The organism is Sneathiella chinensis (assembly GCF_012720115.1).
Classification (GTDB): Bacteria; Pseudomonadota; Alphaproteobacteria; order Sneathiellales; family Sneathiellaceae; genus Sneathiella; species Sneathiella chinensis.
Window position 1 is genome coordinate 685,222 of the sequence record NZ_VNWN01000002.1, and the last position, 111,498, is coordinate 796,719.

The window sequence follows — 111,498 nt, forward strand, 5'->3', positions numbered from 1 at the left end:
AATTCGCTAGGCGGACGTGTGGCGGATATCCATCATCTGCTGCCTGAATCCGGTCTGTATATTATTGGTGAGCATTTCCAGCCGGTCCAGCATCAGTTGCTGGGAGTTCCGGGGACAAAGCTGACGGATATCAAGAAGGCCCACAGTCACGAACAGGCCCTGTCCCAATGCCGGAACTTCATCCGCGAACTGGGGATTGAGGCGGTTATCCATGCGGATACGGCAGGCTCTGCCAAGATGGTCGCAGAAATCGGCGATCCGACACAGGCGTCCATCGCCTCCAGTCTGGCCGGGAAAATCTATGGTCTGGATGTGATCCGCGAGCGGGTCGAGGACCGGCTGGGCAACACCACGCGGTTTGTCATCATGTCCCGGACCCGCAAGGACCCGACCCCGCGGGACGGCGATTGCATGACCAGCCTTGTGTTTCAGGTGCGCAGCCAGCCTGCGGCCCTTTACAAGGCTCTTGGGGGGTTTGCGACGAACGGCGTTAACGTGACCAAGCTGGAAAGCTACATCACGGATGCCAGTTTCGAGGCCGCGCAGTTCTATATTGATGTGGAAGGGCATCCTGAAGAGGCCCCTCTCGCCCGGGCGCTGGAGGAATTGCAGTTCTTCTCGGCCAAGCTGAAGATGCTGGGAGTTTATCCGAAGCATCCCTACCGGACCGAATATAGCGCATAAGGCTTGAAAGGCAGGGTCAGACTGTCATATAAGCGCTTTCGAATGTCGGGGTTCCTGTTTTGGAGCCCCGCCTTGCATCCTGCTGGCGAGAGCCCTTGCAGGTTGAGGATCCTGTAAACGGAAGATACGGCATGAATGAGAAAACCGAAGCCCCGGCGAGCCGGGCCCGCGCCCTGTTTCTGGTGACCGGCGTGATCGCCATGGGGATCGTTGTCACAGCGTCCAACATTCTGGTGGAAATGCCCATCAATGACTGGCTCACATGGGGGGCGCTCAGCTATCCGTTTGCCTTTCTGGTGACGGACCTGACCAACCGGGCGCTGGGGGCGGGCAAGGCCCGGATTGTTGTTCTGGTCGGGTTCCTGTTCGCGGTTGTGATGTCGCTGTTGCTGGCCGATGCGCGGATTGCAGTGGCTTCCGGGGCGGCCTTCCTGATTGCCCAGTTGCTGGATGTCTTCCTGTTTGACCGCCTGCGTCAGGCCACATGGTGGAAGGCGCCTGTTTTCTCGTCGGTTATCGCGTCTTTTGTGGATACCCTGATTTTCTTCATTCTGGCCTTTGCCGGAACCGGTTTGCCGTGGGAAACATGGGCGCTTGGGGACTATGGCGTGAAAATCTTCATGGTTGCCGTGTTGATCCTGCCGTTCCGGGGGCTGTTGAAATACACAGACCCATTGACACTGGCAAGCACTGCCCGCTAATCTGGGTGCCATAAAAAAAGGCCGCGTAAAAACGCGGCCTAAGTAGGGAGGAAACGCCCTCAATCATAAGGGCTGTCAGTGTGTGCTGACTGTTTTTATATTGCACTTGCGAACAAAAATCGCAAGTGCAAAACTCCTTCATCGATCATTTTTCCCAAATAAATCTGTCATTGCCTGCGGAATGATCGCGTCGCCTAAATAGCGGGCAGACTTTTGGTCGCAATTTGTGCAATTCCCTTACATTTCAATCGCTTGAAGTTTCTGTGTCGGCCACATGTCGGGCTTTCCGGGGCGGAATGACAGCCGATTCGGTGAACTTGGACAGCGCGGTGAAAGTGCGCTGTGTCCCATGTTGCAGGGGTGCTGAATTGTGCGACGCACAATTTTGGTAAGAGGTGATTTGGGGTGCGAGGCTGGTGGTGTTGCAGCCCGCACGGATCGGAAAGGGTATCTCGATCAGCGCGGACGTGCAGTGGTGGCAGGCGATTGCCGTTAGGGGCGAGGGGTGGTTACTCCGCCACCCACGCTGCCGCCAGTTGGTGGGCAATGGCAAGGGGCGGGGCCAGTCGCGGGATGTCCCGGGTCACTGACTTTGCCAGCATGTCGATCACTTCCGCCCGTGTGAACCACCGGGCATCAGAGAGTTCTGTCTCGTCCAGTGTGATTTCCTCGCTGGTGGCTTCGGCAAAGCAGCCGATCATCAGCGATGAGGGGTAGGGCCACGGCTGGGAGGAATGGTAGGTGACGTTGGTGGCCGTAATGCGGGTTTCCTCATACACCTCGCGCAGGACGGCCTGCTCGATGGTTTCGCCGGGCTCCACAAAGCCGGCCAGACAGGAATATTGCTGTTCCGGGAAATTGTGGCCGCTGCCCAGCAGGCATTTGTCGCCTTTTGTGACCATCATGATGACAACCGGGTCGGTGCGCGGGAAATGCAGGGCGTTACAGGTCTCGCTTGAACATTTCCGGGAATAGCCCGCTTCCTGAAGGTGGGTCTTTGCCCCGCACTGGGCGCAAAATCCGTGGGTCTTGTGCCAGGACAGCATGGACCGGGCCTGGGCCAGTGCCCCTGCTTCGCCGGGGCGCAGATTGGAGGAAATGTTGCGGACATCGATAAACTTGCCCCAGTCGCTGTTCGGAAGCTGTTTCGGGTTCTCGATGGTGGAGACATCAACCGCGAAATGGCAGGCGAAATCGGCCGTGCCAAGGAAGACCAGCGTGGCACCGGCATCGATGAAGGACCGGACATCGGTATAGCCCCGCCAGTCGATTTCCGGCCCGCCCGCAAGGTCAATCAGGGCGCGCAGGTTGTGCATGGGAAGAAAACGGGTAGACGGGTTTTCCAATTTCTCCGCCAACCAGTCGGAATCACTCCGATGATCGGCAGACCGGTCAAATCTGTTGCCGGTAAAAACTAATGGTTTGCTCATATCAGGCGGAACTTTGGCACAACTTTTCCGCCATCGCAATCGTCAAGCGAATGGGGATGAAGGTGCCGGGTGTCGGGTATTTACCCCTTTGGGGAGGATGGGCGGGGGCGGAATGGGGCTGCGTCCGGCTTTTTTCCCAAAAAGGTCTTGATAATTGCCCTCACATGTCAGATATAGGCGGTGGAAGGCTGGTGATGGACGTGCTCCTCGCTAACCCGGTCAGGTCCGGAAGGAAGCAGCCGTAACGAGTTTCGGCGCGGGTCGTTGCCAGTCTTCTTTATCACGGCAGTTGAGTGCCGCTCTCCCCTCTTCATTTTTATTCTCTTAGGCTTTGATTTGACAGATATCTGTCTGGTATGCTCCGGCCATGTCAGAAGATAAGTCAAACAACGCGTATCGCGTCCTTGCCCGCAAGTACAGGCCGTCGAATTTCGATGACCTGATCGGCCATGAAGCCATGGTGCGAACCCTGTCCAATGCGCTGGACAAGGGGCGGCTTGCCCATGCCTTTGTGTTGACCGGGACGCGGGGAATCGGCAAGACAACCACCGCCCGTATTATCGCTCGCGGCCTGAACTGTATCGGGCCGGACGGGCAGGGCGGACCGACGGTGCATCCATGCGGGCAATGCGTGAATTGCGTGTCCATTGCCGAAGACCGGCATCAGGACGTTCTGGAAATGGACGCCGCCAGCCGTACCGGTGTGGATGATATTCGGGAACTGATTGACGGGGTTCGGTACCTGCCGGTCAGTGCCCGGTACAAAATTTACATCATCGACGAAGTGCACATGCTGTCCAAGAACGCGTTTAACGCGCTTTTGAAGACGCTGGAAGAGCCGCCGGAGCATGTGAAATTCATCTTTGCGACAACGGAAATCCGGAAAATTCCGGTTACCGTCCTGTCGCGCTGTCAGCGGTTTGACCTGAAGCGGGTCGATGCCGAAACACTGGCCGCCTATTTCGCGACCATTGCGGAAAAGGAAGGGGCCGAAATCGAAGGTGATGCGCTGGCCCTGATTGCCCGCGCCGCCGAAGGCTCGGTCCGGGACGGGTTGTCCCTGCTGGATCAGGCGATTGCCCATGGGGATGGCACGGTGACCGCCACGCAGGCCCGCGACATGCTGGGCCTTGCGGACCGGACACGGATGCTGGACCTTCTGGAAACGGTATTCAAGGGCGAGATTGCCGAGGCCTTGGGGATTTTGCGCAGCCAGTATGACAGCGGCGCAGACCCGGTGGTCGTGATGCAGGACCTCCTGGAACTGACCCATTGGCTGACAACCCTGAAAGTGACCCCCGAGGCCGCCAATAATGTTGCCATGGCGGGCGGCGATGTGTCGCGTGGTCAGGACATGGCCACCGCCCTTGGGATGCCCACCTTGGCACGGGCCTGGCAGATGCTGCTGAAAGGGCTGGATGAGGTGCGGGGTGCCCCCATGGCCATCAGCGCCGCGGAAATGGTTCTTGTGCGTCTTGCCTATGCCAGCACCCTGCCGAGCCCGGAAGAACTGGCGAAGAAACTACAGGATGGGCAGTATACCGGCGGCGCGCCGGGCTCCGGTGCTCCGTCTGGCGGCGGCGGCGGTGGCGGCATGCGGGCCGCAGCGGGCGGCGGCGCAGCGGCAACCCTTGCGGTTTCCAACGCCATGCCCGATCCGGTGCATCGCCCGGACAGTGCGCCGCGGGCGCATTTGTCCCTGGTTCAGAATGCTGCCCCGGAACGGGAACAGCAACCGCAGGCGGTCCCGGCCACCGAGGTAACCCCGCCAACCCCGGAGCCGGCCCAAAAGGACGCGGTTGCCGATCTTGAGGATATCGTTGACCTGTTGTCGGATCGCAAGGATGTGATGCTGCGCGGTCAGGTGATTAATTTTATTCGGCCGGTGAAGTTTGAAGCGGGGTATCTGGAATTCAGCCCCGCGCCGGGGGCCCCGGCGGATTTGCCCGCCAAACTGGGCATGCGCCTTCGGGAACTGACCGGAGAGCGGTGGCAGGTCAGCATGACGGCCGAGGCGGAAGGCGCCCCGACACTGGCGGAAAAACGTCAGCTGGACAGGGCCGCCATGATCGCCGCCATTGAAAAGCATCCGCTGGTTCAAAATATCAAGGAAATCTTTGGCGGTGCGACAGTGAGCGAGGTTCGGGACCTTGCGCCGACTTTTGAACCTGCGTCCGATGACTTCGCGTCTGGTGACGACGATCTTGATTAAAACAGTGAATTAGCAGTCTATCACCCCCTGCAGGGCTTGGGTCCGCTGCGGGGTGATGCAGCAACGGAGACAGAGTATGAAGAATCTTGGCAATCTGATGAAACAGGCCAAGGAAATGCAGGCCAAGATGGCAGAAATGCAGAAAGCCCTGGAAAGTCACGAACTGACCGGCGCCTCCGGTGCCGGCATGGTCGAGATCACCCTGAACGGGAAGGGCGAAATGCGGGGGATCACCATCGACCCCAGCCTGATCGACGCCGAGGAAAAGGAAATGCTGGAAGACCTGATCAAGGCGGCCCATGCGGACGCACGGGCGAAAGTGGATGCCTATTCCCAGGAAAAAATGAAGGAAATGACCGGCGGCCTTCAGCTTCCCCCCGGCATGCAGATGCCGTTCTGATTGTTTCTTTTACGTGTGAGCGTTTATGAGTACGTCCGATATTGACCAGTTGGTCCATCTTCTGTCCAAACTGCCGGGACTGGGCGCCCGGTCGGCGCGGCGTGCCACGCTTTATCTGATCAAGCACCGGGAAAGCCTGCTGACGCCGCTTGGCAATGCCATGGCGACAGCGGCCGCCAATGTGCGGACCTGCTCCGTTTGCGGAAATCTGGATACGTCCGACCCCTGCCATATCTGCCGGACAGAAACGCGGGACAAGACCACCATTTGTGTGGTGGAGGATGTGTCCGACCTTTGGGCGCTGGAGCGGGCAGGGGCCTTTTCCGGCTATTATCATGTGCTGGGCGGAACGTTGTCGGCGCTGGATGGTGTCGGCCCGGAAGACCTGTCAATTGAACCCCTGCTGAACCGGGTGTCCGATACCGGGGTGGAGGAGGTCATTCTGGCCCTGAACGCCACGGTGGATGGTCAGACAACCGCCCACTACCTGAATGACAGGCTGTCTGACCTTGGGGTCCGCGTCAGTCACCTTGCCCATGGTGTGCCCGTGGGCGGGGAGTTGGATTATCTGGATGACGGGACCCTTGCAACAGCGCTGCGGTCCCGCCGCAGTATCGATCAATCCTGATTGAGAAGTTCCGCCGGACGGGAGAGCAGGTCTTCGGTGTTGCTTTCCCCCAGTTGCAAATCCTCGATTTTTTCAGCGCGACTTGTGATTTTGCGGCTGGACGTTTCGATCAGGCCGATATCCTTTGAGGCCTGTGCAAAATGCTTCGATAGGTTCTCCACGCGGGTGTCCAGTCGTTCCACATCCTTGATCAGGACGCCGACCTCTTTCTGGATAACCCCGGCCTGTTCCCGCATCTGGCTGTCCTTGAGGACGGCGCGAACCGTATTGAGGGTCGCCATCAAGGTGGTGGGAGAGACAATCCACACCCGGGCCTGATAGGATTTTTCCAGAACTTGCGGAAAGTTGGCGTGAAGCTCGGCGTAGACGGCCTCGGACGGCATGAACAGCAGGGCTGATTCGGCGGTCTCCCCATCAATGATATATTTCTGGCTGATGTCTGCGATATGCTTGGTCATGGCGGTCACAAAGGCGCGGCTGGCGGCGGCCTTCTCGCTGTCGGTCTCGGCGTTGCGCAGCATGTGATAGCTTTCCAGCGGAAATTTCGCATCCACGACGATGGACCCCGGAGGGTTCGGCAGCTTGATCAGGCAGTCGGCTCGCCGACCATTGCCCAGTGTCACCTGAAACTCGTACGAGGATGGCGGCAGGGCGGATTTGACCAGATCGTTCAACTGGATTTCGCCAAAGGCCCCGCGGGCCTGCTTGTTGGCCAGAATGTCCTGCAGGCCGACGACCTGACTGGACAGGGTGGTCAGGTTGTCCTGTGCCTTGTCGATAATGGCAAGGCGCGCCTGCAGTTCGCTCAGGGATTTGCCGGTTTTCTCGGTGGATTGGTTGAGGCTGTCGCCAAGGCGCTTGGTGACATTGTCCAACCGGTCGGCAAGGGTCTTGGTGATCTCGGACCGGCTGGCGGCACCATCGGCGGACATTTGCTTGAGCTGTCCTTCCAATTGGGCCTGCTGGTTCAGCAATCCCTCGGTCAGGCGTGTCATGTTTTCACTGTTGGCGGTAATGCTGGACATCAATTGTTCAGACCGGTTGACCTTGAGCAGCAGGAAAATGGTCACAGCGACCAAGGCCACAACAACAGCAACAAGCAAATATTCCATGGATCGAGCCTCCTCAGCCCGGAAATCAGTAATTCTTCAAGAACCTTGACGGATACGCCCTTGCGTAATACCTAAGGTGTGAAACCGCGATTTCCCGTAATGTAACTTGAAGATCCTTGGAAGACTATGGCCCTTTTGCCCATTTTGACCGCGCCTGACCCACGCCTGAAAACCATTTCCGAACCCGTTGAGGCCGTGACAGATGAAATCCGCAGTTTTGTGGATGACATGTTTGAAACCATGTATGACGCCCCCGGTATCGGTTTGGCCGCAATTCAGGTCGGTGTCGAGAAGCGCATTCTGGTCATGGATGTGGTTGGAAAGGGTCAGGAAGACAGCGAGCCGCAACCTATCGCCATGATCAACCCGGAAATCACATGGGTTTCCGACGATGATGCGGTGTATGAGGAAGGCTGCCTGTCCGTTCCCCAGCATTATGCGGATGTGGTGCGCCCCGCCGAGGTCAAGGTCAGCTATCTGGATACGGACGGAAAATCGCAGGAAATCCATGCGGGCGGTCTTCTTGCCACCTGTGTTCAGCATGAACTGGACCATCTGGATGGTATCCTGTTTGTGGATCACCTGTCGGCGTTGAAGCGCAACATGATCTTGCGCAAACTTTTGAAACAGAAGAAACAAGCCAGCTAAGAGGATCGTCATGAGCGCTCTCAGACTTGCGTTCATGGGAACGCCTGATTTTTCCTGTTCGGTTTTGAAGGCTTTGCTGGCGTCCCCGCACGAGGTTGTTTGTGTCTATTCACAGCCGCCGCGACGCGCCGGACGGGGCAAGGCCCTGCGTCCGACCCCGGTTCACCAGATGGCAGAAGACGCCGGGATCGAGGTTCGGACCCCTGTTTCCCTGAAGCCGGCGGATGTACAGGCGGAGTTCGCCGCCCTCGATCTGGACGTTGCCGTGGTCGTTGCCTATGGCCTGATCCTGCCAAAAGCGGTGCTGGACGCGCCGAAATATGGCTGCCTGAACCTGCATGCGTCGCTGTTGCCGCGCTGGCGGGGGGCGGCCCCGATCCAGCGGGCCATCATGGCCGGGGATACGGAAACGGGCGTTGGCATCATGCAAATGGCGGAAGGGCTGGATACCGGGGATGTGTTGGCCGAGCGGCGCTGCCCGATCACCCCCGAGACAACCGCTGGAAGCCTGCATGACACATTGGCCGCCCTTGGCGCCGACCTGATGGTGGAGACACTGGGCCAGCTTGGAAGCGCGGCTGTAAAGCCGGTTCCGCAGCCCGAGGAAGGCGTGACCTATGCGGCCAAGATCGACAAGGCCGAGGCCGCCATTGACTGGACCCGCCCCGCCGCGGAACTGGATTGCCATATTCGCGGCCTGTCGCCGTTTCCGGGCGCCTATTTCGAGCATGACGGAACCCGGATCAAGGTCCTGCAGGCGTCGCCTGTCGCGGGCAAGGGCACGCCGGGTGAGGTTCTGGATGACAGCTTGACCGTGGCCTGCGGTGACGGTGCCCTGTCCCTTGTCAGTTTGCAGCGGGCCGGTAAGGCCCCCATGTCGGCAAAGGTTTTGCTGAACGGTTACAAGATCGGTAAAGGGGAGGTTCTCTCCTGATGCCCCGCTACAGGATTACCATCGAGTATGACGGCCGCCATCTGGTCGGTTGGCAACGGCAGGTCAATGGCCCGTCGGTGCAGCAGCATATTGAGGAAGGCATCCTGAAATTCTGCGGCGAGGATATCCGCATTCAGGGCGCCGGGCGCACGGATGCGGGGGTCCATGCCCTTGGGCAGGTGGCCAGTTTTGACCTGACGCGGGATTTCGAGCCGCGCACCGTCATGAATGCCATCAACCAGCATATGAAACCGGCCCCGGTTGTCATTCTGGACTGTGAGCGGGTGGACGAGGAATTCAACGCCCGCTTTTCCGCGACGGGACGGCATTACCTGTATCGCATGATCAATCGTCCGGCCCGCCTGACCCTTGACAAGGGGTTTGCGTGGCACGTGAAAAAGGATCTCGATCACGAGGCCATGCACGATGCCGCCCAGGTTCTGGTGGGGAAACACGATTTTTCCAGCTTCCGGGCGGCGGCCTGTCAGGCCAACTCACCGATCAAGACCCTGACCCGGCTGGATGTCAGCCGATATGACGACGAGGTTCAGATCAGGGCGTCCGCCCCATCCTTCCTGCACAATCAGGTGCGGGCCATGGTGGGTAGCCTGTATCTGGTGGGCACCGGACAATGGACCCGGCAGGATCTGGAACAGGCCCTTGCCGCACGGGATCGCCAGAAAGCGGGCCCCAATGCGCCGCCCTATGGCCTGTATCTGACGGATGTGGATTACCCCGCCTACCCCAACTGAAAATCATAGACGGCCCCAAGGCCGAGCAGGCTGGTCAGTTCGTCAAGGGCCTGCTGGCTGCCGACCAGAAGGTCCGGGTCTTTCAAATCGTCCGGGGAGAGCCTGTCCCGGTAGTGGGTCATGATCCAGCTTTTCAAATCCTCGTACAGCGTATCGGTCAGGAAGACACGCGGTGCGATGGAATGTCCCGCTTCCTCGCTGAGGACAACACGAAGGCGCAGGCAGGCAGGACCGCCGCCGTTTTTCATGCTTTGGCGGATATCCAGATAGGTCACGCTTTGTACCGGGGTGCCCCGCGTCAGGAGTTTTTCCAGATAGCGGTGGACGTGGTGGTTTTCCCGGCATTCCAGCGGTGCAATTAGGTGCATGGTCTGGCGGGTTTCATCCAGACTGACAAGCTGGCTGTTGAACAGGTAGCTTTGTACCGCATCGGCCACGGAAACCTCGCTGCGGGGAACCTCGATGAAATGGAGCGATGTGCCGTGCAGGCGCGCCTGAAGGTCGCGCTGAAGTTGCTCCGGGTTCAGGAACGCATCCTGATGATAGAATAGGCACGGGCCGTTCCCGACAGCGATCACGTCATTGTGGAACACGCCCTTGTCGATTACCTCCGGGTTCTGCTGGACAAACAGGGCATGTTCATCGGTCAGACCATGCAGGCGGGCGACAGCGCGGGAGGCTTCAAGGGTCTGGCGGGCGGGAAAGCGGTCCGGGTGTGGCAGGCGGCTGTCAAAGGCGGACCCGCCAAAGACAAACAACTCGACCCCCGGTTCCCCATATGAAGCACACAGCCGGGTATGGTTGGCCGCGCCTTCGTCACTGAAATGGGCGGTGCCGGGCAGGGCCGGATGATGAACGAAATAGGTCTCGTCCTCAAAGATGCGGCTTAACATGCGGCCCGTAACCTGGGGTTCCAGCGACCGGTGAAACATGGAGGCCAGATTGGCCGGTGTGAAATGGGTGCGTCCGTCCAGTGTATCCGGGGCCGGGGAAACCGTGGCGGCATTGGCAACCCACATGCTGGACGCGGACGAAACCGCCGCCAGCAAATGCGGCGCCGTTTTCTGGACAAGGGCAATGATATGGGCGTCCGATCCCTGATACCCCAAGGCCCGAAGGGTGGGAAGGTGGGGGCGCTCATGGGGCGGCAGGATGCCTTGTCGCAGGCCCATCTTCATCAGGGAGTGCATTTTCTCCAGCCCCTGCAGGGCTGCCTGTCTGGGGTTGGAGATTTCAAGCGCATTCCCGGTGGAGGCCAGATTGCCATGGGACAGACCGGCGAAATTGTGCGTGGGCCCAACAAGACCGTCAAAGTTGGCTTCGTAATATATGGTCATAGGATCATTCCCGGTGGCAGGGTTTCAGGCAGATCAGGGCTGTCGGCCTCAAGCGAGGCGACGGGATAGGCGCAATAGTCGGCTGCGTAATAGGCGCTGGGCCGGTGGTTGCCGCTTTTCCCGATGCCGCCAAACGGGGCCGCGCCGCTGGCCCCGGTCAAGGGACGGTTCCAGTTGACGATGCCAGCGCGGATTTCTGTGCGGAACCGGTCATAAAGCGCCTTGTCATCGGTGAAGATGCCAGCCGACAGGCCATAGGCCGTGGCGTTGGCCTCGGTCATGGCGGCATCAAAATTGTCCATATGGATAACCTGCAGGAAGGGGCCGAAATATTCCCGGTCGGGCCGGTCCCGGATCGCCGTGACATCCATGATCCCGGGGCTGAGATAGGGCAGGCCCGGAACAAGGCGCTTCATTTCAAGCAGGGGGCGTCCGCCTTCCTCTTGCAGATGCGTTTGCGTGGCCAGCAGGCTGTCTGCGGCGTCATTGGAAATGAGGGACCCCATAAAGGGTTCCTGTCCATCCGCTTGCGGCCCGACCAGCAATCTTTCCGCCGCCTGTACAAGGGTATCCAGAAAGGCGGCGGTGTCCGGCCCTTTCGGCAGGATCAGGCGCCGGGCGCAGGTGCATCGCTGGCCCGCAGTCAGGAAGGCAGATTGAAGCGTATGACAAACGGCCCCCTTTATGCGGGATGTTTTGGTCACGATCAGGGGATTGTTGCCGCCCATTTCCAGGGCCAGTATTTTTTCAGGATGACCGGAAAACTGTCTGTGCAGTTCGCTTCCGGTCGCGGAACTGCCGGTAAAGAACAATCCGTCCAGTTGCGGATGGTTGCTGAGGGCGACGCCTGTCTGGGTTTGCCCCTGCACAAGATTGAGAACCCCGTCCGGCAGCCCCGCCTTTTCCCAGCATTGAACCATTTTTTCCGCAACCGCAGGCGTTTGTTCGCTGGGTTTGAAGACAACTGAGTTCCCCGCCAACAGGGCGGGAACCATATGGCCGTTTGGCAGGTGGCCGGGAAAATTGAACGGGCCAAAGACGGCGACGACCCCGTGGGGGCGGTGGCGCAATCGGGCGGTGGCGCCGGGCAGGCTGGTTTCCTGTTCGCCTGTGCGGTCGTGATAGGCGCGGATGGACAGTTCGATCTTGCCGATCATGGTGGCAACCTCGGTCCGGGATTCCCACAAGGGTTTGCCCGTTTCAAGGGCGATCAGGGCGGCGATTTCCTCTTTGTCCGTTTCCAGTTCCTTCCGGTATCGGGCCAGCAGGTCCAACCGGAAGGAAAGAGGGCGCCGGGACCATGGGCCAAAGGCCTGCCTTGCCGCCGTGAGGCTTCTGTCGATATCGGCGCTGGAGGCGGCGGCCCCTTCCCAGACGATGACCTCGGTTCCGGGGGAGCGGGAGACAAAAGGTGAGGCGGTCCCTTCCACCCATTGGCCGCCGATAAATAGATGTCCTCGTGTCATGTCAGGCTCCTCATGGGGCAAAGCTGATGCGGTCAAGGGGCTGGACCTGCAGGTGCCGGGCGGTTTCCTCGCCAATGACAGCCTGCCCGTCCCCGTCGATCCGCAAGGGTTGGCAAACCAGCCGATAGGATGTCAGGTTTCCGTTGCTGATGATGTAGGGCGTCTCGGCCCCGATTTCCCTGTCGGGAACAATCCGGCCAACCGGGTGATGCGCGGTCTGGCGCAGGGTCTGGATGTTGACCCGCTGGCATTGCACCGTGGGGCCGCCATCAAAGATGTCGATATACCCCGCATTGCGAAACCCTTCCTTTTCCAAAAGCGACAGGGCAGGCCTTGACGCATCATGGGGCTTGCCGATCGCATGGCGCGCCTCTTCGGGGAGCAGGTCCACGTAAATCGGGTGGCGGGGCATCAGGTCGGTAATGAACTGGTTGCCCTTCACCGCGCTCATGTAATCCGCATTCTCGAAACCCAGCCCGAAAAACTTGCGGCCCAGATGCTCCCAGAACGGGGATTTTCCAGCGGCATTCTGCCAGCCTCGCATCTCGGCGATGATGGTGTCCCCGAAGCGTTCCGGAAAGTCGGCCAATAACAGAAACCGGCTGCGGGACAGAAAGCGTCCGTTTCCATCCCGCCGATAGTCCGGGCTGAGATAAAGGGAGCCGATTTCCGTGCAGCCGGTGTAGTCATTGACCAGATAGAGAACCCCCATGGTGTTCTTCTTGCCAAGCTCTGCCGAGTGGGACACAAGGGTGGAGACCTTGTAGGAATAAAAGGGCTGGTCCAGCCCGACGCCCGCATAGACGGCGGCGGTGCCGACAATCTGGTCCGTCTCCCCATCCACCATGACAAGGAAATAGATTTCCCCTTCCGGGGCGGTGACACGTTTGGAAAAGCTTTGCTCGCTGACGCTCAGTTTATGCTGCCATGTCTGCCTGTCGGTGGGCATGGAGGACATGCCGCTGCCAACCGCGTTTGATATGCGCATCAATGTCTCGATATCGGCGGGGGTGGCCGGGCGCATATAGATCATGATGGTCTCTCCCGTTCGGGGAAGGGGCTGGCGCCTGATGCCAGTTTCAACAGGATCAGCGCGGTCAGCTTCGCCCGTTCGGTCAGGCTGTCCTTGATCATATATTCCTCGGCGGAATGGATATGGGCACCGCGTACGCCAAGGGTATCCACCGTGGGCAGGCCGGTTGCCGCCATGTTGTTGCCATCGCAGCATCCGCCTGTGGGCTGGTCGGACAGGGACAGGCCAAGGTCCCTGCCGCAGTCCTGCACCAGATCAAGCAACTGGCGAAGACCGGGTGTCATGGCTTTTGGCGGGCGACTGAAACGGCCATGCAGGGTGACCTGAATGCCGTCCTGCCGGTTTGCGTTGGTGACCAGATGATCCAGCCTCGCCTGAAACCAGTTCTGATCCGCCGGTTCCTGCATGCGCACATTCAGGCGCAGAATGGCAAGGTCGGGAACCACATTCAAGGCACCGCCGCCTTCCACCTTGCCCATATTGACGGTAAGGCCGGGACGGCCACCGTTCAGCGCATCCAGTTCAAGTGTCAGGCGGGCGGCTGCGGTGATGGCGTTTCGCCCCAGATGAGGTTCCCGTCCTGCATGGGCGCTCCTCCCTCTGACAACCAAGGTGAAATTGCCGCTGCCTTTTCGGGCCCCGACCAGTGTGCCATCCGGCAGAGACGGTTCAAACCCAAGGCCCACATGGGCGCGGGTGGCGCTTTCCGCTATCAGGTGGGCAGACCCGAAGGAGCCGGTTTCCTCGTCCCCGTTGATCAGGACTTCCCACCCGATCCTGTCGGCAACCGGGCTGGCCTCAAAGGCGCGGAGGGCGGCAAACATCACCAGAAGGCCACCTTTCATGTCGGCGACGCCGGGGCCTTGCAACCGACCATCCCCAAGGTCCGTGCAGGTCTGGAACAGATCGTCGGCAGGGAAGACCGTATCCATATGCCCGACCAGAAGAACCTGACGATCGGCCGCCGGACGCTTTCGGATGCGCAAGATCTGACCTGCAGTCTGGTGCTGGGTGGCCCCGCCGGATGTCACAATTTGCAGGGGGGCGGCTTCGATCAGTTCGGCGGTGCCGCCAAGAGGGTGAAAGGTTTGCGTCAATTGCCGGGCCATGGTGGCCAGCCCTTCCCGGTGTGTGCTGCCCGAATTGATCATGGCCCATTCCTCAAGAAGGGAGAGGAGGGAGGCGCGGCTTTGGTCGATCCGGGACAGGAGGGGTTGGTAATCCATGGCCTTACCCGGATTGCCAATCGGTCAGGACAGTGTCCATGAGGGTGAGGGCCTGATCAATTTCTGCGGTCGAGACATTCAGCGGCGGCAGCAGGCGAAGAATGTCCGATCCGGCCCGCCCGGTCAGAAGCCCGGCCTCCCGCAGGCAGTCCAGCAGGCGGGTGTTGGAAATGTGGGTTTGCAGGCCCAGCATCAACCCGCGCCCCCGAACACCGGCCAGCTTGTCCGGATGGCGGGTGACCAGTGCCTCCAGTGCGCCTTTCAGATACTGGCCGCGCTCATAGACCGTTTCCAGAAATCCTTCGGCCAGAACCAGATCAAGAACAGCATTGCCAACATTGGTTGCCAGCGGGTTCCCGCCAAAGGTCGAACCGTGGGTGCCGACAATCATGCAGGCGGATACCTGCTCCGTTGCGAGGCAGGCCCCGATCGGAAAGCCGCCCCCCAGCCCCTTGGCAGAGGCCAGAATGTCTGGCTTGATCTGGTCCCATTCATGAGCAAACAGTTTTCCCGTCCGTCCCATGCCGCACTGGATTTCGTCAACCATGAACAGGGTTCCAGTCTGACTGCAAAGGTCTCGCACCGCCTTCAGGTATCCATCCGGGGCGGGCATGATGCCGCCTTCCCCCTGAATGGGTTCAAGGATGATCCCGGCTGTTTTGTCGGTAACGGCTTCCTGCAACGCATCAATATCGCCAAAGGGCACATGATCAAACCCCATATCGCCCTCGAAAAACCCCTTGGTGTGGGCCGGGTTCCCGGCGGCGGCAATGGTGGCAATGGTGCGCCCGTGGAAGGCGTTATGCATTCCGATAATACGGCTTCGGTGCGGTTGCCCCCTGTCATAGTGATAGCGGCGCATCATCTTCAGGCCCGCTTCTACGGCCTCGGCCCCGGAATTGCAGAAAAAGACACGGTCGGCAAAGCTGTTGTCCGTAAGGCGGCGGGCCAGTTTTTCTGCCCCCTCTACCCGGAACATGTTGGAACTGTGCCAGTATTTGTCGGTCTGTTCTTTCAGGGCGGCCACAAGATGGGGGTGTTCATGACCAAAGGCGGTTACGGCAATGCCGGAAATGAAATCAAGATAGCGATCCCCTTCCCGGGTGATCAGCCACGATCCTTCGCCCCGTTCAAAAAGAATATCCGGCGGGGCGTAGGTTGCCATCAATGCGTTGCTGTCTGTCATAAGGCCTCCTGCTGTTGGGATGGAATGCCTGTTCACAAGGGTACGGAAAAAGCCACGAAACAGGGTGCGGAAGTTCAGGGACGGAGACGAATAATCTGCGGATATCAAGGCAGTAGCCGAATAAAATTCGGCGGCTGTTTTCGGTCCTGTAAACGAGTTAGGGGAAAGCAGGGGCAAGTCAACAAGACTTGAAAAGGGGCGCTTTATCTGCCCTTATTTCAGAATAGGATATGTCCGTACCGACTTTTTGGGGGGCAGTATGGCCGAGAAACGATCTCTGGACCGGATTGACCAGAATATAATTTCGATTTTACAGAAGAACGCCCGTATCAGTAACAAGGCCTTGGCGGAGCAGGTGGGCCTGTCCGCCAGTTCCTGCCTGAACCGGGTCCGCAAACTGGAGGAAGATGGCTGTATCGGTCCCTATCTTGGGCATGTGACGCTGGAACGGCTGTGCCGCTCGATCACCTGTATTGCCATGGTGACGCTGGAACATCATACCCAGCAGGATTTCCGAACCTTTGAGCAGTTCGTCCAGACCCTGCCGGAAGTGGTGCAATGCGACACGGTCAGCGGGTCCTGTGATTTCATCCTGCGGATCGTTTGCGCGGATATGGAACGATATCATCAGGTGAATGAATTGCTGCTGAATTCGGGGGCCAATGTGGTGAATATCAGCACCCATGTGGTGATGACTGAAAACAAGCGCTTTCAGGGCTTTCCGCTGAACAGACTGTTGCCGTGACGGCGTGCTGAAAGGGGCTGGCGGGGGGCCGTCAGGCGGACGGGGCGAAAATCAGGTTCTGAAAGGCCATCTGGACAAAAATGGCGATGATGAATTCCAGAAAGGCCAGCGCGGCGGCAGTGGGGCCGGGGACGGCCAGTGTCACCACCAGAATATACCAGAGGTAAACATAGCTCAGCCCGATGAACAGCAGGCGGAACACGGCCATGGTTTCCGGCCCCATGATCCCCAGTAGCAGGATGGACAGAGGCAGCCAAACCAGCATCAGGGCCAGTTGGGCCCAGTTATAGACAATGACGAAGGGGACAAACCGGTCTGACAGGTCAAGAGCGCGGGCCGCAATGGCCATGGCGGCCAGATAACAGCACCAGCTTGTGATCAGGGCAATGGAGATGACAAGAAGGTAGGTTCCCGTATCCACCTTCAGGTCCACGAGGCTGAGATCAATGCCGTTGCTGAGCGCAAAGACGGGAACCGACAGCAGGATCGCGGTGAAGGAGGCCCAGAACCCCTTTTCGGACAGGTTAAAAAAGGAAAGCGCGTCCTTATCCCGGAGCGCAAGCCGGTAACAGCCGAAAAGGGACCAGATGATTTCTGTCAGGCCTGCCATGATCAGTCCGCGAAATACCCTTCCAGTATGGAGGTGTAGATATCGGCCAGCATCTCGATATCCCCAACGGGGACATGCTCGTCGATTTTGTGCATGGTCTGCCCGACAAGGCCAAATTCGACCACCGGGCAGTAGTTCTTGATGTACCGGGCATCGGATGTGCCGCCGGTGGTGGACAGTTCCGGGCGGAGACCCACATGCTTTTCGATGGAGCCGGCCACCAGTTTGCTGAAGTCCCCTTCCTGTGTCAGGAACGGTTCCGAGTTTTTCAGAACCTTCAGCGTATAGCTGGCGCCGCGTTCCGCCGCGATACCGTCCAGCAGGGCGCGGATTTTTTCGTCCAGACCGTCAAGGCTGTGATGGGTGTTGAACCGGATATTGAACGTGGCCCGGGCAAATTTCGGGATCACATTGGTGGCCGGGTTGCCCACATCGGCGGTGGTGAATTCCAGATTACTGGGCTGGAAATGCTCGCTGCCGTCGTCCAGATGCATCTGGTCAAGCGCCTGCATCATGGCCACCAGATGGGGAACGGGGTTGTCCGCCAGATGGGGGTAGGCCACATGCCCTTCGGTGCCTTCCACCGTCAGGAAACCGGTGAAGGAGCCACGACGACCGATTTTCACCATTTCGCCCAGTTCATTGGGGTTGGTCGGCTCACCAACCACACAATGGTCGATATGCTCGCCCTGTTCGGACATCCATTCCAGAACCTTGCGGGTGCCGTTGATGGCGGGGCCTTCCTCGTCGCCGGTGATCAGCAGGCTGATGGAACCGTCAAAGGCGCCCTTGCGGGATTTGACAAAGCGTTGGGCCGCTGCCGCAAAGCAGGCAACCGCTGCCTTCATGTCCGCTGCGCCGCGGCCATACAGCTTGCCGTCGCGGATAATGGAATCGAACGGGTCCACAGTCCACGCATGCAGATCCCCGGGGGGCACCACATCCGTATGACCCGCGAAACAGAAATTCGGGCCCTTGGTCCCGAAGCGGGCGTAAAGATTTTCAACATCTGGCGTATTGTCATCGGAAAAAACGAGGCGGTGACATTCAAAGCCGATTTTTTCAAGCGCCGCCTGAAGGACATTGAGGACCCCGGCATCCGTGGGGGTGACGCTGGGGCAGCGCATCAATTCCTGTGTCAGGTGGACGACATCAATTTCATCATTATAGCTCATGGTCAAATCATTACCCCCGCCCAGCGGAAGGGTCAATGCGCTTTCCTGATATGGCGCGAAATCCGCTGTTTTATAAGGGAAGTGCGATCTGCAATGGTTGATCATTTCCCGGGAAACGTCTATGGCTGGAAGTTCAATCGTGAAACGAGTACCTCCCCGATGAAAAACACTAATGAATTCAGCAGCAATAATGTGCATGGCATCATCTATATGATGCTGGCGATCCTGATGCTGTCTTCCATGGATGCGGTGGCAAAATGGCTGGTTGAGGCGGATTATTCCCCCTTCCAGATCATTTCCCTGCGCGGCATGATCAATCTGGTCATCCTGATGATGATCCTGCCTTTCATGGGCGGGATTGCCAGAATAAAGACCTCCCGGCCGTGGGCGCATGGGGGCCGGTCAGCCATCGGGTTCTTCGCGCCGATCTTCTTTTACGCCTCTCTCTCCTCCATGGCGCTGGCCGAGGCGACGGCGGTGTTTTTTGTCTCGCCTTTCATCATGACGGCGTTGTCGGTTCCCCTGTTTGGTGAAAAGGTGGGCATTCACCGCTGGGCAGCGATCCTGATCGGGTTTGCCGGGGTTCTCTATATTGTGCAGCCGACCAGTGATGTTTTCAATCCGGCGGCCTTGCTGGTTCTGGGGGCGGCGCTCTGTTATTCGCTGATGATGCTGTGGAGCCGGTCGCTCGGCCGGACGGAGCATACCATCACCATCATGTTCTATATCAATGTGGGAAGTGCCGTTCTTGGCGGGGTGGCGCTGCCCTTTGTCTGGAAATCCATGTCGGTGCCGGATATGGGTGTCATTGGCCTGATGGCCTTGCTCTCCATGGCCGGGCACTATTTCATCATCAAGGCCTTTACCACCGGCGAGGTGGGCGTGATCACGCCGTTTGAATATACGGGCCTGCTGTGGGCGGTCCTGCTGGGATATGTGATCTTTGGAGAGATTCCGGCAGAGGTTGTCTGGACCGGTATGGCGCTGATCGGGGGGAGCGGCCTGTATCTGGTTTACCGCGAAAATCGGGCCCATAGAGCCAATAGAGCTCATAGAAAAGGGCGGGATTAGACCCGCCCTTGTTCCCTGTTTCCGGTTCGCGGATCAGTCGCGAAGCAGATCGTTGATGGATGTCTTGGAGCGTGTCCGCTCGTCCACTGTTTTCACGATAACCGCGCAGTAGAGGCTGGGGCCCGGTGTTCCGTCCGGCAGCGGCTTGCCCGGCAGGCTGCCCGGTACAACAACGGAGTAGGCCGGAACGCGACCGACGTGGATTTCACCGGTTTCGCGGTTCACGATTTTTGTGGAGGCGCCAATATAAACACCCATGGACAGGACAGAGCCTTCCTCGACGATCACACCTTCGGCAACCTCGGAACGGGCACCGATGAAGCAGTTGTCTTCAATGATGACCGGACCGGCCTGCAGGGGTTCCAGAACACCGCCGATGCCGGTACCACCGGACAGGTGGACGTTCTTGCCGATCTGCGCGCAGGAGCCAACCGTGGCCCATGTGTCGACCATGGTGCCGCTGTCTACATAGGCGCCGAGGTTGACGAAACTTGGCATCAGGACCGCGCCCGGTGCGATATAGGCGCTTTTACGGACAATACAGTTTGGAACCGCCCGGAAACCGGCTTCCTTGAAACGCTCTTCGCTCCAGCCTTCGAACTTGCTGGGAACCTTGTCGTACCAGTTGCAGTTGTCGCCGGGGCCGCCCTTGATGGTTTCCATATCGTTCAGGCGGAAAGACAGAAGAACAGCCTTTTTCAGCCACTGGTTCACCTGCCAGCCTTCGGCGGTTTTTTCCGCAACACGGGCTTCGCCCTTGTCGAGGGCTTCCAGTGTGGCCTCGATGGCGTTCCGTACGGCGCCGGTAGTGGCTGGTGAGATGTTGTCCCGGTCGTCCCAAGCGGCGTCGATAACCGGCTGCAATTCGGTCAAACTCATTGTCATTCCTTAAAGAGAGGTTGGAAAACTGTTGTCAGAAACATACCCTGCCGGTGGTTCAAGTCAACACATGCGACACCGCAGGGGATGTTTTCTGGTGGTGGGTGTCAGAAACCGGGGCGCGTCTCCAGCAGGGAGTGCAGCCAGTCCGGCAGGTCTTCGGCAACGTGATGAATATGATCCCCGTCCGACAGGTCGTGCGACCAGTGTTCCTGCGTCGGTATCCAGACCGTTTTCATGCCCATCTCATGGGCCGGCTTCAGGTTCTTGGCCATATCCTCGAACAGGACGGCCTGTTGGGGGTGGATTTCCAGGTCACTGACCAGCTTCTGGTAGACGGACAGTTCCGGCTTGGGCAGGAAATCACACTGGCGGATATCGAAGATATGCTCGAAATGATGGTCAATACCCAGTTGGCGGGACACATTGGTAGCGTGCTCGCAAGTGCCGTTGGTAAAGATGATCTTTCGTCCCTCTAGCTGGTCAAGCGCCAGACTGAGCCGTTCCGCCTTCTCAAGGTTGCTGACATCAATGTCATGCACATAGTCAAGAAAGTCATCCGGCGGCATCCCGTGCACTTTCATCAACCCGTTGAGGGTGGTTTTGTGTTCCCGGAAATACTTTTTCTGAATGGCCTTTGCTTCGGCCAGTTCCACCTGCAGGTAGCGGGAGACAAACTCCCCCATCTTCTGGTCGATCTGCGCAAACAGATTGCTGTGGGATGGGTATAATGTGTTGTCCAGATCGAAGATCCAGACATTGATGTCCTCGAATTCGGACCAGTGCGCTGTGTTACTCATGAGGTGATTGTGCGCTGCGGGACGGTTGCGGACAAGTCAAATTTCCATCCGGGCAGTTGAATAGCCGTAAACTTTAAGGCGCTGTTAAGGATTGCGAGTAAAAAATATAGACTGTTCAATTAAAACTGTCGGAGGCCGGGGGGAGGGCCGCATGAAAATCAGCCGTTTGTTCAGGCGCGCCAGAAAGCCCGGGCCGGTTGGCTATGAGGAAAGCAAGCGTCTGGCCACAAATCGTGATGAGGAGGTTCGGGCCGAACTGGCCGCCAGTCCTTCCGTCAAGCCGGAGGTCCTGTATTACCTGACCGATGACGGTTCGGAAGTGGTGCGCAGGAATGTGGCAGGCAATGCAAACACGCCGGTGCTGGCACAGAAAAGACTGGCCACCGATGAAGCACCGGAAGTGCGGGCGGAACTGGCGCGAAAAATCGGCAAGGTGATCCCCGACCTGACCGGCGAGGAGGCAGAACAGCTTCGCGAACAGACCATCGAGGTTCTGGAAATGCTGGCAGCGGACCAGCTTCCTTCTATCCGGGCGATCCTGTCGGAAAGCCTGAAGGACAGCCTTCAGGCCCCAAGGCATGTGATCCTGCGTCTGGCCCATGACGTTGAGGAAATTGTCGCCAGCCCGGTTCTGGAATATTCCCCCCTTTTGTCAGAGGTGGACCTTCTGGAAGTGATCGCCAGTGGGGTGGCCGTCGGGGCGCTTCCGGCCATTGCAAGGCGGAAAGATATTAGCGAAACCCTGTCCGAGGCGGTCGCGGCCTCCCTTGACATGCCCGCCGTGGCGGCGCTTCTTGCCAATCCGTCTGCGCATATTCGGGAAGAGACGTTGGACCAGATCATCGAGCAGGCGGAATATGTGAAACCCCTGCACGAGCCGCTGGTGATGCGGTTGGATTTGTCCGTTCGGGCCTTGCGGCGTATTGCCGGCTTTGTCGGGGCGTCGTTGGTGGAAAAGCTGGTGGAGCGGCATAACCTGTCGGCCGAGATCGAAAACGAACTGAAACGATCCGTGCGCAGCCGGATCGAGGAAACCGATGACTTTTCCGAACCAAAAGAAGACAAGGGGCAGATGAGGGCGCAGGACATGTTTGCTGGCGGCCGTCTGGATGAAAGCGCAATGCTGAGCGCGCTTGAGGCCCGGGACATCAGTTTCCTGCAAACCGGGCTGTCGCTGTTAAGCCGGGTGGAGCCGGGGACCGTGCGGGCCATTCTGAAATCAAGAAACGGCAAAGTGATTGCCGCCTTGTGCCGCCGGGCCGATCTGTCCATGCGCACGGCCTTGCGGGTTCAATCTGAAATTGCCCATGTGCCCCACGGAAAACTGGTCAATGCCCGAAACGGGGTGGAATATCCGTTGACGGACAAGGAAATGGACTGGCAGCTTTCTTTCTATACGGGGGATTGATCCGGGCCTGATTCCGAAAGGGGGGCCAGATAAAAGAAGGGGGCGCTGCGGCCCCCTTGTTCATGCTCAGTCGATGTCGTTTCGGATCATGGTGCCGATACCATGCTCGGTAAAGGCTTCCAGCAGCAGCACATGGGGAATGCGCCCGTCCAGAATGTGCGCCGCCTCAACACCGCTTTCCAGGGCGAACAGGCAGGTTTCCAGTTTGGGGATCATGCCGCCCACAATGGTACCATCTTTCTGCAGGCGCTGGACATCGGACGGGGTCAGCCGGTTGATCAGCTTCTTTTCCTTGTCCAGAACGCCTTCAACATCGGTCATCATGATCAGCTTGCTGGCGCCGATAGCCGCCGCAATATGACCGGCGGCCGTATCCGCGTTGATGTTGTAGGTCTGGCCATTGGGGCCAACACCGATGGGGGCGATCACGGGAACCACGTCGATATCCTCGAAACTTTCAAGGATTTCCGGGTTGATGTTGGACGGTTCGCCAACAAAGCCCAGATCCAGAATCCGTTCAATATTGCTGTCCGGGTCCCGTTTGGTGCGGGTCAGTTTCTGAACCTCGATCAGGCGTCCGTCTTTCCCGGACAGGCCAATGGCAAGGCTTCCGGCCGCATTGATGTCCAGAACGATCTTCTTGTTGATGGACCCGCTCAGGACCATTTCGGCAATTTCAACGGTGGCCTGATCGGTAACCCGCAGGCCGTCCACGAACTCGCTCTTGATTTTCAGGCGGTCCAGCATGGCCCCGATCTGGGGGCCGCCACCATGAACCACAATCGGGTTGATCCCGACCTGTTTCATCAGGGCGATATCCCGGGCAAAATCCTGCGCCAGGGTTTCGTCGCCCATGGCATGTCCGCCATATTTGATGACGAAGGTCTGGCCGGCGAACCGGTGCATGTATGGCAGGGCTTCAGAAAGAATTTTGGCTTTCTTCAACTGCTCTTCCACGGTCATTTCCGCATCACTCATTATCACTGTCCTGACTTTCATTATTCAGCCAAAGAAGCGATCTCGGCCCGAAGTTCCTCAATCCCAATTCCCTTGTGGGAACTGGTCAGAAAGACATTGGGGTGAGCCGCTGGCCGTTTGGCGAGCTCTTTCTCTGTTATTTCAATGACAGATTTCAATTCCGATTTACTGCTCTTGTCAACCTTCGTCAGAATGATCTGATAACTGACGGCAGCGGTATCCAACATGGACATGATCTCGCGGTCACTGTCTTTCAGGCCGTGACGGCTGTCCACCAGCAGGCAAACCCGGCGCAACTTGGGGCGGCCTCTCAGATAGGTATTCACCAGCCGTGTCCAGGCTTCCACCTTGGACTTGGAGACCTTGGCGTAGCCATGCCCCGGCAGGTCGACCAGATAGAGCCGTCCGCCCAGTTCAAAGAAGTTGAGCTGTTGGGTGCGGCCCGGTGTGTTGGAGGTTCTGGCCAGTGTGTTGCGGTTGGTCAGCGCGTTGATCAGGCTGGATTTACCCACATTGGATCGACCGGCAAACGCAATTTCGTTGAGTGGCAGGTCCGGCAGCATCTCAAGCGTGGCCGCACCGGCAACGAAAACACATTCCTTGGCAAACAACAGGCGACCCTCTTCAAGAAGGGCCGCCTGCTCCTGTTTCTGCTTTTCTGTTTCTGTCATGGAAGACCGATTATGCTTTCTTTTCAGCTTCCCCGCCAATGGGGACGCCCATCCGTTTCATGATCCACCACTGCTGGGCAATGCTCAGGATGTTGTTCCATGTCCAGTAGATCACCAGACCGGCCGGGAAACTTGCCAGCAGGAAGGTAAAGAAGATCGGCATGAACATGAACACCTTGGCCTGAATTGGATCCGCCGGTTGCGGGTTCAGTTTCTGCTGCAGATACATGCTGATACCCATCAGAAGCGGCAGGGCGCCGATCATCAGGAATTCAGGCGGTGAGAAGGGCAGCAGGCCGAACAGGTTGAAAATGGTGGTCGGATCCGGTGCAGACAGGTCGGTAATCCAGCCATAGAACGGCTGGTGACGCATCAGCAGGGTCACGAACAGCACCTTGTAGAGAGAGAAGAAGATTGGGATCTGCAGCAGGATCGGCAGACAGCCAGCCGCAGGGTTGGCTTTCTCTTTCTTGTAGAGGGCCATCATCTCCTGATTCAGGCGCTGGCGGTCCTCGCCAAATTGCTCGCGCAGCTTGACCATTTCCGGTTGCAGCTTCTTCATCTTGCTCATGGACACATAGGATTTATGTGCCAGCGGCAGCAGCAGCAGCTTGATACCAACTGTCAGCGCCAGAATGGCAAGGCCCATGTTGCCGATCAACTTGTCGAGGAAGTCGAGGGCAAAATAGATCGGCTTGGTCAGGAAGTAGAACCAGCCCCAGTCGATGGCCAGTTCCAGCCGGTCGATGCCGTATTTTTCTTCATAGGCGTCCAGAACGTCCACTTCCTTGGCGCCCGCAAACAGGCGGTTGGTGGCTTCTGCGCTGCCGCCTGCCGGAATGACAACACCGGCGGTATCCAGATAGTCGGTCTGGTAGCGGTCGGCTGTGGCAACGTAGTTATAGCGTCCCTTGAACTGGACAGTCTGGTCGGGCAGTAGGGCTGTCAGCCAGAATTTGTCGGTAATCCCCATCCAGCCACCGGTGGAGGTGAAATTCTGTCCGCCATCGTCAACCAGATCGCCGTAGTCGATTTCCTCAAGGGTGGCATTCAGGACGCCGATCGGCCCTTCGTGAAGAATGTAGAAGTCGGTGGTTTCCGGCTTGCCTGTCCGGGAGATCAGGCCATAGGGATACAGGGTGACGTCTGCCGCTGTGGTGTTCTCGACTTTCTGTTCCACGGTGAAGAGGAAGTTTTCATCGAGGGTGTAGGTGCGGACAAAACGCAGGCCTTCGCCGTTGTCCCACGTCAGAACCAGAGGCTTGCTCGGGGTGAATTCGTCATTTTCCGTGCTCCAGACCGTGTCGCTGTTCGGAAGGTTGACAGACTGACCGCTGGCCACACTCCAGCCGAATTCGGCATAGTAGGGGGCCGGGCTTCCCGCCGGGGAGAGCAGCTTGACTTCCGGGCTTTCCGGGTCGACTTCTTCGCGATAGTTGATCAGCGTCAGATCGTCGATCCGGGCCCCTTTCAGGGAGACCGAACCGTGCAGGGACGGGGTGTTGATCTTGATGCGGGGGGCCTTGCTCAGGCTTTCCTCGCGGGTCATGGCACCCGCAGCGCTCATACCGGCAGAGGGGGCGGATGCATCACCCGGAGCCTGTCCCGGTTTGGGTGCGGACCCTTCGGCTGAGGTCTGTTCAGCGGTCTGCTGTTCTTCGATTTGCGGGGTTTCAACGAAATACTGAAATCCGAAAATAATCAGAAAACTCAGTATAACCGCAAGGATAACATTCTTCTGGTCTGACATTCTCAAGCCTTCGGTTTACTCTACGCTGGCGTCGTCGGAGGACTGTGTACGACAACGATGACAGTTTTGCTTCCCTGGTGGAACAGGATCATATCCATGTCCGCCAAACGGATGACACCGTAACAGGCGTCGTAACGTCAGCCATGCTCCAAAAAAAGGCCCGTGAACCTTCAGGGCCTCATTTGCATAGGCTGAACAGGTTGGATAGTAACGGCAGTTTGCGGGAAGATAGGGGGAAATACCATATTGGTAAATCTTGATCAGTCCCTGCAGAAAATACGTTACCAGCCTACTCATTGGATTGGCCGGATTTGAGCGCGCCGACCTTTTTCAAGGCAAACAGCAGGTCCTTCTTCAAATCCGCAAAATCCCTGTCCGGCGTCTTCTGGCGTCCGATAAGAACATAATCCCAGCCGCTTTCGGCATGTGCGGGAAGAATCTCGTCGGCGATGGCCCTCAGGCGCCTTTTTATTCTGTTGCGGACGACGGCATTGCCCGTTTTCTTGGTTGCCGTAAAGCCCACACGCATCCCCAAACACGAACGGCCCGCATCCACGTGCGACGGATCGCGCGCGGCTTGCAGGACCATTCCGGGGGTCGCCCATTTGCGACGAACGGCAGCAACGCGGAGGAAATCCGCGCGGCGTTTCAGTCGTTCGACGCCCATTGGCATAACATCAAAAGTTACGCAGAAAGGCTCTTACGGCCTTTGGTGCGACGATTGGACAGAACACGGCGACCACCGACAGTGGCGCGGCGTGCACGAAAACCATGGCGACGTGCACGAACGAGTTTGCTCGGTTGATATGTACGTTTCAAGAGACTTCTCCGTCAGTCATCCGCACGAAAACGCGCAGAGAGAAAATTAAGCCCCGCTGTATAAGGTCTCAAGGGAGTGAAGTCAATGCAGGAGATGCGGATAAAGTCTCGCAGGCCGATATCCTGCCCGAATTTCCCTTTCAACTTGTCTCACGAATAGGTGAAGGGTGCTTTTGAAATTCCCAAAGCAGGATAAGTTCAGGGAAAGGAATGGTGCGGCGAAAAAGGGGCGTGTCCCCCGCTAAAGCGTTGTTCTGTGGGTTATTTCGGTGGAATATGATGGGCCAAGGGATTAAAAAGAGGGAAAGGGGCGCGGATCGATTCGCACGGGGGATGTGTCCGGCCGGATTGCAAACCGGTCTCCGTCCGGTTTGGACATGCCGGCGAAGGCGGGAAGAGGAAAGCCTGACCGTGACGAATCGCAAATGGAGGGCCTTTCCCGGGGCAGAGCAATGAGTGGAAACAGTGTGTTTGTAAAAAGAATCATCCCGCTTGTGGTCCTGCTGGCCCTGTTCGCCGGGTTTTTCTGGTTCGACCTTGACCGGTATCTCACCTTTCAGGCCCTCAGTGACCATCGGGATTCCTTGCTGGCCTTTGTGGCAGATCACTACCTGACGGCGCTGGCGCTTTACTTTGTCCTTTATGCGGTCAGTGTCGCGGCCTCGATCCCTGGCGGGGTGCTGATGACGGTCACGGGCGGGTTCCTGTTTGGCTGGTGGATCGCGGGGCTGGTCACCGTGGTGTCCGCCACCTTGGGGGCGACCCTTGTGTTCCTTGTGGCCGAAACCGCACTGGGGGAGCCGCTGCGCCGGAAGGCCGGGCCGTGGCTTCGCCCGCTGGAGGTCGGGTTTCAAAAGAATGCCCTCAACTATCTTCTGTTCCTGCGGTTGGTGCCGGCCTTTCCTTTCTGGCTGGTCAATATCGCGCCTGCCTTTTTGGGTGTGCCGCTACGGACCTATGTGGTTGGCACCTTTGTAGGGATCATTCCGGGCACCTTTGTCTTCGCCTTTTTGGGCACGGGGCTGGACAGTGTCATTCTGGAACAACAGCAGCGATACGCCGATTGCCTTACCAGTGGGGCGACCGATTGTACCCGCGCCTTTCAGATTTCCTCGCTTCTGACACCAGAGGTGATCGTGGCCTTTGTTGCGCTTGGTTTGATCGCGCTGTTGCCGGTTATTCTTGATAAAATCCGTCGGGCAAAGCCTGACGGGACGTTGCGGTGAACAGGAGATCGCGCCAATGGGAACGTTGATTACAGGAGATATCTGTATCCTTGGCGGGGGATCCGGTGGGTTGAGTGTGGCCGCCGGGGCCAGCCAGATGGGCGCGAAAACCATCCTGATCGAAGGCGGAAAGATGGGCGGCGATTGCCTGAATTATGGCTGTGTCCCGTCAAAGTCGCTGATTGCCGCCGCTAAAAAGGCGCATGGATATCATGATGCCGCCGACTTTGGTATTTCCGCAGCCGCGCCCGAGGTGGATTATGGCCGGGTGATGGATCATGTCGAGGACGTGATCGCGGGGATTGCCCCCCATGATTCTGTTGAACGATTCGAGGGGCTGGGGGTCACGGTCCTGAAAGGATACGGGCGGTTCGTGGGGCGCGGGGAAGTGCAGGTTGGTGAAACGACGGTGCGGGCCCGCCGGTTTGTCATTGCCACGGGCTCCCGCCCTGCCATTCCGCCCGTGCCGGGGCTGGAGGAAACCCCCTACCTGACCAACGAGACCCTGTTTTCCAATCGGATCCGCCCGGACCACCTGATTGTGATCGGGGGCGGTCCGATCGGGATGGAACTGGCGGCGGCCCATGTGCGATTGGGCTGCAAGGTTACCGTTCTGGAGGCATTTACCGCCCTTTCACGGGAAGACCCAGAACTGCGGCAGGTGGTTCTGGATTGCCTGCGAGAGGAAGGCGCCGACATCCGGGAGGGAGCCGAGATTGTCCGCGTGGCCCCAAAAGGAGGCAATCAGATCGAGGTGGTCCTGAACGGCCCGGCGGGAGAGGAAACCCTTGCAGGGTCGCATTTGCTGGTGGCGACCGGCAGGACCACAAATATCGAAGACCTTGATTTGCAGGCCGCCGGGGTTGAGACAACGCGGACCGGGGTGGTCGTGGATGCCCGCCTTCGGACAACCAATCGGAAAATCTTTGCCATTGGCGATGTGGCGGGGCCTTACCAGTTTACCCATGCCGCTTCCTATCATGCCGGAATTGTCCTTCGGAATGCCCTGTTCCGGTTGCCAGCGAAAGTGGATTACGCGGCCTTTCCAAGGGTGACCTTTACAGACCCCGAAATCGCCAGTGTGGGCATGGATGAGGATGCCGCACGAAAGGCGTTTGGCGCCGATATTACGGTTTTACGCTTTCCCTATGCGGAGAATGACCGGGCCCGGGCCGACCGCAAAACCACCGGGCTTGTCAAGGTGATCACCAGCCGGAAAGGCCGGATACTGGGGGCGGGGATTGTTGGCTATCAGGCCGGCGAGTTGATACAGCTTTGGGGGCTGGCAATCTCGAAGGGGTTGAAGATTGGCGCGGTTGCCAGCCTGATTGCGCCCTATCCCACTTATGGGGAAATCAATAAACGGGCGGCTGGCGCGTTTTATACGCCGAAGCTGTTCAGTAAGGGAACGGCCCGTCTTGTCCGCTTCCTCGGGTTGTTCGGCTGATCGGCATCGGTCAGACACCGTGAAGGGTGTGTTTCTGTGCGTTTTTTGCGTATATAGTGGGAAAAATGGGGATTTTACGGAACATCAAGTCAGCCTTGAGCAGCCTGTCCGCACGGTTGCTGGTCCTGACCATCATCTTTGTGATGCTGGCCGAGGTGCTGATTTTCGTGCCGTCCGTCGCGTTTTTCCGCCTGAACTACCTGACCAAGAAAACCGAGTTTGCCCATCTGGCGGCGCTGTCCCTGCTGGCATCTCCGGACAATATGGTATCCGAGGAACTGCGCGAGGAGTTGCTGTTTCGCGTCGGGGCGCGGTCTGTGGCGCTCAGAAGTCCCAATACCAAGATGCTGATGCTGAGAGAGGATATGCCGGCATCGGTGGATGCCAGTTTTGACTTGTCCGAACAAAGCCCCCTGATTCTGATCGAACATGCGCTGGAGGCGCTGGTGGTGCGGGAAGAGAGAATTGTCAGGATCATTGCACCCATCCGGGATGCGCCGCTGTCATCCATTGAGGTGGTGATCGACGAGGCGCCGCTGGTGAAGGCCATGCTTGAATATGCCGGGAATATTTTCTGGTTGTCGCTGGTGATCTCGGTTCTGACGGCCGTTCTGGTGTTCCTGTCCCTGCAGTGGCTGATGGTGCGGCCCATGCGGCGGCTGAGTGAAAGCATGATCGCCTTTCGCCGATCGCCCGAGGATATCACCGCCAGCATCACCCCGTCGGGGCGCCACGATGAAATCGGAACGGCAGAGCGGGAACTGGAGATCATGCAGTCCCGCCTGCGTTTTGCCTTGAAACAGAAAGAACATCTGGCCGCGCTTGGGATGGCGGTGTCCAAGATCAGCCATGATTTGCGGAATATCCTGTCCACATCCCATATCGTCAGTGACGGTCTGGCCGAGGTGGATGATCCCCATGTGCAAAAGGTTGTGCCCAGATTGGTAGCCAGTATCGATCGGGCCATTCAACTTTGTACCGAGACATTGAAATTCGGCAAGGCGGATGAGCGGGTGCCGCAGCGATCCCGTTTTCCCCTGCTGCCCTTGATGCAGGAAGTGGAATTGACCATTTCTGCGCCAAAAAGTGCGAACCTGCTTTGGAAAATGGAGTTTGACCCCGATTTCAGCCTGTATGCGGATCGGGAGCAGTTCTTTCGGATCATGGTCAACCTGTGCCGGAATGCCGCGGAATCACTGACTGGCCCCGGCGAGATCACCATCTCGGCCAGGCGGGAAGGGGCGCAAACGGTTCTGTATGTCCGGGATACCGGGCCGGGGATACCTGCGCGGGCCATGGATCACCTGTTTGAACCGTTCACGGGATCGGTCAAGGCGGGCGGAACAGGGCTGGGGCTGTCCATCGCCCGGGAGTTGGTCACCGCCCACGGAGGGACCATCGCGGTCGACAGCACGTCGGAGGCCGGAACGGTGTTTCGCCTTTGCCTGCCCGACTGGAAATAGCCGCAGGGCGGATGGGGCTTGTTCGGGATGTTCGGGGTTAACGGTTTCGAAATATACCGTCTTTAAGATGGTCGCCAAGCGGGTGTGCCAAGACACCCTGATTGTTGCCTATAGCGTTGGGAAAAAAGGATGATCCGACTTCTGTCAAGCCTGCTGCTGTTCACCATTCTCGGGGTGACGTCCGGCTGTACAACGGCAGCTGTCGCGGTGATCGACGAGAAAGTTTCCCAGGTGATGGAGGAGGACTGCTCCACCGTCAACGTCATGCTGGGGGAAAGCTATTGCCGTCCCCGCCTCAAGGAACTGGTGCAGGAGCAGGTCTATTGCTATCGCACCCTTGGGGGTGTTGATTGCTATGCGCGGGAAAACCCGTATCAGACCAATGCCTCACCACGGGTTCGTCCGCAAGAGGCCTTGGGCACGACCGGTGCGCGGGTTGTGGACATGAGTGAGGTTGCCGTTGACCCTGCCCGCGAAACCGACGGGTATGTGGAGGCCAGCTACGGCAAGGCCGAGGCCGACTAGTCAAAGCGTCGCTACCAGCGGATCAGCACAGCGTTTTCCCCTCTCGGTACAGGGCGGACCAGAATACGGTTCAGGCCCGGCCCATAACCTGCTATTAAGGAAGGGTCTTGAAAGGGAGGGTCGTTCATGAACTGGAATCCGGACCATTATCACCTTTACACGGACCACAGGCTGCGCCCGGCGCTGGACCTGCTGGGGCAAGTGGCATTGGCTTCCCCCATGGTTATCTATGATTTGGGATGCGGAACCGGCCATGTGACATCCCTGCTGTCCAAACGCTGGAACACAGCCATTGTGACGGGCATCGACACATCGGAAGAGATGCTGGACCGGGCCCGGCAGGATCATCCCTCCATCGAATGGAAGAACGAGGATATCCGGGATTTCAATCCTGCCAGCAAGGCCAATCTTATTTTCAGCAACGCGGCCCTGCATTGGCTGGATGACCACGAAGAACTGTTCCCCCGCCTGATAAGTCAGCTTCGTCCCGGCGGGGTGTTCGCGGTTCAGATGCCCAACAATTTCACGGCACCGTCCCACAGTCTTTTGTTTGATCTGGCAGGGACCGACAGGTGGTTTGACAAGCTGGGGCATCTTGTCCGGCCTGCGCCGGTTCACAATATCAACTGGTATTATGATCTTCTGTCCGCCTATGAGGGCAATCTGAATATCTGGGAAACCACCTATTTTCAGGTTCTGAAGGGCAAGAACGCGGTTCTGGAATGGACACGGTCAACGGCGCTGCGCCCGTTCCTTGCCGCACTGGAGGGAGAGGACATCAAGGCCTTTGAGCAGGAATACGCGGAACGACTGCTGGAGGCCTACCCTTTGAAACGGGATGGATCGACCATTTATCCGTTTTCCCGCCTGTTCATCGTTCTGGAGCTTGCCGAGGAATAGGGGCGGGCCTGCATGATTCTTCTGTTTACGGATTTTGGGGCCGAAGGGCCCTATCTGGCCCAAATGACGGCCCGACTGCGCCGCGCGGGATATACCGGCGAGGTTCTGTCCCTGTTTGCGGATGCCCCGGTATTCTCTCCCAAGGCGAGCGGCTATCTTCTGGCGGCCTATATGGCGGATTTTGAGCGGGACAGCGTCTTTCTGTCTGTGGTCGATCCGGGGGTGGGCGGCCACCGCAAACCGGTGGTGGTGCGCAGTCAGGGGCGCTGGTTCGTCGGGCCGGATAACGGCCTCTTTTCACGGGTTGTGGCGATGGATGCGGGGGCGCGGGCGTGGGAAATAGTCTGGCGTCCCGATCAATTATCGAACAGTTTTCACGGGCGCGACCTGTTCGCTCCGGTCGCGGCCCGGCTGGCCATGGGCGACGCGGAGGAGTTGCTGGTTGAGATTCCGACGGACAGTTTGGCCGGGAAAGCCGTTCCGTCGCAATTGGCAGAAGTGATCTATGTGGACAGGTATGGCAATGTCATGACCGGGCTGGATGCGGGGGCCGGGGTGCGCGCCCTGATCATTGGCGGGACGGTGCTGCCCCTTGAAACAACCTTTTCCAGCGTGCCAGAGGGGGAGCCGCTGGCGTATCTCAACGCCAACGGCCTGATCGAAATTGCGGTGAACAAGGGACGGGCCGATGACTTTTTCGGCCTGTCCGTTGGTGACAGCATCGCCTTTGACTAGGGGCGGTTTGGCGTGCCCGCCTAATTCCCCAGCACGATGCCTTCCCGCCGGGGGTCTGCCCCGCCGCGAAGGCCGTCCCCCGTCACCTCGATGGCGTGAAGGCCGCTATTGAGGGTTCGGGCCGTGACCTTGAAGCCCTGTTTCTCAAGGGCGGGTTGCAGGGCCTCAATCGGGGTGCCAGCCTCAAGATCAAGGGTGCCGTTGCGGTTGATATGGTGGGGCAGGTTGATGGCCGCCTGTACCGTCAAACCCCAATCCAGGACGCCAATGACGGTCTTTGTGACATAGCCGATGATCCGGCTGCCACCGGGAGAGCCAACCACCAGCCTGAGGGACCCATCCCCATTGAACGCCATTGTCGGGCTCATGGAACTGCGCGGCCGTTTGCCGGGTTCAATGCGGTTGGCAACAGGCCCGTCCTCCCCGTGGGGACGGAAGGAAAAATCCGTCAGTTGGTTATTCAGGATGAAGCCGCCCGCCATCAGGCGCGACCCGAACACATTTTCCACCGACGTGGTCATGGAGACCGCGTTGCCATCCCCGTCAACAATGCTGAAATGACTGGTGGACGGCAGCTCAAGCGCGTTGTCGTCCGATAAGGCCCCGTCGCGACCGGCAGGCTGCCCCGCCTTATAGGGCAGAGAGGCGGCCGTATCCTCGATCAAAGCGGCTCGGGCGGCCAGATAGCCGCCGTTCAGCAAGCCTTCAGTGGGGACGGGGACAAAATCACTGTCCGCCAGATATTTGCCCCGGTCCGCAAAGGCCAGCGCGCTTGCTTTTGAAATCAGGGATACCGCGTCAAGGCTGCCGGGTTTTGCGGCGGACAGGTCCCATTTTTCAAGGATCTTGAGGATTTGCAGGCTTGTAATCCCGCCGGATGTGGGTGGCCCCATGCCGCAGACAGAAGTGATGCGGTATTCAATGCAGACAGGCGGGCGTTCCTTTGCCCGATAGGCGGCAAGGTCGGGCAGGGAGATCAGGCCGGGATTGTCCGGGTCCGATTGGGCCGCGGCCACAATATCGCGGGCAATGGCGCCAGTATAGAAGGCCTTGGCCCCGTCTTTGGCGATTGCACGGAAGGATGCGGCAAGGGCGGGGTTTTTCAGCATATGCCCGACCGGATGGGGACTGCCATCCGCATCATAGAAATAGGCGGCTGCGACGGCCTTTGTGCGAAGATGTTTGTCCGTGTCGAGCAGATAGAAAAGGCGCGGCGATACGGCAAAGCCCTGTTCGGAAAGGGCGATTGCCGCCTCGAAAAGTTCCGCCCAGGGGCGCTTGCCGTACTTTTGGTGGGCCTGTTCCAGCATGGCGAGAACACCCGGCACACCAACGGCCCGGCCGCCCACAACGGCCTCATAGAATTTATAGGGCGTGCCGTCGTCTTTCAGGAAGTAGCTTTCGTCCACTTGCGCAGGCGCGGTTTCACGGCCGTCAAATGTGGTCAGGGTCTTGCTGCCCCCATCGAAATGCAGCATGAAGGCGCCCCCGCCGATCCCGGACGATTGCGGTTCCACAAGTGTCAGGACCATCTGGGTGGCAATGGCGGCATCCACGGCGCTTCCCCCGCGGGCCAGAATGTCGTGTCCGGCCTGTGCGGCATGGGGATTGGCCGCCGAAATCATGAAGCGGTTTTCTGCCTGCGCAGGGGAAAAGACGGTCGCCAGAAGCAGGAAAGGGGCGGTGAATATGGCCAGTCTGACAATTATATCTTTAAATAAGCGCGAAATCATGTTTATCTCCCCCTTCTCTTTTTGATAGAATATTGTTTGTTGCCAAACCAATTAACCGGTCCGCCCTGCGATAAGCGAGGGGCCTGTTTCCGGGTTCGGCACCCCATTGCAAGAGAAACAACAAAAGTAACAAGAATGATCAAGCCGGGCGCAAAAAACCTTATCACGGATGTCGATGGTATCAGAGTGGGAAATGCTCACCATGAGGGTGTTATCTCTGGCGTGACAGCCATCATCCCCGATGAACAGGCGGTTGCCGCCGTGGATGTGCGGGGCGGAGGCCCCGGCACGCGGGAGACCGAGGTCCTGAAACCCGACTGTCTGGTGGACCGTGTGGATGGTATTGTCCTCAGCGGTGGATCGGTTTTCGGACTGGATGCGGCATCGGGCGCGGTGAATGTTCTGGCCACGCAGGGGCGGGGCTTCAAGATTCATGACATGACCGTACCGATTGTGCCGTCGGCCATTTTGTTCGACCTGATCAATGGCGGGGACAAGAACTGGGGCGACACCCCGCCCTACCACGAGCTTGGCCGTCAGGCGGTCCTGTCGGTTTCCCATGACTTTGAATTGGGGAATGTTGGCGCCGGTTTCGGGGCGACGGCGGGCCGCATCAAGGGCGGCCTCGGCAGTGCCTCGGCTGTTTCAGAGGATGGCCTTCAGGTTGGTGCCCTGATTGCGGTGAACCCGGTGGGAAGCGTGACGGTTCCGGGAACCGACAGTTTCTGGGCGTGGGAGCTGGAACAGGGGCAGGAGTTTGGCGGCGTTGGGGCCCCGAAACTGGAAGGTGATGTGGTCATGGATCTGCCCGCAGAAGGGCGGATTGGCGGTAATACCACCATTGGGGTTGTTGCCACCAATATGGCCCTGACAAAATCACAGGCCCAGCGGGTCGCGATCATGGCCCAGGATGGCTATGCGCGGGCAATCCGGCCTGTACATACCCCGTTCGATGGGGATACTATATTTGTACTATCGACTGAGAAAAAACAATTGGAAGAACCGACGCCGCTGAGTTTGGCGAAAATCGGCTCCATCGCAGCGGATTGTGTTGCCCGGGCAGTTGCGCGGGCGGTATATCATGCAGATAGTATCGGGGGAATCCCGGCCTATCGGTCCAAATAAAGAGCTACCAAAGAGAACTACAGGGAGACAGGTATGAAAAAGTTGTTTGTCGCAGCAGCAGTCGCATCCGCCGTTCTGGCGCCGATGACGGCAAATGCGGCCAAGGATACCGTGAATTTTTCACAGCGGCTGGAACCACCGGGGCTGGACCCGCGGACAGGTGCGGCTGCGGCGATTTCGCTGGTGACCCTCTACAACGTCTATGAAGGGCTGACCCGGATCGACATCAACGGCAAGGTTGCGCCCTTGCTGGCCAAAAGCTGGACCGTCAGCCCGGACGGGTTGGTCTACACCTTCAAGCTGGTTGAAGGCGCAAAGTTCCATGATGGCGCCGATTTTGACTCTTCCGACGTGAAATACACGTTCGAGCAGAACGCCGCAGAAGGCAGCCAGAACAAGCGGAAAGACCGTTTCACCAATATTGCCAGCATCGAAACACCGGATGCGGCCACTGTTGTCCTGACCTTGAAAGAGCCGCGGGGCGATTTCCTGGCCCAGCTTGGCGAATCAACAGCCGTGATCGTTGATCCGGCCAGCGACGCAAACAACGCAACGACCCCGGTTGGAACCGGCCCGTATAAGGTTGTCCGTTGGATCAAGGGCGATTCCATCCAGATGAAGGCGGCGGAAACCTACCGCGATCTGGCCAACCTGAAGATCAAGACAGCCAACTTCCGCTTTATCAATGATGCGGCTTCGCGCATGGCGTCCCTGCTGACCGGTGACGTGGATTATGCGGTTGTTCCCAATGAAACACTGGACCAGTACAAGCTGGGCGGACAGTTCGAAATCCTGTCCGGTAACTCCAACGGTGAAACAATCCTCAGCACCAATAATGCCCGCGAGGCCCTGTCAAAGCTGAAGGTTCGTCAGGCTATTGCCCATGCCATCAACCGTCAGGAAATCATTGATGGTGCCATGTTTGGTTACGGCACACCGATCGGCTCTCATTTCGCGCCGCATCACCCGGATTATATCGATCTGACAGATACCTATCCGTACAACCCGGAAAAGGCCAAGGCCCTGCTGGCAGAAGCCGGTTACCCGAACGGTCTTGAACTGTCCCTGAAGTTGCCTCCGGTTGATGACTACGCCCGTAAAGGCGGACAGATTGTTGCCGCACAGCTTGAGAATATCGGTATCAAGGTCAAGATCGAGAATGTGGACTGGCCGAAATGGCTGGACGAGGTCTACAAGAACAAGAACTACGACCTGACGATCGTCAGTCACGTGGAGCCGATGGACATCAACATCTATGCCCGTGACAACTACTATTTCAACTATCACAACGAGACCTTCAACAAGGTCATGAGTGACGCTGAAACAGCCATCAACCCGGAAATCCGGACTGCCAAGCTGCACGAAGCGCAGCGGATTCTGGCCAACGATGCCGTCAATGGCTTCCTGTTCCAGTTGCCGCGTGTTGCCGTGATCCGCAAGGGCCTGAAAGGCGTTTGGCCGGACTTCCACCTGTTCGCAACGGACATCGCCCGCATGGAATGGGAAGACTGATCCCGTTCCTTCAGGTAAAAACAGAAAACCCGCCGGCATCCCGGCGGGTTTTTTTTATGCGTTCTGCTTGAGGCGCTAATCCTCGCTTCTGCCTTAGGCGGGGGCCTTAAAGGCGGCTGCTCATGCGGAAGCCTTCCGTATAGTACATTTTCAGGGTGGTGATGGGGGATCCGTCCATCCAGGTGGTTCGCTCTACCAGAAAGAGGGGGGTGCCAACCTTCACCTCCAGAAGTTCTGCAACCCGTTCATCGGCGGCGCAGGCGGAAAAGCTGATTTCCCCATCGGAATAGGGGACCTCTTGCACCAGCCATTCATTGGGGCTGATTTTATCAAAGGGGGCCGTCTTGATATGGGGGGCCGCGTCCACATTGACCCAGCGATCCTCAACCATGTAGGGGCGATTGTCCGACAGGTGCAGGGTTTCCAGATGCAACAGGTCCTGATCCGGCAGTCCCAGCTTGGCATAGACGAAAGCAGGCGCAGGGGCCATTTCCTGCAGCAGGATATGGTGGCTGTAGTCGCCGCCCCGGTCGGTCACTTCCTGACGGATGATCGGGATTTCAAGGGTGGTGCGGGCGACGGGCGTGGGGTTCACACGGGTCCCCCTTTTCCGGCGGCGCTCAACAATCCCGGCTTCGGCAAGTTGTCTGAGGGCCCGGTTCACCGTGGTGCGGGAGCAGCCATATTCAACAGCAAGGTCCGCTTCGACCGGAATAATCGCACCCGGCGCCCATTCCCCTGAATGAATACGTTTCAGGAGGAGTTTTCTCACTGTATGGTGGGATAACGGGCGTTGCATTTCAATCCGGTTTCACATTGACTTTTATGTGTGCACATATTAGCATAAATTATCCTCATATCAAATAGCTTCTTGTAATGAGAAGCAAGAATCAAAGTGAAGATTTGGGGCTGACAGAAGCAAGAAGGCTCTTTAACAGGGGCATGCGGCGTGGCCGCACTAACAGGTCTATCGCAAGGAGATCAAAATGAAACGCAGGGATTTTATCAAAACAGCCGGTGTCGGTGCTGCCGCGGCAACCTTTGCCTCGCCTGCTCTGGCCAGTGGCAAACGTCAGTGGAAAATGGTAACGGCATGGCCGAAAAACCTTCCCGGACCGGGGGTTGCTGCCCAAAAACTGGCTGATCGCATTACGGCCCTGTCTGGTGGCCGGATCGAAGTAAAATTGTACGCAGCCGGTGAATTGGTGCCGGGCCGCGGTGTTTTTGATGCTGTTTCACAGGGAACCGCAGAACTCTATCACGCTGTTCCGTCCTACTGGGGCTCCAAGTCCAAGGGGATTTTGATGTTCGGTTCGCAGCCTTTCGGCCTGCGTGCGGACGAACAGGTTGGCTGGCTCACCCATGGCGGTGGTCAGGCGCTGTATGATGAAATGTATGGCCGCTTTGGTCTGAAACCTTTCCTGTGCGGGAACTCCGGTCCCCAGTGGCAGGGCTGGTTCAAGAATGAAATCAATTCCGTGGATGACCTGAAGGGTCTTCGTTTCCGGACCACCGGCCTTGCCTCTGAAATGTGTGCGAAGCTGGGCATGGCTGTTCAGGCCATGGGTGGCCGCGACATGTTCCAGGCTCTGCAGTCCGGCGCGCTGGATGCGGGTGAGTTCATTGGCCCCTGGACCGACAGTGCGCTCGGTTTCTATCAGGTTGCCAAGAACTACTATTGGCCGGGTGTGGGCGAGCCGTCTTCCGCCGAGGAATGCGCCGTCAACGCCAAGGCGTATGAGGAACTGCCGGAAGACCTGAAACAGGCTGTGACCTATGCTTGTGAAAGTCTGTATAACCCGGTCTGGACCGAATATACCACCAAGCATGCCATGGCGCTGCGCCAGTTGGTTGACGAGCAGGGTGTCCAGGTCAAGAAGCTGCCTGATGACGTGCTGGTTGCCATGGGTAATGCCGCCGGTGAGGTGATCGCGGAACTGCGCGAGAATGACGACGATCTGGTACGCCGTATCGTTGACAGCTTCCTCGCCTACCGGTCTTCTGTCTCCGACTACATGACCTATGCGGATAACGGCCAGATGAACGCCCGTTCGCTGGACTACAAGTACTAAGGAATAACCAAATGTTGCGGGCTCCAAAGTGAGCCCGCAACTCTTTTGAGTGGAATGCCGACCATGGAGAAAATGGCTGACAGCCTCGACCGGATCAACCGAGCCGTAGGAGACATCATCAGGTGGTGTGCCCTTGCAATGGTTCTGCTTCAATTCGGCATCGTCGTTTTGCGGTATGTCTTCGGAATCAGTTTTATTTTTCTGAACGAAGGCGTCCTCTATCTTCACAGTACCCTGTTTATGCTGGGGGCCGGATATACCTATCTGGTCAATGCTCATGTGCGGGTTGATATTTTCTATGCCCGACTGTCGGATCGGGGAAAAGCCAAGATTGACCTGTTCGGTCATGTCCTGTTTCTGTTCCCGGCCATGATTGTCCTGTTATACTGGTCGTGGCCCACGGTCCGCACATCATGGGCCATTCTGGAAGGCCCCATTTCGGTTGGGGGGATCCCGGCCTCGTTCCTTCTGAAATCCTTGATTCCCGGTTTTTGTATTTTGATCCTGATTCAGGGGCTGTCCGCCCTGATCCGCGATCTGTTGCGTATTAAGGAGGCAAAATCGTGAGCCTTCCCCTTGATTTATTGATGTTCGCCGCCCTCATTGGCGGCATCCTTCTGGGCTATCCCGTTTCTTTTTCCATCGCCGGTGTGGCAACGCTTTTTGCTTTTCTCGGCTGGATGACCGGAATTTTCGACCTGTCGCTTCTGGGGGCCCTTGGTCAGCGGGTGTTTGGTGTTCTGACCAATGATGTGCTGATCGCCATTCCGCTGTTTGTGTTCATGGGCATCGTCCTTGAGAAAAGCCGTATTGCCGAAGACCTTCTGGAAACGATGGGCCGTCTGTTCGGTTCCGTTCGCGGGGGCTTGGGTGTGTCGGTGGTGCTGGTCGGTGCGTTGCTGGCCGCGTCCACCGGGATTGTCGGGGCGACGGTTGTTGCCATGGGCATGATTGCCCTGCCGACCATGCTGCGCAATGGATACAGCCCGAAACTGGCGTCCGGTGTTGTCTGTACCTCGGGAACGTTGGGGCAGATCATTCCGCCGTCCACCTTGCTGATTATCCTGTCGGATGTGATGTCCAATGCCTATCAGCAGGCCCAGTTCGCACAAGGGAAATTCACCATCGAGACCATCTCCGTGGGGCAGATTTTCGCAGCGGCGCTGATACCGGGTCTGGTGCTGGTCGGGATTTATATCCTGTATCTTCTGGCACGGGCTTGGTTGCGCCCCGAAGATGCCCCGGCCATGAGCGAGCATGTGGACAAGCCCAGCCGGATCGAGATCATGCGGGCCATTGTTCCGCCGGTCCTGTTGATCGTTGCTGTGCTTGGCGCGATTCTCGGGGGCATCGCAACACCCAGTGAGGCCGCAGCGGTGGGCGCCGTTGGCGCGCTGTTGATGGCAGGTCTTCGCAAGGGGGCATCGCCGACCCTGATCATTGTCGGGGGCGGGGCGTTGATCCTGCTGGCGATCCTGTCCGGCATTGCCCCGATCCGGATGCAGCGATCCGATACAGGCGTCTTCGAATATATGGCCGCCGGGTTCTATATCCTACTGGTGTTGATTGGCTCTACGGCGATCTTCACCTCCCTTCGCAAGATTGCGCTGGCGCAAATCCTGCGCCCGGCCCTGACCTCGACCATGACCGTGACCGCCATGATCTTTGCCACGATCCTGACGGCCAGCGTGTTCAGTCTTGTGTTCGTCGGTCTGGGCGGTGAGGACCGCATTGCGGATATCCTGAAATCCATGCCGGGCGGTGCCACCGGGGCGCTGGTGTTCAGCATGCTGATCATTTTTGTGTTGGGCTTCTTCCTTGATTTCGTCGAGATCACGGTCATTCTGCTGCCACTGGTGGCGCCGGCCCTGATCCTGATGGGGCACGATCCCATGTGGTTGGCCGTTCTGATTGCGATCAACCTGCAAACCTCCTTCCTGACGCCGCCTTTCGGCTTCTCGCTGTTCTATCTGCGGGGGGCTGCCCCGAAAGAGGTGACAACAGGACAGATTTATCAGGGGGTCATCCCGTTCATCCTGTTGCAGATCTTTGCCGTGGTGCTGATCTGGTTGCTGCCGGATGTGGCGGTATGGCTGCCAAAGCTCATTTACTAAAGCTGCAATGATATCGAAAAAAAAGGCGATCCGGACGGGTCGCCTTTTTTGTATCTGATTACCCGCCGTGAACGGAGCGCGAATCGTCCGGTGTCTCGCCCCGGTCGTCCAGTCCGTAGTCTCGCAGCACATGGGCAACCCGCAGGCGATAGTTCTGGAAAATGCCTGCCCGCCCTTCTTTCTGGGCCTGCCGGTGATGTTCCCGTTGTCGCCATTGCCGGACGGCCTCCTCGTCTCGCCAGAAGGACAGGGACAGGTATTTCCCTTCCTCGCTCAGGCTTTCAAAGCGTTCAATGGACAGGAATCCGTCCATGCCGGCCAGTTCCTCCTTGAGGGAGGCCGCCAGTTCGAAATACCGCTCTTTCCGGTCGGGGTGGGGGAGGAGTTCAAAGATAACCGCAATCATGATCCTGCATACCTTTCCTGTATCTGAAGAGAAGGGCGCGCCAGCATCCTTCGGAACAGGGATGAGTATATACTCAGGTTTCAGGATTGGGAGAGGGGATGGGCTTTTGCGTGGCAGCAGGGGTTCAGGCATAAAAAAAGCGGCAGAAAATCCGCCGCTTTTTTGAAACTCTGTCCGAAGGATTACCGGACGTAGATATGAACCTCGTTGCTGGCTGCCTGATTGCTGGAAGAGGCAGACAGGCTTACGCGGGAGGCCGGAAGACCCATATCCGTCAGGGACCGCAGGACACGCTGCGCATTGCGGGTGGCCTTGGTCTGGTTAAGGGCGACATTGGCCGCACCGCCCTGCATGGGGCTGATGGCGACAACATCAAAGACAGACTGTGGCCGGGACTGCAAGGTACGGTTGACCGCTGTATACAGGGCTTGTTCATAAGGAACGTCGGCCCGGTCAAAACGGATAACCACCAGCGGCTGGCGGTTGCCGGCATCAAAGCTGCGGGTACCTGTGCCAAGAACAGGGCTGGTCGAGGCGACAGGTGCTGTTGACAGATAGGCCCGGCTGCCAAGGCTGGCCCCCAGAAGTTCACCATTCTTGATGGAATGGGACAGGGTGGTCAGGTTGGACCGCTCGTTGGCGATATAGGTTGTCTGGCGGCTGATGTCTTCTGACAGTTCGTTCAGGATGCGATCGACCAGAACCACGGTGCGGTTTGTCTCGTCTTCCAGAATGGCCAGCTGGCGGTGATCTTCCTCGATGGCACCGGACAGGCCATAGGCGGCCCGGGTGGATTCCAGAAGATAGGCGGACATGCTTGAATCGCTGGCCACCGCATTGGCGAGGCTGTTCATGGAGGAAATATCCCCCGCGATCCGTTCAAGCTGCAACTGGGCCTGGTTCCACTGGTTGATCAGAACCGGGTTTCCAGGGGTTGTCCCGACCTGAAGCCGTGTATTGATGGCCGCAACCGTGCCGTGATAGGCCTGCGAGTTGGCTGTTGTGGTGGTGCGGATCTGCTGTAGCTGCTGGTTCCGGAGCTGCAGGCGTTCCTGAAGCGCAGAAAGTTCACCGCGCAGGACTGCCACTTTCTGGCCGACAAATGTCCCCGTATTGGGTGCCGGGGTGACCCCGGGCGTGACAAAGTTTGTCGATCCCAGAGCAGGAGGTGCACCAGCACCGCTGACCGTGGGGTCCGGATTGTTTTCCGCCTCTGATGGTTGGATCTGTACGGGTTGCCCTTCAGCCGTTGCATTTGCCTCATCCCCTGTCAGGGCAGGCATAAGAGATTCATCGACGAATGAGCAACCAGCTGCCAGCAAGGCAGCACTCAACACGAAAGGTCGGGTAATGCGAAATACCATATTCTAAAACACTCTGTTGTTTTGCCCGTATGTACCCGACGACGGGTATACGAAGCCCCCTGTTCGAACACGTCCTTGACGTAAATACAGTAAAACCTTTCAGAATACTAGTCATTGAAGTGCGGCGGGACAAGTTTGGATTTATTTTCTGATTTTTGAAAAAATTTTAAAATCTGTCCTTGCAATGCGCTTCTGTTTTGATTAGGTTCCCGATCCACAGCAGACAGGAACATTTCTTGTCACCCAGTTTCCCAAGAACTGGAACATGGTTTAAGCACCGGTAGCTCAGCTGGATAGAGCACTAGACTACGAATCTAGGGGTCGGGAGTTCGAATCTTCCCCGGTGCGCCATACCTCAAATTTTAAGCTATACTTCCTTTTAAGGTTTTGATTTCGAGATCAGGCGCGGCTGGTTTTAGCTTGAGGCCCTTGCTCGAGAAACGGCTGTAACCAGCAGACTATCATGGGTTCCGGGTGGCGGTTGCGCCTTATCATCCGGCTCTTGAGGATCGCGACCATTGTGACCGCGATATCGCCAGAGGCGCGCCCGGTGAGGCCACGCTCTTCCTTTGCATCCCTCCGGTTTGGTTAACTCCAATTGCCCATCCCTTGAATTTGGGGGAATTATTTGCAGAGAAATAGGGCTTCACTCAGACTCTGTCAGTATACAATCGTTCAAGTTGCTACTTCCTTATGGTGATACTCTATGCGCCGACCCAAAATTCTCACCACTCTCAAGACTTATGATCGAAACCAGTTCGTTGCCGATCTTATTGCCGGCACAACAGTGGCTATGGTTGCGTTGCCTCTCAGCTTGGCCATTGCCATTGCTTCGGGAGCGGACCCGGCAACAGGCCTCGTCACGGCAATCGTTGCCGGTTTCCTGATTTCTGCACTAGGCGGAAGTCGTGTTCAGATTGGGGGTCCGACGGGCGCATTTATCGTCGTTGTTTTTGGGGTCATCGCCAATCACGGTTATGACGGGTTGGTGATAGCAACATTCATGGCCGGTTTTATCATGCTTGTTGCCGGATATTTCAGGGCGGGAAACCTGATTTCTTTTGTTCCTGAAGCTGTCGTCAACGGGTTTACGATAGGTATTGCCATTATTATCGCGACAAGCCAGTTGAAAGACTTTCTGGGATTGGCCGTCGAAAACGTGCCCGCTGATTTTCTTGAGAAAATACCGGCGCTTTGGGCCGCCCGTGAAAGCCTGAGCCTCTCAGCGCTTTTGATTGCGGTTCTCGGAGTTGGGCTGATTGTTGTTCTTCGCCGTGTTGCACCGCGTGTTCCCGGACTGATTGTCGCGGTCGCTATCTGTTCGGCGCTTGTCATCTTCTTGGGGCTGCCTGTCGATACGATAGGCTCCCGCTTTGGTGCGTTGCCCAACACCTTGCCCGCCCCCCACATACCTGATCTGTCATGGGCAAGGATCGTCGAACTGTTTCCTTCTGCTGTTGTGATTGCGTTTTTGGCTGGCGTTGAATCGCTGCTGTCCGCGATGGTGGCTGATCGTATGATTGCCGGTCAGCATCGCCCCAATGCCGAGCTTACAGCACAAGGGGTGGCCAATATCGGGTCAGCCTTGTTTGGAGGTTTGCCTGCAACGGGTGCGATCGCGCGAACGGCTACCAATATCCGTGCAGGCGGTAAAACGCCTGTCGCTGGATTGATACATGCCGCTGTCATTCTTCTGGTTTTGCTGCTGGCTGCGCCACTTGCTGGTTATCTTGCAATGCCAGCCTTGGCCGCATTGCTCATGGTTACGGCATGGAATATGAGCGAACCACACAAATGGTCGGAATATGCACAAGGGCGAAACAGCGACAAGTTTCTCCTGTTGTTGACCATGGTTTTGACGGTTTTGGTTGACCTGACTGTCGCTATTGGTGTCGGGGTAGCGATAGGACTTGCCATGCGTCTAAACCGCCGAAAGTCTGTTGAAAGCGATTGGACTGAGCCTGACCGATAATTAAGTACTGGTTGATGTCTCTTGTTCCGGTCGCTGGCGCCGGTTTTCCCGGTGCAGGATATAGAGACCGCTGGCAACGACAATGCTGATGCCGGTCCAGGTTGCCATATCGGGGAAGTTTCCAAATACCACCAATCCGAACAGGGTTGCGCTGATGATTTCCGCATAGGAGAAGGGCGCAAGTTGGGAGGCGCTGCCGATTTCAAGCGCCTTGATAATGCAAAAGTGACTGATGGTTCCAAGGGCGCCGGTGGCAACAAGCAAAGCCCAGCCCCGCCCATCGGGCATCACCCAGTGGAAGGGGAGAAACAGGGACATGATCAGGGTGCCGAACAGGGCGGTATAGAGCAGGGACATGAGCGGCGGTGCACTGCTGGACAGCTTGCGGGTCATCAACAGATAGAGGGCATAGAGAAATGCCGATCCCAAGGCGAGGGCATATCCGATAGACAGACCGGAGGCTTCGGGTTTCAGGATGAACAGGGTGCCGGTAAAGCCGATCAGGACCGCTGCCCATCTGTGACGACCGACCCGTTCACCCAGCATAAGCGGGGCAAGGGCCGTCATGATCAGCGGAGAGGCAAAGAACACGGCCTTGCCATTGGCCAGCGGAATAAAGAAAAGCGCCGCGAAAAAGAGAGCGGTATCCCCCAGCAGGAAAAGGGCGCGGGAGAGTTGCAACGAGAATCGCGTCCGGGAAAAGCGGAGCCGTTGCCGCAACAGCAGAAACAGGGGCAGCAGGGTCAGCAGATTGAAGGCGTATCGGCCCCACACCACCTGGGCAACGGGATAATCGGCAACCAGTATCTTGGCCGTCCCATCCATCAGCGGAACAAGCAGCATACCCAGAATCATGAAAAGGGGCGCTCGCCCCGCAGGTGACCGGATGGCCCGTACAATCGCTGTCATGATGTTTTGTACGGAGAAACCGTCAGACTGACAACTGTTTATGATGAAAATGTCATTAGATCTGTCCGGCGCAGCGGAACAGGTTCCGCCGCGTCAGTCAGAGGGAATGGGATTGGCCGTGGTCCGGGAGAGGGGCTGCGCCGCCGTTTCCCGCCCAAAGGGGGTCTGGTCCCGAAGAAGTCGCTTAGTTCGCTGTGGCCCGGATGCCCGCATAGTCGAGCTTGATATTCGGCTGTCGCGGGACGGCCGTATAATCGGCAAACATCCTGATTTTTGAAATCTTGTCCTTATCGAAGGTCCAGATCTGCATCCAGCCGGAGACCCAGCCCTGCCCATTGGCGATCAGGCTGCATTCCAGATCACCGCGCACAATCAGCTTGTGACCTTCAAGATGATATTCTGCAGGGGTAATGTGGGTAAAATCGAACATTTGCCGGCACATTTTCAGAAAATTCAGGGTGCCTTTTTCACCAATATAGGTGGCCGAAAAACTGTCTGAATTCAGCTGGTTCCCAAGACAGACGTGAATCTCGCTGTCATTGGTAAACATTTCCGGCAGTTGATACGTGTCCCCATTGATAACGCGACTGAGCAAGCAATCCACTGTTTTTTCATAGGTCGTGTTCGACATGTGTATGCCCTCGTTTGAAGAGTGGAGCGAATTTACACAACAAGAAACACTAATTTATAAATACACTAATTAATAGTAACGTGTTTGCGGGAGAAGAAAAGAAAAAAATACCCCGAAAGGTTGTTTTTCGGGGTATTTCTGCATTTAAGTGTTTGCGAACAGAGGCTTAGCTAGCCTTTTGCAAGAGGTTCCAGACCTTGTACACCAAATTTCACCATTTTCTTGTTCCCAGTTTTCGGGATGCCTCCTGTTCTGGCATCCGGAATGTTAAAGTTCCTCTGCGCCCGGAAAAAATAGTACTGTTGTGGCTATGACTTCGGCTGCTCCCACAATATGCCGTCCTCAAGCAGGCGTTCCACCTCGTCAGGACTGTACCCCACATCAGACAGAATGTCGCGTCCATCCGCACCGAAGGCGGGCGGGGGGCTGACAACAGCGCCGGGGGTCCGGCTCATCTTGACGGCGACACCGGTTCCCCGGTAGCCATCCATCTCGACAACCATTTCCCGGTGACGGGTATGCGGATGTTCAAGGGCTTCGGGGACGGACATGGCCGCCCCTGCCGGGACGCCGGCGTCCAGCAGGCGGGTGGCAAACTCGATCCCGTCCTTGTCATGAAGCGCCTCGTTAATGAGGGCATTCAATTCATCCCGATGCTGTAGACGGCTGGCATTGTCGCCAAAACGCGGATCGTCCGCCATGTCGCTGCGGCCCAGTTCGGCGCACAACTTGCGGAACTGTCCATTGTTACCGATCCCGAGGAAAATCGGGGCGGTCGCTGTCTGGTACAGATCGTACGGTGCGATATTGGGGTGTGAGTTGCCGGTCAGGCGCGGGGCGTTCCCTGACATCAGGGTGTTGGCGGCATGAGGATGCTGCAACTGGATGCCGGTGTCATAGAGGGATGCCTCGACGGATTGTCCCTTGCCGGATACATGCCGTTCGTTCACGGCCAGCAGGATGCCGATGACGGCGTTCATGCCGGTGCCAAGATCCACCAGCGGAATGCCGACGCGAACCGGTCCGGAATCCGGGGACCCGTTGACGCTGATCAGCCCGGCCCAGGCCTGGATCACGGCGTCATATCCGGGGAAGCCCCCGAACGGTCCGTCCGCGCCAAAGCCGGTGACCCGGCAATGGATCAGGCGGGGGAATTCGCGGGACAGGACATCCTCATATCCAAGGCCCCATTTTTCCATGGAGCCGGTCTTGAAATTCTCGACCAGAATATCGGCGTCCCTGAGCAGCTTGAGCAGGATTTCCTTGCCTTCCGGCGTCCGGATATCAAGGGCAATGGAGCGCTTGTTCCGGTTGGCGCCGGAAAAATAGGCTGACAGGCCTTCCTCGTTGAAGGGAGGACCCCATGTGCGTGTTTCATCGCCTTGCGGAGGCTCCACCTTGATCACCTCTGCCCCGTGGTCGGCGAGAATCTGGGTGCAGAACGGTCCGCCCAATACACGCGACAAATCAACTACTTTCAGGCCTTTGAGTGCACCTTTAAGAGACATGACTTTCCTTTTTCCTATGGCGGGTTTTTCCCGCTTGTTTCTAAAAGCGTATCAGGCGGTTGGCGCGAAAACGGATTCGGCGAACTGCGGATACACTTCCCTTACTTTTTCCCTTACCTCCGTTTCCAGAATATTGAGGAGGCCGGCATCCGGCGCTGGTGTAATCGGGGTGTCCTTCGAATAGTCGAATTCAAACCCGGTATTATCCAGAATATCCTCAAGTGAACTGGAGGGATGTATGCTTTGCAGTCTAAACTTTCGTGCTTCCCTGTCAAAACGGAAAAAGGCCTTGTTGGTCAGCAGGCCGTAAGGACCGCCGGTGCGATAGATATTGTCCTCGGAGGTACCCGGGCTGCTGATGAAGTTTACCTTGTCGACCAGAACGCGGCGCGTGTGTTCCTCGCGGAACAGGATGACCTTGGGCACCAGATAGTAAAGATAGGCAGACCCGAACGTTCCCGGCCAGCGCGGGGCGTTGTTGGGATAGTCGCCCATGCCCATCAGGTTGATATTGGCCTGACCATCAATTTCACCGCCGCCCAGGAAAAAGGCGTCAATTCGGCCCTGTGCCGCACAATCGAACAGTTCAACTGATCCGTTGGTGAAGAAGTTGTGCTGGGTGGAGCCCAGAATATTCACGTGACTGGGGGCATTCCACGCGGCCTTGCCCAGCAGGGCAGCTGCCCCCGGAATAGGCGAGGAGGCGCCGACAGCCACATGGCGGCAGTCTTTCAGAAGATTGGCGATAAAGCAGATCAGGGCTTTTTTCTCGTCTGCAATGGTCATGTTACTTGCCCCCCTTGAAAACAAACTCGTTCAGATACTGATCAAACCCTTCCTGACTGCGGGCCATGCTGCGATACTGGGACAGGTTTTCGGAATCCTCGCCGTCCCCCTGCCAGAAGGCCAGTGGCCACGTGCCCTTCGGACAATGGGCAACACCCCCCACATACAGGTCCGGAATAACACCGGCGGCCATGGTCTCGTCCTCAAGAAGCGGGGTGTCGGTGATTTTCTCAACCGTGATCAGTGCGGTTTTGGAGGCCTGTGTCATGTTGACCAGTTCGCGGCGACGGCCGGCCCAGACATTGCCGTTCCGATCGGCAAGCGGGGCGTGGAACAGGGCCACATCCGGCCGGATGGCCGGGATGGCCACAATGGGGTCATTGTCGGCGAACGGGTTGTCGATAACCTTCCAGTCCGGGTGATGGGTCAGGATATCACTGCCGATAATCCCGCGGAGCGGCATAAACGGCAGCCCCTTCTGGGAGGCCTGCAGCGCGGCGTGAATGGCCGGGCAGGTGGCGTCCACCAGTTTGATGGTGCCATCCTTGACGGCCTGATTGAAGCGGGGCGGCGGGTTGTATTCGCCAAGGGTCAGGGCGGAGCTTTCAAAGGTTTTGACAAGTCCGGCCCCGATCAGAAGTTCTGATTGCAGGCCGCTTGTGGGGATCCCCACAAGGTGAAGATCGGAAATGCCCTGCCGGATGATTTCGCGGGTCGCCTCCATGGCTACCCCTGCATAATCGGAGGGCACGGCGATCTTGGCGCCGTTCGGTATCTTCTTGATCAGATCTTCAATTGAATAGATCATCTGATTTCCATCCCTTTTTGTTTGTTTATCTGATGGTGCGAATGTCTTTGACAAGCAGGAACGGCAGCGCGCCGCTGATCAGGCATGTCAGGGAGAAGAGAAAGACGGCGGAATAACTTCCCGTCGTGTCGAATATCCAGCCGCTCAGGAAAGAGCCGGTCGCGGTGCCGAGGCCCCCGCCGATATAGATGAAGCCATAGATGGAGCCAAAATTTGGCCCGGCAAAAAAGCGGGCGGCGACAGAGCCGTTGATCGGGGCGCGGGTTCCCATGGTGAGGCCGAACAGGGCCACGAACAGATACAGCTTCCAGATTTCGCCGGGGTCGTCAAAGCTCCACAGAAACAGCGCCCCGGAAATGGTGGTGACAAAGGTGCCGATGGCCACAACGCTGACGCGGTACCGGGTCAGGAGATATCCGCAGGTAATCATGCCGATCGGGATGAACAGCCCGGTCAGGCCCACATGCAGGGACGCATCCACCGGGGTTAGTTGGTGGTCGATCAGATAGGTCACGCTTTGGATCATGATTGAATAAATGCCATTGGCGGTGACAAAGAACACTAGAAACAGTCCCCAGAAATTGGTGGTTCTGATGGCACTGGACAGCGTGTTGCGGGGGCGGCTGGCGTTCATTTCCGCCGCCCGGCTTTCAACGTGAAGGCGGCTGCCGGCGGCCAGTGTTTTCCAGGGCAGGGCAAGCAGGATGGGGATCATCGCAAGCAGGAAACAGCCGAGGATGATTTCCGCCTGTCGCCAGCCAAAGGTGCTGATCAGAAGCTGGGAGCCGAACAGGCCTGCAAAACTGCCCGCGCCAAGAGAGGAGAACACAACGCTCATGGCCAGCGGCAGCTTGGTCTTGAACCAGCGGCTGACCAGGGCGGATGTGGGCACATTCCCGCAACAGGCTGTGGCGAACCCGACCATGACGCCAAGGCCGATATAGAAACTCCACAGATTGTTGGAATATCCCGCAAGGACAAGGCCCGAGCCGCCGGACAGCAATCCGATGGTGAAGATATTCCGGGGGCCCAACCGGTCGAACAGAAACCCTGCGATGGGGCCGGACAGGCCGGTGGACAGGGCGCAAACCGAATAGATAGAGGTGACGGAACTCCGGGACCAACTGAATTCATCGATCAGGGGAGACACGAGGTTCGGGAAATGCTCCGGCGCCATCCGTGTGATGAGGCTCAGCACAAAGCAGATAACAACAATGCTGATGGACAGCATTGTCAGCTCGGATTTTTGGCCTTGTGACAAAGTACAGGCTCCGCTTGGGGCGACTAGAAGCCCAGATTATTATTCTTATTGATTTGGCGAGATGCCGTTTTCCCAAAACTAGCAGAGTAAAGCGCGGGAAAGGAAGCTATTTTTCAGCGCCGCTATTCTTTTCGGAAGATCGCCGATGCCACCCAACCGGCAATCAGGGCGATGATAATGGCCGCCAGACCATGCCACGCCGGATGGTTTTGGGCAAAGTCATAGATCTGCCTGCCAAGCCCGGATTTCTTGATAAACAGGGGCGAGGATTGGGCGCTGATCAGGTCTCCGTTCTTGAACAGGTAGAATTCCGCGGTATAGGTCCCAACCGGGACATTGGCCGGAAAATGAATCGTTGTCCTGAACAGGGAGGGGCCGAGGAAATAGACCTTTGACTGCCCGTCCGTGTAGAGCTGTTCAGCCTGCCGCTGGCGCACGATGGCCCGTTTGAAGTCAACCGCATCGCTGCGGCTCTCCAGTTCGCGAAAGGCAATCCGTTCCGGCCCGATCCGCAGTCGGTCAAGGGTGTTGCCAGAGGTAATCTCGCGGACCGGTCGGTTCGAGGCAGAGGCATAGAAGCCCGGCACCTTGTCGATCTCAAGGGCGTCCGTATTGGCCCAGATGCCCGCGATTCGCTCCTTCTTGCGGACAATCACCTCGGTTTCCGGGCCGCGGATAACAACAATGATATCGCCATGTTCCTGTCCGTCCGAGGCAATGTCGCCGCGCACCGTCCCGAACAACAAAAGGTCGGTGCCGGTAAAGTCGGAAGTGACGGAAATCAGGTGGGACGAGATGTCGGTGACCAGCGAGCCATCAGCACGGGACAGGCTTGTATGGGCCAGCAGGGTGCCTGTAAAGGTCAGCAGGAAAAGGAGCGCCTGGCTGTGCTGTATCAGGGATGCCTTCATGTGGTTAGCCTCCCAACAGTCCGATCGTGTACAGGTCTTCCGGCCTGAGCACCAGATCAACGGCCAGTTTCAGGCAGACAGCAAGAACCAGTAGGGCCAGCAGGGAGCGGAGTTGCTCGCCTCGCAGCTTGGCACCGATCCTTGTGCCGAACTGGGCGCCGATTACGGCACTGCTCATCAGCAGCAGGGCCAGCATGACATCCACGGTCTGGGTAGCGAATGAATGCAGGAAGGTGACGTTCGCGGTGACAAAGATAATCTGGAACAGGGAAGTGCCAATCACCACGGAAGTGGGCATTCCCAACAGATAGATCATGGCGGGAACCATGATGAAGCCGCCGCCAACCCCCATGATGGCGGACAGGATGCCTACAAGGACGCCGAGACCGATGGGGAGCAGGGCGCTGATATACAGCTTGGATTTACGGAACCGCATCTTGAACGGCAGGCCGTGAATCCAGTAATGCTGGTGCAGTTTCTTGCGCCGGACGACACCTTGCTTGCGGCGGATCAGGGCACCGATGCTTTCGACCAGCATCAGGCCGCCAATCACGCCGAGAAACAGGACGTAGGAAATGGAAATCAGCAGGTCAACCTGCCCCTGTTCCTTGAGGAGGGTAAAGATCCAGGTGCCAAAGAAGGAACCGATGACGCCGCCCACCAAAAGGACGGTTCCCATTTTCAGGTCCACATTCCCCCGCCGCCAATGGGCAAGGACGCCGGAGACGCTGGCTGCGACAAGCTGGTTCGCGCCGGTCGCCACCGCCACCGCTGGCGGGATGCCCGTAAAGATCAGAAGGGGGGTCATGAGGAACCCGCCGCCAACGCCGAACATGCCGGACAGCAACCCCACGGCACCGCCCATGCCCAGAATCAGGAACAGATTCACTGAAATCTCGGCGATGGGAAGATAGACGGGCATGGAATGGATTTGCCTCTAGGTTAGCGAAAAGTAAAGCAAGTATACTCCAGCCTATACTATAAACCGGTGGGGAATGTAATATCTCCCTTGAAAAAATGCTGCTAAATGTCTGAAAAATCAGGAGCGCGATACGGTTACATGTATCGAGCGCAGTAATTGCAGGATACTGTCACTGTAAAGCGAGTAATAGATGGTCTGTGCCTCGCGCCGCGTGGTGACGATATCGTCCCGGCGCAGGCGGCCCAGATGCTGGGACAGAGCCGACTGACTGATCTGGATGGTGCGTTCCAGTTCCCCAACCGACATTTCCCGTTCCGACAGGCATGCCAGTATCTGCAACCGTCTTTGGTTGCCCAGTGACTTCAGGATCTTGCTGGCCCGAGGCAGTTCGCTCTCCATCGCCTTGAAGTCCCTTGCCGTACTCTCCGTTGCTCCCATTTGTGTGCCTCCCCCGAGTTATACACTATTGGTCAGTTTGCGCCCGCCATTGTTTGTTCCCTCTCAAGGAAATCAGCGATGTGCAAAGGTCTGCGGAAAACCGCCGTCCATGATTTCGAAAAATCCCCTGTACGATCCCGGGATGCCCTTCTGAAGCAAGACGCATCGGGTTCGGACCGTGGGACGGATGTGGGCAAGACTTGTGGTGGCGTGGCCCGGTTTCTGGTTGTTACAAAAAGAACATGGCCCGCATCCGCTGTTTGATTTTCAGCGGTATGGAGCCACCCTTTGCCAGATCCTGGTTGTTCTTCTGGCCTGTAAGTCCAAAAATCCCTGCAATTGATCATTGTGGGGTCCACATACACCGTCTCGCCAGCATGCCTTTGCTCGCCGACGCCCAAATACTAGCAAAAGTTTTGTGTCAATGCACGTCTTTGTGATCCCTCACACAAAAAAACTTGACGTTTACGTAAAGGAAACTTGACGTTTACGTAAAGGGAAACTAATCTTCAGGGGTATCGCATTGCTGCGGGCAGGGTAAATTTTTGGGAATCGGTCGCACATGGAAGACGTATTTTATTCTATCACGGATTTGGCGGAAGAGTTCGGGGTTACCTCCAGAACCATCCGTTTCTATGAGGATAAGGGGCTTGTGACGCCGCGGCGGGACGGGTTGACCCGGATTTATTCCAGAAGTGATCGGGCCCGGCTCAAGCTGATTTTGCGGGGGCGGCGCCTTGGGTTCAGTCTTCAGGATATCAAGAAGATGATCGATCTTTACGACCCTGAAAATGACTCCATGGAGCAGCTCAAATACACGAAGCAGAAATGCGAGGAGCAACTGGAAAAGCTGAAAGTCCAGCGCGAGGATATCAACGAGGCGATTGCCGAGTTGGAGGAAGGCCTCTCGGATATGCAGGAATATATGGCGCGGGGCGGTGCCGAAGGCGGTGCTTTCGTCAAGAAGCTGGCCTGACGGAGCAATATCCGTCTTTTTCGTGTCATTTTTAAAGGTTCACATGGAGGCTCGGGAGCGGGCCTCCCAACTCTGAAATTCTTACGGTTCCCGGCGAGGAGCAGGGATCAAGGAAAGTTTGAAAGGAAACTGGATCATGAAGAATGTGGTCATTGCAGGGTATGCGCGTTCACCCTTCACGCTTGCGAATAAGGGCGAGATGACAAAGGTCCGTCCGGATGAAATGGCCGGACAGGTCGTCAAGGGCCTCATCGAGCTTACAGGGGTCAATGTTGAGGATATCGAGGATATCATCATGGGCTGCGCCTTCCCGGAAGCCGAGCAGGGCTTCAACGTGGCGCGGATCATCAGTTTCCTGGCCGGTGTGCCGAAAACAGCCGCCGCAACAACCGTGAACCGTTTCTGTGGCTCGTCCATGCAGGCCATCCATATGGCCGCCGGTGCGATCCAGATGGGCGCGGGCGAGGTATTTGTCTGCGGTGGTATCGAAAGCATGACACGGGTGCCCATGGGTGGCTTTAACCCGGCCCCGCATCCCGGTTTGTACAAGTCCTATCCAGAGGCCTACGTCTCCATGGGGGTGACGGCTGAAAATCTGGCGAAGCAGTATAATATCTCTCGCGAGGAGCAGGAGGAAATGGCCGTGGAAAGCCATGCCCGTGCCGCTGCCGCCCGCGAAGCTGGCAAGTTCGTCGATGAAATCATTGCCATTCAGGATGGCAACAAGCGGATTGAGCTGGATGGTTGCATCCGTCCCGGCACCAGCATGGAAGGGTTGGCCGGTCTGAAGCCGGCGTTTGATGCCAGCGGAACGGTCACGGCGGCCACATCCTCGCCGCTGACAGACGGGGCGTCTGCCACCCTGATTTGCTCCGAGGAATATGCCGATGCCAACGGACTGACCAAGATGGCGCGGATCAAGTCCATTGCGGTTGCCGGCTGCGGCCCGGAAGTCATGGGCATTGGCCCGGTCCCGGCGACAGAAAAAGCATTGAAGCGGGCTGGTCTGACCTTGGCTGATATCGATATTATCGAACTGAACGAGGCCTTCGCCGCCCAGTCGATTGCCGTGCTGAAGGAAAGCGGCATGAAATATGACAACACCAATATCGATGGCGGCGCCATTGCCATGGGGCATCCCATGGGGGCAACCGGCGCCCGGATCACCGGTAAGGTGGCCAGCCTGCTGCAGCGGGAAGGCAAGTCGCTTGGCCTCGCGACCCAGTGTATCGGTGGTGGTCAGGGGATTGCGACAATTCTGGAGGCCTGCTGATCATGGCCATTGAAAAAGTCGCCGTGATTGGTGCCGGTGTCATGGGTGCTGCGATTGCCGCCCATGTCGCCAATGCGGGCCATCCCGTGGTTCTGCTGGATATTGTCCCGGACGGGGCCGATAACCGGAACATGCTGGCGGAAGGGGCGTTGAATGCCCTGCTGAAAACCAAGCCCGCCCCGTTTATGCACAAAAAGAATGCCCGTCTGGTCACGACGGGCAACCTTGAGGACAATCTGGATCTGGTGGCGGACTGCGACTGGATCGTTGAAGCCATTATCGAGCGGCCGGACCTGAAGCAGGATCTGTATCGCAATTTGGAATCCGTTCGCAAGGAAGGCTCGATCGTTACCTCCAACACCTCAACCATTCCGCTGAATGTCCTGATGGAAGGCATGCCGGAGCGGTTGCAGAAGGATTTTGCGATCACCCACTTTTTCAATCCGCCGCGCTATATGCGCCTGTTCGAACTGGTGAAAGGGGCCGAAACCCGCCCGGACGCCATTGAGGACCTGCGGCAGTTTGCGGATGTCAAGCTGGGGAAAGAGGTTGTCGATTGTTACGACACGCCGGGCTTTATCGGCAACCGCATCGGGATTTACTGGTCCTTCGTGGCGATCAAGTCGGCCTTTGATCTGGGGCTGAGTGTGGAAGAAGCAGACGCGGTCTGCGGCAAGCCCATGGGCATTCCCAGTACCGGTATTTTCGGTCTTGGCGACCTGACAGGGATCGATCTGGGCCCGAAGGTCAACGAATCCATGCTGAAAGAGCTGCCGGACAGCGACCCGTTCTGTCAGGAATATGATCCGGATCATCCCATGGTATCGACCATCGCCACCATGATTGACGAAGGGTATACCGGCCGGAAGGGCAAGGGCGGCTTTTACCGGATCAACAAGGATGGCGGGCGCAAGGTCAAGGAAGCCCGCAACCTGAAAACCGGTGACTATGCCAAGGCGGCCAAGCCTGACCTTGGTTCCGTCAAGGCAGGGCGCAAGGGGCTTCGGGCGCTTGTGGAATATGATGACGCCGGTGGGCGCTATGCGTGGGCAATCCTGTCCCGCGTTCTCAGCTATGCCGCGTCTCTGGTCGGTGAAATCTCTGATGATATCATTGCCATCGATAACGCCATGAAGACGGGCTACGCGTGGAAATATGGCCCGTTTGAGCAGCTTGACCAGTTGGGTGTCCAGTATTTTGTGGATCGTCTGACCGCAGAGGGCCTGCCGGTTCCTGCCTTCCTTGAAAAAGTGGGCGATCGTCCCCTCTACAAGGAAGAAGGCCGCGATGCCTTGTATATGACGGTTGAAGGTGAGTATGCCAAGGTTCCTGTTGCAGACGGGGCGTGGGCGCTTGCCGATATCAAGCGCGGGAGTGAGCCGGTCCTGTCCAACAAGGGTGCCAGCATCTGGGACCTTGGGGATGGGGTTGCCTGTCTTGAAATCCATACCAAGATGAACAGCATCGATCAAGACGTTGTTGCCATGCTGCGCGAGGCTGGCAAGATCGACAAGAAAGGGTTCAAGGCCCTTGTGATCGGCAGTGATGCGGACAACTTCTCTGTTGGTGCCAATGTGGGGCTCGCCCTGTTCGCGGCCAATGCGGCCATGTGGCCGGTGATTGAAAATTCAATCACGGAAGGCCAGAACGCCCTGATGAAGTTGAAGTATGCCCCGTTCCCGGTGGTTGCGGCCCCGGCGGGCATGGCCCTTGGCGGCGGCTGTGAAATTGTTCTGGCTGCCGATGCCGTGCAGGCCCATTCTGAAAGCTATATGGGACTTGTCGAGGTGGGCGTTGGCGTTATTCCGGGCTTTGGTGGCTGTAAGGAACTGGTGTTCCGGGCCATGACCAACAAGAAACGTCCGGGCGGCGCCATGCCGGCACTGGCCACTGTGTTCGAGAATATCTCGACCGCCAAGGTGGCGACCAGCGCGGCAGAGGCACGGGATATGCTGATCCTGCGGGATGGGGATGACGTGACCATGAACCGGAAACGGGTTCTGGCCGATGCCAAGGCCAAGGCGCTGGCCCTTGCCGAGAATTACGAGGTGCCCGAGCAGGTGGAAATTTATCTGCCCGGCCCCACCGCAGCAGCCGCCTTCGATATGGCCGTATCGGGCTTTGTCACCATGGGCAAGGCAACCGCCTATGACGCGGTGGTCAGTGTCGAGGTCGGGCGGGTTCTGTCCGGCGGGGATACGGATATCACCGAGCCGATCACGGAAAAGAAAATGCTGCAGCTTGAGCAGGAAGGGTTCATGACCCTTATCCATAACCCGAAGACGCTGGACCGGATCGAGCATATGCTGACAACCGGCAAGCCGCTGCGTAATTAAGGGAGTTCAAAAAATGCCAATTTATAACGCCCCTGTAAAAGACATCAAATTTGTCCTGAACGACCTGCTGGGTCTGGACAAGATGACGAACCTGCCGGGTTTCGAGGACGCCACGCCGGACATGGTGGACGCCATTCTTGAGGAAGGCGCCAAGATGATGGAAGGGGTTATCCAGCCCCTCAATCAGGTGGGCGACCGGGAAGGCTGCACATGGAAGGACGGGGAGGTTACAACCCCGACCGGTTTCAAGGAAGCCTATGACCAGTATCGCGAAGGCGGCTGGATGGGTATTGATGCCGATCCGCAATATGGCGGACAGGGTTTGCCGCATGTGGTGGGGATCGCCCTCGCCGAGATGATGAGTTCTGCCAACATGGCCTTTGGCATGTATCCGGGCCTGACCCATGGTGCCTGTGCCGCGATTTCCAAGCATGGAACAGACGAGCAGAAACAGACCTGGCTGCCGAACATGATCAGCGGTGAATGGACCGGGACCATGAACCTGACCGAGCCCCATTGCGGGACGGACCTCGGCCTGATGCGGACAAAAGCGGTCCCGCAGGAAGACGGCTCCTACAAGGTGACCGGGACCAAGATCTTCATTTCCGCCGGTGAGCATGACATGGTCGATAATATCGTCCATTTGGTGCTGGCGAAAATTCCGGGTGGCCCGGACGGCATCAAGGGGGTTTCCCTGTTCATCGTGCCGAAATTCATTCTGGACGAGAACGGCAATCCGGGAGCCCGCAACGGGGTTTCCTGTGGCTCGATCGAGCACAAGATGGGTATTCACGGCAACTCCACCTGTGTGATGAACTATGAGGAGGCCACGGGCTATCTTCTTGGTGAGGCGCATAAGGGAATGCGGGCCATGTTCACCATGATGAATGCCGCCCGTCTTGGTGTGGGTATTCAGGGTCTCAGTCAGGCGGAAGTTGCCTATCAGAATGCGGTGGCCTATTCCAAGGACCGGTTGCAGGGACGTTCCATTTCCGGCGTCAAGGAGCCGGAGAAGGCTGCGGACCCGATTATCGTGCATCCGGACATCCGGCGGAACCTGCTGATGTGCCGGGCCTTTACCGAAGGCGCGCGCGCCCTTGGCCTCTGGGCCGGATTGCAGGTCGATCTGGTGGATAAGCACCCCGATGCAGACGCCCGGAAAGCGGCGGATGAGGCCCTTGGCCTGCTGACGCCTGTGATCAAGGCCTATTTCACGGATATGGGGTTCGAGCTGTCTGCCACGGCCATGCAATGTTACGGCGGCCACGGTTATATCAGCGAGTGGGGCATGGAGCAGTTCGTGCGCGATGCCCGGATCACCCAGATTTATGAAGGTGCCAACGGTATTCAGGCGCTGGACCTTGTCGGGCGGAAACTGCCTGCCAATATGGGGCGGGCGCTGCGCCAGTTCTTCCATCCCGTTGATGCGTTCCTGCAGGCCAACATGACCAACCCGCAGTTGAAGGATTTCATCCTGCCGCTGGCCAAGTCTTTTGCCAAGTTGCAGCAGGCAACCGTCCTGATCGGGGAAAAGGGCATGAAAAACCCGGACGAGGCAGGAGCCGCGTCAACGGAATATTTGCGTATGTTCGGTCTGGTGGCGCTGGGGTATTTCTGGGCGCAGATGGCGAAGATCGCTGCGGAAAAACTGGAAGCGGGAACGGATGATCCCGAGTTTTTCAAGACCAAGCTGGTCACAGCCCGGTTCTTCTTTGAACGGATGCTGCCGGATGTTTCCTCGCTGCTGGTGAAAATGAGCGCCGGGGCAAAAACAATGATGGAGCTGGATGCGGACGCATTCTAGTTAAACGCGTATTGAGCTGGCGGCGATATTAGTAAAGACTGGTATCGTCGCAGCGCTCATAACGCGAGTTTTTTGTGTCCAGAAATTGACAAATTGTCATTTTCTTAAAATATCATAATAATTACAATACTTTGAGAGGGAATAGGGATGATACCGCGCACCATATTCAGTGAAGAGCACAATATTTTCCGCGAATCCGTCCGGCGGTTTTACGAGGAACATATCACCCCGTATCACGCGCAATGGGAAAAGGACGGGCAGATCAGCCGGGAAGCCTGGCGGGAAGCAGGGCGTCAGGGATTGCTGTGTATGCCGATCCCGGAAGAATATGGCGGTCTTGGTGCGGATAAACTCTACAGTATCATCATGATGGAAGAACAGGCCCGTGCCGGTGCATCCGGCCCCGGCTTTGGCCTGCATTCCGAAATTGTCGCCCCCTATATCCTGCATTACGGCACGGAAGAGCAAAAGAAAAAGTATCTGCCGAAACTGGCGACAGGGGAAATGATTGGCGCCATCGCCATGACCGAACCCGGCGCCGGTTCTGACCTGCAGGGGATCAAGACCCGGGCCATTCGCGACGGGGACGAGTATGTGATCAACGGTTCAAAGACCTTCATCACCAACGGTTTCATGTCCGATCTGGTCATTGTGGTCACCAAAACCGACCCGGAAGCCGGCGCCAAGGGAACAAGCCTGTTCCTTGTCGAGGCGGGCACCAAGGGATTTGCCAAGGGGAAGAATCTGGAAAAACTGGGCCTGAAGGCACAGGATACGGCAGAGCTGTTCTTTGATGATGTCCGGGTCCCGGCCAGCAGCATGCTGGGCGGAGAGGGACAGGGCTTTTTCTGCCTGATGAAGGAACTGGCGTGGGAGCGCCTGCAAATTGCCATCGGGGCAACGGCCACTATGGAAGCCATTCTGGACGAAACCATTGAATACACCAAGGAGCGTAAGGCCTTTGGGCGCAGTATCATGGATTTCCAGAATACCAAGTTCAAGCTGGCGGAATTGAAGACCGAGGTCCAGATCGCCCGTGTGTTTGTTGATAAATGTATTGAGGAAGTATTGAAGGGAGAGTTGGAAGTTCCGACCGCTGCCATGGCCAAATACTGGTGTTCCGATCTGGAAAACAAGCTGATCGACGAATGTCTCCAGTTGCATGGGGGGTATGGCTATATGTGGGAATATCGGGTGGCCCGCGCCTATGCGGATGCCCGTATTCAGCGGATTTACGGCGGTGCCAACGAAATCATGAAAGAAATCATCAGCCGTTCACTCTAGGGCGGTCAACAGGAGGAAAAAATGACTGAAGCATTTGTTTATGATGCCGTACGAACCCCGCGTGGTAAGGGGCGCGCAAGCGGTTCATTGCACGAGGTGACGCCGATCAATCTGGCGGTTGCCTCCCTGAAGGCCATTCAGGAGCGGAACGAACTGGATACTTCCCTTGTTGACGATGTAGTCCTTGGCTGTGTTGAGCCGGTGGGTGAGCAGGGCGCGGTGATCGGCCGTGTTGCGCCGCTTCATGCGGGATACGCGGAAACCGCGTCCGGTGTTCAGATCAACCGTTTTTGTGCATCGGGGCTTGAGGCTGTCAATATGGCAGCAGCACAGGTCATGTCCGGCCAGAGCGACCTGACGATTGGCGGCGGTGTTGAAAGCATGTCACGGGTGCCCATGGGGTCTTCCGGCGGGGCCTGGTCGGCGGATCCGCAGGTGGCTTTCCATACCTATTTCGCGCCGCAGGGAATTGGTGCGGACATGATCTGTACCAAGTGGGGCTACAGCCGCGATGACGTGGATGCCTATTCCGTTGAAAGCCAGAAACGCGCCAAGCATTCATGGGACAACGGGTATTTCAAGAACTCGATTGTGCCGGTAAAGGACATGAACGGTCTGACCATTTTGGATCATGACGAGCATATGCGCCCGGAAACCACCATGCAGTCCCTTGGGGCGCTGGACCCGTCCTTCGTCGTTCAGGGGCAGCAATACGGGTTCGACAGTGTCATTCGCCAGCGTTACCCGGAAGTTGAGGAACTGAACCATGTGCACCATGCGGGCAACTCGTCCGGGATCGTGGATGGATCAGCGGCAGTCCTGATTGGCAACAAGGAAGCTGGCGTAAAAATCGGCGCCAAGCCACGGGCCCGGTTCCGGTCTTTCGCCTCCATCGGTAGTGAGCCGTCCATCATGCTGACAGGTCCCAGCTATGCGGCTGAAAAGGCCCTCAAGCGGGCGGGCATGACTGCATCCGATATCGACCTTTGGGAGTTGAACGAGGCCTTCGCCGGTGTGGTTCTCCGCTTCATGGATGTGATGAATGTTGATCACAGTGAAATCAATGTGAACGGCGGCGCCATTGCCATGGGCCATCCGCTTGGGGCGACCGGGGCCATGATCCTTGGGACCGTTCTGGATGAATTGGAACGCCGCGACCAGAATACGGCACTGGTGACCCTGTGCGTGGGCGCCGGTATGGGCACTGCAACCATTATTGAACGTGTATAAGGAGCGGGAATTACAATGATTAACTACTCAGTAGACACGGACGGTATTGCAACCATTAGCTGGGATATGCCGGGCAGAAGCATGAATGTGCTGAATAATGACAGCATTCCCGCCTTTGCCGGTGCCCTTGAAAAAGCCATCGGGGATGACGCCGTCAAGGGGATCATCATTACCTCCGGCAAGCCGGACTTCATTGCCGGGGCGGATCTGGAAATGCTTCAGGGCTGGAAGGGCGCTGAAGAAATGTTCCAGAATGGCATGGAACTTCAGATGATGTTCCGGTCCATCGAAAAAGCCAAAAAGCCGGTTGTGGCGGCCATCAACGGCACGGCGCTTGGCGGCGGCTTTGAAATCTGTCTGGCCTGCCATCACCGGATTGCAGCGGACAACCCCAAGGCCAAGATCGGTCTGCCCGAGGTGAAAGTCGGACTGCTTCCGGGCGGCGGCGGCACCCAGCGCCTTCCCCGTCTGATCGGTATTCAGGCAGCCTTGCCGCTGCTGCTGGAAGGCAAGCATCTCAGCCCTGAAAAGGCCCTGAAGGCGGGTATGGTGAATGCGGTTGTCCCGGCCAATGACCTGCTGGCGGAAGCCAAAAAATGGCTGCTGAATGCCAAGCCTGAAGATGCGGTGCAGCCATGGGACAAAAAAGGGTTCCGCCTGCCGGGTGGTATTCCCATGAGTCCGGGCGGGATGATGACCTTTACGGCCGGAAACGCCATGCTGCGCGAGAAAACCATGGGGAACTACCCTGCGGCCCTGAACATCATGTCTTGTGTGTATGAAGGGTGCTGTGTGGATATCGATAATGGCCTCAAGATTGAGACCCGGTATTTCGTCAAGACCTGCGGGACACCGGAAGCCAAGAACATGATCCGGTCCCTGTTCTTCGGGATTGGCAATGCCAACAAACTGGCCAGCCGTCCGAAAGACATCCCGACCCAGACCTTTACAAAGGTTGGTGTTCTGGGGGCCGGCATGATGGGGGCGGGGATTGCCTACTCCACCGCTGTGGCCGGTATTGATGTGGTGTTGATCGATCGGGATCAGGCTGCCGCCGATAAAGGTAAGGCCTATTCGGAAAAGCTGCTTCAGAAAGCCGTTGGTCGCGGCCGGATGAGTCAGGAAAAAGCCGAGGCGGTTCTTGGCCGGATTACGGCAACCACCGATTACGCCTTGCTGGACGGTGCGGAACTGGTCATTGAGGCCGTGTTCGAGAACCGGGAGATCAAGGCCGATGTAACCGGAAAGTCCGAGGCCGTGATTGCCGAGGATGCGATTTTCGCCTCCAACACATCGACCCTGCCGATCAGCGGTCTGGCCGAGGCCAGCAAGCGCCCGGCCAATTTCATCGGTCTGCATTTCTTCTCGCCGGTGGACAAGATGCCACTGGTGGAAATCATCTGCGGCAAGGAAACCTCTCAGGAAACCCTGGCCCGGTCCATGGACTATGTGAAGGCAATCCGCAAGACGCCGATTGTGGTCAATGACAGCCGCGGTTTCTATACCAGCCGGGTTTTTGGCACCTATGTCAACGAAGGCATTGCCATGCTGGCGGAGGGGATCAATCCGGCCCTGATCGACATGGCAGGCAAGATGTCCGGCATGCCGGTGGGGCCGCTGGCCCTTGCCGATGAGGTGGCCATCGACCTGATCTACAAGGTTCGCAACCAGACCCGTGACGATTTGGGCGACAAGTATATCCCGTCTCCCAGTGATGCCACGGTAACCAAAATGGTTGAGGAGTTGAACCGGGTTGGCAAGCGCGAAGGCAAGGGGTTCTATGATTATCCGGAAGGGGGGAAGAAACATCTCTGGAAGGAATTGGGGACCCATTTCCCGCAATTGCCGGAAGACGAACAGCCTTCTGTCGAGGAGGTGATCAAGCGTCTTCTGTATATCCAGTCTGTTGAGACGGCCCGCTGCCTTGAGGAAAATGTGGTGACCACGCCGGAAGATGCCGATGTGGGGTCCATTCTGGGGTGGGGCTTTGCACCGTCCCGCGGCGGAGCAATCAGCCAGATCCATACAGTGGGTGTGGATAATTTCGTCGCTGAATGTGACCGCATGGCGCAGGCCTATGGGGCTCGCTTTACGCCGCCGCAGTTCCTTCGGGACATGGCGTCGAAAGGCGAGACATTCTACGCCGCGTGATCAGGATGACAGCCTCGTGATCCGGGGCTGACCGGGATCGGGAACGGCGCGGTGGGGGAGACCTTGCCGCGCCGTTTTCTGTATCCGTGAACCGGGGAAAGGGAAGGATGTGAACAGGGAGAACAGGCCAGTGCCCACCGCAAGCAAGGTGATTGTGAAAACCCGCCGTCTTGTCATTCGCGAAATGGGCGAACAGGACGCGGCGTTCATTCTGTTCCTGCTGACCCAACCCTCGTTCCTGAAATATATCGGGGATCGCGGGGTTCGTGATCTGGAAAGCGCACGGCTCTATATCCGGGATGTCCGGCTTCAGTACCAGATCAATGGCTGCGGGTCCTATCTGGTGGAGCGGAAAAATGATGGTGTGCCTGTTGGCATTTCGGGGCTGATCCGGCGAAAAGACCTGCCCCACCCGGATATTGGTTTTGCCTATGATCCGGCGTATTGGCGGCAGGGTTTTGCGTTTGAAGGGGCGTCGGCCTTGCTGTCCCATGCCAGAGACAGACTCGGGTTTGAGACTGTCATCGCGGTGACAAGCGATCAGAATACTGCCTCACAGGCGTTGCTGGAAAAGCTGGGGATGCGTTTTCAGGGGCGGGTGCGCCTTGGCCCCAAGGGGGAGGAAACCCGGCTTTACGGGCCCGCCCATCGGGAATAAGTGCCGGGGGAGTTTCGGTCCGGGCAGACCCGGACCGACTTGTGGTGGGCAGAGGTGCCTATAGCTGGTTGACCAGAAGGTTTTCTTCCGGCACGGCCATATATTCTTCCGGCAGGGGCACCGCTTTGCGAAGGGCCATGTCAAAATAACAGCCGAGAACGGTGGTCGTGCACAGGATTTCGCCAGTGTCATTGTTCATCAGGTTATGCCCGAACACGAAGTTCTTGGGCATACGGTCCACAAGGGCGCTTTTGAGAACAATGGATGTGGCGGACTTGATCGGGCCGTGAAACTCGGTGTAGTAGTCGAGCGCCGCAGACCCCAGATTGCGGGCTTTCTGCATTTCCCGGGTCATGCCCACATGCCCCATGATATGGCCCGCCGCGTCAGAGAAACGGCCGACGATCTGGCGCCAGTCCATGGTGCCATAGGCATCACATTCCCATTCATCCACAGCGGACCGGTTGGTTTCGAACATATGGTCGAAATTCCGGGCGGGCAGAATAACCGTTTTCATGGGGGCAGGCTTGTATTGGTCGGCATGATCGTCGATCAGGTCCGTCGCCGCCTGTCTGACATCCGCCGGCAAGGCGTGTGTCTCGCCCGTATCCAGGTCTTGGTAATCGGCGGTAAATTCATAAACCCCGGACAGTGCGCCGCTTTTGGAATTGAACAGGTGGGTAAATCCGGTGATGGTGTCGCCGTCTACCGCACGAATGCCGGAAAAGCCGTGCATCAGCCCGCCAACATGCATTTCCGCCCGATACTGGATGCGAAGGGTGCGATAGCGAAGCGCCTTTCGGTCTTCCCGGATACGGGCGGGGGACAGGCCAAGAGCATTTTGCAGGTGGCTGAACGCGGCCGATGCCTTGGACATATAGAACTGGACGTTCATATGCTGCATCTGGTCCCGTTCCCAGGATTCAACCGCCCCGCGATAGCCGGGGATGAGTTTGGTGTTCATGACGGTCATTATGCGGCCTCCTCGATGGTGCCAAGTTCGGCCAGTTTGGCGTGAACTGCCGTATCCAGCGGGATCGCCGTGCGGGCATCCAGATCCATATAGGCCGCCGTCACGACACATTCATAGGCCAGCACATTGGTTGCGCTGTTGAACAGTTTGTGGTGGAAGGAAATCGTCTTGTTGCTGGATTTCAGGACGCCGCTTTCCATATGGATGATGTCACCGGCCAGCAGTTCCGCATAATATTTGCTGTTCTGCTCCACGGCGGCCAGACCGCGGCGCGTTTCCGCTGCCTCTTCGGGGTCAACACCAACGCTTGTCATCATGGTGGTCATAGCCTGGGCAAGGCAGGCATTGTAAAAGGTTACGTTCATGTGGCCGAACAGGTCACACTCGTTGGACAGAACATGCCCCCGGTAGCTTTCGATATATCCGCTCATTGTCGGGAAAATCCTCAAACTTGTTCTTGTTCTTTTTTCTGATAAAGCCTTTGTAGCATCTGTTTAACATAGCGGTCGATCATTTCTTGAGGCTGCGCCCCCATGATGGCGGCCCGCCCGGTCGCCGCCATGAGAAGGGTCCCCAGAAAATAGGTGGCGGCATCCAGTGCTTCCGTTTGGGCGGTTTCCGCATCGACGCCGGTTTCCTGATGGAGGGTATTGGCCATATGCCCAAAAAGCGTGAGAAGGCGCGAGGTAAGCCGGCTTCCGGCAGGCGAGGGCGGGCCGTCGGTTGCGGCCGGTGCCGGGGCCAGAAGATACCGACCGAGCGACAGGTCCGCCGGATTGCGCCCATAATAGTCCAGAAAGCCGCGCCCCAGCCGGTGGATGCGGGCGGGGCCGTCCGCGCCTTTCTTTTGTGCGTCCTTTAGCGCCGCCAGAAGGCGGGCAAGGGAAGCGGCCAGTAGGTCGGCGTGTATTTCCTCTTTCGATCGGTAATAGGCATAGGGGGCACCGGTGGAATATCCGGCCTCTTTCGCGATGGCGCGCATGGTGGTGCCTTCCATACCGTGCTGCTGAAACAGGTGGCTTGCCGCTTCCAGAATGGCCTGTTTCTTGAAAGCATGCAGGTCATCCCTGCGCTGTGCCGGTCGCGGCATGTCCATCCTTTTGCTCCTGCCTCTGCCAGTTCTGATTAATGTGTTCATATAAATGAACGATGTTCAATTAAAAAAGCTGGAGAGGGGCAGGAATTTTTTTCGACGGGTTTCCGTTTTTGCGGCGTTGAAGGGATGTCTGTAATTTGAAAGGACTGAAAATGAAGAAATCTGTACTCACCGCAACTCTGGCGCTTGCCCTTGCCTTGCCGGTGGCGGCTTACGCCGGGGGTGGGCATCATGGGGACGGCCATTCACGTGTGGACCGCATGTTTGAGCGTTGGGATACCAACAAGGACGGCAGGTTAAGTCAGGCTGAAGTTCCGGACGGGAGACACAAGTATTTCTCGCGATTTGACTCGGATAAGGACGGTGAAATCACCTTGTCCGAGGCACGCGAAGCACACGAAAAGATGCGGGAAGCACGCCTGGCACGGTTCATGGAAAAAATCGACACCGACAAGGACGGTAAGGTCAGTGAGGCGGAATACACATCATTCGCGATGGAGAGATTCAAATCGGCTGATAGTGATTCTGACGGCGCCCTTTCCGTAGAGGAAATGAAGAATTTCCGTAAATCCTTCGCCCATAAGGGCAAGGGCGGCGAGGCCAAGCAGTAGCGTATCCGGTTGCGTCTCCGGGGGGCAACAGCGGTTGTCCCCCGGTATTTTTTGGCTAGATGCCCAATTGACGGGATGCAAGATCCCGCATGATTTCCTCGGCGCCGCCGCCAATGGCGTTGACGCGCACTTCCCGATAAATCCGTTCCACTTTCGGGCCGCGCATGAACCCGGCACCGCCCATGATCTGGACACCTTCGCGGGCGCAAAGCTCCATGGTCTCGGTCGCCTGATTTTTCAGCATGCAGATATCCGCCACGGGTTGCTCCCCCCGGCTGATGCGCCAGGCCACGTGATCCAGATAGGCCTGCGATGTATTGATGGCCTGTGCCATCTGCACCAGCTTGTGCCGGACGACCTGTTTGTGGGACAGGGGGCGTCCAAAGACCATCCGTTCCTTGGCATACTCCACAACCTCATTGAAGCAGGTGCGGGAGGCGGCGATACAGCCGGAGGCCATGCCAATCCGTTCCGAGTTGAAGTTTAGCATGATGGCCGGAAAGCCTGCATTCTCGGCCCCCAAAAGGTTTTCGGCCGGAACCCGGCAGTCATCGAAATAAAGTGCCGCCGTATCCGATGCCCACCATCCCATTTTTTCAAGCGGGGTTCGGGTAAAGCCGGGTGTGTCCCGCTCGATCAGCAGTAGGGAAATGCCGCCCATGCCGGGCTCCCCGGTGCGGACCGCAACAGTGTAAAGATCGGCACGCATGCCCGAGGTGATAAACATTTTCGAGCCATTAACCACATAATGGTCGCCATCCCGGACCGCTGTGGTTTGCAGGTTGGCCACATCCGATCCGCCGGACGGCTCGGTGATGGCAAGGGCGCTGATCATCTCCCCGGCCAGAATGGGGGGCAGGTATTTTTCCTTCTGTTCGTCGTTGCCCACATTCCTGATGGGCGGGGCCCCAATGGTGTGGCTGAGCAGGCTGGCGGTCAGGCCGCCCGCCCCAACCCGGCCCAGTTCCTCTGCGCCGACCATGGCATGGAACAGGTCGCCGCCGGTGCCGCCATATTCTTCGGGGAAGCCGATCCCCAAAAGGCCAATATCGGCGGCCTTGCGATAAAGATCGCGGGGGAAGGTTCCCGCCTCGTCCCACGCGCTGACATAGGGCTCGATTTCCTTTTCAATAAACCGGCGAAGAGAGGCCCGGAAGGCCTCGTGTTCCTCTGTCAGATAGGGGCTGGGAAGGCGTTCCAGTAAATCCATTTTCCTGCTCCTCAGTTGGGTTCGATTTCGACAAGAAGGGCACGGGTTGCAACCTGCTGATCCCGGTTGGCCCCGATGGCGGTGACAATGCCGTCCACGCGGGACGTGATTTCATGCTCCATTTTCATGGCTTCCAGACTGGCAACGGTTTGTCCTCTGGTCACGGTCTGGCCAACCGTCACATGAATATCGACCACCCGGCCATTCATGGGGGCCATGATCCGGCCATCGCCGCCGGATGCCTCGTTGCCGGCAGGGGCCAGCGTGATATCTGCCGAGCAGAATTGCGCCTCACCATCCCGGAGGAACAGGGCCGCCCCGTCAAAAGCGAAGTGGGCCGTGCGCCTCAATCCATCAATTTCATAGCGGATGGCACTGTCTGTTCGGTCCAGAACGGTCAGTTCAAGCGCCTCATCCCCTTGCTGGATGTGGAACCTGTCCGCACCCGCAAGTTTAACCAGAAGGGTGGTGCTGTCTTCCTCCACCATCAGCGTGACGGGAGAGGACAGGGCACCGCTGCTGTCCCAGCCATCGGTTGCCGACCCCTGTTCATGACGCCGCTGAAGAAAATGCAGGGCGGCAGCAAGGGACAGCGCGGAAAAGTCTGGCTTGGCTACCTCCCGGCCCGCTTGCGGCAGATGGGTGTCGATAAAGGCCGTGGTCGCCCCGCCTTCCTGAAAAACAGGATGCTTGAGACAGTCCAGCAGGAAACGCCGGTTGGTCACCAACCCAAGGTCCAACGTGTCCTTCAGGCTGGAAATCAGTTTGCGCCGGGCATCTTCGCGGGTCTGCCCATAGGCAATGACCTTGGCGATCATGGCGTCATAGTGGGGGGTGACCTCGAACCCGTCCTCAAGTCCGTGATCCGTTCGAAGCCCGTCCCGCGATGGCGTTCCCCATTTCAGGAGGGTGCCGACCATGGGCAGGAAATTCTTTGCGGGGTCTTCGGCATAGAGGCGGGCCTCAATGGCATGACCGGTCAGGGTAACATCCGCCTGTGTCGCGGGAAGGTGTTCGCCGCGAGCGACGCGCAACTGCCATTCCACAAGGTCGTGACCGGTAATACATTCCGTGACGGGATGCTCTACCTGCAGGCGGGTGTTCATTTCCAGAAAATAGAACTCCCCGGTTTCAGACAGCAGGAATTCAACCGTCCCGGCACCGGAATAGTTGATGGCCTCTGCGGCGGCGACGGCCGCCGCTCCCATCCGCTGACGTAACTCTTCACTGACAGCAGGCGAGGGGGCTTCCTCGATCACTTTCTGGTGGCGTCGCTGGATCGAGCAGTCCCGCTCCCCCAGATGGAGGACATTGCCGTGGGTATCGGCAAAGACCTGAATCTCGATATGACGGGGCCGGATGACGGCTTTTTCAAGGATCAACTCGCCAGAGCCAAAGGCGTTTTCCGCCTCCGAACGGGCGGCGATCAGGGCTTGCGGCAATTCTTCGGGGCGGGCGACAAGTCGCATACCCCGCCCCCCGCCGCCTGCTGCGGCCTTGACCATGACGGGAAAGCCGATCTCGGCCGCTGCGGCAATGAACCGGGCGTCCGACTGATCTTCTCCCTCATAGCCGGGGACACAGGGGACCCCGGCCTTGATCATGCGGCGTTTGGCTTCGGCCTTGTTTCCCATCAGGGTGATCGCCTGCGGGGAGGGGCCGATAAAAACAAGGTTGTTATCGGCGCAGGCCTGCGCAAATTCGGCATTTTCCGACAGGAAGCCATATCCGGGATGCACGGCATCGGCCCCGGATTTCTTCGCGGCCTCGATGATTTTCGCGGCCGAAAGATAGCTTTCCCCCACCGGGGCCGGGCCGATGGCCACGGCCTCGGTGGCCATTTTGGTGTGCGGGGCCTGACTGTCCGCCTCCGAGAAAACGGCAACGGTGTCATAGCCCATGACCTCTGCGGTGCGGATAACCCGGCAGGCGATCTCCCCCCGATTGGCGATCAGGATCTTTGAAAAATCCGACATCACGGCCTAGCCTCTCTGTTGTGCGGGGAGGGTATCCATATATTTGCAGATGATGCCCAGCATGACTTCATCAGCGCCGCCGCCGATGGAGGCCAGACGACCATCCCGATAGGCACGGGAGACGGGGGTTTCGTTCATGAAGCCCATGCCGCCGAAATATTGCAGGCAGGCATCGGACACTTCCCGTTTCAGGCGTCCGACCTTCAGTTTCGCCATGGAGGCCAGCATGGTCACATCCTGACCCTTCACATAGTCGGCGACCGCCCGATAAGTGATAGAACGCAGGCATTCCACTTCGGTTTTCAGTTCAGCCAATCGGAAATGGATAACCTGATTGTCCAGCAGCGGTTTCCCGAAGGCCTGACGCTGGCGGGTATATTCGATGGTTTCGTCAATGGTGATGTCCAGACTTTTCAGGCCGGAACCGGCCGCCCACAGGCGTTCTTCCTGAAACTGCTTCATCTGGTAGATAAAGCCCTTGCCTTCTTCCCCGATCAGGTTTTTCCGGGGGACGCGCACATCCTCGAAGAAAAGCTGCGCTGTGTCCGATGACCGCATGCCCATCTTGTCCAGCTTGCGGGCCACGGTGATGCCCGGTGTGTCCATGGGGACAATGATCAGGGACTTGCTAATGTGGATGGGGCCGTCATTGGTATTGACCAGCATGCACATGAAGTCGGCCTGTGTGCCGTTGGTGATCCACATTTTCTGGCCGTTGATGATGTAATCATCGCCGTCAACACGGGCATAGGACTTGATCCCGGCAACGTCCGACCCGGCGCCGGGCTCGGAAACGCCGATACAGGCCACATAGTCACCGGCGATGGCCGGGCGCAGGAAATTTTCGCGTACATAATCGGACCCGAACCGGGCAAGGGCCGGTGTGGCCATGTCGGTCTGGACACCAATGGCCATGGGAACGCCGCCGCAATTGATTTCGCCGAGCGTTTCAGCCATGGCAAGGCTGTAGGTATAATCCAGTCCCATGCCGCCAAAGGCTTCGGGCTTGCAGACACCCAGAAAGCCCTTGTCGCCCATTTTCTTGAACAATTCATGGGCAGGGAAAATGCCGTCTTCTTCCCACTGATCCACATGGGGATTGATTTCCTGTGCGATGAACTTGCTGAGCGAGCTCATGAATTCCTTGTGTTCTGGTCCGTAAATCATTGTCTTCCTCCCGTTTGTTGTTTTTGTTACATGCGACCGATGCCAAAGGTGTTCTTATTGGTTTGTCGTGCATCGGCTTCCCCTGCGATGGACAGGCAATAGCTGAGGACCTTGCGGGTATCCCGTGGGTCGATCAGGCCGTCATCCCAAAGCCGTGCCGTGGCGAACAGGGCAGTGGATTCCTTGTCCATCCGCCGGATGATGCCCTGCTCCATCTGTTGAAGGGCGTCCCGGTCCGGCTCCTGTCCCATTTTCCTGAATTTTTCCTCGGTAACGATGGACATGACCTTGGCCGCCTGTTCGCCGCCCATGACCGCCACCCGGTTGTTGGGCCAGGCAAAGATGAAGCGGGGATCAAAGGACCGTCCGCACATGCCATAATTTCCGGCCCCGAAGCTGGCACCGATATGCAGGGTGAGCTTGGGAACCGTGGCATTGGTAACCGCCTGAATCATCTTTGATCCGTGTTTGACGATGCCTGCCTGCTCCGCCTCGGTGCCGACCATATAGCCGGTGGTGTTCTGCAGGAACAGAAGCGGGGTGCCGGACTGGCTGCAAAGCTGGATGAACTGGGCGGCCTTGGTCGCACCGTCCGCATCAATGGGGCCGTTATTGCCGATGATCCCGACGGGCTGGCCCTCGATCCGGGCGTGACCACAGACCGTATGGACCCCATAAAGTTCCTTGAAGGTCAGAAATTCGGACCCGTCCACGATGCGGGCGATAACCTCGCGCACATCATAGGGTTTGCGGTAATCGGTCGGTACCACCCCCATCAGTTCGTCGATGTCATACAGGGGGTCCTGATAGTCCCTTGCCGGGCGGGCCGGTCCGTTTTCATTCCACGGCAGGGCCGCCATGATCTCGCGGGCAATGCGAATGCCATCGGCATCGCTTTCCGCCAGATATTCCGAGACCCCGGAAACGGTGGAATGCATCTCGGCCCCGCCGAGGTCTTCGTCCGTGGCGACCTCGCCCGTTGCGGCTTTCAGAAGCGGCGGGCCAGCAAGGAAGACCTTGGCCCCGCCCCGCACCATGATGACATAATCCGACAGGCCCGGCTGGTACGCGCCGCCCGCCGTGCTGGAGCCGTGGACAACGGTGATCTGCGGAATGCCCGCGGCGGACATACGGGCCTGATTGGCAAAGCCCTGTCCGCCCTTGACGAAGATTTCCGACTGATACAGCAGGTTGGCGCCGCCGGATTCCACCAGATTGACCACAGGCAGTTTGTTCTTGAGAATGATTTCCTGTGCGCGCAGGCTTTTCTCCAGCCCCATGGGCGCAACCGTACCCCCCTTGATGGCACTGTCCGAGGCCAGCACCATACAGCGAATGCCGGAGACATATCCGATGCCGGCAATCAAGCCGCCGCCAAGGACATCGTCCTTGCCGTCATCGTCATGCATGCCAAGTCCGGCCAATGTGGAGAGTTGCAGGAACGGGGCCCCCTTGTCCAGAAGCAGGGCGATTCGCTGCCGGGGAAGAAGCTGTCCGCGTTTTTCAAACTTGTCCTTCTTGGCGTTAGAGGCGTCCCGGACCTTTTGTTCCAGATCCCGAAAACCGCTGATCAGGGTTTGCATGGCCTCCCGGTTGGTGCGGAAGGCTTCGCTGTTTGTGTCGATTTCAGACGTAATGACGGGCATATCCGTTTCCCTTTATCAGTTGTCGTCAGCGTCGCCGTTTTCGGCAAAGATGCGGGGCGTCACCGCCAGATGAAATCCGTTGAAGGGTTTGTTGTTGCTGTGATCCGGCATGGGCCAGTTGATGCGGATGTTGGGGGCGGCGCCATCCACTCGGATGCAGGAGCCGGATATAAAGGTCGCGGCCTCGGACAGCAGGTAAACGATGGCGGCGGAGATTTCCGATTCTGTCCCCAGCCGCTTGGCCGGCGTGTCATGGCGCAGGTTCACGATCTTGTCCTGATACCATTCCGGATAGGTGTCCATGCCCGAGGACATGATATATCCGGGGGCGACCGTGTTGACCCGGACACCGGCCGAAGCCCATTCAAGGGCGGCCGTCTCGGTGAAGCTGATCATGCCCTTGCGGGCGGCGCCGGAATGTCCCATGCCCGGCATGGAATTCCACATGTCCGCCACAATATTGACGATCGAGCCGCCGCCATTTTCCTTCATCCACTGGGTGTAGCATTCGCGGGCCACAAGAAAGCCGCCGGTCAGGTTGGTTTTGACCACGGCTTCCCAACCTTTCAGGTTGATGCTTTCAAGCGGGGCAGGGAACTGGCCGCCCGCGTTGTTCACCAGACCGTGAATGGCGCCGTGCTGTTCAAGGACGGAACTGACCATTTCGGCAACCGACTGTTCTTCGCGGATATCACAGGGGTGAAGGGAAACGGTGCCGCCCACGTCCCTGATTTCCGCTTCCACGGATTTCAGCTTGTCCATATTGCGTCCGACCAGAGCGACATCCGCGCCCAGGGCCACAAGTTCGTGGGCGGTACAGCGGCCGATCCCGCTTCCGCCGCCTGTAACGATAATCTTCTGTCCGCTGAACAGATCGCTTCGGAAAATGGAACGATACGTCATTGATTGGGCCTCCCAGACCAATTTATTGTTGTGTTTCCCTATACTCTTCTTACTTTTTGGCTTTGTTAGAGAACACTGTTTGACAGCATGGTAGGTGACGTTTACGTTAACGTCAAGAAGGTTGGCTTGATGCTTTTGACAACAGCCTGCCAACTTGGAAAAACAGGAACAGTCAGGCCTGAAAGGAACTGAAATATGGCGACGCTGGAAGAAATTACGGAAACCCTGAAAGACCGGATTGGCGAGGATTGCGGTCTGGGGGCGACCCTGAAATTCGATTTCAAGGGGGATGGCTTCATCTTTGTGGACGCGGATACCGTCCCGAATGTGGTGAATAATGAAGATGCAGATGCGGATTGCACCATCAAGATCACCATGGATAACTTCATTGCCCTGACGCAGGGGGATCTGGACCCGACGACGGCTTTCATGATGGGCAAGCTGAAGATCGAGGGCAATATGGGCATCGCCATGAAGCTGCAGAGCGTGTTTGGCTAACGCGTCATACAGATTCGGAAAACGGGAAAAGGTGGCCCATTCGGCCACCTTTTTTCATGGGTTTTCGTGTTTTGAGCCAGATTTCCCGGTTTGGGAGCAAGAAAATCACCGGATTTATGCGTTTTGTCGAAATTTTCTCTGTACCTTTTGGGATCTACCCATTATGAAAGGCGCTTCGAATTTAATGTTGAACGGAACGGAGCTGGTCAAATGACAGCAAGATCTGCACGGCACGGCCGCAATCAGGGTGGCAAAAGCCGGAAAAAAGGTGGCGGCGGACGCGGCAACGGCGGAACAAAGAACTGTCGTTCGAATGCGCAGCGCACTGCACGTAAACTGACACTGAAAATGGGCCGTCACGCTGCCCGTCGCCAGTTGAAGAAAGTACAGGCTGCTACTCGCGCTGCGAACGCTGCGCAAGCTGCCTAATCCTTTTTCAAGGAATCAAAAAAAGCTGCACCGGGACACCGATGCAGCTTTTTTTGTGCCTTTTTTCGGGGAAATGTCAGTCCCGGGCCGGTTTGGACCGTAACGCGTCCTGTGGTTTGGCGGGATGAATGTCCGTGGATTGCCGGTTGCGGGAAGGCGCAGGGCGGGGCGCGGCCTTGTTCTGTTCCCGGATGGTCTGCATGATCAGACTGGCAAGCGAGGAGGCGCGAAGATTTCTGACAATGACCATGGCAGACCTGTTTTTCTGTTAATAATGAAACTGACAATCATTATTAAATAAGAAAAAAGAGTCGTTCGTCAATCTAAAACTGACCCGATCGGGATGCTTTTGCTCAGAGGTTACTCGGGAGCGGTATAGCGTTCGCCCACATTCTCGAAACCGGTGTCATATCCCCAGCCATCCCGCTCTGCGGCGAGAATGATATTGGCGCAGGCCCGAGAATCGGACAGGGCGTCATGGTGGTCAAGATCGAGCCCCAGGAAATGTGCCACATTGGGCAATTTTGTCGGGCGGATTTCCCACATGCTTCGGGCCAGTTTCACAGTGCAGACAAACTCTGTCTCCGGGGCGTTCAGGCCATAGGTGTCGCAGCAGCTTTTCAGGACCTTTGAATCAAACCCGGAATTGTGGGCCGCCAGAAAGTCGATGCCGTCGAAGAAGGGGGCGATTTCCGGCCAGAGCGCCTGGAAAACCGGCTCGTCTTTCACATCCAGCCAGGTCAGGCCGTGAATATGGGTGAAATAGAATTCGGGGGTTGGCGGTTGGATCAGCCGGGCTTCTTCGGCGACGATAACGCCATTTTCCGCGCGAACGAGGCCAATGGCGCAGGCGCTGTCAGAGGCGTAGTTGGCGGTTTCAAAATCGATTGCAAGAAAAGTGCTCATGCCCGGAGCATAAAATAAAACTCCCGGAGGGTCACCCCGGGAGTTTCGTAAAAAGCAGGTCTGTTGTCGATTGGCTGCAGATGGATTAGCCAGCCTTTGACGACACCTTTTTACGGGCTTCGAATTTTTGCCGCTCTTCTTCCACCAGTTCCTTCTTGGACAGCTTCCCGACCAGTGTTTTCGGAAGTTCGGGGCGGAACTCTAGGGCGGCAGGCAGTTCATGCTTGCCAAGCTTGTCGGCCAGAAATTCCCGCAGGCTTGCCAGTGTGAATTCGGGCTGTCCCTGTCTCAGTTTGACAAAGGCCTTGGCTGCTTCTCCGCGATATTCGTCGGGAATTCCGACCACGGTGACTTCCTCAACGGCGGGATGCTCAAAGATGGCTTCCTCGATGATGCGGGGATACACGTTGAAACCACCGGACGTGATCATGTCCTTGGTGCGATCAACAATATGCATATAGCCGTCTTCATCCAGATACCCCGTATCCCCGGTCAGGAAGAAATCGCCAACAAAGGCCTCGGCCGTGGCTTCGGGCTTGTTCCAGTATCCCTTCATCACATTGGGGCCCTTGATGGCAATCTCGCCAATTTCGCCGACAGGCATGATTTTGGTCTTGTCGGCCACATCAAGGATGCGGATTTCAATGCCGGGTGCGGGAACCCCTGCGGCCCCCGGAACAACCTTGTCGGTCATGGGGGTGGTGGTGCCGGACGGGGACGTTTCCGTCATGCCCCATCCTTCCAGAAGGCGGCAGCCGGTGACGCGCTGGAAATGCTCCTGAACTTCAAGCGGTAGCGGCGCCCCGCCGGATGCACAGAATTTCAGGGAACTCAGGTCGTAATTGGCGACGTCCGGATGGTTGGCAATGGCCATATACATGGTTGGGACGCCGGGGAACACGGTGGGCTTTTTCTTGTCCAGATCCTTCATCACGTCAATCAGTTCAAACTTGGGATGCAGGATCAACTCGTACCCACCCGAAATCCCGAAGGTCATGTTGACGGTCAGGGCATAGATGTGGAAAAGCGGCAGAACCGCCAGAACCCGTTCCTGCCCGTCGATCAGAACCCCGTCGTCGCCCTGCTGCATGGCACGGAGCTGCTGGCAGGCGGCAACCAGATTGCGATGGGTCAGCATGGCCCCCTTGGGCAGGCCCGTGGTGCCGCCGGTATATTGCAGAACGGCAACGCAATCGGCCGGGTCCTCTACAGGCACCACGCTGCAGTTCCCGTCATTGTTCAGCAGGGACTTGAAGGTCACATGCTTGTCATCCTTCGGGATGGAGGCAATTTCCTTGGCGCGGACGATGGGGTACAGCAGGTTCTTGGGGAAGGGAAGGACTTCTTTCAGGTTGCCCACAATCACTTTCTTGAGGCGCGAGCGTCCCAGAAGGCTGCCAATATTCGGATACAGGGCCTTCACGTCCAGCGTGATCATGATATCGGTCTGGCTATCCTCGATCTTGTGGAGGAGTTCCCGTTCCGCATCGAGCGGGGAATAGTTTACGACCGTTCCGCCCGCTTTCAGGATGGCAAAGAAGCAAATGATGTAGTGAGGGCTGTTGGGCAGATACAATCCGACATGAACGCCTTTCTTGACGCCAAGCTCCTGTAGCCCCTTGGTGGCCCGGTTCACCATATCGTCCAGTTCCGAATAGGTGATTTTCTTGTCCATAAAATCGATGGCAAAATTGTCCGGCCATTTCCGGACGGTGTCATCCAGAATGCTGTAGACCGGTTTGTTCTCGATCTCGATTTCCCATTTCACGCCGGCCGGATAGGACTTTTCCCAAGAAAAATCTGACATCTTTTCCCTCTAAAAATAAAGCGTTCCCTATATTATTCTTTTTATGTACACGTTACGGTGATCGGGCAACGCGGTCAAAGAAAATCGCAAGGGGAAATTCCCGGTCTGCCAATGACGGGCGTGCCGTAAGATCTGTTTCCTTCAAGTTGTTGAAGGGATTGGGGTTTTCTCCTTTTCTCTCAGCCTTTTGCGCGGCGTAGTCCGTCGAGGCAATAGGGAAAGCCGCTTGTCTGTCCGGCGAGAAAAAGCGGTTCCATGACCCGATCGGACAGGAAGACGGATTAGTCTGTCATGCGTAAAAGTGTGAAATTTTCACATTCAGACGTATGATTTAATCCGCAAACCCGTCTGGACCCGCCCCGCAGATGATAACGCCGGTTTTTTCGTTCTTGGCTGGCTGGTAAGTCCCGCTTCTAAGCGCCGCGATGGCCGCGGCGGCGGCAAGCTCTGTTGCAATGCCACAGGCCGACCACAGCCATTTCGCGCTTTCCTCCATCGCCTGATCCGAAACCAGAAGAATGTCGTCGACGTGACCCGAGATGATCTCCAGATTGAGGGGGGCGGAGCATCGGGGGGCCAGTGTGCCAGCCCGCGTTGCAATCCGCTCCAGCGTGACCAGTTTTCCTTCCTTCAGGCTGTCATGGAGCGTCGGGGCGCCCTCGGCCTCAATGCCGATGATGCGGATATCAGGGTTGATCAGTTTGGCGGCCGACGCCACACCGGCGATCAGGCCCCCGCCGCCGATGGCAACCAGCAGTGTATCCAGTTCCGGGGCCTGCTTCAGAAGTTCAAGGGTGATGGTGCCTTGACCTTCAATAACCGTTTTATCGGCAAAAGGATGGATATAGGTCTTGCCCTGCTCCCGCTCGGCGGCAAGGGCCAGGGCATTGGCATCGTCCCAGACGGCACCTTTCACGATGACCTCGGTCGCGATGGTTCGCAGTTTGTCGATTTTGCCTTGCGGGGTGTTTTCGGGCAGGTGGATGGTGGTGGGCGTCCCGGTGATGGTGCCGGCGGTGGCGACCCCCATTCCGTGGTTGCCGCCGGACGCCGTCACAAGGCCCCGTTCCAGTTTTGCGGGGTCAAGGCCCAGAACAGTATTCATGGCGCCCCGTATCTTGAAGGACCCGGAGACCTGAAGGTTTTCAAGTTTGAGCGTGACCGGCAAGCCATTGTCGAGGGTCACGTCCAGCGTTGGGGTGCGGCGGATGTAGGGGGAGAGGCGATCGAGCGCCGATGTAAAATCCACCAGTGAAAAATACTCGTTCATAGTCGGGGTATATCGCTTATTTCGCAAGAAAGGGGTTGAAACTGTCTGGAGTATGCCTCTCAATAAACGGGTAACGCAACCGCAGAGAAGAAAGAATAAAAATGGCTTTCGAGACACTGGACTTTACCGTTGAAAATCACATTGCCCATATTCGCCTGAACCGCCCAGCCAAACTGAACACCCTGATCATGGAATTCTGGCAGGAAATGGTCGATGTTTTTGCTCAGATTGAGCAGACACCGGAGGCGCGGGTTGTGGTGATCTCGTCAACCGGAAAGCATTTTACCGCAGGGCTGGACCTGTCCGCTTTCGGGTCTCTGGCCGCGGAAATGTCAACAGCATCCGATCCGGCCCGCATTCGGGAACAGATGCGAAACAATGTGCAGGAGATGCAGGAAAGTTTCACAGTGATCGAGAAATGCCGCCTGCCGGTGATCGCTGCCGTGCAGGGGGGATGTATTGGCGGCGGGGTTGATCTGATATCCGCCTGTGACATGCGTTATTGCACGGATGACGCCTTCTTCTGCATTCAGGAAATCAATATCGGCATGACGGCAGATGTGGGAACCCTGCAGCGGTTGCCGCACCTGATCCCGTCCGGGCTGGTTCGCGAACTGTCCTATACCGGGCGCCGGATGCCTGCGGATGAGGCCCGCGAGGCCGGACTGGTCAACCGGGTATATGGCTCTTTGGATGCCATGATCGCGGGGGTGATGGAAATTGCCGCCGTCATTGCCTCGAAATCGCCGCTTGCAATTCATGGCACCAAGGAAATGCTGAACTACACGCGGGATCACAGCGTGGATGATGCGCTAAACTATATGGCGGTCTGGCAGTCTGGGATGTTTTTCTCGAATGACCTGTTCGAGGCCGCCGCCGCCAATAGTGAAAAGCGCCCGCCGGTTTTCGAGAATTTGCTGCCCCCCAAAAAGCTGGTGCGCCGCAAGCCCTGATCTTGGGCGGGCCCGTTGAAGGCCGGGGCGTCTTAGCGCCCCAGAACCTTCCAGATGCCGTCGGCGGTCAGCACAATGCGGTCGCCGGCGTAAAGTTCGCCGCGAATGAACACAACGGACACGCCCTGCCGGGTGATATGGCCCTTCATTTCCAGCCATTCGCCGGGTTTCGCGCTGGAAACGAAGTCGAAATTCAGGCTGATGGTGGCGCAGGGCTTTCGCCCGGTGGCCCGCCAGACCATCTGGCCCAGCGTTTCATCCATGAAGCTCATCATCATGCCGCCATGGATGATCCCGTTGGCATTGCAATGGGTTTCATCCGCGAAAAAGCCGAACCGATAGAGGTCCTCATCTTCCTTCTTGAAGTAGAGAGGCCCGATTTTTTCGGGGAAGCGTTTGGGGGAGTGATATTTCCGGAACCCCTCCGGAATGGAAATGTCTGACATGGACCCTACCTGTTTTTTGGCAGGCAGGGTATGATGTTTTTTCATTCGTAGCAACAGCCTTGACGGGAGGGGGAAGCCGGGCGGTAGCGGGCTTCCCCGTCCGCTTATTCGGTTGCGTTGAAGCCGTTTCGTTCCGCATTGGAAAGGCAGTCGGAAAGGTCCGAGTAGCCTTGAGTGGAGGCCCCGACGATCCGGCCATTGGGGGCGGTGCGGCGCCAGCGCCATTTGCGTTTGCGCGGGTCATCATCCTGATAGAATTCCCACTTGTCGTTCTGTCCCTTGCTGCTCATTGTCTTCTCCGTGTTTCGGGTGATGGGACAAGGACGGCTTGCCGGTGCGTCTGTGAGCCGGAATTCCGTATTATTTGGCAAGACCTTGTAGTAGGCTTTTCGGATGCAGGCTTGGGGGGTGTTTGGGATGAAAAGTTTTGAAGTGTCGATTGATGAGATTTATGTTCCCGCCGGAAAGCGAAAGGCCATCAGCCCTGAACGGGTTGAGGCGTTGGCCGCAGACATCCTTGAAAAGGGGCAGGTGACGCCGGTTCAGGTCAGGTTGGGCAAGGAACGGTATGTCCTGATTGAAGGGGGCCACCGGATCGAGGCCCTCAAGGCCCTTGGCGAGGACATTGTGATTGCAAGGCTTGTACAGGCAAGAAAGCATTAAGGCATGATAGGGCAGAAAAGTGGCACGCTGACCGTGGAAACACCGGGCAGGGGCATGACGGATATCACGGGGGAAATCACCCGGTGGCTTCAGGATGTCGGTTTTGAGGAGGGCATTTTGACCGTCTTTATCCAACACAGTTCCGCATCGCTGACCATACAGGAAAATGCCGACCCGGATGTGCAATATGATCTGGATGATTTCCTCGGGCGGGTGGTTCCGGACACGCCGTCCCTATACCGGCATACGGCGGAAGGCGCCGATGACATGCCTGCCCATATCCGCAGTGCACTCACCGATGTGTCGCTCAGTATCCCGGTTCTGGATGGGCGGATGCGCCTTGGGACATGGCAGGGGGTCTATGTGTTTGAACACAGGACCAGCCCCCATCGGCGAAAGCTGGCCTTGCATGTCATGGGAACCTTCGGCGGGCTTTAGCCTGCATTCTCCATCAATCGGATATAGAAGCGGATGATTTCGGCATAATTGTCGATCATGATCCGCTCGTTAGTGCCATGAACGCGCGGCAGGTCCGTCTTGGAAAAGCGCATGGGCAGGAACCGGTAGCTGTCCTCGGCAAGGGCTTCATAATGCTTGGTATCGGACCCTGCCAGCATCAGGCCTGGTGACACCAGCACATCGGGCAACACCTCGTTGATTGTTTTTTGCACAAGGGCAAAATGATCGCTTGTCGAACTGGACACCTTCGAGGGTTCATTGCCCTGTTTGATGGAAACCTCGATGGCCGGGTCATTGATGGTTGTGCGGATATGATCAAGGATGCCGTCAACCGTATCGCCGGGCAACAGCCGGAAATTGACGGTTGCGGTTGCCGTGCTCGGTAACACGTTGTCCTTGGTGCCGCCATTGACGATGGTCGCCGCCGTTGTGGTCCGTACCATGGCGTTGGTCGTCCCGCCCTTCGCCAGTTGAGAGACCAGAACCGGTTCCAGAAGCCAGCGATTTGAAATGACACTGCGAAGCGACAGCGGCATATGAGGCGACAGGGTTTCCAGCATGTCCGAAACCGGTCGGCGCAGGGCCGCAGGCAGGCGGTTTTCTTCCAACCGTGTAATAGCCTTGGAAATTTTCCCGACGGCGGTTTCCCGCGGCGGCATGGAGGAATGGCCCCCCGTTGCCGTCGCGGTCAGGTGAACGGTCAGGTATCCCTTTTCAGCCAGGGCGATGAAGGCGATCGGATCGTCAATGCCGGGCATCAGGCCCTGCACAATCACCATCCCCTCGTCCAGTGTGAAGGCCAGTTGAACGCCCTGTTCCTTCAGATAGGCGGCGATCTGGCCGGCGCCGTTCTTGCCGCCGACCTCTTCGTCATGGCCAAAGGCGAAATAAAGGCTGCGTTCCGGTTGGTGCCCCTGTGCCAGATGATATTCCGCGGCCTCAAGAATGGCGAAGACAGACAGCTTGTCGTCCAGAGTTCCGCGTCCCCAGATCGCCCCGTCGACAATTTTCCCGGAAAAGGGCGGATGGTCCCAGTTGTCTTCCGTTCCCGGTTCGATGGGGACCACATCCATATGGCCCATCAGCAGGATCGGCTTGAGGGACGGGTTGCTGCCCTCCCACCTGTAAAGCAGGCTATGCCCCCCGATTACCTGTCTTTTGAGGTTGGCGGCAACCAACGGGTAGGAACGGTCGATATGGGCGTGAAGTTTTTCAAATTCCGCGACCTCCACCGGGGCGTCATGGGCATGGGAAATGGTTCTCATGGTGACGGCTGTGGCCAGACGAAGCGCGGCGGCATTCGTATCGATGGCGACTTCCGGAATGGATGCCACGGTGTCGGTCTTTACGGTGTTTGTCAGTGTGTTGAAAACAAGGACGCCGATCAGTACCAGCAGCCCGGCTCCCAAAAGCAGAAGAATTCTTTTTATCAATGCCCCCTCCCGTTTTTTGTCTTTCGGGGCATTTTAGAGCGTTCCCTCTATAATGATAGTCTTTTATAGAGGGAACGCATGCAGGTCAAAATCAGATGGCAAAGCCGCCCAGTTTTGTTTCCAGATATTCCTGGATGCCTTCATGGCCGCCTTCGCGCCCAAGTCCGCTTTCCTTCATGCCGCCAAAGGGGGCGGCTGCAGCGGTCGGGTTGATGTCGTTGATGCCGATAATGCCGAATTTCAGCCCTTCATACATCCGGAAAGCCCGGGAGATATTCGGGGTATAGACATAGGCAGCAAGGCCATAGTTGGTGTCGTTGGCCCGCTCCAGAACCTCGGCTTCATCCTCGAAGGTGATGACCGGTGCGACGGGGCCAAAGGTCTCTTCGCGATAGATCAGCATGTCTTCGGTCACATCGGCCAGCACAGTGGGAGCATAGAAATGTCCCTTGTCGAGGCCGTTGTCCAGCAGGCGGTGACCGCCGCAAACCACGCGGGCCCCCTTGGCAACGGCATCCTCTACCTGACGTTCCACCTTGTCGACAGCACCGGGGCCGACAAGGGGGCCGATGCTGATGCCATCTTCAAGGCCGTTGCCGCCGCGCATTTTTTGAACCCGTGCCTGCAGGGTTTCAATGAAAGGTTCGGCAATGGATTTGTGAACAAAAAGGCGATTCGGGCTGATGCAGGCCTGTCCTGTATTCAGGAACTTGACCAGAGAAACCCCCTTGGCCGCATGTTCCGGGTCCGCATCGTCGAAAACGATGAACGGGGCATGTCCCCCCAGTTCCATGGACACCCGTTTCATGTTGGCAGCGGCCTTCTGGTTCAGCATCTTGCCCACATTGGTGGAACCGGTGAAGGTCAGCTTGGCGACCTTCGGGTTGCTGACAAATTCATCCCCGATTTCAGCCGGTTTTTCTGCGGTGACAAGGTTGACGACCCCGGCGGGCAGGCCGGCATCGTGGAAAATCTTGAAGGTCTCAACCGCACAGAGGGGCGTGGATTCCGCCGGCTTCAGCACGATGGTGCAACCTGCGGCCAGTGCCGGGGCCATCTTGCGGGTCAGCATGGAGATGGGATAGTTCCACGGCGTGACAGCGGCAACGACCCCAACCGGGTGCTGCTGCACGATAAAGCGCTGGTCGCCGCGCGGGGCCGGGATGGTTTCGCCGTAAATACGCTTGGCTTCCTCGGCGTACCACAGCAGGAAGTCGGCCGCATACTGGACTTCATTGCGGGATGCTTTCAGGGGCTTGCCCTGTTCAATCGTCATCAGGCGGGCCAGTTCCTCCTTGCGTTCCATCATCAGGCCGTAGGCCTTGTAAAGAAACGCAGACCGCTGGTAGGCCGTTGTTTTTGACCAGGCTTTAAAGGCCTCGCTGGCTGCGTCAATCGCCGCCTTTGCCTCTTTTACGCCGCCGTTCGGGACATCCCCGATGACGTCGCCATTCGCGGGGTTGGTAACCTGAAACCGCGCGCCGTCAATTGCGTCGCACCACTGACCATTGATGTACATATGTCGATCCATTCCTTGTTGATTTTCCTGTTTTTTATTAACGGCCATACCCCGATGGGCCCCTTGCTGTAAAGAGGCAAGGCGCAATCAGGGGCCTGAAGATGCCGGAGATCAGGAGACGGGCCGGGTCAGTGAAAACGCCGGAAAGCGTTGCCCGGCTTGTCCGTGTCATCCATTGATATCTTGGAAACCGCATGAATATGAACGTCATGGGCCCGGTTCTCTGTCAGGGACTCGATGGCGGTTCTTTCCTCTGCGGTATCGTGCGTATGAACCCAGAGAGGAATACCGCCCCGTTCAAGTTGTAGGCTGTAATATCCCTTTCGGCTGTCCCGGTATCGGCGGTCCAGATAGATGCCGATGATGCCCCCCGCAAACCCGGCCAGCAGTGTGACGCCCGCCAGCGGCAGGGAGGACAGGCCAATCAATAACCCGATCCCGGCGGCGCACAGGGCGGCAAGATAAAGCGGCGCGGACAGAAGCACCTTGTTGCGGTCTTTTGTTTCCTCAGGATCGAGGATCGGCCCTCTCAGGATTTCAGGATTATCTTCGGTGCTTGGGGTGTTCTGGACGGGAAGGACATAATTGTTCCCCAGCACCTCGGCGCGGGAAAGCATGGTCATGTCAGACCGGGAAAATCCTTTTCTTTCCAGATCCTCAATGCAGTCGTGGACAGCGCCGGGATCATCAAAAATACCAACGGCTTCCTTTATGACAGGACGGTCGGTTTCGGCAGCGGAATTCGTCTCACCCATGTGAAATACCTCTCTTTCACAGGCCATTCCCCCACTGACTCGAAATTATGAATTGGACAAAATTATACTCTAAAAAGCGGTTTTCATAAAGGGGGTCGAATGTTCGTGTGTCCCGGTCTTGTGTCCGGGCCGTATCGGCGCGATACTGTGAGAAAGGGAGGATGGCTTCATGATGGATGAGACAAAGCAGGAAATAGCCCGGACGGTCGATCAGATCCGCTCGAAAGTGGATGGCCAACCGGTCACGCTGGCCCTTCTTAAGGAAGTCAGGGAGGCGTTGCTGACCCTTGCCGCCCGTAAGGACCTGTTCTCGTTTGACGCCTTTCCGCCGCCAGAAGACGGTGACGGGCCAAATAATTGCCTTTATCGCCTGTCAGAGGATGCGGATCACCGGTTCGCCCTGTATGTGAATGTTGCAAACGGACGGGTCCAGTCGCCGCCTCACGATCACACCACATGGGCCGTGATTGCGGGTGTCCATGGGCGCGAGGAAAACCGGTTTTACAAGCGGGTTCCGGAAGGGGTTGAGCAGACAGGCGGTCAGGTGGTTGCAGACGGAACCGGTGTCTGCCTGCTGCCCGATGACCTGCACAGCATTCATATCGAGCCGGGACAGCCGGTGTTGAATTTTCATATGTACGGACTGGCTTTGGAGCAATTGCCGGGACGCAATTACTGGAGTGCACCGAATAACGAGTGGCGGACCTTTCCGCCGCATCGGGATATTCGCGAGATTTGACCATGACCACCAAAAAAATGTCACCGAAGACCCTGCATGATCAATTGGCCAGCGGGCAGGATGAGCTTGCCTTTCTGGATGTGCGGGAGCACGGAATTCATGCGGAAGGCCATCCTTTTTTCGCCGTTCCGGCACCGCTCAGTCGGATTGAGCTGGAGGTGGAACGCCTGGTTCCCCGCAAGACCACCCCGGTGATCCTGCTGGACCAAGGGGATGGTGAGGATCTTGCCATGCGGGCGGAAAAGGTTCTGACGGGCATGGGATATGCGGACATATCCGTTTTGGACGGGGGCGTTATGGGCTGGCGGGATGCGGGGCTGGAGTTGTTCTCCGGTGTGAACGTTCCCAGCAAGGCCTTCGGGGAATTTGTGGAAGCCCGAAAAGGAACCCCGCATATCTCCGCACAGGAACTGTCGAGCCGTCTTCAGGCCGGTGAGAAAATTGCCATTCTGGACAGCCGCCCCTTTGACGAATACCAGCGGATGAGTATCCCCGGTGGCGTTGATGTGCCGGGCGCCGAACTGGTGCACCGGGTGTTCGAGGTCGTGCCGGATGAAACCACGCCGATTGTGGTCAATTGTGCCGGACGGACGCGCAGTATTATCGGCGCCCAGTCCCTGATTGATGCCGGGGTGCCGAACCCCGTCGCGGCGCTGGAAAACGGAACCATGGGCTGGTACTTGCAGGACCTGCCGCTGGCCAGCGATACCGGAACAGTTGGTGCCGCACCGTCGGCCGAGGCCCTGCACCGCAGTCAGACCCTGGCCCGGCAGGTTGCGGAGCGGGCCGGTGTGCCCCGTATAACCGGAGCGGAGCTGGAGGCGTTTCGGCATGAACAGGACCAGCGCACTCTGTTCATTCTGGATGTGCGAACCCGCGATGAATACGAGGACGGTCATATTTCAGGGGCGCAACATGCACCGGGCGGGCAACTGGTACAGGCCACGGATGAATATGTGGGGGTGCGGAATGCCCGCCTTGTCCTTGTGGATGATCGGGAGGTGCGGGCCTGCATGACGGCGGCCTGGCTGCGTCAGATGGGATGGGAGGATGTCTCTATCCTGACCGATTTTGACGGGCTGGCGCAGGTGAGCGGCCCGGAGGCCGGGCCAGAGGTGAGGGAGATACCGACCCTTTCCCCGCACGAACTGGACGCGGTTCTGGCATCGGGGGAGCCTATTGCTGTTCTGGATATCGGGCCCTCCCTGTCTTACCGGAAGGGGCATGTTCCGGGGGCTCGCTGGGCCATCCGGTCCCGTTTTGATCGGGAATTGGCCTTTTTGCCGCCCGTGGGGCTGGTTATTGTGGTCGCAGAAGATGACCGGCTGGCCCATCTGGCCGCGCCTGAAATTGTCGCTGTTCGCCCGGAAGTGATTGTCCGGGTCCTGAAAGGGGGAAGCCGGGGCTGGAAGGCGGCGGGGCTGCCGCTGGAAGAAGGCGAGACACGCCATCTCAGCCGTCCGGATGACCGCTGGTACAAGCCCTATGATAACCGTGACAAGATACGGGAACGGATGCAGGAATATCTGGACTGGGAAACGGCGCTGGTGAATCAGGTAGCCCGGGATGGAACCGCACGGTTTCGTATTTTCTAGGTTCTATCGCTCGGATTGTGGGTTGCCAAGGCGCCAAAACACAGGTATCCGCTGCGTCACATTAAATTGGGCGCTTAAAGTCTACGGGGCTTCTTGCAATGAAAGAAGTCACCATTTAGCATGGAAAGCGAACGGGCGCAGCAGATGCCCTGAAAAATAATGGAGAAAATCCCGATGGATTTGTCATTCAGTGACGAAGATTTGGCGTTCAAGGCCGAGGTCAGAGAGTTTCTAGAGACGAAACTTCCCGAAGATGTAAGAAGCTACTATAGCCGGGGTATGCATGTGCCCAAGGAGCTACAGGTTCGCTGGCAGAAAATCCTGCACGAACAGGGCTGGATGGCTCCGGCCTGGCCTGTGGAATATGGTGGCACCGGATGGACTGTGACACAGCGCTATATCGCTGCGCAGGAATTCGGAACCATGGGCGCACCGACCCCGATGCCGTTTGGCGTCAGTATGGTGGGTCCTGTGATCTATACCTTTGGCTCGCAGGAACAGAAGGACTATTACCTTCCCCGCATCCTCAATTCAGAGGATTGGTGGTGTCAGGGCTATTCCGAGCCCGGTTCCGGGTCCGATCTTGCGTCCCTGCAGACAAAAGCGGTTCGTGATGGGGACGATTATATCGTCAACGGCCAGAAAATCTGGACCTCCTACGCGCAGCATGCCAACATGATTTTCTGTCTTGTGCGGACAGATTCCAATGCCAAGGCGCAGGAAGGGATTTCCTTCCTTCTTATCGACATGAACACCCCCGGTATCACCATCAAGCCGATTTATGGTATCGACAAGGAAAACACCCTGAACGAGGTGTTCTTCGATGATGTCCGTGTTCCGGTGAAGAACCGCGTTGGCGAAGAGAACAAGGGCTGGACCTATGCCAAGTTCCTGCTGGGGAATGAACGAAGCACCATCGCCCGTGTGGCGCAGTCCAAACGCCGCGTCAACAAACTGAAAGAGATCGCCAAAACCGAACGGGTTGACGGCGGGCTTCTGGCGGATGACAAGGACTTCATGCGTAAGCTGGCCCAGATCGAGGTTGACCTGATGGCGCTGGAATATACGGAATTGAGAATGTTGTCTCAGGAAGCCGCCGGAAAACGCTTTACAGCAGAGCCATCTTTGCTGAAAATCAAGGGAACCGAAATCCAGCAGCGGTTGACGGAATTGCTTGTAGAATCTCTTGGTATGTACGGTGCCCCGTACGAGGCCATGGGCGATTACGAAGGTCGCAATGACACGGCTCCGGGACCGGATTATGCGAACGGCCCCATGGCCGAGCATCTTTATCTTCGGGCGGCAACCATCTATGGCGGCACCAACGAAATTCAGCGGAACATTATTTCCAAGATGGTTTTGGGATTATAAGGAATAATAAAAATGGACTTTGAACTATCTGATGAACAAACACTGTTGAAAGACAGTGTCGATCGATTTGTACAGGAAAACTATTCACCGGAAGCCCGGTTGAAGCTGACGGAAACCGATCTGGGTTTCAGCCGTGACCACTGGAAAACCATGGCCGAGCTGGGCTGGCTCGGCATGCCATTCTCGGAAGAGGTTGGTGGGTTCGGTGGATCACCGGTGGACACCATGATCATGATGGAAAGCATGGGCCGCGGACTGGTTCTTGAGCCGTTCTTCAGCACGGTCATTCTGGGCGGTGCCCTGGTTGCAGAAGCCGGAAGCGAAGCGCAGGTTGAAGAGATCATCCCGACGCTGATCGAAGGCAACCTGATGCTGGCTTTCGCCTATGCGGAAACCCAGTCCCGCTTCAACCTGAATGACGTGGAAACAACCGCAACAAAATCCGGTGACGGTTATGTTCTGTCCGGTCACAAGATCGTGGTTTATCACGGTGATACAGCGGACAAGATTATTGTTTCTGCCCGCACCGGTGGGGAAAGCCGTGACGAGGCAGGTATCTCCCTGTTCGTTGTGGACCGCGATGCCGATGGCGTTGATATCCGGGGTTACAAGACCGTTGACGGTCAGCGCGCTGCCGATATCCGCTTTGAGAATGTCAAGGTCGGTGCCAATGCCCTGCTGGGCACGGAAGGCGAGGCATTCCCGATCATCGACAAGGTTGTTGACCGCGCAATCGCGGCCCTGTGTGCCGAGGCTGTTGGCGCCATGACCGCCGCCAACGAAATCACCAACGAGTATCTCAAGACCCGCAAGCAGTTCGGTATTCCGATCGGCAAGTTCCAGGTCCTGCAGCACCGTATGGTGGATATGTATATGGAAGCGGAACAGTCCAAATCCATGTCCGATATGGCGGCCATGAAGCTTTGCTTTGATGATGTCGTGGAAGCCCGCAAGGCCGTTTCCGCGACCAAGGCACAGGTTGGCAAGGCGGCCAAGTTTGTTGGTCAGCAGGCTGTCCAGCTGCATGGTGGTATGGGCATGACCGATGAATATTCCATCGGCCATTATTTCAAGCGTCTGTCCACACTGGAAATGCTGTTCGGTAACACGGACTATCACCTGAACCGGTTTTCTGCTGCGTCTTAAAAACGATCAGGAATTGCGTTAGAATAAAGCCGGGATGTTCTGTCCCGGCTTTTTTTATGGGAGTGTGAGAATGAGGTTTCCCTGGATTGCCGTTGCCGGCGTGATGGGTGCGATGGGTGTGATCATGGGCGCAATGGGGGCCCATGGTGTGCTTGAAGATACCTACCGGGAAAAACTGTACAGCACCGCGTTCGACTATCATATGCTGCATGTACTGGCGTTGCTGGGGATCGGGATCATGCTGCGCCGTCAGGCGCGGGGGCGGGCCGTCAGCCACGCCGCAGGGGCGCTTTTTGTGACCGGGACCCTGCTGTTCAGCGGATCACTCTATTATCTTGGGCGCACCGGCGAGGTCTTGTTGCCCATGGTGACCCCGGCGGGCGGAAGCCTGCTTATTCTGGGCTGGCTTTGTCTTGCCCTTGGCGGGTTGCATTACGCCCGCAGTTAGCAGACGCCGCCTTCCAGTTCGCCATAGGTCGATTGCTTGAAATGCTTCCGGCAGAGGGCGACATACCGGTCATTGCCGCCAATTTCTTTCTGGGCACCCTCGCGAATGGGGGTGCCGGTTTCATCAACCCGGATGACCATGGTTGCCTTGCTGCCGCAATGACAGATGGTCTTGAGTTCCCTCAGTTCATCCGCCCAAGCCAGAAGATGCTGGCTGCCGGGGAACAGGTTGCCCTGAAAATCCGTCCGCAGACCATAGGCCAGTACGGGAATTTTCAGCTGGTCCGCCACCTCGGACAGTTGGAAGACCTGATCCCGGCTCAGGAACTGGGCCTCATCCACCATGACGCAGTCAATGGGGCGGCTGGTCAGTTCCTTTTTGACGCTGTCCAGCAGGTCAGTATCGTCCGCAAAGAGTTGGGCCGTGGCCTGCAGGCCGATGCGGGATGTAATTTTACCAACGCCATAGCGGTCATCCAGCGCCGCAGTAAATAACAGGGTCTGCATCCCGCGTTCTTCATAGTTGAAGCTGGATTGCAGCAGGGTCGTCGACTTCCCCGCATTCATGGTGGAATAGTAGAAATAGAGTTTGGCCATGCGTCTAGATGTCCTCCCACGGCACGGGAGTGCAGGAATAGGGAATGTAAAGGGGATGCCCCGGCTGGCCCTTTGAGGTCAGCTTCAGAACCTGGGCCTTGATCCCGTTGGTTCGCAGCAGGGTTCGGACCTGTTCGTCCCGGTTTTGGAAATCCCCGTGGCTGCCCCACGCGCAAATCAATGTGTCTGAGGCGCGGGCACTTTCCAGAATGGTGGCATCATTGAGGGGGCCGACAGGCTGGGCCGCTTGTTTCAGGTCCCGTGGGTCGGTGGCACGAAAGGCAAAGATATTGATCACCTCCATGGCGCCAAATCCCATGGCTACGGCACGGCGGTGACAGCGTTCCACCGTCGGATCGTTTCGGTCAGCATCGGCGGTGGACGGGTTTAGCATCAGAAAGGCGACCCGGGGCCCGTCATCCCATTGGCGCCATAGCCGATAGCGGTATTTTTCGCAGTCACTGAACGTTGCGCCGCTTTCCTTGAAATACTGGGCGTCCATGGGGCTAGAAATCCGTGAGCGGGCAATCCGGGAACAGAATGCCGGGTGTGTCAGGCTGCCAGATCGGGCGTTTCTTCATGATGTAGGAAAACCCGTCCGAGCTGGTGCGGGCCTCCAGCCATTGCTGCAGTTTCGGATAGGGGGCGGACTTGAACCAGTCCCGGTCGCTGTTGGCAAACTGGCGGATGAAAGGGAAAATCGCCGCATCTGCCACACTGAAACGATCACCAAGCAGAAAGGCCTGCTTTTCCAGTCTGCGTTCCAGTTCGGCGAGGAATTCTTCCCCGCTCTGTCGATAATCGGTCTGGGACTTTTCAGGAAAGCGGACGAAATATTTGTACTTGTCGAGGGCCGACTTGAAGGGGCCGTCATTTTCCTGGATCAGGGCGTGGGCCTCGGACCGTAATTCCCCGTCATCGGGAAGCCACCCCATTGGGTCGGAGCGTCCCAGTGCCCACCAGACAATGTCGATGCTCTCCTCAATAACAGTGCCGTCCTGCAGCACAAGAACAGGTACGGTTGCCTTGGGGCTGGCCGCGATCATCTCTGCTGGTTTGTCCTTCAGTAGAATATCCCGCAATTCCACCGCCTCGCCGCTATAGGCAAGGGCCAACCGGGCCCGCATGGCATAGGGGCAGCGCCTGAAGCTGTACAGAACAGGCAGGGTGTCCGGGGATGGAGAGGAGAAGGATGCAGACATTTACCGTAACAAGACCTGATTTATTTCCTGAAAACTGGACCGATCGATAAGATTTAGGGCATCAGGCCGGGGCTGTAAAGCGGCGACTGGTCACCACCGCAGGCGGTTCACGCGCCGCATCATGGCAGCGCGATGCCCGGATTCCTGCGGCTGTGGCAGGTCGGAAGGCGGTGTTTTCCGGGGTGGTTCCGGTATGTCGATATCCGGCGTTGGCCGCGACGCGAGCGAGACGGACAAATAGGTGTTGGAGGCTTCCTCTGCCGAGGTTTTTTTCGCCTCGCGTTTGACCAGATGCCCGGCGCTGTCCCGAAGCGGTAAGGGTTTCCGGTTTTCCCGAGGGGATGACAGAAGGCTGACCTCTTCCGGGGCCAGATCCGGGCCATGTGTCATGGCGCTGGAGGGGGCCGGGGCCGGGGGCGCGGCTTCCTGAACAGGTTCAGGGGTGACGATCCCGCGGGCCATCAGGATTTCCGGCTCTTCAAGGGGGTGGGCCGTTTCCGGTGTCGGTGTCTTGCGGACAGGGCGGGAATGGATCAGTTTTTCCGGCTGCCAGAGAGTGCCGGAAACTTTTGGGCGCGGTTTCCGGGAGGCCGGTTTGGGCGCTGGCACCGCCTGTTTAACAGGAGCCGGGGCCGGCGTTGCGATCGGAGCCGGAGCGGGTTCTTGTGCTGTCGGGGCGGGGGTCGGATAGGCCCGGTTCAGGGCATTGAATTTCACCTCGATCTGATCGACAAGATACAGCATAGCCTGACTGAGACGCTTGTTCTTGCGGCGCAGTTTCCGGTTCTCGGCAATAAGCGATTTTTCCCGCTCTGACAGGTCTGGCGAGTCGAGAATATACTGCTCAGGCTTTTTGCTGGTGAAATTCATGAATTACTGACGTGCTCCCCCGGCACTGGTAAAAAACAACCGAGAGAAACCCCCAACATTGTCTTTCGTGTCTTCTCTCATGTTGGGCTGATATTGTAAATCAGTTTCCATAACTTGAAAATACCCTGACGGCTTTTTTATCATTTTTTAGCCATATACGGCGGGACCGCTCCGGCAGAGTGGCGCCGGCGGGGGAGGGGCAGAGGGATTTTACGAAGGCGGCCCGCCCGTGTCAGGGGGTGGGGATGCCCGCTTGCTGGCACTGGCCGGTCAGGAAGGTGCGGCGGATCATGCAACCCTTGTCCATGATGATGGCATAATTGCCTGTGCAGGTGCCGAAGCTGACCCACGCCTCATAGTTATACTCTTCCGCATCCTCACTCATGTTCAGATAGCGGGTGAGATATTCAATGCGGTAAATCTTGTTAAAATCCGCGTTCTGTTCCTTCAGGTTCTGTTCCACGACCGGTTTGCAGTCTTCCGGCTCGTAAGGGGCGAGGGTGGAGTAAATGGAGGACCCCGCCATAGCGGTCGTCCCCCAGATGCCGGACAGGATCAGGGCAAGAAGCAGGGAATGGAATGGTTTCATGACACAGCCTCCTTGAAACGGGATCATGCCGGTTTGAGGGTCGCGGTGATTGTATCAGATAGAGGTAAGTCGAACGGGGCCATAAGTCCAGTTGTCCTTAAAAACCGTCTAGTTGATGGTCAGGTGAAGGGACGGAAGTCCGTCGATCCGGCCTTCAAGCTGGTCCCCTTTCTTGAGCGGGCCGACACCGGCCGGGGTCCCTGTATAAATCAGGTCACCGGGCATCAGGTGATACAGGCCGGACAGGTGACTGATAACCTCGGCAATGTTCCAGGTCATGTTACGAATAACCGTTTCCTGCTTGCGAACACCGTTGACGTCCAGTGTCATGCGGGCGTTCTGGATATCACCGGCATCGTCCAGCGGGACAAGGGGTGCACAAGGGGCTGACTGATCGAACCCTTTGGCGGCATCCCATGGACGGCCTTTTTCCTTGGCCGCGCTTTGCAGGTCCCGGCGGGTCAGGTCAATGCCGCAGGCATACCCGAAGACATGGTCCATGGCTTGTTCTACCGGAATTGCGGCGCCCTCCCGGTTGATCGCCACCACCAGTTCCATTTCAAAGTGAAGGTTGCTTGTGGCGGACGGATAGGCGATGGATGTGCCGCTTTCGACCACCGCGTCTGCCGGTTTCGAGAAAAAGAACGGCGGTTCGCGGGTGGGGTCGCCGCCCATTTCGATCGCATGATCCGCATAATTGCGTCCGACGCAGAAAATGCGGCGAACCGGAAAACGGGTATCCGTACCATGAATGGCAATGGTGGGCGGGGCCGGGGGCGAGAACAGATAATTCATTGGCAGGGAAATCCATGTTGTTTTGTTTTGAATTTCATTCACTATCAGAAATACCATAAGGTTTTTCCCTTGCCTATTCAGAGGCGGAAAAATTAAAGAGAACAAAAATAAAAATCGGGAGAATTCGATGAATGTCTGGCAGGTTGGCTCGGTAAAGATAACCCGTATTGTGGAGATTGAGGCGGCAGGCGGAACGCGGGGGTTGTTACCGGACGCGACGCCGGAAGCGGTCCGGGATATTGACTGGCTGCGTCCCCATTTTGTGACCGAGGACGGCAAGCTGATCATGAGCATTCATGCCCTTGTGGTGGATACCGGAGAGCATCGCATTATTGTCGATACCTGTATCGGAAATGACAAAAAGCGGAATGTCCCGGCGTGGAACAACCTGCAGACCGGCTTTCTGAATGATCTGGAACAGGCTGGGTATCGCCGGGAAGACATGGACACGGTTCTTTGTACCCACCTGCATGTGGATCATGTGGGCTGGAACACCATGCTGGAGGATGGCGCGTGGGTGCCGACCTTCCCCAATGCCCGGTATCTTTTTGCAGAACGGGAATGGAAGCACTGGCAAAGCAACCGTCAGGATGAATATGGCGATGTGATCGAGGATTCGGTTGCGCCGATCGTGGAGGCGGACCTTGCGACCTTTGTGCCGTCCGATTACCGGGTATGCGACGAGGTTTCCCTGATCCCGACACCGGGCCACACGCCGGGCCATGTCAGTGTCCGCATCCGTTCGCAAGGACAAGAGGCGCTGATTACCGGCGATTTCCTGCATCACCCTTGCCAGATGGCCCATACCAATTGGAGCAGTACTGCCGACAACGACAAGGCGCATGCAAGCCGGACCCGCAGGCAGGTACTGACCGAGCTTGCCGGAACACCGACCTTGTGCATTGGCACCCATTTCGCGACCCCTACCGCCGGTTGGGTGAAGCAGGATGACGAGGGGGGCTTCTGGCTGGACGTTGAACCCGGTTAAAAGATCGAGAAATCGGGTGACGGCAATTATTCAGTGTATTAATAACATGACGTTATTCACTGAAAATTACCCGGACTGGTCTTTTGCCCTCTTTCAAACATGCTTTATTTCCAATGGCGACCCTGCTGCTTTTGACAGGATGCGCCGGACAGCTTGTGGTTTCAAAATCGGATGCTTTTCTTCAGAAATATGATCTGCCGGAGCCAAGCATGGAGGCGTTCGTCTATTGTCATGATCACGGGTGCCGTGAGCGCCCGGTCCTTTCGTTGACCGGGGCGGATTGGGATCGGATCAAGGGCCCCTTGGCTGAAAAAGCGAATAGTCCGGCCGAGGAGCGGGGCAATCTGGCCCGGGCCATGGCCGAGTTGGAGAAAATTGGCGGCGAGGCCACCGGAACCACTGCCGACCGGGCCCGGACCGCCTTTGACAATGACCATCAGCTGGACTGCATCGACGAGAGTGCCAATGCGCTGGGACTGCTGCTTTTGCTTCAGCAGCAGGGATTGATCCATCATCACCGGGTCGAAGGCGTTGAAGGGCGGGGCGGGGCGTTCGAGTGGCCACATTTCGCCGCCTCCCTGAAAGAGGTGGCAAGCGGAGAGGTGTTCGCGTTTGACAGTTGGTTCCACGATAATGGCGCCGAGGCGGAGGTCATGCCCCTGCCGGTCTGGAAGGCAGGCTGGAACCCGCCGGGCTTTGATTAGATGACGGGAATGTGAACGCCCGGCCTTTCCGGTTGTGTTAAGACTTCCAACGAGGGAGTTTGCAACAGGGAGTAAGGGAGCCGCATGAAACTCTATGATTTTGTCGGGCCGCCAAGCCCGCGCCGGGTTCGGATGTTCCTGGCTGAAAAAGGCATCGATATTGAACGGGAAATCGTCAATATCCGCGAAGGGGAACAGTTCTCCCCCGACTTCAGGGCCATCAACAATCGATGTACGATCCCGGCGCTGCTGCTGGATGACGGAACGGTTTTACGGGACAGCGAGACCATCCAACGGTATCTGGAGGAAGTATTTCCCGACCCGCCCCTGTTTGGGGAAACACCCGTGCAGCGGGCGGTCATCAATGACTGGTTGCGGGTTATTGATCTGGATGGTTTTGGTGCGGTTGCCGAAGCGCTTCGCAATTCTGTGGGCCGTCTGAAGGACAGGGCACTGACAGGCCCCCATAACGAGGCTCAGAACCCGGCGCTGGCAGAACGGGGCGTGCGCCGGATCGGATATTTTTTCGAGGAACTGGACCGGCAACTGGCGGATCATCCCTATGTAGCGGGCGAGACGTTCAGTGTTGCGGATATCAATGCGCTGGTGGTGGTTGATTTTGCCGCAATGGCGCAGCAGACAGTCCCTGAAAGCTGCGCCAATATCCGGCGGTGGTACGAAACAGTTGCTGCCCGCCCCAGTGCGAAAGCATAGGTCGGAAACCGGCCCCCGCCGCTAGCCCTGTTCCCGAATGAAATAGATCAGGTCCAGAGACGGCGGGGTCTTCCCAAGTTGGCTCAGCATATGGTGGCATTGACCCCGGTGGTGGGTCTGGTGATTGAACATATGGGCCAGAATGGCAGAAACCCGGTCATTGCACGGGGTTCCGTCCTGTCGCTGATAATTCAGGATTTCGTCCAGTCGTTCCGCAGGCAGGGCGTCGGCAAGCTGCTCAAGGCGAAGGTCAGCGGCATGCCGGGCCTTGCGGAGGTCCCCCAGATTGGTGTGAAGGACGGTGTCCAGACTTTCCGGTTTGGGGCCCGTTCCCTCCAGCCGTTCCAGCCACAACAGATCGGCCACCAGAACATGATTGAGCGTCTTCATCAGGGTGCGAAAGAAGGCGCCAAGGTCCTTGTTGCGCTCTTCTTCCGAGAGTGTGGCGACGGCATCATACAGCCTGTCATTCGCCCAGCGGTTATAGGCGGCAAAGGTCTTGAAATGCCCGATCCGGGGGTCCGGGGTATGCTTTACAGTCTCGTCTTCGTCATCATCAGGGGCATGGTCTGCCGAAGACGCGGGCATTTCCGTGCCGTTTCCCGGCCAATCCCCAAGCGGGTAGGGCTTGTCATTGCTGCTGTAGGTCAGGAAGGCGGAAACCTGACGGAGATAGGCGGCCAGACCCGCGCCGAAGTTCGACAGTCGCTTCAGGGGCGCTCCGCATACCAGTTTGAACAGGAACTGGATAATCGTACTTGCGGCCAGAACAATTTCCGCCACTTGGAAGCAGAGCGCATAAAGAAGAATAAGGGGAAGCCGTTTCCAGGTTTTCCCGGATTGCAGATTTTCTTTCAGGGACGTGTCCATCGGGGGCCCTTTCCGCAGGTGACCAGTCATGTCGGTTCCGCGTCAGGCAGGATTTAAACGGGATTTACAGCCACCGCCGGACACGGGATTTATAATTCAGATATTCATCCCCGAATTTGGTTTCAAGATAGGCCTCTTCCCGGCGGATGACATAAAACTGGATAAACAGGACCGCACAAAGGATCGTGATCATGCTGCCCCAGCTTCCTGCGGCAAGGCCAATACCCCCTGCGAACAGGGTCATGCCCACGTAAATCGGGTTGCGGGAATAGCCGTACAGCCCATGAGAGATAATAGCCGTGGTGGGTTTCCAAGGCTCGACGTTGGTTTTTGCCTTGTGGTGGGCGACAACGCAAACCAACATGATGGCCATCCCCGCAAGGGCGAGAATGCCGCCGGGCACCGTCAGGAACAGTGGGCCGATCTCCCCCGCTCGCCAGTTGGATTGAACCAGAATGCCAACCAGCAGCGCCAGCGAATAGACCAGCGGCGGCGGGATGCGAACGCCGGGATGGTCCCGGCCGGACGGGCTCGGCGTGGTCATGGCGTCAGGTCCCTTCATTCGAGGCAGGAGCCGGAGAAGGGGGAACATGGTGGGCGAGAAAATCAATCGCCGCCTGCGTTCCGCCGGGGCCGTGGGGAATGTTCAGGGCCTTCAGGCCCATCTCAATAACCCCGAGGGTTCCCAGAAGCATGGGGGCGTTGACAAATCCCATATGGGCAATGCGCATGGCCTTACCGCGGAGGTCATCAATCCCAATCCCGACCACAACCCCGCATTTCTCGTTGCAGTAATCCAGCAGGGCGTCGGGGGTATGGCCCTGTTCAAACAGAACGGTGGTGACGGCTGTGGCCCGATCTTCCGGGGCGGTGACATTGAACTGGAGAACCCCGCCTTCCGCCCACCGGGCGACGGCGGCGCTGGTTGCCCCGGCCAGCAATGAATGCCGTAAGGACGCGGCCTCGATGCCCTCGTTGGACAGCAGCTCAAGGCTTTTTGCAAGGGCAAAGAGAAGATGTTCGGGCGGGGTGCCGCAATATTTCTGATAGTGGATCGGGCCAAGGCGCGCCGTCCAGTCCCAATAGGCTGTCCGCAAGCCCGCTTCCTTGTGCCGCGCCAGCGCCCGGGGGCTGGCCGCATTGAAGCTGAGGCCCGGCGGGGACATCAACCCTTTCTGGGCGGCGCCAACCGCAACATCGATATGCCAGTCCTTCATGGAAAAGGGCATGGTCCCGAGCGAGGCAATGGTATCCACCATAAAGAGGGCCGGGTGACCGGTGGACCGGATCGCCTTGCTGACGGCCTCAACGTCATTCACCAGACTGGAAGCCGTATCCACCTGTACCATCAGGATGGCCTTGATCAGGCCGTCGGGATCGTCTTTGAGGCGGGCGGCAACGGCGTCGGGGCGCACCGAATGACGCCAGCTTCCGGGCAGAACCTCAACGTCCAGCCCAAGCGGCACGCCCGTTTCGCCCCATCCGTCGGCAAAGCGGCCGCTGGACAGAACCAGAACCTTGTCGCCGCGGGACAGAACATTGCTGAGGGCGGCCTCCCACGCGCCGTGGCCATTGGCGATATAGATAAAGGTTTCCCCGTCCGTATCGAACAGGGTTTTCAGGCCCGCCAGCAAGCTGTCCGTCAGGGCCGGGAAATCCTTCTGATAGATGTCGATCGCCGGCTGGTGCATGGCGTTCAAGACAGAATCCGGTATATTTGTCGGACCGGGGATACTCAGGAATTCGCGACCTGTACGAACACTCATGATTTGGTTCCTTGGCTGTGAACTGGCAGGGAAATCAGCAGTTTACCCAAGCCGCATAAGGACGCAATAGCTGTTATTCCTAATGTTCCTTTTGCGGTGTTTTTCTTTTCCGGCGGGAAATCGTGGATTGCACCGTCGAATAGATCTGTTTGCTGGAGGAGCCGAGCGCCCCAAGGGGCAGGAAGCGGGCCTTTTGCACGCCTGCCGGGCGGACTGCCATACGGGCCAGGGCAAACAGGGCGAGAAAACAGGTGTTGCCAATAATGAAGTAAAACAGCATCTCCGGTCCGAACCGCCCCATCAACTGCGAGGCGATGACCGGTCCGACGCTGGCCCCAAGACCATAGGCAAATAGCAGCCCGGCAGACACCTGAACCAGTTTGTCCTTGGCGGCAAGGTCGTTCGCCTGTGCGGAGGCCATGGGATAAATGGTGTAACAGAAACCCCCGAAAATCATGGCGGCCACAAAAATCCACAAGGAGAACCCTTGCGCCGTGATCCAGATGATAGACCCGCAGGCAGACGCGGTCAGCAGGGCGGTGATCAACAGAATGGTCCGTCGGTCAAAGCGGTCGGACAGCCTGCCAATGGGGAATTGCAGCAACATACCGCCCAGCAGGATGCTGGCCATGAAGGTTGAAATTTGGCCGATGCTCAGGCTGATGCCGGCGCCAAAAACCGGGCCCAGACTGTTGATGGAACTGTTGGTCAGGCCCGCACTGATGGTGCCGATCACCCCGACGGGGGATGTCTTGTACAGGGCCTTGAAGCTCATGCGTTCGGGTTGGGCCGGTTGCGGGGCCGTGGCCCGGGTCATAAGGATGGGAACAAGGGCAATGGAAAAGATGATGGAGGCGACGGAAAACAGCTCGAACGAGGCCGGGTCGGCAATGGTCAGCAGGAATTGCCCCGTGCCGCTGCCAAGGTAGCTGGTCATCATGTACAGGGAGAGAACCCGTCCGCGATTGGCGTTGGTGGACCGTTCGTTCATCCAGCTTTCCACGATCATGATCATGCCCGCCATGCAGAAGCCGCAAATCACCCGCAGCAGCATCCACGCAATCGGGTGGACCAGCAGGATATGGGCCAGAACCGCAACAGACATGACCGAGGCAAAGGCCGCAAAAGAGCGAATATGGGCGGCGCGGGCGACCACCTTGGCCGCATTCAGGGCACCCAGAAGCATTCCGAAAAAATAGAAGGCCATGATCAGGCCCGTGGTTTCGGTTGAAAACCCTTCCATTTTACTGCGCAGGCCCAGCAGGGTGCCAAACATCCCGTTGGCCATAAGAAGCAGGCCATAGCTGAGCAGCAGCGAGGCAACAGATCTGACGGTTTCCCACATGTGATACCAAAACCTTTCACGGACAGTCGTTCTTCTGCCCCAGCATTGGGGAAGTTCCGAAAAATTACAAGCCTTCCGGGCGTTTAAGGGGAAGGGGCGGGGGAACTCTTTCTGTCTGTCACATAAAAGACAACAAGCGATACCAGTCCCAGCCCGAAAAAGCCGGAGACAAGGGGCAGGATCGTCCCGTCATAGGTCTGGGCGATGAGCGTTCCGATAATCACCGACTGGACCGTGGAAATGGACGACACCACCGCCGAGGCGATCCCGGCAATATGCCCCATGGGTTCCATGGCCATGGCGTTGACATTGCCAAACAGGATACCGAGGCAGAAAAACAGGAACAGAAGATAGATCATCAGGCTCCAGAGAGGAGGCTGGCCCGCGGTCAGCAGGGCAACCACCAGGTACACCGCAGACAGGGCTGAAAGAGCCCATAAGGCGGTCCTGACCAGATTGCGCATGCCCAGTTTCATGACCAGTGCCGAATTGGTGAAGGATGCCCCGCCGACAGCCAGTGCAAGGGCCCCGAAATAAACCGGAAACAGGTCACCGACCCCATACTGGTCCTGAAAAATCTGTTGGGCAGTGGACAGATAGACAAGGAACGAACTGAACACAAAACCGGCCAGTATGGTAAAGCCGAAGGAGGTCCGGTTGGTAAGGATTTCGGCAATGGACAGCCTGATGCGACTGACAGAAAAATGGCTGCGCTTGGGCGCGGGCAGTGTTTCAACCTGACGCAGGGCAAACCAGAAAGAAGTGATCACCCCCAGAATGAACATGGCCCAGAAAATGGCGCGCCAGTCCAGAACCATGATCATGATCTGGCCCATGCCGGGGGCCAGCACGGGCACCAGAATGAAGACCGTCATCACAAGGGACATGAAGCGCGCCATGGCCCGCCCCTCGAACTGGTCGCGGATAATGGCGATGGAAATCACCCGCGGGGCCGCCGCCCCCAATCCCTGCAAAAAGCGCCCCACCAGCATGACCTCGAACGAGGTAGAGAAGATGGACAGAAGGCACCCGACCATGAAAATACCAAAGCCGACATAGATGGGGCCCTTTCGGCCCATGCTGTCCGAGATGGGGCCGAAGATAAAAAAGCCCAGCGCCAGTCCTGCGAACAGGGAAACAACGATATATTGCCGCCCGTTGGGATCGGTGATCATGAGATCGGCCTCGATGGCGGCCAGCGCCGGCAGCATGGCATCGATGGAAAGGGCGATCAGCGACGTCATCAGGGCAAAAAGGATAACCTGCTCCGTATAGGAGATCGGCTTGGAGGGACAGCGTTCAGGCAAAAGTTACTCCGCAGGTGGGATGAAAAGGGCGGGCTCGGGACGAGCATTCCGGGCGAGGGTCCGGAAACACGGCCCCATAATGCCTGCAACAGGCGCAGCCTGTCCAGTTGTCAATCTGAACGGGAAGTGCAATCATTGCAGGATCGTCATGTTAGAATGCAAATTGACTTGTTTTCGCGAGCGTTGTTTTAATAAGCCATGTTTTCTGCTACCGCGCCCAGCCCCCGTTACCGGCAGCTTCTGGAATGTTACCGTTTGATGCATCGTCACGGGTATCAGCATCGCGTCGGGCAGAAGATTGTGCATGTTCCGCCCGAGGAGGCCTTCGCGGGACTGGAACTGAAACGCTTTGCCAACACGCTGAAAGCCCTGATCCGAACCTCCGGTGCGACGCGCCTGCTGGATTATGGCAGTGGCAAGGGACAGCAATATGTGACGGAACTCCGGCAGGGGCGGGAGACGCTGGCCGACAGTCTGGCCGATTATTGGGGGATCAAGCAGATTGTCTGTCATGATCCGGGACTGACCGAGGCCCTGTTGCCGCCCCCCGAAATGTTTGATGGGGTGATCGTGAGCCGTGTTCTGGACCGCCTGCCCGAAGAGGATCTGGACTGGGTGCTGGACGCGCTGTTTCAGCGGGCGTCCGGTTTTGTGTTTTGTGAGGTGGCCGGTCATCCGTCCCGCGACTGGGTGCCAACCGGTGAGAACGCCCGCATCATCCTGCAGTCCAAGGCGTGGTGGGCCAGTCGGCTTATCCAGTACAGTATTCGTCATGGGGGCGTGCCCTACTGTCTGGCCTATTCCGAGGAAGTACCCGGCGAGGATGGCCTGCCTGTGCACAGGATCAGTTTCGTTCATAACTGTCCGGGCGTATCCCTGCCAAATTCGGAACGAAATGTACGGGTTCGCCTTCAGATTAACAGACCGGTTCCCGCCGAATAACAAACCCCGGAAAAACAGACAGGATCGAGAGGAACAAAACCATGCAAATGACACCGGACCGTCCCCTGTCTTCCTTTGACAGAAAACTCGCCTCCTTCCCGTTCTATTATGGCTGGGTCGTGGTGGCCATTGTGTTTGTCACCATGGGGGTCGGGGTCAATGTCAGGACGTCTTTTTCCCTGTTGTATCCGTCTATTCTGGATGAATTCGGATGGGATCGGGGCACCACGGCAGCGGTGTTCACCATCGGCTTTATCGGGGGCGGCCTGTTTTCGCCGCTGATCGGCCGGTTCATGGATGTATCCTCGCCCCGCTACCTCTTGTCCCTGTCCGCGCTGGCCGTCAGTTGTGGGTTGATCCTGTCGACCTATTCAACAGAACCCTGGCATCTCTATCTCAGCCTTGGGGTCATGATGATCGGGATGGGGGTTGTCATGACCTATGTGGGGCATGCCATGTTCCTGCCCAACTGGTTTCAACGGAAGCGGGGTCTTGCGGTCGGGCTGGCCTTTTCCGGTGTCGGTTTCGGATCGATTGTCCTGATGCCCTTGCTGCAGGAAACCATTCTGGAACAGGGCTGGCGGCAGGCCTGCTGGGGAATGGCGGTGCTTTTGTTGGTGGTGGTTCTGCCGCTGAATTTTTTCCTGCAACGCAAACACCCGGCGGAAATCGGGTTGATGCCGGATGGGGATCCCCGGCCGACGCTTTCGGAACAGGGCGAGGAGGCCTCCCCCCTTCAGGATTACACGATTGTTGACAGGAACTGGGCGGCAACGGACTGGTCCCTGTCCCGTGCCATGCGGACAGGGGCGTTCTGGTGGCTGTGCCTGACCTGTTGTACGGGATTGTATGTGTGGTACGCGGTTCAGGTGCACCAGACCCGGTATCTTGTTGAAATCGGGATATCCCCGATTGAGGCTTCCTTTGCGCTGGGGCTTGTCGGCTTCGCCGGCGTTGTCGGGCAGGTTTTTCTGGGGCATTTGTCCGATGCACTGGGGCGGGAATGGATCTGGACCATTGCCTCTGGCGGGTTCGCCCTGTGTTATTTCTTCCTGTTGCTGATGGAATATCAAGCCAGTCCGTTCTTCCTGTATGGAATGGTCCTGACACAAGGGGTTCTCGGCTATGCCCTTGCATCGGTATTCGGCTCCATGCCAGCGGACCTGTTTCAGGGGCGCAGCTATGGTACCATATTGGGGGTTGTCAGTCTGATCGCCTTGATGGGGGGCGGTGCAGGCCCCTGGGTGACCGGTTTACTGTATGATCTTACCGGAAATTACAGGGCCGGGTTTGGTGTGGCGCTGGTCATGTGCGGAATATCCATCTTGGGGGTCTGGGTGACGGCCCCCCGAAAAAAGCGTCTGGTTGCCGGACAGGCCCGAAAACGGGCCGCGGCGGCAGCGGCAGTCTCCCCATAACGTGAACAGGAAAGAAGAAAAATGAACAAGATTGCAGTGGTAACGGGGGCAGGTGCCGGTATTGGTCGGTCCGTAACGGCGGCGTTGCTGAAGGCGGGGTACAATGTGGTTCTGGCCGGACGGACAGAAGCGCGGCTAGCGGAAACCGTGCGTCTGTCGGGTGCCAAACCGGAGCAGGCCCTTGTGGTGCCAACGGATGTGAGCGATGCGGCCTCTGTCGCCCGGTTGTTTGACAAGGTTGAGGACGTTTTCGGTCGTGTGGACCTGTTGTTCAACAATGCCGGGATCGGGGCGCCGCCGGTTCTGGTGGATGAATTGCCGATTGACGCATGGGACGCTGTTGTGGGCACCAATCTCAATGGGGCTTTTTATTGTGCGCGGGCGGCATTTGGCCTGATGCGGCGGCAAAATCCGCAAGGGGGACGGATCATCAATAACGGGTCCATTTCCGCCCAGGTGCCCCGTCCGTTCAGCGCCCCGTATACGGCCACAAAACATGCCATCACGGGGCTGACAAAAAGCCTGTCACTGGATGGGCGGCCTTACGGGATTGCCTGTGGGCAGATTGATATTGGCAATGCCGGGACGGACATGACCCAAGTCATGCAGGAAGGGGTCCCGCAGGCGGACCTTCAGGTTCGGCCGGAACCGGTGATGGATGTTGAGAATGTGGCCTCAGCCGTTATCTACATGGACAGTCTTCCCCTTGAGGCCAATGTCCAGTTCATGACCGTCATGGCGACCACCATGCCCTTTATCGGGCGGGGGTAGTATCCGGCTGGGGGAAGCCTTGCCGGATCGGAGGTGCCCGGTGACCAGCAGGCCGCGAGAGGGCGTCGCGGATCATGCCCGCGACGGCATCCGGCGGTATGGTGTTGTGCCCGGTATCGGGCAGCGGGAAATATCCGGCCGGACGGGGGGCCTGTTCGGACAGGCTTCGGCCATGGCGTTCCGGGATAACGCGGTCTTCGGTTCCGTGAATGATCAGGGTGGGGAGCTCAAGGGCCGCAAATTTTTCCGCATTGTTGAACTGGTCCCGGATCAGGGTGCGAACCGGGAAAAACCAGTAGCGGTCCGCCGCAACATCGACCAGCGATGTAAAGGGGGCCAGCAGCACCAGAAGGCCTGCGGGTTCGCGGCGGGCCATTTCGGTGGCGATGCCGCTGCCAAGGGATTCCCCCAGAAGAATGACATGGTGCGGGCTTTTGACCTGCGGGCGTAACCAGTCGATGGCAGCCTGCGCATCCCTGTAAAGCCCGTCTTCTGTGGGCGATCCTTCCGCGCCGCCATATCCCCGGTATTCAGCCAGAAGAACACCGAACCCTTGACGGACAAGGGGGTATGCCCGGGGGATGCGGTCTGATGCCTTTCCTGCATTTCCGTGGAAATAGACGATGGTGGGTTGATCCCCCGTTGGCGGGGCGTACCAGCCAAACAGGGACAGACCGTCGGATGTCTGATAGGCGACTTTTTGGAAGACCCCGATTTCGGTGATGCCGGGGTCAAGGGGCGGGCCGGGGAAATAAATCAGGTTCCGTTGAAACGTGGCGGCAAGCAGCAGCAGAACCGCATAGAGCGCCGCCAGAAGGATGCAAAACCGAAGAAGGGTCGGGATGGCAGGCCTCAGTCTTTCAGGTAAAGGCTTAAATACGCAATGATCAGTTTCTCGGCTTCTTCCACCAGCGTGTTGACGCTTTCCTCGTCCCGCTCTGCCTGTACGCGCAGGATGATTGTGGTTGCGGTGATAACGATCATGCGGGCCACTGTTTGGGCTTTTTCCGGGCTGAGGCCATTGTCCGAAAACGCCGGGTAGGACGCGAAGAAAAGGGTCATCCGGTCCTCGGACCGGCGGTGAATCTGGATCCATTCCTCCACATGGGCCAGTGCCATATCCAGCCGGTAAAGGGTGTCGGACTGCCGCATGGATTCCGCATAGGCCCGAAGGACCCGCTGTACAACCAGTTTCCAGGGAAGGGTTGTGCTGATCATGTCGAACACCTGTTCCAGCAAGGCGTCCTCACGATCGATCAGCCGTTCCCCCAGTTCCAGAAGAACCGCATCCCGGTCATTGAAGTATTGGTAGATTGACCCGACAGGGATACCAGCGGTTTTCGCGATCTTGCTGGTTGAAATGTCGGGGATGGGCATTTCCGAAATCAATTTTTCCGTCGTTTCCAGAATGAGCTCCACCCTCTCGCGGGAGCGATTTTGCAGCGGCTTTTTCCGGGAGACGGTTTTTTTTCTAATTATATTCATAAGAAAAATATGTAGTATCTCTAGCGTTGGTTGTGAAAAATTATCACATTATCACTTGGTGAAATTTCAATTGCCGCTGATTTTGGGACAAAAATGGCTGAATTACAATAGTTTTGGTGTAACATTTTTGTAAATCTAATGTTGGGGGGAGGGGTTTATATGAAAATTCAGAAAAGTATGAAAATAATTCTCGTCATGCTGGTTTCTTTTACATTTGGGGTATCGAATGTAGGGGCCGCGAGCGATTTTTTCATATCTCCCGGTGCGGACGCACAGGAGCGGCTACAGGAAGCCCTGATCATGGCTGAGCCGGGCCAGACCATTGAACTGGCCAGCGGGATTTTCAGACTGACGGACGGATTGTCGCTGGATGTGGAGAATGTCACGGTGATCGGGCAGGGAATGGATAGCACGATCCTGTCGTTCAAGGGCCAGCAGGGCGGCTCGGAAGGCCTTCTGGTCACGTCCGATCAGGTTGTCCTGAAGGATTTTGCCGTTGAGGATACCAAGGGCGATGCCATCAAGGCGAAGGGGGTGGATGGCATTGCCATGATCCGGCTTCGGACAGAATGGACTGACGGTCCCAAGCCAACCAACGGGGCCTATGGCCTCTATCCTGTGCAATCCACCAATGTGCTGATCGACGGGGCCGTTGCCATTGGGGCGTCCGACGCAGGCATTTATGTGGGACAGAGCGACCGGATCATTGTCCGCAACAGCCGGGCGGAGTTCAATGTGGCCGGGCTGGAAATCGAGAACAGCTATAACGCCGATGTTTATGACAATATTGTCACCAGAAACACAGGCGGGCTTCTTGTTTTTGACCTGCCCAACCTGCCGCAGCAGGGCGGGCATAATGTCCGGTTCTTCCGCAACAAGTCCTTCCGCAATGACACCGACAATTTCGCGCCGGAAGGCAATATCGTCGGGATCGTGCCGCGGGGAACAGGCATGATCATCATGGCCAACGAAAATGTGGAGGTCTTCGAGAACGAGTTCTACGAGAATGACACCATGAATATTGTGGTCGCCAGCTATGTGGATGATTTTGAGGATGATACCTATAAGCCGACGCCGAAGAAAATCCACATCCATCACAACCGGTTTGGCCCCTCGGGAACCAACCCGGATACGGGTGAGTTTGGCACCATCATCCGTGATACGGTCGGAACCCCGGTCCCGGATATTGTCTGGGATGGGGTGTTGCCCCTGCTGCAATACATTTTCTTCGGACAGGATGAGGAGGACAGTCTGGCAATCCATGACAATGAACATACCGGTGGGTCCCGCCCGTTCGCGAATGCGGACCTGATCATGCATGTGCTGGCCCCCATATTCCATTCGGCGGATTTCGACATGTCTGCCTATGCGAAATCCTATCCTTCCCTTCCCGAGGTCAAGGTTGAGATCCGGGGACGTTCCGCCGATGAACTCGTCAATTGAGGTTCGGGGCGCAGGAGCCTGCGGAATGAAAATCACTTGCCGGGGGATTGTCTGTCTGCTGCTGGCGATCATGGTGGCGGCTGTCTCTCCGGTCATGGCGGAAGGGGTGAACGATGAATTGTTGAGGGCGTCAAAGCCTGCGAAAACGCTGTCTGAATACCGGTTGTTCACCAATGCCCCCCTGCAGGAGCCGAACCGCCGTGTGGTTCCCTATGATCTGAACAATCCTTTGTTTACTGATTATTCCCTGAAATACCGGTTCGTCTATGTACCGGAGGGGGCCTCTCCCGCCCCCTATGAGGAGCGGGAAGCCCTTCGTTTTCCGGTTGGATCGGTTCTGGTGAAAACATTCGCCTATCCCCGTGACTTCCGGGAGCCGGACCGCCATATCCGCCTGATTGAAACCCGCTTGCTCATTCACAAAAAAGGGGGCTGGAAAGCCTATCCCTATGTCTGGGACGCAGAGGGGAGGGAGGCTGTCCTGAAGGTTGCAGGCAAGCGGGTCGATGTGGATGTTGTCTGGCAGGATGGCAAGGCGGATCGTATTTCCTATGCGGTACCCAACATGAACCAATGCAAGGGTTGCCATGTGGGCGCGGATAAAGCCATTCGCCCGATTGGGCCGAAAGTCAGGAATTTGAACCGGCCTTCCCCGGCGCGCGACGGACCTCCTGTCAATCAGCTTCGGTATTTGCGGCAGATTGGCTATCTTGGGGGCGGGCCGCAAAAGCCGGAGGATAGCCCCCGGGTTCCCGAGCCGTTTAACAGCGCGGACGGAACCCTGTTTGAAAGGGCGCGGTCTTATCTGGATGGCAATTGTGCCCATTGCCATGCACCGGGTAAGCCCGCAGATACCAGCGGCCTGTATCTTGATTATCTGGAGGAACGGGCCGTGCATTGGGGCGTCAACAAGACACCGGTTGCGGCGGGCCGCGGGTCGGGCGGGCTTGCTGTCAATATTCGGCCGGGACAGCCGGAAAAGTCGATCCTTCTCTATCGTATGAACAGCGAGGACCCCGGGGTCATGATGCCGGAACTGGGCCGTTCCCTGATCCACAGGGAAGGGGTGGACCTGATCCGCGCCTTTATTAAATCGCTGGAAGAATAGCGGCGAAAAACAGAACCTCTGGTGAGAATATTTTGTATGTACACATATAAAACTTGAGAAAAATAGAATATAGAGGCATGATTTCAGGTAGGGTGCGGGTGAAACTCAAGAACTCGGGTTCCGGTGAAAAATAAATAGCTGAGAAAAATTGCCGGTTTCCCGTACAAAAGGACATGTTTTTTCAAGCCGACGGGAGACAGATGAATGCTGAATAGAAGAGGTTTGCTGGCCATTATCCTTGGGGGGATCGCTTGTTTCTCTCCTGCCGGGGCAGAGACGGCCCGGGCGGCGGATGACGTTATCAAGATTGGTGAAATCAACAGTTACACGCGTTTGCCCGCCTTTACCGAGCCGTACCGGAAAGGGTGGCAACTGGCCGTAGAGCAGATCAACAACTCCGGGGGTGTTCTCGGCAAAAAGCTGGAAGTGATTGCCCGGGATGACGGCGGAAAGCCGGGGAATGCGGTCAAGATCGCCGAAGAATTGATCACCAATGAACAGGTGGTTCTTCTGGCCGGGACCTTTTTCTCCCATATCGGGCTGGCAATCACCGATTTTGCCAAGCAGAACAAGGTTCTCTTTATCGCTTCGGAACCGCTTAGCGATGCGATGGTCTGGTCAAAGGGCAACAAATATACCTTCCGCCTGCGTCCTTCCACCTATATGCAATCCGCCATGCTGGCGCGGGAAGCGGCCAAGATGCCCATCGTGAAATGGGCGACAATCGCGCCCAACTATGCCTACGGGAAGGATGCGGTGAACGCCTTCAAGACGGTTCTGAAGGAATTGAAGCCGGACGTGGAGTTTATCGAGGAACAATGGCCAGCCCTGTTCAAGATCGACGCCGGGGCCACGGTTCGGGCGCTGGAAGCGGCCAAACCTGAAGGCATTTTCAATGTGACATTTGGCGGCGATCTGGCCAAGTTCGTGCGCGAGGGGTCCATCCGGGGCTTGTTCGACGGGCGTTCGGTGGTCAGCCTGCTGACAGGAGAGCCGGAATATCTTGATCCGTTGAAGGCGGAAGCGCCGGAAGGGTGGATCGTGACCGGCTATCCCCGTGACTTCATCAAGGAAAAGATGCACGTTGAATATGTGAAGGCTTATCAGGACATGTTTGGCGAACTGCCGCAGACCGGGTCTCTGGTCGGGTATAATACGATCCTGACAATTGCCGAGGTGATCCGCAAGGCCGGTAGCACGGACACGGAAAAAATGGTTGCTGCCATGAAAAACCTGTCCTTTGACAGCCCGTCAGGCGAGGTTGTTTACCGGGCCTCTGACCACCAGTCCACAATGGGCGCATGGGTCGGTAAAACCACCGTTCGCGACGGTCAGGGGATCATGGTTGACTGGTTCTATGCTGACGGGGCGGATTATCTGCCCGGTGATGAGGCCGTCAAGGCAATGCGTCCCGCTGACTGAGTTCCATTT

At 57.5% G+C, this 111,498-nt stretch carries 111 protein-coding genes, 1 tRNA gene and 1 other RNA gene (1 of these 113 only partly in view); 53 read left to right on the top strand and 60 right to left on the bottom strand.

Annotated elements, in window-relative coordinates; genetic code table 11:
• Positions 1–684: the 3' portion of a prephenate dehydratase gene (locus FQB27_RS03285; RefSeq protein ID WP_169559428.1), read on the top strand. Its footprint begins 177 nt before the window's first position; only the last 684 of its 861 coding nucleotides appear in the window; the start codon falls outside the window, past its left edge; the stop codon is at positions 682–684.
• A 131-nt stretch (positions 685–815) separates the two neighbouring features.
• Positions 816–1,385 carry a queuosine precursor transporter gene (locus tag FQB27_RS03290; protein WP_169559429.1) on the top strand — a complete coding sequence of 190 codons (570 nt, stop codon included), beginning with the start codon at positions 816–818 and terminating at the stop codon, positions 1,383–1,385.
• A gap of 509 nt (positions 1,386–1,894) precedes the next feature.
• Here the strand turns inward: FQB27_RS03290 and nudC are convergent.
• Positions 1,895–2,815: an NAD(+) diphosphatase gene (gene nudC, locus FQB27_RS03295; RefSeq protein ID WP_169559430.1), complete on the bottom strand. Its 921-nt coding sequence runs from the start codon at positions 2,813–2,815 to the stop codon at positions 1,895–1,897.
• Between the two features lie 183 nt (positions 2,816–2,998).
• Between nudC and ffs the strand changes: the two genes are divergently transcribed.
• The 4 genes from ffs to recR all read left to right on the top strand — a co-directional run bounded on the left by ffs (position 2,999) and on the right by recR (position 6,055).
• Positions 2,999–3,094: signal recognition particle sRNA small type (gene ffs, locus FQB27_RS03300), an RNA gene on the top strand.
• 88 nt (positions 3,095–3,182) lie between these two features.
• A complete protein-coding gene (locus tag FQB27_RS03305; protein ID WP_169559431.1) occupies positions 3,183–5,027 on the top strand; it encodes a DNA polymerase III subunit gamma/tau in 1,845 nt (614 codons plus the stop codon).
• A 76-nt stretch (positions 5,028–5,103) separates the two neighbouring features.
• Positions 5,104–5,427, top strand: a complete 324-nt coding sequence (locus tag FQB27_RS03310) for a YbaB/EbfC family nucleoid-associated protein (RefSeq protein WP_169559432.1) — start codon at positions 5,104–5,106, stop codon at positions 5,425–5,427.
• 25 nt (positions 5,428–5,452) lie between these two features.
• A complete protein-coding gene (recR, locus tag FQB27_RS03315) occupies positions 5,453–6,055 on the top strand; it encodes a recombination mediator RecR (RefSeq protein WP_169559433.1) in 603 nt (200 codons plus the stop codon).
• Here recR and FQB27_RS03320 read toward each other — a convergent pair.
• Positions 6,046–7,167: a DNA recombination protein RmuC gene (locus FQB27_RS03320; protein WP_169559434.1), complete on the bottom strand. Its 1,122-nt coding sequence runs from the start codon at positions 7,165–7,167 to the stop codon at positions 6,046–6,048. The genes recR and FQB27_RS03320 overlap by 10 nt on opposite strands.
• A gap of 126 nt (positions 7,168–7,293) precedes the next feature.
• On the opposite strand from FQB27_RS03320, the gene def reads away from it, so the two are divergent.
• Genes def through truA form a run of 3 tightly spaced genes read left to right on the top strand, consistent with a single transcriptional unit; the run spans position 7,294 to position 9,501 of the window.
• Positions 7,294–7,815, top strand: coding sequence for a peptide deformylase (def, locus tag FQB27_RS03325; protein WP_169559435.1), 522 nt, complete (start codon positions 7,294–7,296; stop codon positions 7,813–7,815).
• 10 nt (positions 7,816–7,825) lie between these two features.
• The gene (gene fmt, locus FQB27_RS03330) at positions 7,826–8,749 is read left to right on the top strand and encodes a methionyl-tRNA formyltransferase (protein ID WP_169559436.1); all 924 of its coding nucleotides are present in this window, start codon (positions 7,826–7,828) and stop codon (positions 8,747–8,749) included.
• Complete coding sequence (gene truA / locus FQB27_RS03335) at positions 8,749–9,501, top strand: tRNA pseudouridine(38-40) synthase TruA (protein ID WP_169559437.1); 753 nt, start codon at positions 8,749–8,751, stop codon at positions 9,499–9,501. Before fmt ends, truA begins: the two co-directional genes overlap by 1 nt.
• Here truA and astB read toward each other — a convergent pair.
• The 5 genes from astB to FQB27_RS03360 are packed head-to-tail and all read right to left on the bottom strand — an operon-like array spanning position 9,489 to position 15,749.
• Positions 9,489–10,838, bottom strand: coding sequence for an N-succinylarginine dihydrolase (gene astB, locus FQB27_RS03340; protein ID WP_169559438.1), 1,350 nt, complete (start codon positions 10,836–10,838; stop codon positions 9,489–9,491). The genes truA and astB overlap by 13 nt on opposite strands.
• The gene (gene astD, locus FQB27_RS03345; protein ID WP_169559439.1) at positions 10,835–12,304 is read right to left on the bottom strand and encodes a succinylglutamate-semialdehyde dehydrogenase; all 1,470 of its coding nucleotides are present in this window, start codon (positions 12,302–12,304) and stop codon (positions 10,835–10,837) included. The genes astB and astD overlap by 4 nt, the downstream gene beginning before the upstream one ends.
• Positions 12,305–12,314: 10 nt before the next feature.
• Entirely contained in the window at positions 12,315–13,337 is a 1,023-nt protein-coding gene (locus FQB27_RS03350; protein ID WP_169559440.1) for an arginine N-succinyltransferase, read from the bottom strand.
• Positions 13,334–14,563, bottom strand: a complete 1,230-nt coding sequence (locus FQB27_RS03355) for a hydrolase (RefSeq protein WP_169559441.1) — start codon at positions 14,561–14,563, stop codon at positions 13,334–13,336. The genes FQB27_RS03350 and FQB27_RS03355 overlap by 4 nt, the downstream gene beginning before the upstream one ends.
• Positions 14,564–14,567: 4 nt before the next feature.
• Positions 14,568–15,749 (bottom strand): aspartate aminotransferase family protein, encoded by a 1,182-nt coding sequence (locus FQB27_RS03360; protein ID WP_169559442.1) that lies wholly within the window; start codon positions 15,747–15,749, stop codon positions 14,568–14,570.
• A gap of 259 nt (positions 15,750–16,008) precedes the next feature.
• Between FQB27_RS03360 and FQB27_RS03365 the strand changes: the two genes are divergently transcribed.
• Positions 16,009–16,494 carry an Lrp/AsnC family transcriptional regulator gene (locus FQB27_RS03365; RefSeq protein ID WP_169559443.1) on the top strand — a complete coding sequence of 162 codons (486 nt, stop codon included), beginning with the start codon at positions 16,009–16,011 and terminating at the stop codon, positions 16,492–16,494.
• Positions 16,495–16,525: 31 nt separating this feature from the next.
• On the opposite strand, the gene FQB27_RS03370 is transcribed toward FQB27_RS03365, so the two are convergent.
• On the bottom strand, positions 16,526–17,104 hold the full coding sequence (locus tag FQB27_RS03370; protein ID WP_169559444.1) for a hypothetical protein: 579 nt from the start codon (positions 17,102–17,104) through the stop codon (positions 16,526–16,528).
• 2 nt (positions 17,105–17,106) lie between these two features.
• Positions 17,107–18,279: a succinyl-diaminopimelate desuccinylase gene (dapE, locus tag FQB27_RS03375; RefSeq protein WP_169560053.1), complete on the bottom strand. Its 1,173-nt coding sequence runs from the start codon at positions 18,277–18,279 to the stop codon at positions 17,107–17,109.
• Positions 18,280–18,438: 159 nt separating this feature from the next.
• On the opposite strand from dapE, the gene FQB27_RS03380 reads away from it, so the two are divergent.
• Complete coding sequence (locus FQB27_RS03380) at positions 18,439–19,350, top strand: DMT family transporter (RefSeq protein ID WP_169559445.1); 912 nt, start codon at positions 18,439–18,441, stop codon at positions 19,348–19,350.
• Between the two features lie 33 nt (positions 19,351–19,383).
• Here the strand turns inward: FQB27_RS03380 and dapD are convergent, their stop codons facing one another.
• Entirely contained in the window at positions 19,384–20,229 is an 846-nt protein-coding gene (gene dapD / locus FQB27_RS03385; RefSeq protein ID WP_169559446.1) for a 2,3,4,5-tetrahydropyridine-2,6-dicarboxylate N-succinyltransferase, read from the bottom strand.
• Between the two features lie 107 nt (positions 20,230–20,336).
• Positions 20,337–21,029 carry a pyrimidine 5'-nucleotidase gene (locus FQB27_RS03390; RefSeq protein ID WP_169559447.1) on the bottom strand — a complete coding sequence of 231 codons (693 nt, stop codon included), beginning with the start codon at positions 21,027–21,029 and terminating at the stop codon, positions 20,337–20,339.
• A gap of 151 nt (positions 21,030–21,180) precedes the next feature.
• Between FQB27_RS03390 and FQB27_RS03395 the strand changes: the two genes are divergently transcribed.
• On the top strand, positions 21,181–22,437 hold the full coding sequence (locus FQB27_RS03395; protein ID WP_169559448.1) for a DUF2336 domain-containing protein: 1,257 nt from the start codon (positions 21,181–21,183) through the stop codon (positions 22,435–22,437).
• Between the two features lie 66 nt (positions 22,438–22,503).
• Here FQB27_RS03395 and argB read toward each other — a convergent pair whose 3' ends face one another.
• From argB to rpmH, 6 genes are read right to left on the bottom strand one after another with little or no spacing between them, the layout of a single operon-like run.
• Positions 22,504–23,415 carry an acetylglutamate kinase gene (argB, locus tag FQB27_RS03400; RefSeq protein ID WP_169559449.1) on the bottom strand — a complete coding sequence of 304 codons (912 nt, stop codon included), beginning with the start codon at positions 23,413–23,415 and terminating at the stop codon, positions 22,504–22,506.
• Between the two features lie 20 nt (positions 23,416–23,435).
• Positions 23,436–24,086, bottom strand: coding sequence for a ribosome biogenesis GTP-binding protein YihA/YsxC (gene yihA / locus FQB27_RS03405; protein ID WP_169559450.1), 651 nt, complete (start codon positions 24,084–24,086; stop codon positions 23,436–23,438).
• 10 nt (positions 24,087–24,096) lie between these two features.
• Positions 24,097–25,836 carry a membrane protein insertase YidC gene (gene yidC, locus FQB27_RS03410; RefSeq protein ID WP_169559451.1) on the bottom strand — a complete coding sequence of 580 codons (1,740 nt, stop codon included), beginning with the start codon at positions 25,834–25,836 and terminating at the stop codon, positions 24,097–24,099.
• 15 nt (positions 25,837–25,851) lie between these two features.
• Complete coding sequence (gene yidD / locus FQB27_RS03415; protein WP_169559452.1) at positions 25,852–26,133, bottom strand: membrane protein insertion efficiency factor YidD; 282 nt, start codon at positions 26,131–26,133, stop codon at positions 25,852–25,854.
• Positions 26,126–26,503 carry a ribonuclease P protein component gene (gene rnpA / locus FQB27_RS03420; protein WP_206374251.1) on the bottom strand — a complete coding sequence of 126 codons (378 nt, stop codon included), beginning with the start codon at positions 26,501–26,503 and terminating at the stop codon, positions 26,126–26,128. Before rnpA ends, yidD begins: the two co-directional genes overlap by 8 nt.
• 17 nt (positions 26,504–26,520) lie before the next feature.
• Positions 26,521–26,655, bottom strand: a complete 135-nt coding sequence (gene rpmH / locus FQB27_RS03425) for a 50S ribosomal protein L34 (protein WP_169543294.1) — start codon at positions 26,653–26,655, stop codon at positions 26,521–26,523.
• A 467-nt stretch (positions 26,656–27,122) separates the two neighbouring features.
• Here rpmH and FQB27_RS03430 point away from each other — a divergent pair, with 467 nt between their 5' ends.
• The 6 genes from FQB27_RS03430 to FQB27_RS03455 all read left to right on the top strand — a co-directional run bounded on the left by FQB27_RS03430 (position 27,123) and on the right by FQB27_RS03455 (position 32,951).
• Positions 27,123–27,881 carry a TVP38/TMEM64 family protein gene (locus tag FQB27_RS03430; protein WP_206374253.1) on the top strand — a complete coding sequence of 253 codons (759 nt, stop codon included), beginning with the start codon at positions 27,123–27,125 and terminating at the stop codon, positions 27,879–27,881.
• A gap of 16 nt (positions 27,882–27,897) precedes the next feature.
• Positions 27,898–29,328, top strand: a complete 1,431-nt coding sequence (locus tag FQB27_RS03435; RefSeq protein WP_169559455.1) for a dihydrolipoyl dehydrogenase family protein — start codon at positions 27,898–27,900, stop codon at positions 29,326–29,328.
• Positions 29,329–29,393: 65 nt separating this feature from the next.
• Positions 29,394–30,791 (top strand): sensor histidine kinase, encoded by a 1,398-nt coding sequence (locus tag FQB27_RS03440; RefSeq protein ID WP_169559456.1) that lies wholly within the window; start codon positions 29,394–29,396, stop codon positions 30,789–30,791.
• Between the two features lie 129 nt (positions 30,792–30,920).
• Positions 30,921–31,316, top strand: coding sequence for a hypothetical protein (locus tag FQB27_RS03445; RefSeq protein ID WP_169559457.1), 396 nt, complete (start codon positions 30,921–30,923; stop codon positions 31,314–31,316).
• Between the two features lie 126 nt (positions 31,317–31,442).
• Entirely contained in the window at positions 31,443–32,216 is a 774-nt protein-coding gene (locus FQB27_RS03450) for a methyltransferase domain-containing protein (RefSeq protein ID WP_169559458.1), read from the top strand.
• Between the two features lie 12 nt (positions 32,217–32,228).
• The gene (locus tag FQB27_RS03455) at positions 32,229–32,951 is read left to right on the top strand and encodes an SAM hydrolase/SAM-dependent halogenase family protein (RefSeq protein WP_169559459.1); all 723 of its coding nucleotides are present in this window, start codon (positions 32,229–32,231) and stop codon (positions 32,949–32,951) included.
• Between the two features lie 20 nt (positions 32,952–32,971).
• On the opposite strand, the gene ggt is transcribed toward FQB27_RS03455, so the two are convergent.
• On the bottom strand, positions 32,972–34,684 hold the full coding sequence (gene ggt / locus FQB27_RS03460) for a gamma-glutamyltransferase (RefSeq protein WP_169559460.1): 1,713 nt from the start codon (positions 34,682–34,684) through the stop codon (positions 32,972–32,974).
• 135 nt (positions 34,685–34,819) lie between these two features.
• On the opposite strand from ggt, the gene FQB27_RS03465 reads away from it, so the two are divergent.
• Together FQB27_RS03465 and FQB27_RS03470 are read left to right on the top strand one after the other, a co-directional pair.
• On the top strand, positions 34,820–35,809 hold the full coding sequence (locus tag FQB27_RS03465; protein ID WP_169559461.1) for a P1 family peptidase: 990 nt from the start codon (positions 34,820–34,822) through the stop codon (positions 35,807–35,809).
• 33 nt (positions 35,810–35,842) lie between these two features.
• The gene (locus tag FQB27_RS03470) at positions 35,843–37,321 is read left to right on the top strand and encodes an ABC transporter substrate-binding protein (RefSeq protein WP_169559462.1); all 1,479 of its coding nucleotides are present in this window, start codon (positions 35,843–35,845) and stop codon (positions 37,319–37,321) included.
• Between the two features lie 106 nt (positions 37,322–37,427).
• Here FQB27_RS03470 and FQB27_RS03475 read toward each other — a convergent pair whose 3' ends face one another.
• Positions 37,428–38,093 carry a UTRA domain-containing protein gene (locus FQB27_RS03475; RefSeq protein WP_206374256.1) on the bottom strand — a complete coding sequence of 222 codons (666 nt, stop codon included), beginning with the start codon at positions 38,091–38,093 and terminating at the stop codon, positions 37,428–37,430.
• A 214-nt stretch (positions 38,094–38,307) separates the two neighbouring features.
• Between FQB27_RS03475 and FQB27_RS03480 the strand changes: the two genes are divergently transcribed.
• The 3 genes from FQB27_RS03480 to FQB27_RS03490 all read left to right on the top strand — a co-directional run bounded on the left by FQB27_RS03480 (position 38,308) and on the right by FQB27_RS03490 (position 41,507).
• Positions 38,308–39,393, top strand: a complete 1,086-nt coding sequence (locus tag FQB27_RS03480; RefSeq protein ID WP_169559464.1) for a TRAP transporter substrate-binding protein — start codon at positions 38,308–38,310, stop codon at positions 39,391–39,393.
• Positions 39,394–39,456: 63 nt separating this feature from the next.
• Entirely contained in the window at positions 39,457–39,960 is a 504-nt protein-coding gene (locus FQB27_RS03485) for a TRAP transporter small permease subunit (protein WP_169559465.1), read from the top strand.
• On the top strand, positions 39,957–41,507 hold the full coding sequence (locus FQB27_RS03490) for a TRAP transporter large permease (RefSeq protein WP_206374258.1): 1,551 nt from the start codon (positions 39,957–39,959) through the stop codon (positions 41,505–41,507). Before FQB27_RS03485 ends, FQB27_RS03490 begins: the two co-directional genes overlap by 4 nt.
• A 58-nt stretch (positions 41,508–41,565) precedes the next feature.
• Here FQB27_RS03490 and FQB27_RS03495 read toward each other — a convergent pair whose 3' ends face one another.
• Positions 41,566–41,913 carry an antibiotic biosynthesis monooxygenase family protein gene (locus FQB27_RS03495; protein WP_169559466.1) on the bottom strand — a complete coding sequence of 116 codons (348 nt, stop codon included), beginning with the start codon at positions 41,911–41,913 and terminating at the stop codon, positions 41,566–41,568.
• 182 nt (positions 41,914–42,095) lie between these two features.
• Positions 42,096–43,196 (bottom strand): hypothetical protein, encoded by a 1,101-nt coding sequence (locus tag FQB27_RS03500; protein WP_206374260.1) that lies wholly within the window; start codon positions 43,194–43,196, stop codon positions 42,096–42,098.
• Between the two features lie 355 nt (positions 43,197–43,551).
• Here FQB27_RS03500 and FQB27_RS03505 point away from each other — a divergent pair.
• Positions 43,552–43,628: transfer RNA gene (locus tag FQB27_RS03505), tRNA-Arg, on the top strand.
• A gap of 355 nt (positions 43,629–43,983) precedes the next feature.
• Positions 43,984–45,249: a SulP family inorganic anion transporter gene (locus FQB27_RS03510; protein WP_169559468.1), complete on the top strand. Its 1,266-nt coding sequence runs from the start codon at positions 43,984–43,986 to the stop codon at positions 45,247–45,249.
• Here the strand turns inward: FQB27_RS03510 and FQB27_RS03515 are convergent, their stop codons facing one another.
• From FQB27_RS03515 to FQB27_RS03555, 9 genes are all read right to left on the bottom strand, one after another.
• A complete protein-coding gene (locus FQB27_RS03515; RefSeq protein WP_169559469.1) occupies positions 45,250–46,158 on the bottom strand; it encodes a DMT family transporter in 909 nt (302 codons plus the stop codon).
• Between the two features lie 184 nt (positions 46,159–46,342).
• Entirely contained in the window at positions 46,343–46,789 is a 447-nt protein-coding gene (locus FQB27_RS03520; RefSeq protein WP_169559470.1) for a nuclear transport factor 2 family protein, read from the bottom strand.
• Positions 46,790–47,097: 308 nt separating this feature from the next.
• Positions 47,098–48,297 (bottom strand): CaiB/BaiF CoA transferase family protein, encoded by a 1,200-nt coding sequence (locus FQB27_RS03525; protein WP_169559471.1) that lies wholly within the window; start codon positions 48,295–48,297, stop codon positions 47,098–47,100.
• Positions 48,298–48,348: 51 nt separating this feature from the next.
• Positions 48,349–49,083, bottom strand: a complete 735-nt coding sequence (locus FQB27_RS03530; protein WP_169559472.1) for a CoA-transferase — start codon at positions 49,081–49,083, stop codon at positions 48,349–48,351.
• A gap of 1 nt (position 49,084) precedes the next feature.
• Positions 49,085–49,891 (bottom strand): CoA transferase subunit A, encoded by an 807-nt coding sequence (locus FQB27_RS03535; RefSeq protein ID WP_169559473.1) that lies wholly within the window; start codon positions 49,889–49,891, stop codon positions 49,085–49,087.
• A gap of 25 nt (positions 49,892–49,916) precedes the next feature.
• The gene (locus FQB27_RS03540; RefSeq protein WP_169559474.1) at positions 49,917–51,122 is read right to left on the bottom strand and encodes an MFS transporter; all 1,206 of its coding nucleotides are present in this window, start codon (positions 51,120–51,122) and stop codon (positions 49,917–49,919) included.
• 152 nt (positions 51,123–51,274) lie between these two features.
• Complete coding sequence (locus tag FQB27_RS03545; RefSeq protein WP_169559475.1) at positions 51,275–52,063, bottom strand: TIGR02186 family protein; 789 nt, start codon at positions 52,061–52,063, stop codon at positions 51,275–51,277.
• Positions 52,064–52,067: 4 nt separating this feature from the next.
• The gene (locus FQB27_RS03550; RefSeq protein ID WP_169559476.1) at positions 52,068–52,985 is read right to left on the bottom strand and encodes a sulfite exporter TauE/SafE family protein; all 918 of its coding nucleotides are present in this window, start codon (positions 52,983–52,985) and stop codon (positions 52,068–52,070) included.
• Between the two features lie 117 nt (positions 52,986–53,102).
• The gene (locus FQB27_RS03555) at positions 53,103–53,423 is read right to left on the bottom strand and encodes an ArsR/SmtB family transcription factor (protein ID WP_169559477.1); all 321 of its coding nucleotides are present in this window, start codon (positions 53,421–53,423) and stop codon (positions 53,103–53,105) included.
• A 562-nt stretch (positions 53,424–53,985) separates the two neighbouring features.
• Here FQB27_RS03555 and FQB27_RS03560 point away from each other — a divergent pair.
• From FQB27_RS03560 to FQB27_RS03595, 8 genes are all read left to right on the top strand, one after another.
• A complete protein-coding gene (locus FQB27_RS03560; RefSeq protein WP_169559478.1) occupies positions 53,986–54,399 on the top strand; it encodes a MerR family transcriptional regulator in 414 nt (137 codons plus the stop codon).
• A 136-nt stretch (positions 54,400–54,535) separates the two neighbouring features.
• Positions 54,536–55,672 carry a thiolase family protein gene (locus FQB27_RS03565; protein WP_169559479.1) on the top strand — a complete coding sequence of 379 codons (1,137 nt, stop codon included), beginning with the start codon at positions 54,536–54,538 and terminating at the stop codon, positions 55,670–55,672.
• 2 nt (positions 55,673–55,674) lie between these two features.
• Positions 55,675–58,008, top strand: a complete 2,334-nt coding sequence (locus FQB27_RS03570; RefSeq protein WP_169559480.1) for a 3-hydroxyacyl-CoA dehydrogenase/enoyl-CoA hydratase family protein — start codon at positions 55,675–55,677, stop codon at positions 58,006–58,008.
• Between the two features lie 13 nt (positions 58,009–58,021).
• Positions 58,022–59,812 carry an acyl-CoA dehydrogenase C-terminal domain-containing protein gene (locus tag FQB27_RS03575; protein ID WP_169559481.1) on the top strand — a complete coding sequence of 597 codons (1,791 nt, stop codon included), beginning with the start codon at positions 58,022–58,024 and terminating at the stop codon, positions 59,810–59,812.
• A 147-nt stretch (positions 59,813–59,959) separates the two neighbouring features.
• Complete coding sequence (locus FQB27_RS03580) at positions 59,960–61,096, top strand: acyl-CoA dehydrogenase family protein (protein ID WP_169559482.1); 1,137 nt, start codon at positions 59,960–59,962, stop codon at positions 61,094–61,096.
• 21 nt (positions 61,097–61,117) lie between these two features.
• A complete protein-coding gene (locus tag FQB27_RS03585) occupies positions 61,118–62,326 on the top strand; it encodes an acetyl-CoA C-acetyltransferase (RefSeq protein ID WP_169559483.1) in 1,209 nt (402 codons plus the stop codon).
• A 15-nt stretch (positions 62,327–62,341) separates the two neighbouring features.
• Positions 62,342–64,477 (top strand): 3-hydroxyacyl-CoA dehydrogenase NAD-binding domain-containing protein, encoded by a 2,136-nt coding sequence (locus FQB27_RS03590; protein ID WP_169559484.1) that lies wholly within the window; start codon positions 62,342–62,344, stop codon positions 64,475–64,477.
• A 130-nt stretch (positions 64,478–64,607) separates the two neighbouring features.
• Complete coding sequence (locus FQB27_RS03595) at positions 64,608–65,135, top strand: GNAT family N-acetyltransferase (RefSeq protein ID WP_206374262.1); 528 nt, start codon at positions 64,608–64,610, stop codon at positions 65,133–65,135.
• Positions 65,136–65,193: 58 nt separating this feature from the next.
• On the opposite strand, the gene FQB27_RS03600 is transcribed toward FQB27_RS03595, so the two are convergent.
• Genes FQB27_RS03600 through FQB27_RS03610 form a run of 3 tightly spaced genes read right to left on the bottom strand, consistent with a single transcriptional unit; the run spans position 65,194 to position 67,204 of the window.
• Positions 65,194–66,108, bottom strand: a complete 915-nt coding sequence (locus FQB27_RS03600; protein WP_169559485.1) for a thioesterase family protein — start codon at positions 66,106–66,108, stop codon at positions 65,194–65,196.
• Positions 66,108–66,539, bottom strand: coding sequence for an acyl-CoA thioesterase (locus FQB27_RS03605; RefSeq protein WP_169559486.1), 432 nt, complete (start codon positions 66,537–66,539; stop codon positions 66,108–66,110). The genes FQB27_RS03600 and FQB27_RS03605 overlap by 1 nt, the downstream gene beginning before the upstream one ends.
• A gap of 14 nt (positions 66,540–66,553) precedes the next feature.
• Positions 66,554–67,204, bottom strand: coding sequence for a TetR/AcrR family transcriptional regulator (locus tag FQB27_RS03610; protein WP_169559487.1), 651 nt, complete (start codon positions 67,202–67,204; stop codon positions 66,554–66,556).
• 152 nt (positions 67,205–67,356) lie between these two features.
• Between FQB27_RS03610 and FQB27_RS03615 the strand changes: the two genes are divergently transcribed.
• Positions 67,357–67,815: an EF-hand domain-containing protein gene (locus FQB27_RS03615; protein ID WP_169560056.1), complete on the top strand. Its 459-nt coding sequence runs from the start codon at positions 67,357–67,359 to the stop codon at positions 67,813–67,815.
• A 55-nt stretch (positions 67,816–67,870) separates the two neighbouring features.
• Here FQB27_RS03615 and FQB27_RS03620 read toward each other — a convergent pair whose 3' ends face one another.
• From FQB27_RS03620 to FQB27_RS03640, 5 genes are read right to left on the bottom strand one after another with little or no spacing between them, the layout of a single operon-like run.
• Positions 67,871–69,025, bottom strand: a complete 1,155-nt coding sequence (locus FQB27_RS03620) for an acyl-CoA dehydrogenase family protein (RefSeq protein WP_169559488.1) — start codon at positions 69,023–69,025, stop codon at positions 67,871–67,873.
• A gap of 11 nt (positions 69,026–69,036) precedes the next feature.
• Positions 69,037–71,001: an acetyl/propionyl/methylcrotonyl-CoA carboxylase subunit alpha gene (locus tag FQB27_RS03625; protein ID WP_169559489.1), complete on the bottom strand. Its 1,965-nt coding sequence runs from the start codon at positions 70,999–71,001 to the stop codon at positions 69,037–69,039.
• Positions 71,002–71,007: 6 nt separating this feature from the next.
• A complete protein-coding gene (locus FQB27_RS03630; RefSeq protein WP_169559490.1) occupies positions 71,008–72,168 on the bottom strand; it encodes an acyl-CoA dehydrogenase family protein in 1,161 nt (386 codons plus the stop codon).
• A 26-nt stretch (positions 72,169–72,194) separates the two neighbouring features.
• Positions 72,195–73,814, bottom strand: a complete 1,620-nt coding sequence (locus tag FQB27_RS03635; RefSeq protein WP_169559491.1) for an acyl-CoA carboxylase subunit beta — start codon at positions 73,812–73,814, stop codon at positions 72,195–72,197.
• 15 nt (positions 73,815–73,829) lie between these two features.
• Positions 73,830–74,717: an SDR family oxidoreductase gene (locus tag FQB27_RS03640; protein ID WP_169559492.1), complete on the bottom strand. Its 888-nt coding sequence runs from the start codon at positions 74,715–74,717 to the stop codon at positions 73,830–73,832.
• Positions 74,718–74,912: 195 nt separating this feature from the next.
• On the opposite strand from FQB27_RS03640, the gene FQB27_RS03645 reads away from it, so the two are divergent.
• Together FQB27_RS03645 and FQB27_RS03650 are read left to right on the top strand one after the other, a co-directional pair.
• The gene (locus tag FQB27_RS03645) at positions 74,913–75,215 is read left to right on the top strand and encodes an SCP2 sterol-binding domain-containing protein (RefSeq protein ID WP_169559493.1); all 303 of its coding nucleotides are present in this window, start codon (positions 74,913–74,915) and stop codon (positions 75,213–75,215) included.
• 210 nt (positions 75,216–75,425) lie between these two features.
• The gene (locus FQB27_RS03650; protein ID WP_169559494.1) at positions 75,426–75,644 is read left to right on the top strand and encodes a hypothetical protein; all 219 of its coding nucleotides are present in this window, start codon (positions 75,426–75,428) and stop codon (positions 75,642–75,644) included.
• Between the two features lie 76 nt (positions 75,645–75,720).
• Here the strand turns inward: FQB27_RS03650 and FQB27_RS03655 are convergent, their stop codons facing one another.
• From FQB27_RS03655 to FQB27_RS03670, 4 genes are all read right to left on the bottom strand, one after another.
• Positions 75,721–75,894 (bottom strand): hypothetical protein, encoded by a 174-nt coding sequence (locus FQB27_RS03655; protein WP_169559495.1) that lies wholly within the window; start codon positions 75,892–75,894, stop codon positions 75,721–75,723.
• A 110-nt stretch (positions 75,895–76,004) separates the two neighbouring features.
• Entirely contained in the window at positions 76,005–76,550 is a 546-nt protein-coding gene (locus FQB27_RS03660; RefSeq protein WP_169559496.1) for a 3'-5' exonuclease, read from the bottom strand.
• 85 nt (positions 76,551–76,635) lie between these two features.
• Positions 76,636–78,357 (bottom strand): long-chain-fatty-acid--CoA ligase, encoded by a 1,722-nt coding sequence (locus FQB27_RS03665; RefSeq protein WP_169559497.1) that lies wholly within the window; start codon positions 78,355–78,357, stop codon positions 76,636–76,638.
• Positions 78,358–78,688: 331 nt separating this feature from the next.
• Positions 78,689–79,627 (bottom strand): pyridoxal-phosphate dependent enzyme, encoded by a 939-nt coding sequence (locus FQB27_RS03670; protein ID WP_169559498.1) that lies wholly within the window; start codon positions 79,625–79,627, stop codon positions 78,689–78,691.
• A gap of 101 nt (positions 79,628–79,728) precedes the next feature.
• On the opposite strand from FQB27_RS03670, the gene FQB27_RS03675 reads away from it, so the two are divergent.
• Complete coding sequence (locus FQB27_RS03675; protein ID WP_169559499.1) at positions 79,729–80,580, top strand: crotonase/enoyl-CoA hydratase family protein; 852 nt, start codon at positions 79,729–79,731, stop codon at positions 80,578–80,580.
• Positions 80,581–80,612: 32 nt separating this feature from the next.
• Here the strand turns inward: FQB27_RS03675 and FQB27_RS03680 are convergent, their stop codons facing one another.
• Positions 80,613–81,026 (bottom strand): PaaI family thioesterase, encoded by a 414-nt coding sequence (locus FQB27_RS03680; protein WP_169559500.1) that lies wholly within the window; start codon positions 81,024–81,026, stop codon positions 80,613–80,615.
• 104 nt (positions 81,027–81,130) lie between these two features.
• Positions 81,131–81,316 carry a DUF1508 domain-containing protein gene (locus FQB27_RS03685; protein WP_169559501.1) on the bottom strand — a complete coding sequence of 62 codons (186 nt, stop codon included), beginning with the start codon at positions 81,314–81,316 and terminating at the stop codon, positions 81,131–81,133.
• 127 nt (positions 81,317–81,443) lie between these two features.
• On the opposite strand from FQB27_RS03685, the gene FQB27_RS03690 reads away from it, so the two are divergent.
• Both FQB27_RS03690 and FQB27_RS03695 read left to right on the top strand, forming a co-directional pair.
• Positions 81,444–81,689 (top strand): ParB N-terminal domain-containing protein, encoded by a 246-nt coding sequence (locus FQB27_RS03690; protein WP_169559502.1) that lies wholly within the window; start codon positions 81,444–81,446, stop codon positions 81,687–81,689.
• 3 nt (positions 81,690–81,692) lie between these two features.
• Positions 81,693–82,127: a secondary thiamine-phosphate synthase enzyme YjbQ gene (locus FQB27_RS03695; RefSeq protein WP_169559503.1), complete on the top strand. Its 435-nt coding sequence runs from the start codon at positions 81,693–81,695 to the stop codon at positions 82,125–82,127.
• Here FQB27_RS03695 and FQB27_RS03700 read toward each other — a convergent pair.
• The 3 genes from FQB27_RS03700 to FQB27_RS03710 all read right to left on the bottom strand — a co-directional run bounded on the left by FQB27_RS03700 (position 82,124) and on the right by FQB27_RS03710 (position 85,855).
• Positions 82,124–83,581, bottom strand: coding sequence for a M20 family peptidase (locus tag FQB27_RS03700; protein WP_169559504.1), 1,458 nt, complete (start codon positions 83,579–83,581; stop codon positions 82,124–82,126). The genes FQB27_RS03695 and FQB27_RS03700 overlap by 4 nt on opposite strands.
• Positions 83,582–83,672: 91 nt before the next feature.
• Positions 83,673–85,100, bottom strand: coding sequence for an NAD-dependent succinate-semialdehyde dehydrogenase (locus tag FQB27_RS03705; protein ID WP_169560057.1), 1,428 nt, complete (start codon positions 85,098–85,100; stop codon positions 83,673–83,675).
• Positions 85,101–85,228: 128 nt separating this feature from the next.
• Entirely contained in the window at positions 85,229–85,855 is a 627-nt protein-coding gene (locus FQB27_RS03710; RefSeq protein WP_169559505.1) for a hypothetical protein, read from the bottom strand.
• A 169-nt stretch (positions 85,856–86,024) separates the two neighbouring features.
• Here FQB27_RS03710 and FQB27_RS03715 point away from each other — a divergent pair, with 169 nt between their 5' ends.
• From FQB27_RS03715 to FQB27_RS03735, 5 genes are all read left to right on the top strand, one after another.
• Positions 86,025–86,594 (top strand): cysteine dioxygenase family protein, encoded by a 570-nt coding sequence (locus tag FQB27_RS03715; protein WP_169559506.1) that lies wholly within the window; start codon positions 86,025–86,027, stop codon positions 86,592–86,594.
• Positions 86,595–86,596: 2 nt separating this feature from the next.
• Entirely contained in the window at positions 86,597–88,189 is a 1,593-nt protein-coding gene (locus FQB27_RS03720; RefSeq protein ID WP_169559507.1) for a rhodanese-like domain-containing protein, read from the top strand.
• 174 nt (positions 88,190–88,363) lie between these two features.
• Positions 88,364–89,560: an acyl-CoA dehydrogenase family protein gene (locus FQB27_RS03725; RefSeq protein ID WP_169559508.1), complete on the top strand. Its 1,197-nt coding sequence runs from the start codon at positions 88,364–88,366 to the stop codon at positions 89,558–89,560.
• 12 nt (positions 89,561–89,572) lie between these two features.
• A complete protein-coding gene (locus tag FQB27_RS03730) occupies positions 89,573–90,706 on the top strand; it encodes an acyl-CoA dehydrogenase family protein (RefSeq protein WP_169559509.1) in 1,134 nt (377 codons plus the stop codon).
• A gap of 70 nt (positions 90,707–90,776) precedes the next feature.
• The gene (locus FQB27_RS03735; protein ID WP_169559510.1) at positions 90,777–91,154 is read left to right on the top strand and encodes a DUF423 domain-containing protein; all 378 of its coding nucleotides are present in this window, start codon (positions 90,777–90,779) and stop codon (positions 91,152–91,154) included.
• Here FQB27_RS03735 and FQB27_RS03740 read toward each other — a convergent pair.
• The 6 genes from FQB27_RS03740 to FQB27_RS03765 all read right to left on the bottom strand — a co-directional run bounded on the left by FQB27_RS03740 (position 91,151) and on the right by FQB27_RS03765 (position 95,206).
• Positions 91,151–91,750: a thymidine kinase gene (locus tag FQB27_RS03740; protein ID WP_169559511.1), complete on the bottom strand. Its 600-nt coding sequence runs from the start codon at positions 91,748–91,750 to the stop codon at positions 91,151–91,153. The two genes, FQB27_RS03735 and FQB27_RS03740, sit on opposite strands and share 4 nt — an antisense overlap.
• Before the next feature lie 4 nt (positions 91,751–91,754).
• Entirely contained in the window at positions 91,755–92,252 is a 498-nt protein-coding gene (locus tag FQB27_RS03745) for a DUF1643 domain-containing protein (RefSeq protein ID WP_169559512.1), read from the bottom strand.
• A gap of 4 nt (positions 92,253–92,256) precedes the next feature.
• Positions 92,257–92,952, bottom strand: a complete 696-nt coding sequence (locus FQB27_RS03750) for a glutathione S-transferase (protein WP_169559513.1) — start codon at positions 92,950–92,952, stop codon at positions 92,257–92,259.
• 90 nt (positions 92,953–93,042) lie between these two features.
• On the bottom strand, positions 93,043–93,822 hold the full coding sequence (locus FQB27_RS03755) for a hypothetical protein (protein WP_169559514.1): 780 nt from the start codon (positions 93,820–93,822) through the stop codon (positions 93,043–93,045).
• Between the two features lie 232 nt (positions 93,823–94,054).
• Positions 94,055–94,411, bottom strand: coding sequence for a hypothetical protein (locus FQB27_RS03760; RefSeq protein ID WP_169559515.1), 357 nt, complete (start codon positions 94,409–94,411; stop codon positions 94,055–94,057).
• Between the two features lie 108 nt (positions 94,412–94,519).
• Positions 94,520–95,206 (bottom strand): fumarylacetoacetate hydrolase family protein, encoded by a 687-nt coding sequence (locus FQB27_RS03765; protein WP_169559516.1) that lies wholly within the window; start codon positions 95,204–95,206, stop codon positions 94,520–94,522.
• A gap of 127 nt (positions 95,207–95,333) precedes the next feature.
• Between FQB27_RS03765 and FQB27_RS03770 the strand changes: the two genes are divergently transcribed.
• The 3 genes from FQB27_RS03770 (at position 95,334) to FQB27_RS03780 (ending at position 97,612) form a co-directional block, all read left to right on the top strand.
• Positions 95,334–96,194, top strand: a complete 861-nt coding sequence (locus FQB27_RS03770; protein WP_169559517.1) for an MBL fold metallo-hydrolase — start codon at positions 95,334–95,336, stop codon at positions 96,192–96,194.
• A 113-nt stretch (positions 96,195–96,307) separates the two neighbouring features.
• Positions 96,308–96,898, top strand: a complete 591-nt coding sequence (locus FQB27_RS03775) for a hypothetical protein (RefSeq protein ID WP_169559518.1) — start codon at positions 96,308–96,310, stop codon at positions 96,896–96,898.
• An 84-nt stretch (positions 96,899–96,982) separates the two neighbouring features.
• Positions 96,983–97,612, top strand: a complete 630-nt coding sequence (locus tag FQB27_RS03780; protein ID WP_169559519.1) for a glutathione S-transferase family protein — start codon at positions 96,983–96,985, stop codon at positions 97,610–97,612.
• 21 nt (positions 97,613–97,633) lie between these two features.
• Here FQB27_RS03780 and FQB27_RS03785 read toward each other — a convergent pair whose 3' ends face one another.
• The 5 genes from FQB27_RS03785 to FQB27_RS03805 form a co-directional block, all read right to left on the bottom strand.
• Positions 97,634–98,512, bottom strand: a complete 879-nt coding sequence (locus FQB27_RS03785; RefSeq protein ID WP_169559520.1) for a DinB family protein — start codon at positions 98,510–98,512, stop codon at positions 97,634–97,636.
• A gap of 34 nt (positions 98,513–98,546) precedes the next feature.
• The gene (locus tag FQB27_RS03790; RefSeq protein ID WP_169559521.1) at positions 98,547–99,026 is read right to left on the bottom strand and encodes a methyltransferase family protein; all 480 of its coding nucleotides are present in this window, start codon (positions 99,024–99,026) and stop codon (positions 98,547–98,549) included.
• A gap of 4 nt (positions 99,027–99,030) precedes the next feature.
• The gene (locus tag FQB27_RS03795; RefSeq protein ID WP_169559522.1) at positions 99,031–100,248 is read right to left on the bottom strand and encodes a pyridoxal-phosphate-dependent aminotransferase family protein; all 1,218 of its coding nucleotides are present in this window, start codon (positions 100,246–100,248) and stop codon (positions 99,031–99,033) included.
• Between the two features lie 79 nt (positions 100,249–100,327).
• Positions 100,328–101,593, bottom strand: a complete 1,266-nt coding sequence (locus tag FQB27_RS03800; RefSeq protein WP_169559523.1) for an MFS transporter — start codon at positions 101,591–101,593, stop codon at positions 100,328–100,330.
• Between the two features lie 83 nt (positions 101,594–101,676).
• On the bottom strand, positions 101,677–102,900 hold the full coding sequence (locus tag FQB27_RS03805) for a multidrug effflux MFS transporter (RefSeq protein WP_206374266.1): 1,224 nt from the start codon (positions 102,898–102,900) through the stop codon (positions 101,677–101,679).
• 198 nt (positions 102,901–103,098) lie between these two features.
• Between FQB27_RS03805 and FQB27_RS03810 the strand changes: the two genes are divergently transcribed.
• From FQB27_RS03810 to FQB27_RS03820, 3 genes are read left to right on the top strand one after another with little or no spacing between them, the layout of a single operon-like run.
• On the top strand, positions 103,099–103,842 hold the full coding sequence (locus FQB27_RS03810) for a hypothetical protein (protein WP_169559524.1): 744 nt from the start codon (positions 103,099–103,101) through the stop codon (positions 103,840–103,842).
• Positions 103,843–103,883: 41 nt separating this feature from the next.
• Positions 103,884–105,260, top strand: a complete 1,377-nt coding sequence (locus FQB27_RS03815) for an MFS transporter (protein WP_206374268.1) — start codon at positions 103,884–103,886, stop codon at positions 105,258–105,260.
• A 21-nt stretch (positions 105,261–105,281) separates the two neighbouring features.
• Complete coding sequence (locus tag FQB27_RS03820) at positions 105,282–106,031, top strand: SDR family oxidoreductase (RefSeq protein WP_169559525.1); 750 nt, start codon at positions 105,282–105,284, stop codon at positions 106,029–106,031.
• On the opposite strand, the gene FQB27_RS16640 is transcribed toward FQB27_RS03820, so the two are convergent.
• Both FQB27_RS16640 and FQB27_RS03830 read right to left on the bottom strand, forming a co-directional pair.
• A complete protein-coding gene (locus tag FQB27_RS16640) occupies positions 106,015–106,887 on the bottom strand; it encodes an alpha/beta hydrolase (RefSeq protein WP_240953394.1) in 873 nt (290 codons plus the stop codon). The two genes, FQB27_RS03820 and FQB27_RS16640, sit on opposite strands and share 17 nt — an antisense overlap.
• Entirely contained in the window at positions 106,884–107,516 is a 633-nt protein-coding gene (locus tag FQB27_RS03830) for a TetR/AcrR family transcriptional regulator (protein WP_169559526.1), read from the bottom strand. Before FQB27_RS03830 ends, FQB27_RS16640 begins: the two co-directional genes overlap by 4 nt.
• A gap of 195 nt (positions 107,517–107,711) precedes the next feature.
• Here FQB27_RS03830 and FQB27_RS03835 point away from each other — a divergent pair, with 195 nt between their 5' ends.
• The 3 genes from FQB27_RS03835 (at position 107,712) to FQB27_RS03845 (ending at position 111,489) form a co-directional block, all read left to right on the top strand.
• On the top strand, positions 107,712–108,959 hold the full coding sequence (locus FQB27_RS03835; protein WP_206374271.1) for a parallel beta-helix domain-containing protein: 1,248 nt from the start codon (positions 107,712–107,714) through the stop codon (positions 108,957–108,959).
• A gap of 25 nt (positions 108,960–108,984) precedes the next feature.
• On the top strand, positions 108,985–110,067 hold the full coding sequence (locus FQB27_RS03840) for an SO2930 family diheme c-type cytochrome (protein ID WP_169559528.1): 1,083 nt from the start codon (positions 108,985–108,987) through the stop codon (positions 110,065–110,067).
• A gap of 204 nt (positions 110,068–110,271) precedes the next feature.
• Positions 110,272–111,489, top strand: coding sequence for an ABC transporter substrate-binding protein (locus tag FQB27_RS03845; RefSeq protein WP_169559529.1), 1,218 nt, complete (start codon positions 110,272–110,274; stop codon positions 111,487–111,489).
• Positions 111,490–111,498 lie beyond the last annotated feature (9 nt).

What these genes read in the sequence shown, in the direction of transcription:
- FQB27_RS03785 (WP_169559520.1), bottom strand. Translation starts at nt 98,512, where the DNA reads ATGACTGGTCACCTGCGGAAAGGGCCCCCGATGGACACGTCCCTGAAA.
- ggt (WP_169559460.1), bottom strand. Translation starts at nt 34,684, where the DNA reads ATGATTTCGCGCTTATTTAAAGATATAATTGTCAGACTGGCCATATTC.
- FQB27_RS03715 (WP_169559506.1), top strand. Translation starts at nt 86,025, where the DNA reads ATGATGGATGAGACAAAGCAGGAAATAGCCCGGACGGTCGATCAGATC.
- FQB27_RS03560 (WP_169559478.1), top strand. Translation starts at nt 53,986, where the DNA reads ATGGAAGACGTATTTTATTCTATCACGGATTTGGCGGAAGAGTTCGGG.
- FQB27_RS03540 (WP_169559474.1), bottom strand. Translation starts at nt 51,122, where the DNA reads ATGCTGTCCATCAGCATTGTTGTTATCTGCTTTGTGCTGAGCCTCATC.
- FQB27_RS03705 (WP_169560057.1), bottom strand. Translation starts at nt 85,100, where the DNA reads ATGTACATCAATGGTCAGTGGTGCGACGCAATTGACGGCGCGCGGTTT.
- FQB27_RS03685 (WP_169559501.1), bottom strand. Translation starts at nt 81,316, where the DNA reads ATGAGCAGCAAGGGACAGAACGACAAGTGGGAATTCTATCAGGATGAT.
- FQB27_RS03530 (WP_169559472.1), bottom strand. Translation starts at nt 49,083, where the DNA reads ATGACCATTGCAGACGAGAAAAAAGCCCTGATCTGCTTTATCGCCAAT.
- rnpA (WP_206374251.1), bottom strand. Translation starts at nt 26,503, where the DNA reads ATGGGCGTCGAACGACTGAAACGCCGCGCGGATTTCCTCCGCGTTGCT.
- FQB27_RS03815 (WP_206374268.1), top strand. Translation starts at nt 103,884, where the DNA reads ATGCAAATGACACCGGACCGTCCCCTGTCTTCCTTTGACAGAAAACTC.
- yidC (WP_169559451.1), bottom strand. Translation starts at nt 25,836, where the DNA reads ATGTCAGACCAGAAGAATGTTATCCTTGCGGTTATACTGAGTTTTCTG.
- FQB27_RS03725 (WP_169559508.1), top strand. Translation starts at nt 88,364, where the DNA reads ATGGATTTGTCATTCAGTGACGAAGATTTGGCGTTCAAGGCCGAGGTC.
- FQB27_RS03510 (WP_169559468.1), top strand. Translation starts at nt 43,984, where the DNA reads ATGCGCCGACCCAAAATTCTCACCACTCTCAAGACTTATGATCGAAAC.
- FQB27_RS03610 (WP_169559487.1), bottom strand. Translation starts at nt 67,204, where the DNA reads ATGGACATGCCGCGACCGGCACAGCGCAGGGATGACCTGCATGCTTTC.
- dapD (WP_169559446.1), bottom strand. Translation starts at nt 20,229, where the DNA reads ATGAGTTTGACCGAATTGCAGCCGGTTATCGACGCCGCTTGGGACGAC.
- FQB27_RS03640 (WP_169559492.1), bottom strand. Translation starts at nt 74,717, where the DNA reads ATGACGTATCGTTCCATTTTCCGAAGCGATCTGTTCAGCGGACAGAAG.
- FQB27_RS03665 (WP_169559497.1), bottom strand. Translation starts at nt 78,357, where the DNA reads ATGTCAGATTTTTCTTGGGAAAAGTCCTATCCGGCCGGCGTGAAATGG.
- FQB27_RS03775 (WP_169559518.1), top strand. Translation starts at nt 96,308, where the DNA reads ATGGCGACCCTGCTGCTTTTGACAGGATGCGCCGGACAGCTTGTGGTT.
- FQB27_RS03655 (WP_169559495.1), bottom strand. Translation starts at nt 75,894, where the DNA reads ATGGTCATTGTCAGAAATCTTCGCGCCTCCTCGCTTGCCAGTCTGATC.
- FQB27_RS03545 (WP_169559475.1), bottom strand. Translation starts at nt 52,063, where the DNA reads ATGAAGGCATCCCTGATACAGCACAGCCAGGCGCTCCTTTTCCTGCTG.
- FQB27_RS03320 (WP_169559434.1), bottom strand. Translation starts at nt 7,167, where the DNA reads ATGGAATATTTGCTTGTTGCTGTTGTTGTGGCCTTGGTCGCTGTGACC.
- FQB27_RS03600 (WP_169559485.1), bottom strand. Translation starts at nt 66,108, where the DNA reads ATGACCGTCATGAACACCAAACTCATCCCCGGCTATCGCGGGGCGGTT.
- FQB27_RS03795 (WP_169559522.1), bottom strand. Translation starts at nt 100,248, where the DNA reads ATGAGTGTTCGTACAGGTCGCGAATTCCTGAGTATCCCCGGTCCGACA.
- FQB27_RS03750 (WP_169559513.1), bottom strand. Translation starts at nt 92,952, where the DNA reads ATGTCTGCATCCTTCTCCTCTCCATCCCCGGACACCCTGCCTGTTCTG.
- FQB27_RS03620 (WP_169559488.1), bottom strand. Translation starts at nt 69,025, where the DNA reads ATGGATTTACTGGAACGCCTTCCCAGCCCCTATCTGACAGAGGAACAC.
- FQB27_RS03770 (WP_169559517.1), top strand. Translation starts at nt 95,334, where the DNA reads ATGAATGTCTGGCAGGTTGGCTCGGTAAAGATAACCCGTATTGTGGAG.
- FQB27_RS03660 (WP_169559496.1), bottom strand. Translation starts at nt 76,550, where the DNA reads ATGAGCACTTTTCTTGCAATCGATTTTGAAACCGCCAACTACGCCTCT.
- dapE (WP_169560053.1), bottom strand. Translation starts at nt 18,279, where the DNA reads ATGAGCTATAATGATGAAATTGATGTCGTCCACCTGACACAGGAATTG.
- FQB27_RS03365 (WP_169559443.1), top strand. Translation starts at nt 16,009, where the DNA reads ATGGCCGAGAAACGATCTCTGGACCGGATTGACCAGAATATAATTTCG.
- astB (WP_169559438.1), bottom strand. Translation starts at nt 10,838, where the DNA reads ATGACCATATATTACGAAGCCAACTTTGACGGTCTTGTTGGGCCCACG.
- FQB27_RS03515 (WP_169559469.1), bottom strand. Translation starts at nt 46,158, where the DNA reads ATGACAGCGATTGTACGGGCCATCCGGTCACCTGCGGGGCGAGCGCCC.
- FQB27_RS03535 (WP_169559473.1), bottom strand. Translation starts at nt 49,891, where the DNA reads ATGATCTATTCAATTGAAGATCTGATCAAGAAGATACCGAACGGCGCC.
- FQB27_RS03350 (WP_169559440.1), bottom strand. Translation starts at nt 13,337, where the DNA reads ATGATCTATATGCGCCCGGCCACCCCCGCCGATATCGAGACATTGATG.
- yidD (WP_169559452.1), bottom strand. Translation starts at nt 26,133, where the DNA reads ATGAGTAGGCTGGTAACGTATTTTCTGCAGGGACTGATCAAGATTTAC.
- nudC (WP_169559430.1), bottom strand. Translation starts at nt 2,815, where the DNA reads ATGAGCAAACCATTAGTTTTTACCGGCAACAGATTTGACCGGTCTGCC.
- FQB27_RS03355 (WP_169559441.1), bottom strand. Translation starts at nt 14,563, where the DNA reads ATGGATTACCAACCCCTCCTGTCCCGGATCGACCAAAGCCGCGCCTCC.
- yihA (WP_169559450.1), bottom strand. Translation starts at nt 24,086, where the DNA reads ATGACAGAAACAGAAAAGCAGAAACAGGAGCAGGCGGCCCTTCTTGAA.
- FQB27_RS03395 (WP_169559448.1), top strand. Translation starts at nt 21,181, where the DNA reads ATGAAAATCAGCCGTTTGTTCAGGCGCGCCAGAAAGCCCGGGCCGGTT.
- FQB27_RS03445 (WP_169559457.1), top strand. Translation starts at nt 30,921, where the DNA reads ATGATCCGACTTCTGTCAAGCCTGCTGCTGTTCACCATTCTCGGGGTG.
- FQB27_RS03390 (WP_169559447.1), bottom strand. Translation starts at nt 21,029, where the DNA reads ATGAGTAACACAGCGCACTGGTCCGAATTCGAGGACATCAATGTCTGG.
- FQB27_RS03585 (WP_169559483.1), top strand. Translation starts at nt 61,118, where the DNA reads ATGACTGAAGCATTTGTTTATGATGCCGTACGAACCCCGCGTGGTAAG.
- FQB27_RS03720 (WP_169559507.1), top strand. Translation starts at nt 86,597, where the DNA reads ATGACCACCAAAAAAATGTCACCGAAGACCCTGCATGATCAATTGGCC.
- FQB27_RS03830 (WP_169559526.1), bottom strand. Translation starts at nt 107,516, where the DNA reads ATGAATATAATTAGAAAAAAAACCGTCTCCCGGAAAAAGCCGCTGCAA.
- FQB27_RS03435 (WP_169559455.1), top strand. Translation starts at nt 27,898, where the DNA reads ATGGGAACGTTGATTACAGGAGATATCTGTATCCTTGGCGGGGGATCC.
- FQB27_RS03670 (WP_169559498.1), bottom strand. Translation starts at nt 79,627, where the DNA reads ATGAACGAGTATTTTTCACTGGTGGATTTTACATCGGCGCTCGATCGC.
- FQB27_RS03735 (WP_169559510.1), top strand. Translation starts at nt 90,777, where the DNA reads ATGAGGTTTCCCTGGATTGCCGTTGCCGGCGTGATGGGTGCGATGGGT.
- FQB27_RS03780 (WP_169559519.1), top strand. Translation starts at nt 96,983, where the DNA reads ATGAAACTCTATGATTTTGTCGGGCCGCCAAGCCCGCGCCGGGTTCGG.
- FQB27_RS03305 (WP_169559431.1), top strand. Translation starts at nt 3,183, where the DNA reads ATGTCAGAAGATAAGTCAAACAACGCGTATCGCGTCCTTGCCCGCAAG.
- recR (WP_169559433.1), top strand. Translation starts at nt 5,453, where the DNA reads ATGAGTACGTCCGATATTGACCAGTTGGTCCATCTTCTGTCCAAACTG.
- FQB27_RS03760 (WP_169559515.1), bottom strand. Translation starts at nt 94,411, where the DNA reads ATGAAACCATTCCATTCCCTGCTTCTTGCCCTGATCCTGTCCGGCATC.
- FQB27_RS03810 (WP_169559524.1), top strand. Translation starts at nt 103,099, where the DNA reads ATGTTTTCTGCTACCGCGCCCAGCCCCCGTTACCGGCAGCTTCTGGAA.
- FQB27_RS03520 (WP_169559470.1), bottom strand. Translation starts at nt 46,789, where the DNA reads ATGTCGAACACGACCTATGAAAAAACAGTGGATTGCTTGCTCAGTCGC.
- FQB27_RS03845 (WP_169559529.1), top strand. Translation starts at nt 110,272, where the DNA reads ATGCTGAATAGAAGAGGTTTGCTGGCCATTATCCTTGGGGGGATCGCT.
- FQB27_RS03680 (WP_169559500.1), bottom strand. Translation starts at nt 81,026, where the DNA reads ATGTCAGACATTTCCATTCCGGAGGGGTTCCGGAAATATCACTCCCCC.
- FQB27_RS03465 (WP_169559461.1), top strand. Translation starts at nt 34,820, where the DNA reads ATGATCAAGCCGGGCGCAAAAAACCTTATCACGGATGTCGATGGTATC.
- FQB27_RS03790 (WP_169559521.1), bottom strand. Translation starts at nt 99,026, where the DNA reads ATGACCACGCCGAGCCCGTCCGGCCGGGACCATCCCGGCGTTCGCATC.
- FQB27_RS03450 (WP_169559458.1), top strand. Translation starts at nt 31,443, where the DNA reads ATGAACTGGAATCCGGACCATTATCACCTTTACACGGACCACAGGCTG.
- FQB27_RS03360 (WP_169559442.1), bottom strand. Translation starts at nt 15,749, where the DNA reads ATGACAGACAGCAACGCATTGATGGCAACCTACGCCCCGCCGGATATT.
- FQB27_RS03575 (WP_169559481.1), top strand. Translation starts at nt 58,022, where the DNA reads ATGCCAATTTATAACGCCCCTGTAAAAGACATCAAATTTGTCCTGAAC.
- FQB27_RS03480 (WP_169559464.1), top strand. Translation starts at nt 38,308, where the DNA reads ATGAAACGCAGGGATTTTATCAAAACAGCCGGTGTCGGTGCTGCCGCG.
- FQB27_RS03485 (WP_169559465.1), top strand. Translation starts at nt 39,457, where the DNA reads ATGGAGAAAATGGCTGACAGCCTCGACCGGATCAACCGAGCCGTAGGA.
- FQB27_RS03370 (WP_169559444.1), bottom strand. Translation starts at nt 17,104, where the DNA reads ATGGCAGGCCTGACAGAAATCATCTGGTCCCTTTTCGGCTGTTACCGG.
- FQB27_RS03740 (WP_169559511.1), bottom strand. Translation starts at nt 91,750, where the DNA reads ATGGCCAAACTCTATTTCTACTATTCCACCATGAATGCGGGGAAGTCG.
- FQB27_RS03615 (WP_169560056.1), top strand. Translation starts at nt 67,357, where the DNA reads ATGAAGAAATCTGTACTCACCGCAACTCTGGCGCTTGCCCTTGCCTTG.
- FQB27_RS03625 (WP_169559489.1), bottom strand. Translation starts at nt 71,001, where the DNA reads ATGTCGGATTTTTCAAAGATCCTGATCGCCAATCGGGGGGAGATCGCC.
- FQB27_RS03755 (WP_169559514.1), bottom strand. Translation starts at nt 93,822, where the DNA reads ATGAATTTCACCAGCAAAAAGCCTGAGCAGTATATTCTCGACTCGCCA.
- FQB27_RS03730 (WP_169559509.1), top strand. Translation starts at nt 89,573, where the DNA reads ATGGACTTTGAACTATCTGATGAACAAACACTGTTGAAAGACAGTGTC.
- FQB27_RS03605 (WP_169559486.1), bottom strand. Translation starts at nt 66,539, where the DNA reads ATGAGCGGATATATCGAAAGCTACCGGGGGCATGTTCTGTCCAACGAG.
- FQB27_RS03290 (WP_169559429.1), top strand. Translation starts at nt 816, where the DNA reads ATGAATGAGAAAACCGAAGCCCCGGCGAGCCGGGCCCGCGCCCTGTTT.
- FQB27_RS03635 (WP_169559491.1), bottom strand. Translation starts at nt 73,814, where the DNA reads ATGCCCGTCATTACGTCTGAAATCGACACAAACAGCGAAGCCTTCCGC.
- FQB27_RS03470 (WP_169559462.1), top strand. Translation starts at nt 35,843, where the DNA reads ATGAAAAAGTTGTTTGTCGCAGCAGCAGTCGCATCCGCCGTTCTGGCG.
- astD (WP_169559439.1), bottom strand. Translation starts at nt 12,304, where the DNA reads ATGACACGAGGACATCTATTTATCGGCGGCCAATGGGTGGAAGGGACC.
- def (WP_169559435.1), top strand. Translation starts at nt 7,294, where the DNA reads ATGGCCCTTTTGCCCATTTTGACCGCGCCTGACCCACGCCTGAAAACC.
- FQB27_RS03495 (WP_169559466.1), bottom strand. Translation starts at nt 41,913, where the DNA reads ATGATTGCGGTTATCTTTGAACTCCTCCCCCACCCCGACCGGAAAGAG.
- FQB27_RS03580 (WP_169559482.1), top strand. Translation starts at nt 59,960, where the DNA reads ATGATACCGCGCACCATATTCAGTGAAGAGCACAATATTTTCCGCGAA.
- FQB27_RS03570 (WP_169559480.1), top strand. Translation starts at nt 55,675, where the DNA reads ATGGCCATTGAAAAAGTCGCCGTGATTGGTGCCGGTGTCATGGGTGCT.
- FQB27_RS03645 (WP_169559493.1), top strand. Translation starts at nt 74,913, where the DNA reads ATGGCGACGCTGGAAGAAATTACGGAAACCCTGAAAGACCGGATTGGC.
- FQB27_RS03550 (WP_169559476.1), bottom strand. Translation starts at nt 52,985, where the DNA reads ATGCCCGTCTATCTTCCCATCGCCGAGATTTCAGTGAATCTGTTCCTG.
- FQB27_RS03800 (WP_169559523.1), bottom strand. Translation starts at nt 101,593, where the DNA reads ATGTGGGAAACCGTCAGATCTGTTGCCTCGCTGCTGCTCAGCTATGGC.
- FQB27_RS03380 (WP_169559445.1), top strand. Translation starts at nt 18,439, where the DNA reads ATGAAAAACACTAATGAATTCAGCAGCAATAATGTGCATGGCATCATC.
- FQB27_RS03690 (WP_169559502.1), top strand. Translation starts at nt 81,444, where the DNA reads ATGAAAAGTTTTGAAGTGTCGATTGATGAGATTTATGTTCCCGCCGGA.
- FQB27_RS03765 (WP_169559516.1), bottom strand. Translation starts at nt 95,206, where the DNA reads ATGAATTATCTGTTCTCGCCCCCGGCCCCGCCCACCATTGCCATTCAT.
- FQB27_RS03745 (WP_169559512.1), bottom strand. Translation starts at nt 92,252, where the DNA reads ATGGACGCCCAGTATTTCAAGGAAAGCGGCGCAACGTTCAGTGACTGC.
- FQB27_RS03675 (WP_169559499.1), top strand. Translation starts at nt 79,729, where the DNA reads ATGGCTTTCGAGACACTGGACTTTACCGTTGAAAATCACATTGCCCAT.
- FQB27_RS03710 (WP_169559505.1), bottom strand. Translation starts at nt 85,855, where the DNA reads ATGGGTGAGACGAATTCCGCTGCCGAAACCGACCGTCCTGTCATAAAG.
- fmt (WP_169559436.1), top strand. Translation starts at nt 7,826, where the DNA reads ATGAGCGCTCTCAGACTTGCGTTCATGGGAACGCCTGATTTTTCCTGT.
- FQB27_RS03310 (WP_169559432.1), top strand. Translation starts at nt 5,104, where the DNA reads ATGAAGAATCTTGGCAATCTGATGAAACAGGCCAAGGAAATGCAGGCC.
- FQB27_RS03695 (WP_169559503.1), top strand. Translation starts at nt 81,693, where the DNA reads ATGATAGGGCAGAAAAGTGGCACGCTGACCGTGGAAACACCGGGCAGG.
- FQB27_RS03555 (WP_169559477.1), bottom strand. Translation starts at nt 53,423, where the DNA reads ATGGGAGCAACGGAGAGTACGGCAAGGGACTTCAAGGCGATGGAGAGC.
- FQB27_RS03500 (WP_206374260.1), bottom strand. Translation starts at nt 43,196, where the DNA reads ATGCCTGCCCTGACAGGGGATGAGGCAAATGCAACGGCTGAAGGGCAA.
- FQB27_RS03440 (WP_169559456.1), top strand. Translation starts at nt 29,394, where the DNA reads ATGGGGATTTTACGGAACATCAAGTCAGCCTTGAGCAGCCTGTCCGCA.
- FQB27_RS03565 (WP_169559479.1), top strand. Translation starts at nt 54,536, where the DNA reads ATGAAGAATGTGGTCATTGCAGGGTATGCGCGTTCACCCTTCACGCTT.
- argB (WP_169559449.1), bottom strand. Translation starts at nt 23,415, where the DNA reads ATGAGTGATGCGGAAATGACCGTGGAAGAGCAGTTGAAGAAAGCCAAA.
- FQB27_RS03820 (WP_169559525.1), top strand. Translation starts at nt 105,282, where the DNA reads ATGAACAAGATTGCAGTGGTAACGGGGGCAGGTGCCGGTATTGGTCGG.
- FQB27_RS03835 (WP_206374271.1), top strand. Translation starts at nt 107,712, where the DNA reads ATGCTGGTTTCTTTTACATTTGGGGTATCGAATGTAGGGGCCGCGAGC.
- FQB27_RS03630 (WP_169559490.1), bottom strand. Translation starts at nt 72,168, where the DNA reads ATGATTTACGGACCAGAACACAAGGAATTCATGAGCTCGCTCAGCAAG.
- FQB27_RS03525 (WP_169559471.1), bottom strand. Translation starts at nt 48,297, where the DNA reads ATGTCTCTTAAAGGTGCACTCAAAGGCCTGAAAGTAGTTGATTTGTCG.
- FQB27_RS03455 (WP_169559459.1), top strand. Translation starts at nt 32,229, where the DNA reads ATGATTCTTCTGTTTACGGATTTTGGGGCCGAAGGGCCCTATCTGGCC.
- FQB27_RS03590 (WP_169559484.1), top strand. Translation starts at nt 62,342, where the DNA reads ATGATTAACTACTCAGTAGACACGGACGGTATTGCAACCATTAGCTGG.
- FQB27_RS03650 (WP_169559494.1), top strand. Translation starts at nt 75,426, where the DNA reads ATGACAGCAAGATCTGCACGGCACGGCCGCAATCAGGGTGGCAAAAGC.
- truA (WP_169559437.1), top strand. Translation starts at nt 8,749, where the DNA reads ATGCCCCGCTACAGGATTACCATCGAGTATGACGGCCGCCATCTGGTC.
- FQB27_RS03840 (WP_169559528.1), top strand. Translation starts at nt 108,985, where the DNA reads ATGAAAATCACTTGCCGGGGGATTGTCTGTCTGCTGCTGGCGATCATG.